106 protein-coding genes, 4 tRNA genes and 1 pseudogene (1 of these 111 only partly in view) are annotated in these 114,987 nt (G+C 55.6%); 37 read left to right on the top strand and 74 right to left on the bottom strand.

The genetic code is table 11. The annotated features are described in order from the left end of the window. The 5 genes from AAE514_RS10020 to ectA form a co-directional block, all read right to left on the bottom strand. On the bottom strand, window positions 1–154 hold the beginning of the coding sequence (locus AAE514_RS10020) for a BCCT family transporter (RefSeq protein WP_347331392.1). Its footprint begins 1,457 nt before the window's first position; 154 of the gene's 1,611 nt are visible here — the first part of the coding sequence; its start codon is at window positions 152–154; its stop codon lies off the left edge, out of view. 101 nt (window positions 155–255) lie between these two features. Next, entirely contained in the window at window positions 256–1,149 is an 894-nt protein-coding gene (locus AAE514_RS10015; RefSeq protein WP_347331391.1) for a TPR end-of-group domain-containing protein, read from the bottom strand. Next, on the bottom strand, window positions 1,137–2,573 hold the full coding sequence (locus AAE514_RS10010; protein ID WP_347331390.1) for an aspartate kinase: 1,437 nt from the start codon (window positions 2,571–2,573) through the stop codon (window positions 1,137–1,139). Before AAE514_RS10010 ends, AAE514_RS10015 begins: the two co-directional genes overlap by 13 nt. 99 nt (window positions 2,574–2,672) lie before the next feature. Next, entirely contained in the window at window positions 2,673–3,071 is a 399-nt protein-coding gene (locus tag AAE514_RS10005; RefSeq protein ID WP_347331389.1) for an ectoine synthase, read from the bottom strand. Between the two features lie 90 nt (window positions 3,072–3,161). Further along, window positions 3,162–3,683 carry a diaminobutyrate acetyltransferase gene (gene ectA / locus AAE514_RS10000; protein WP_347331388.1) on the bottom strand — a complete coding sequence of 174 codons (522 nt, stop codon included), beginning with the start codon at window positions 3,681–3,683 and terminating at the stop codon, window positions 3,162–3,164. A gap of 290 nt (window positions 3,684–3,973) precedes the next feature. Here ectA and AAE514_RS09995 point away from each other — a divergent pair, with 290 nt between their 5' ends. The 4 genes from AAE514_RS09995 to AAE514_RS09980 all read left to right on the top strand — a co-directional run bounded on the left by AAE514_RS09995 (window position 3,974) and on the right by AAE514_RS09980 (window position 5,649). Next, window positions 3,974–4,468 (top strand): MarR family winged helix-turn-helix transcriptional regulator, encoded by a 495-nt coding sequence (locus tag AAE514_RS09995; protein ID WP_347331421.1) that lies wholly within the window; start codon window positions 3,974–3,976, stop codon window positions 4,466–4,468. 139 nt (window positions 4,469–4,607) lie between these two features. Next, window positions 4,608–5,177, top strand: a complete 570-nt coding sequence (gene pgsA / locus AAE514_RS09990) for a CDP-diacylglycerol--glycerol-3-phosphate 3-phosphatidyltransferase (protein WP_347331387.1) — start codon at window positions 4,608–4,610, stop codon at window positions 5,175–5,177. Window positions 5,178–5,269: 92 nt separating this feature from the next. Beyond that, a tRNA-Cys gene (locus tag AAE514_RS09985) sits at window positions 5,270–5,343 on the top strand. A 219-nt stretch (window positions 5,344–5,562) separates the two neighbouring features. Further along, window positions 5,563–5,649, top strand: a tRNA-Leu gene (locus AAE514_RS09980). A 115-nt stretch (window positions 5,650–5,764) separates the two neighbouring features. Here AAE514_RS09980 and uvrC read toward each other — a convergent pair. The 4 genes from uvrC to uvrB all read right to left on the bottom strand — a co-directional run bounded on the left by uvrC (window position 5,765) and on the right by uvrB (window position 11,283). Then, on the bottom strand, window positions 5,765–7,597 hold the full coding sequence (uvrC, locus tag AAE514_RS09975) for an excinuclease ABC subunit UvrC (RefSeq protein WP_347331386.1): 1,833 nt from the start codon (window positions 7,595–7,597) through the stop codon (window positions 5,765–5,767). A 207-nt stretch (window positions 7,598–7,804) separates the two neighbouring features. Continuing rightward, a complete protein-coding gene (locus tag AAE514_RS09970; RefSeq protein WP_347331385.1) occupies window positions 7,805–8,458 on the bottom strand; it encodes a response regulator in 654 nt (217 codons plus the stop codon). Between the two features lie 182 nt (window positions 8,459–8,640). Further along, window positions 8,641–9,279, bottom strand: a complete 639-nt coding sequence (locus AAE514_RS09965) for an alpha-ketoglutarate-dependent dioxygenase AlkB family protein (protein WP_347331384.1) — start codon at window positions 9,277–9,279, stop codon at window positions 8,641–8,643. Next, window positions 9,280–11,283, bottom strand: a complete 2,004-nt coding sequence (gene uvrB / locus AAE514_RS09960) for an excinuclease ABC subunit UvrB (RefSeq protein WP_347331383.1) — start codon at window positions 11,281–11,283, stop codon at window positions 9,280–9,282. A gap of 225 nt (window positions 11,284–11,508) precedes the next feature. Here uvrB and AAE514_RS09955 point away from each other — a divergent pair, with 225 nt between their 5' ends. Beyond that, window positions 11,509–12,354, top strand: coding sequence for a fructosamine kinase family protein (locus AAE514_RS09955; protein ID WP_347331382.1), 846 nt, complete (start codon window positions 11,509–11,511; stop codon window positions 12,352–12,354). Window positions 12,355–12,418: 64 nt separating this feature from the next. Further along, complete coding sequence (locus AAE514_RS09950) at window positions 12,419–13,804, top strand: class II fumarate hydratase (protein WP_347331381.1); 1,386 nt, start codon at window positions 12,419–12,421, stop codon at window positions 13,802–13,804. Between the two features lie 99 nt (window positions 13,805–13,903). Here AAE514_RS09950 and AAE514_RS09945 read toward each other — a convergent pair whose 3' ends face one another. Then, complete coding sequence (locus tag AAE514_RS09945; protein WP_347331380.1) at window positions 13,904–14,791, bottom strand: LysR family transcriptional regulator; 888 nt, start codon at window positions 14,789–14,791, stop codon at window positions 13,904–13,906. A gap of 124 nt (window positions 14,792–14,915) precedes the next feature. Here AAE514_RS09945 and AAE514_RS09940 point away from each other — a divergent pair, with 124 nt between their 5' ends. Both AAE514_RS09940 and AAE514_RS09935 read left to right on the top strand, forming a co-directional pair. After that, on the top strand, window positions 14,916–15,521 hold the full coding sequence (locus AAE514_RS09940) for an FMN-dependent NADH-azoreductase (RefSeq protein WP_347331379.1): 606 nt from the start codon (window positions 14,916–14,918) through the stop codon (window positions 15,519–15,521). A gap of 53 nt (window positions 15,522–15,574) precedes the next feature. Next, the gene (locus AAE514_RS09935; protein WP_347331378.1) at window positions 15,575–16,426 is read left to right on the top strand and encodes a pirin family protein; all 852 of its coding nucleotides are present in this window, start codon (window positions 15,575–15,577) and stop codon (window positions 16,424–16,426) included. A gap of 128 nt (window positions 16,427–16,554) precedes the next feature. Here the strand turns inward: AAE514_RS09935 and AAE514_RS09930 are convergent, their stop codons facing one another. After that, window positions 16,555–16,947, bottom strand: a complete 393-nt coding sequence (locus AAE514_RS09930) for a hypothetical protein (protein ID WP_347331377.1) — start codon at window positions 16,945–16,947, stop codon at window positions 16,555–16,557. Window positions 16,948–17,163: 216 nt separating this feature from the next. On the opposite strand from AAE514_RS09930, the gene AAE514_RS09925 reads away from it, so the two are divergent. Then, window positions 17,164–18,993 carry an ABC transporter ATP-binding protein gene (locus AAE514_RS09925; protein ID WP_347331376.1) on the top strand — a complete coding sequence of 610 codons (1,830 nt, stop codon included), beginning with the start codon at window positions 17,164–17,166 and terminating at the stop codon, window positions 18,991–18,993. A gap of 256 nt (window positions 18,994–19,249) precedes the next feature. On the opposite strand, the gene AAE514_RS09920 is transcribed toward AAE514_RS09925, so the two are convergent. The 4 genes from AAE514_RS09920 to AAE514_RS09905 are packed head-to-tail and all read right to left on the bottom strand — an operon-like array spanning window position 19,250 to window position 20,741. After that, window positions 19,250–19,498, bottom strand: a complete 249-nt coding sequence (locus AAE514_RS09920) for a hypothetical protein (RefSeq protein ID WP_347331375.1) — start codon at window positions 19,496–19,498, stop codon at window positions 19,250–19,252. Between the two features lie 3 nt (window positions 19,499–19,501). Beyond that, window positions 19,502–19,912: a type VII toxin-antitoxin system HepT family RNase toxin gene (gene hepT, locus AAE514_RS09915; RefSeq protein ID WP_347331374.1), complete on the bottom strand. Its 411-nt coding sequence runs from the start codon at window positions 19,910–19,912 to the stop codon at window positions 19,502–19,504. Further along, a complete protein-coding gene (gene mntA / locus AAE514_RS09910; RefSeq protein ID WP_347331373.1) occupies window positions 19,897–20,295 on the bottom strand; it encodes a type VII toxin-antitoxin system MntA family adenylyltransferase antitoxin in 399 nt (132 codons plus the stop codon). Before mntA ends, hepT (AAE514_RS09915) begins: the two co-directional genes overlap by 16 nt. A gap of 5 nt (window positions 20,296–20,300) precedes the next feature. Then, on the bottom strand, window positions 20,301–20,741 hold the full coding sequence (locus AAE514_RS09905) for a hypothetical protein (protein ID WP_347331372.1): 441 nt from the start codon (window positions 20,739–20,741) through the stop codon (window positions 20,301–20,303). Between the two features lie 153 nt (window positions 20,742–20,894). Between AAE514_RS09905 and AAE514_RS09900 the strand changes: the two genes are divergently transcribed. Further along, window positions 20,895–20,971: transfer RNA gene (locus AAE514_RS09900), tRNA-Val, on the top strand. A 157-nt stretch (window positions 20,972–21,128) separates the two neighbouring features. Here the strand turns inward: AAE514_RS09900 and rmf are convergent. Continuing rightward, complete coding sequence (rmf, locus tag AAE514_RS09895; RefSeq protein ID WP_347331371.1) at window positions 21,129–21,344, bottom strand: ribosome modulation factor; 216 nt, start codon at window positions 21,342–21,344, stop codon at window positions 21,129–21,131. Between the two features lie 483 nt (window positions 21,345–21,827). Between rmf and rlmKL the strand changes: the two genes are divergently transcribed. Both rlmKL and AAE514_RS09885 read left to right on the top strand, forming a co-directional pair. Beyond that, window positions 21,828–24,020 carry a bifunctional 23S rRNA (guanine(2069)-N(7))-methyltransferase RlmK/23S rRNA (guanine(2445)-N(2))-methyltransferase RlmL gene (rlmKL, locus tag AAE514_RS09890; protein WP_347331370.1) on the top strand — a complete coding sequence of 731 codons (2,193 nt, stop codon included), beginning with the start codon at window positions 21,828–21,830 and terminating at the stop codon, window positions 24,018–24,020. Between the two features lie 323 nt (window positions 24,021–24,343). Further along, window positions 24,344–26,263 (top strand): polysaccharide biosynthesis protein, encoded by a 1,920-nt coding sequence (locus AAE514_RS09885; protein ID WP_347331369.1) that lies wholly within the window; start codon window positions 24,344–24,346, stop codon window positions 26,261–26,263. A 112-nt stretch (window positions 26,264–26,375) separates the two neighbouring features. On the opposite strand, the gene AAE514_RS09880 is transcribed toward AAE514_RS09885, so the two are convergent. Beyond that, a complete protein-coding gene (locus AAE514_RS09880) occupies window positions 26,376–26,576 on the bottom strand; it encodes a hypothetical protein (RefSeq protein ID WP_347331368.1) in 201 nt (66 codons plus the stop codon). Window positions 26,577–26,665: 89 nt separating this feature from the next. Between AAE514_RS09880 and AAE514_RS09875 the strand changes: the two genes are divergently transcribed. Next, window positions 26,666–26,914 carry a type II toxin-antitoxin system ParD family antitoxin gene (locus AAE514_RS09875; RefSeq protein WP_347331367.1) on the top strand — a complete coding sequence of 83 codons (249 nt, stop codon included), beginning with the start codon at window positions 26,666–26,668 and terminating at the stop codon, window positions 26,912–26,914. Beyond that, window positions 26,886–27,200 carry a type II toxin-antitoxin system RelE/ParE family toxin gene (locus AAE514_RS09870; protein WP_347331366.1) on the top strand — a complete coding sequence of 105 codons (315 nt, stop codon included), beginning with the start codon at window positions 26,886–26,888 and terminating at the stop codon, window positions 27,198–27,200. The genes AAE514_RS09875 and AAE514_RS09870 overlap by 29 nt, the downstream gene beginning before the upstream one ends. A 263-nt stretch (window positions 27,201–27,463) precedes the next feature. Here AAE514_RS09870 and AAE514_RS09865 read toward each other — a convergent pair whose 3' ends face one another. Both AAE514_RS09865 and AAE514_RS09860 read right to left on the bottom strand, forming a co-directional pair. After that, entirely contained in the window at window positions 27,464–28,477 is a 1,014-nt protein-coding gene (locus AAE514_RS09865; protein ID WP_347331365.1) for an MraY family glycosyltransferase, read from the bottom strand. Between the two features lie 90 nt (window positions 28,478–28,567). Then, window positions 28,568–29,494, bottom strand: a complete 927-nt coding sequence (locus AAE514_RS09860) for an NAD-dependent epimerase/dehydratase family protein (RefSeq protein ID WP_347331364.1) — start codon at window positions 29,492–29,494, stop codon at window positions 28,568–28,570. Window positions 29,495–29,529: 35 nt separating this feature from the next. Between AAE514_RS09860 and AAE514_RS09855 the strand changes: the two genes are divergently transcribed. Next, on the top strand, window positions 29,530–30,504 hold the full coding sequence (locus AAE514_RS09855; protein WP_347331363.1) for a glycosyltransferase family 2 protein: 975 nt from the start codon (window positions 29,530–29,532) through the stop codon (window positions 30,502–30,504). Further along, entirely contained in the window at window positions 30,501–31,286 is a 786-nt protein-coding gene (locus AAE514_RS09850) for a glycosyltransferase (protein ID WP_347331362.1), read from the top strand. Before AAE514_RS09855 ends, AAE514_RS09850 begins: the two co-directional genes overlap by 4 nt. Before the next feature lie 126 nt (window positions 31,287–31,412). Here the strand turns inward: AAE514_RS09850 and rfbD are convergent, their stop codons facing one another. The 34 genes from rfbD to AAE514_RS09680 form a co-directional block, all read right to left on the bottom strand. After that, window positions 31,413–32,270, bottom strand: a complete 858-nt coding sequence (gene rfbD, locus AAE514_RS09845; RefSeq protein ID WP_347331361.1) for a dTDP-4-dehydrorhamnose reductase — start codon at window positions 32,268–32,270, stop codon at window positions 31,413–31,415. Window positions 32,271–32,333: 63 nt separating this feature from the next. Further along, window positions 32,334–33,395, bottom strand: coding sequence for a dTDP-glucose 4,6-dehydratase (gene rfbB, locus AAE514_RS09840; RefSeq protein ID WP_347331360.1), 1,062 nt, complete (start codon window positions 33,393–33,395; stop codon window positions 32,334–32,336). Between the two features lie 7 nt (window positions 33,396–33,402). Continuing rightward, on the bottom strand, window positions 33,403–33,960 hold the full coding sequence (gene rfbC / locus AAE514_RS09835; RefSeq protein ID WP_347331359.1) for a dTDP-4-dehydrorhamnose 3,5-epimerase: 558 nt from the start codon (window positions 33,958–33,960) through the stop codon (window positions 33,403–33,405). Window positions 33,961–33,963: 3 nt separating this feature from the next. After that, complete coding sequence (rfbA, locus tag AAE514_RS09830) at window positions 33,964–34,893, bottom strand: glucose-1-phosphate thymidylyltransferase RfbA (protein ID WP_347331358.1); 930 nt, start codon at window positions 34,891–34,893, stop codon at window positions 33,964–33,966. Beyond that, window positions 34,884–35,621 carry an ABC transporter ATP-binding protein gene (locus AAE514_RS09825; protein ID WP_347331357.1) on the bottom strand — a complete coding sequence of 246 codons (738 nt, stop codon included), beginning with the start codon at window positions 35,619–35,621 and terminating at the stop codon, window positions 34,884–34,886. Before AAE514_RS09825 ends, rfbA begins: the two co-directional genes overlap by 10 nt. Further along, entirely contained in the window at window positions 35,618–36,388 is a 771-nt protein-coding gene (locus AAE514_RS09820) for an ABC transporter permease (protein ID WP_347331356.1), read from the bottom strand. The genes AAE514_RS09825 and AAE514_RS09820 overlap by 4 nt, the downstream gene beginning before the upstream one ends. 77 nt (window positions 36,389–36,465) lie before the next feature. After that, window positions 36,466–37,653 (bottom strand): hypothetical protein, encoded by a 1,188-nt coding sequence (locus AAE514_RS09815; protein ID WP_347331355.1) that lies wholly within the window; start codon window positions 37,651–37,653, stop codon window positions 36,466–36,468. 9 nt (window positions 37,654–37,662) lie between these two features. Next, a complete protein-coding gene (locus AAE514_RS09810; protein WP_347331420.1) occupies window positions 37,663–39,153 on the bottom strand; it encodes a glycosyltransferase family 4 protein in 1,491 nt (496 codons plus the stop codon). Beyond that, window positions 39,140–40,909, bottom strand: coding sequence for a glycosyltransferase family 2 protein (locus AAE514_RS09805; RefSeq protein ID WP_347331354.1), 1,770 nt, complete (start codon window positions 40,907–40,909; stop codon window positions 39,140–39,142). The genes AAE514_RS09810 and AAE514_RS09805 overlap by 14 nt, the downstream gene beginning before the upstream one ends. A gap of 143 nt (window positions 40,910–41,052) precedes the next feature. Further along, complete coding sequence (locus AAE514_RS09800; RefSeq protein WP_347331353.1) at window positions 41,053–41,511, bottom strand: hypothetical protein; 459 nt, start codon at window positions 41,509–41,511, stop codon at window positions 41,053–41,055. After that, the gene (locus tag AAE514_RS09795) at window positions 41,501–44,092 is read right to left on the bottom strand and encodes a glycosyltransferase (protein ID WP_347331352.1); all 2,592 of its coding nucleotides are present in this window, start codon (window positions 44,090–44,092) and stop codon (window positions 41,501–41,503) included. The genes AAE514_RS09800 and AAE514_RS09795 overlap by 11 nt, the downstream gene beginning before the upstream one ends. Before the next feature lie 156 nt (window positions 44,093–44,248). Then, the gene (locus AAE514_RS09790) at window positions 44,249–44,800 is read right to left on the bottom strand and encodes a hypothetical protein (protein ID WP_347331351.1); all 552 of its coding nucleotides are present in this window, start codon (window positions 44,798–44,800) and stop codon (window positions 44,249–44,251) included. An 83-nt stretch (window positions 44,801–44,883) separates the two neighbouring features. After that, window positions 44,884–45,936 carry an ATP-grasp fold amidoligase family protein gene (locus tag AAE514_RS09785; protein ID WP_347331350.1) on the bottom strand — a complete coding sequence of 351 codons (1,053 nt, stop codon included), beginning with the start codon at window positions 45,934–45,936 and terminating at the stop codon, window positions 44,884–44,886. 1 nt (window position 45,937) lies between these two features. Further along, window positions 45,938–46,813, bottom strand: coding sequence for a hypothetical protein (locus tag AAE514_RS09780; protein WP_347331349.1), 876 nt, complete (start codon window positions 46,811–46,813; stop codon window positions 45,938–45,940). After that, window positions 46,814–47,635 (bottom strand): polysaccharide pyruvyl transferase family protein, encoded by an 822-nt coding sequence (locus tag AAE514_RS09775; RefSeq protein ID WP_347331348.1) that lies wholly within the window; start codon window positions 47,633–47,635, stop codon window positions 46,814–46,816. Between the two features lie 50 nt (window positions 47,636–47,685). Next, on the bottom strand, window positions 47,686–48,369 hold the full coding sequence (locus AAE514_RS09770; protein WP_347331347.1) for a hypothetical protein: 684 nt from the start codon (window positions 48,367–48,369) through the stop codon (window positions 47,686–47,688). A gap of 60 nt (window positions 48,370–48,429) precedes the next feature. Beyond that, the gene (locus AAE514_RS09765; RefSeq protein ID WP_347331346.1) at window positions 48,430–49,152 is read right to left on the bottom strand and encodes a hypothetical protein; all 723 of its coding nucleotides are present in this window, start codon (window positions 49,150–49,152) and stop codon (window positions 48,430–48,432) included. 11 nt (window positions 49,153–49,163) lie between these two features. Beyond that, window positions 49,164–50,723 (bottom strand): glycosyltransferase family 2 protein, encoded by a 1,560-nt coding sequence (locus AAE514_RS09760; RefSeq protein WP_347331345.1) that lies wholly within the window; start codon window positions 50,721–50,723, stop codon window positions 49,164–49,166. 10 nt (window positions 50,724–50,733) lie between these two features. Then, the gene (locus AAE514_RS09755) at window positions 50,734–51,342 is read right to left on the bottom strand and encodes a hypothetical protein (protein ID WP_347331344.1); all 609 of its coding nucleotides are present in this window, start codon (window positions 51,340–51,342) and stop codon (window positions 50,734–50,736) included. Window positions 51,343–51,555: 213 nt separating this feature from the next. Next, the gene (locus tag AAE514_RS09750) at window positions 51,556–52,002 is read right to left on the bottom strand and encodes a GDP-mannose mannosyl hydrolase (protein ID WP_347331343.1); all 447 of its coding nucleotides are present in this window, start codon (window positions 52,000–52,002) and stop codon (window positions 51,556–51,558) included. 37 nt (window positions 52,003–52,039) lie between these two features. Beyond that, complete coding sequence (locus AAE514_RS09745) at window positions 52,040–53,197, bottom strand: DegT/DnrJ/EryC1/StrS family aminotransferase (protein WP_347331342.1); 1,158 nt, start codon at window positions 53,195–53,197, stop codon at window positions 52,040–52,042. Window positions 53,198–53,204: 7 nt separating this feature from the next. Then, complete coding sequence (locus tag AAE514_RS09740; protein WP_347331341.1) at window positions 53,205–54,140, bottom strand: GDP-L-fucose synthase family protein; 936 nt, start codon at window positions 54,138–54,140, stop codon at window positions 53,205–53,207. A gap of 7 nt (window positions 54,141–54,147) precedes the next feature. Next, a complete protein-coding gene (gene gmd, locus AAE514_RS09735; protein WP_347331340.1) occupies window positions 54,148–55,263 on the bottom strand; it encodes a GDP-mannose 4,6-dehydratase in 1,116 nt (371 codons plus the stop codon). 11 nt (window positions 55,264–55,274) lie between these two features. Next, entirely contained in the window at window positions 55,275–56,294 is a 1,020-nt protein-coding gene (locus AAE514_RS09730) for a glycosyltransferase family 10 domain-containing protein (protein WP_347331339.1), read from the bottom strand. A 27-nt stretch (window positions 56,295–56,321) separates the two neighbouring features. Beyond that, window positions 56,322–57,035 carry a hypothetical protein gene (locus AAE514_RS09725; protein ID WP_347331338.1) on the bottom strand — a complete coding sequence of 238 codons (714 nt, stop codon included), beginning with the start codon at window positions 57,033–57,035 and terminating at the stop codon, window positions 56,322–56,324. Between the two features lie 21 nt (window positions 57,036–57,056). Next, the gene (locus AAE514_RS09720; protein ID WP_347331337.1) at window positions 57,057–58,982 is read right to left on the bottom strand and encodes a glycosyltransferase; all 1,926 of its coding nucleotides are present in this window, start codon (window positions 58,980–58,982) and stop codon (window positions 57,057–57,059) included. Window positions 58,983–59,023: 41 nt separating this feature from the next. Next, window positions 59,024–60,022: an FkbM family methyltransferase gene (locus tag AAE514_RS09715; RefSeq protein ID WP_347331336.1), complete on the bottom strand. Its 999-nt coding sequence runs from the start codon at window positions 60,020–60,022 to the stop codon at window positions 59,024–59,026. A gap of 28 nt (window positions 60,023–60,050) precedes the next feature. Further along, window positions 60,051–62,444, bottom strand: a complete 2,394-nt coding sequence (locus tag AAE514_RS09710; RefSeq protein WP_347331335.1) for a hypothetical protein — start codon at window positions 62,442–62,444, stop codon at window positions 60,051–60,053. A 97-nt stretch (window positions 62,445–62,541) separates the two neighbouring features. Beyond that, complete coding sequence (locus tag AAE514_RS09705; RefSeq protein ID WP_347331334.1) at window positions 62,542–64,284, bottom strand: coiled-coil domain-containing protein; 1,743 nt, start codon at window positions 64,282–64,284, stop codon at window positions 62,542–62,544. Between the two features lie 363 nt (window positions 64,285–64,647). Then, window positions 64,648–65,346 (bottom strand): hypothetical protein, encoded by a 699-nt coding sequence (locus tag AAE514_RS09700; protein WP_347331333.1) that lies wholly within the window; start codon window positions 65,344–65,346, stop codon window positions 64,648–64,650. A gap of 279 nt (window positions 65,347–65,625) precedes the next feature. After that, window positions 65,626–66,810 (bottom strand): M12 family metallopeptidase, encoded by a 1,185-nt coding sequence (locus AAE514_RS09695; protein ID WP_347331332.1) that lies wholly within the window; start codon window positions 66,808–66,810, stop codon window positions 65,626–65,628. A 110-nt stretch (window positions 66,811–66,920) separates the two neighbouring features. Continuing rightward, window positions 66,921–67,244 carry a hypothetical protein gene (locus tag AAE514_RS09690; protein WP_347331331.1) on the bottom strand — a complete coding sequence of 108 codons (324 nt, stop codon included), beginning with the start codon at window positions 67,242–67,244 and terminating at the stop codon, window positions 66,921–66,923. Window positions 67,245–67,317: 73 nt separating this feature from the next. After that, on the bottom strand, window positions 67,318–67,671 hold the full coding sequence (locus AAE514_RS09685) for a hypothetical protein (RefSeq protein ID WP_347331330.1): 354 nt from the start codon (window positions 67,669–67,671) through the stop codon (window positions 67,318–67,320). 141 nt (window positions 67,672–67,812) lie between these two features. Beyond that, window positions 67,813–68,187, bottom strand: coding sequence for a hypothetical protein (locus tag AAE514_RS09680; protein WP_347331329.1), 375 nt, complete (start codon window positions 68,185–68,187; stop codon window positions 67,813–67,815). Between the two features lie 760 nt (window positions 68,188–68,947). On the opposite strand from AAE514_RS09680, the gene AAE514_RS09675 reads away from it, so the two are divergent. From AAE514_RS09675 to AAE514_RS09660, 4 genes are all read left to right on the top strand, one after another. After that, a complete protein-coding gene (locus tag AAE514_RS09675) occupies window positions 68,948–71,458 on the top strand; it encodes a hypothetical protein (protein WP_347331328.1) in 2,511 nt (836 codons plus the stop codon). 14 nt (window positions 71,459–71,472) lie between these two features. Next, window positions 71,473–74,964 (top strand): DUF637 domain-containing protein, encoded by a 3,492-nt coding sequence (locus AAE514_RS09670; protein ID WP_347331327.1) that lies wholly within the window; start codon window positions 71,473–71,475, stop codon window positions 74,962–74,964. 4 nt (window positions 74,965–74,968) lie between these two features. Then, window positions 74,969–75,211, top strand: a complete 243-nt coding sequence (locus AAE514_RS09665) for a hypothetical protein (RefSeq protein WP_347331326.1) — start codon at window positions 74,969–74,971, stop codon at window positions 75,209–75,211. Between the two features lie 203 nt (window positions 75,212–75,414). Beyond that, entirely contained in the window at window positions 75,415–75,720 is a 306-nt protein-coding gene (locus tag AAE514_RS09660) for an A24 family peptidase (RefSeq protein ID WP_347331325.1), read from the top strand. Window positions 75,721–75,946: 226 nt separating this feature from the next. On the opposite strand, the gene AAE514_RS09655 is transcribed toward AAE514_RS09660, so the two are convergent. Together AAE514_RS09655 and AAE514_RS09650 are read right to left on the bottom strand one after the other, a co-directional pair. Next, on the bottom strand, window positions 75,947–77,122 hold the full coding sequence (locus AAE514_RS09655; protein ID WP_347331324.1) for a lipase family protein: 1,176 nt from the start codon (window positions 77,120–77,122) through the stop codon (window positions 75,947–75,949). 50 nt (window positions 77,123–77,172) lie between these two features. Beyond that, a complete protein-coding gene (locus AAE514_RS09650; protein WP_347331323.1) occupies window positions 77,173–77,919 on the bottom strand; it encodes a DUF6795 domain-containing protein in 747 nt (248 codons plus the stop codon). Window positions 77,920–78,020: 101 nt separating this feature from the next. Here AAE514_RS09650 and AAE514_RS09645 point away from each other — a divergent pair, with 101 nt between their 5' ends. Next, window positions 78,021–78,272 (top strand): type II toxin-antitoxin system Phd/YefM family antitoxin, encoded by a 252-nt coding sequence (locus AAE514_RS09645; RefSeq protein WP_347331322.1) that lies wholly within the window; start codon window positions 78,021–78,023, stop codon window positions 78,270–78,272. A gap of 103 nt (window positions 78,273–78,375) precedes the next feature. After that, window positions 78,376–78,900 (top strand): hypothetical protein, encoded by a 525-nt coding sequence (locus AAE514_RS09640; protein WP_347331321.1) that lies wholly within the window; start codon window positions 78,376–78,378, stop codon window positions 78,898–78,900. 71 nt (window positions 78,901–78,971) lie between these two features. On the opposite strand, the gene AAE514_RS09635 is transcribed toward AAE514_RS09640, so the two are convergent. Further along, a complete protein-coding gene (locus AAE514_RS09635; RefSeq protein WP_347331320.1) occupies window positions 78,972–80,411 on the bottom strand; it encodes a YecA family protein in 1,440 nt (479 codons plus the stop codon). A gap of 211 nt (window positions 80,412–80,622) precedes the next feature. Between AAE514_RS09635 and AAE514_RS09630 the strand changes: the two genes are divergently transcribed. Both AAE514_RS09630 and AAE514_RS18585 read left to right on the top strand, forming a co-directional pair. Then, window positions 80,623–81,054, top strand: coding sequence for an RpnC/YadD family protein (locus AAE514_RS09630; protein WP_347331319.1), 432 nt, complete (start codon window positions 80,623–80,625; stop codon window positions 81,052–81,054). Next, window positions 81,014–81,157: a DUF4351 domain-containing protein gene (locus AAE514_RS18585; RefSeq protein ID WP_430623894.1), complete on the top strand. Its 144-nt coding sequence runs from the start codon at window positions 81,014–81,016 to the stop codon at window positions 81,155–81,157. Before AAE514_RS09630 ends, AAE514_RS18585 begins: the two co-directional genes overlap by 41 nt. A 42-nt stretch (window positions 81,158–81,199) precedes the next feature. On the opposite strand, the gene AAE514_RS09625 is transcribed toward AAE514_RS18585, so the two are convergent. The 4 genes from AAE514_RS09625 to AAE514_RS09615 form a co-directional block, all read right to left on the bottom strand. Then, entirely contained in the window at window positions 81,200–82,609 is a 1,410-nt protein-coding gene (locus AAE514_RS09625) for an MBL fold metallo-hydrolase RNA specificity domain-containing protein (RefSeq protein ID WP_347331318.1), read from the bottom strand. A gap of 620 nt (window positions 82,610–83,229) precedes the next feature. Beyond that, a complete protein-coding gene (locus tag AAE514_RS18580) occupies window positions 83,230–83,529 on the bottom strand; it encodes a nucleotidyltransferase domain-containing protein (protein WP_430623893.1) in 300 nt (99 codons plus the stop codon). 465 nt (window positions 83,530–83,994) lie between these two features. Then, complete coding sequence (gene hepT / locus AAE514_RS09620) at window positions 83,995–84,414, bottom strand: type VII toxin-antitoxin system HepT family RNase toxin (protein WP_347331317.1); 420 nt, start codon at window positions 84,412–84,414, stop codon at window positions 83,995–83,997. Further along, window positions 84,411–84,806, bottom strand: a complete 396-nt coding sequence (locus AAE514_RS09615; RefSeq protein WP_347331316.1) for a nucleotidyltransferase domain-containing protein — start codon at window positions 84,804–84,806, stop codon at window positions 84,411–84,413. Before AAE514_RS09615 ends, hepT (AAE514_RS09620) begins: the two co-directional genes overlap by 4 nt. A 651-nt stretch (window positions 84,807–85,457) precedes the next feature. Between AAE514_RS09615 and AAE514_RS09610 the strand changes: the two genes are divergently transcribed. The 5 genes and pseudogenes from AAE514_RS09610 (at window position 85,458) to cysN (ending at window position 90,556) form a co-directional block, all read left to right on the top strand. After that, window positions 85,458–85,859: an Rpn family recombination-promoting nuclease/putative transposase gene (locus tag AAE514_RS09610; RefSeq protein ID WP_347331315.1), complete on the top strand. Its 402-nt coding sequence runs from the start codon at window positions 85,458–85,460 to the stop codon at window positions 85,857–85,859. 46 nt (window positions 85,860–85,905) lie between these two features. Continuing rightward, window positions 85,906–86,223, top strand: a complete 318-nt coding sequence (locus AAE514_RS09605; RefSeq protein WP_347331314.1) for a DUF4351 domain-containing protein — start codon at window positions 85,906–85,908, stop codon at window positions 86,221–86,223. Between the two features lie 494 nt (window positions 86,224–86,717). Further along, window positions 86,718–86,894: pseudogene (locus tag AAE514_RS09600) on the top strand (helix-turn-helix domain-containing protein); the annotation flags it as partial. Window positions 86,895–87,590: 696 nt separating this feature from the next. After that, a complete protein-coding gene (gene cysD, locus AAE514_RS09595) occupies window positions 87,591–88,490 on the top strand; it encodes a sulfate adenylyltransferase subunit CysD (protein ID WP_347331419.1) in 900 nt (299 codons plus the stop codon). A 161-nt stretch (window positions 88,491–88,651) separates the two neighbouring features. Beyond that, window positions 88,652–90,556 carry a sulfate adenylyltransferase subunit CysN gene (gene cysN, locus AAE514_RS09590; RefSeq protein ID WP_347331313.1) on the top strand — a complete coding sequence of 635 codons (1,905 nt, stop codon included), beginning with the start codon at window positions 88,652–88,654 and terminating at the stop codon, window positions 90,554–90,556. Window positions 90,557–90,728: 172 nt separating this feature from the next. On the opposite strand, the gene AAE514_RS09585 is transcribed toward cysN, so the two are convergent. The 5 genes from AAE514_RS09585 to AAE514_RS09565 all read right to left on the bottom strand — a co-directional run bounded on the left by AAE514_RS09585 (window position 90,729) and on the right by AAE514_RS09565 (window position 95,226). Next, on the bottom strand, window positions 90,729–92,057 hold the full coding sequence (locus tag AAE514_RS09585; RefSeq protein ID WP_347331312.1) for a UDP-glucose dehydrogenase family protein: 1,329 nt from the start codon (window positions 92,055–92,057) through the stop codon (window positions 90,729–90,731). Between the two features lie 79 nt (window positions 92,058–92,136). After that, complete coding sequence (locus AAE514_RS09580) at window positions 92,137–92,757, bottom strand: dUTP diphosphatase (protein WP_347331311.1); 621 nt, start codon at window positions 92,755–92,757, stop codon at window positions 92,137–92,139. 90 nt (window positions 92,758–92,847) lie between these two features. Next, on the bottom strand, window positions 92,848–93,633 hold the full coding sequence (locus AAE514_RS09575; protein WP_347331310.1) for a TatD family hydrolase: 786 nt from the start codon (window positions 93,631–93,633) through the stop codon (window positions 92,848–92,850). Window positions 93,634–93,727: 94 nt separating this feature from the next. Next, window positions 93,728–94,078, bottom strand: a complete 351-nt coding sequence (locus AAE514_RS09570) for a PilZ domain-containing protein (protein WP_347331309.1) — start codon at window positions 94,076–94,078, stop codon at window positions 93,728–93,730. A 116-nt stretch (window positions 94,079–94,194) separates the two neighbouring features. Continuing rightward, window positions 94,195–95,226 (bottom strand): DNA polymerase III subunit delta', encoded by a 1,032-nt coding sequence (locus AAE514_RS09565; RefSeq protein ID WP_347331308.1) that lies wholly within the window; start codon window positions 95,224–95,226, stop codon window positions 94,195–94,197. Between the two features lie 92 nt (window positions 95,227–95,318). Between AAE514_RS09565 and AAE514_RS09560 the strand changes: the two genes are divergently transcribed. Together AAE514_RS09560 and traF are read left to right on the top strand one after the other, a co-directional pair. Further along, window positions 95,319–95,942, top strand: coding sequence for an RluA family pseudouridine synthase (locus AAE514_RS09560; protein WP_347331307.1), 624 nt, complete (start codon window positions 95,319–95,321; stop codon window positions 95,940–95,942). Window positions 95,943–96,110: 168 nt separating this feature from the next. Next, window positions 96,111–97,364: a conjugal transfer protein TraF gene (gene traF / locus AAE514_RS09555; RefSeq protein WP_347331306.1), complete on the top strand. Its 1,254-nt coding sequence runs from the start codon at window positions 96,111–96,113 to the stop codon at window positions 97,362–97,364. Between the two features lie 66 nt (window positions 97,365–97,430). Here traF and tmk read toward each other — a convergent pair whose 3' ends face one another. Beyond that, a complete protein-coding gene (gene tmk / locus AAE514_RS09550) occupies window positions 97,431–98,048 on the bottom strand; it encodes a dTMP kinase (protein ID WP_347331305.1) in 618 nt (205 codons plus the stop codon). A gap of 211 nt (window positions 98,049–98,259) precedes the next feature. Here tmk and AAE514_RS09545 point away from each other — a divergent pair, with 211 nt between their 5' ends. From AAE514_RS09545 to lpxH, 6 genes are all read left to right on the top strand, one after another. Continuing rightward, on the top strand, window positions 98,260–100,611 hold the full coding sequence (locus tag AAE514_RS09545) for an efflux RND transporter permease subunit (RefSeq protein ID WP_347331304.1): 2,352 nt from the start codon (window positions 98,260–98,262) through the stop codon (window positions 100,609–100,611). Beyond that, on the top strand, window positions 100,608–101,420 hold the full coding sequence (locus tag AAE514_RS09540; protein WP_347331303.1) for an outer membrane lipoprotein-sorting protein: 813 nt from the start codon (window positions 100,608–100,610) through the stop codon (window positions 101,418–101,420). The genes AAE514_RS09545 and AAE514_RS09540 overlap by 4 nt, the downstream gene beginning before the upstream one ends. Window positions 101,421–101,473: 53 nt before the next feature. Next, entirely contained in the window at window positions 101,474–102,808 is a 1,335-nt protein-coding gene (locus AAE514_RS09535) for a hypothetical protein (RefSeq protein ID WP_347331302.1), read from the top strand. A gap of 143 nt (window positions 102,809–102,951) precedes the next feature. Further along, window positions 102,952–103,644: a TetR/AcrR family transcriptional regulator gene (locus tag AAE514_RS09530; RefSeq protein WP_347331301.1), complete on the top strand. Its 693-nt coding sequence runs from the start codon at window positions 102,952–102,954 to the stop codon at window positions 103,642–103,644. Window positions 103,645–103,702: 58 nt separating this feature from the next. Further along, a complete protein-coding gene (locus AAE514_RS09525) occupies window positions 103,703–104,212 on the top strand; it encodes a peptidylprolyl isomerase (protein WP_347331300.1) in 510 nt (169 codons plus the stop codon). An 8-nt stretch (window positions 104,213–104,220) separates the two neighbouring features. Further along, window positions 104,221–104,943 carry a UDP-2,3-diacylglucosamine diphosphatase gene (gene lpxH, locus AAE514_RS09520; RefSeq protein WP_347331299.1) on the top strand — a complete coding sequence of 241 codons (723 nt, stop codon included), beginning with the start codon at window positions 104,221–104,223 and terminating at the stop codon, window positions 104,941–104,943. Between the two features lie 122 nt (window positions 104,944–105,065). Here lpxH and pepN read toward each other — a convergent pair whose 3' ends face one another. The 8 genes from pepN to AAE514_RS09480 all read right to left on the bottom strand — a co-directional run bounded on the left by pepN (window position 105,066) and on the right by AAE514_RS09480 (window position 114,985). Continuing rightward, window positions 105,066–107,747, bottom strand: a complete 2,682-nt coding sequence (pepN, locus tag AAE514_RS09515; RefSeq protein WP_347331298.1) for an aminopeptidase N — start codon at window positions 107,745–107,747, stop codon at window positions 105,066–105,068. Window positions 107,748–108,407: 660 nt separating this feature from the next. Next, a complete protein-coding gene (locus tag AAE514_RS09510) occupies window positions 108,408–108,668 on the bottom strand; it encodes a YeaC family protein (RefSeq protein WP_347331297.1) in 261 nt (86 codons plus the stop codon). A 70-nt stretch (window positions 108,669–108,738) separates the two neighbouring features. Beyond that, on the bottom strand, window positions 108,739–109,587 hold the full coding sequence (locus tag AAE514_RS09505) for a rhomboid family intramembrane serine protease (RefSeq protein WP_347331296.1): 849 nt from the start codon (window positions 109,585–109,587) through the stop codon (window positions 108,739–108,741). Window positions 109,588–109,636: 49 nt separating this feature from the next. Further along, window positions 109,637–110,602 carry a metallophosphoesterase gene (locus AAE514_RS09500; RefSeq protein WP_347331295.1) on the bottom strand — a complete coding sequence of 322 codons (966 nt, stop codon included), beginning with the start codon at window positions 110,600–110,602 and terminating at the stop codon, window positions 109,637–109,639. Window positions 110,603–110,611: 9 nt separating this feature from the next. Beyond that, window positions 110,612–111,508, bottom strand: a complete 897-nt coding sequence (locus tag AAE514_RS09495) for an NAD(+) kinase (protein WP_347331294.1) — start codon at window positions 111,506–111,508, stop codon at window positions 110,612–110,614. A 113-nt stretch (window positions 111,509–111,621) separates the two neighbouring features. Next, window positions 111,622–112,761, bottom strand: coding sequence for a cyclic nucleotide-binding domain-containing protein (locus AAE514_RS09490; protein WP_347331293.1), 1,140 nt, complete (start codon window positions 112,759–112,761; stop codon window positions 111,622–111,624). Between the two features lie 74 nt (window positions 112,762–112,835). Next, complete coding sequence (locus AAE514_RS09485; protein ID WP_347331292.1) at window positions 112,836–114,173, bottom strand: hypothetical protein; 1,338 nt, start codon at window positions 114,171–114,173, stop codon at window positions 112,836–112,838. A 735-nt stretch (window positions 114,174–114,908) separates the two neighbouring features. Then, a tRNA-Asp gene (locus AAE514_RS09480) sits at window positions 114,909–114,985 on the bottom strand. Window positions 114,986–114,987 lie beyond the last annotated feature (2 nt).

Here is a 114,987-nt window from a genome sequence, read left to right as displayed (position 1 = left end):
CAAAGGTAAAGGCCCCGAGCATGTCAAAAAACGCCGCGAACTGGTCGTTGAAGGGAATGGCAAACCCGACGAACAGCACCAAGATGCCGACGGCAATAAAAAAGATTTGGGGGATGGCACTCAGGCCCAGCAGGCGGGCGAGTTTCTCAAACATGCGTCACTCCATTTGGTTCGAGTTTACGGTTATTATTCAGTATGTGCCGGGCCAGCAAAAAAACGTTTGAACTAGGGCAGCCGAAACCGCCCCGCCCTTTCCTATTCTTCCTCCCGAGGACCGACCAGCTCCTGAAAGCCGGGCAAGTCGTGCAGAGGGAACAGCGCCGGGTCCTGCATCAGGGACTCCCGGTAACTTTCCGCTCGATTCAGGGCCTCGGCCAGGAAGTGAATACCCTCCTCGTAGTGGCCCAAAGAGGTGTGGGCGCAGGCCAGCTGGTAAAAGGCATGGGCATTGTCGGAGTCAATCGCCAGCGCCTGTTGACACAGGTTAACGGCCCACTGGGGTTCGCCCAGCTCCAAAACCACGTCGGCCTTGTAGGTCAGTGCTTCACAGTCCTCCGGCTTGATGGCCAGAATCTGATCGTAAATGGCGATCTTGTTGGCGGAAGCCTGTTCCTGGTTGGCCCGCAACCATAGAGAATGGATTTCCTGGGTGCGCTCGATTTCCTCGCGGTTAGCATCGATATGTAAGCTCTTCTGGGTAATTTGCTTTTCGATGCCCCGCAATCGTACCTCGTAAGCATTGACCAGCTTGCTCACTTCTTCATCGGCCAGGTTACTCATCTTTTCTTTGATGTCGCGTAGCGAGTTCCAGCCGAGCAGTACCAGCAAGGAACTCACTGCCGCAATCAGGTAGAAAAAATACGTAACGGTATTGGTGGCGTAGGTGACCCCGCGGTCCACCGAATTGAGCTCCCGGTCGACCACTTGCTGAATCAAGTCCGCCCGTTGGTTGGATAAATCAATGCGTAACTGTTTGAGCTCATCGAGCATATACCGCTCAATGAAGGGGCTGTACATCGGCTCTTCGAGTTTATCAATATCCTCGGCCACACGCTGACGCGCCTCGGAGTCGGGTTCGTCTTGTTGACCGAACACCGAGACCGAGGCGCAGAGCAGAAGGAATGCGGCCAGCCTGGTCAGGCTGCGCATATGGCGTCCCCGTGGTCATGCACTTCCACCAGTGCCTTGTGCAGGCTTTTCACCGCCTGTTCGTAATCATCTTCGTTGATCACGAACTGCATATCCACCTGACGGATGGACTGATGCACGGCGAGCACGCTGATGTTGGCGGATGACAACGCGGTGGCGGATTTCGCCAGCATGCCGGAGACTTTCATATCGCTCCCGATGGCTGAAACCACGGCGATCTTACGCACGTCAATTTCCGCATCCGGGTACTTCTCTTCCAGCATGTTGCGAATCCGGTTGACCGTTTTCAGGTTGCCGGCAACATAATGAACAATGGTGTTGGCGTTAATGTCCTTGCTCACCACGTGGGCCTTGAAGCGGGAAATCTGGTGCAGAATGCCCGAATCGTACTTCTCAATGTTGCCCATCATGTCCTGGTCAAACAATTCGATGGCATAGAGCCCCTTGCGCCCGGCGATGATTTCCGCACAGGGCTTCTCGCTCACGTAGTCACCGGTGATCAAGGTGCCGGCGTGATCCGGGTCAAAGGTGTTCTTCACCCGCAGTGCAATACCGTTCTGGCGCAGGCCTTTGGCGGCGCGGGGGTGAATGGCTTCCATCCCCAGGTTTGCCAGTTGATCCGCCACATCGTAGTTGGTGCGGCCGATGGGCACGACCTTGTCGGCCCCGACCAGACGCGGGTCCGCGCTGCTCAGGTGGAACTCCTTATGGATGATCGCTTCGGTGGCGCCGGTAATAACGGCGATCCGGCTGAAGGTCATTTCGCTGTAGCCGCGATCAAAGCTCGCCATCAAACCCTCTTTACAGTGGGTATAACCGGTCACAATGGGCAGCTCGGTCGCGAAATCAATGCCGGCGAAGCGCTGCTTGATCATCTCATCGAGCGCCAGAGCACCGTCAGCCTTCCAGCCCGAAAGGTCCACAAAGCGGGCATTCACGCCGTCGCGCTGCAACAACTTCGCCATGTTCCAGGCGCTGTGGGCCTCGCCGATGCTGGCGAGCATTTCCCGGACCGTGAACAGGTGAGCGTCCAGCTCGAAGTGACCGTGCTGACACAACCGCTGCAAGTCCGTCAGGCAGCGTTCCGCGTCATCCAGGCGAGCCTCAATGTATTTATCGGCCTCTTTGCGCAGCTCCGTATCGCCAAAATATTCTTTGTTCAGCTCGTGGATTCGCTTGCGAACGGCGTCAAAGGCCTCCATCCACGGGTCGTCATTGTCCGTGCTGGCGAACAGCCCATAGACACCGGGTTGGCCGCTCTTTTTGTTTTCCAGCAGTAAGTCGGTCAGGCCGCCGTAGGCGGAAACCACAAATATCCGGTTGTAAAGATCCTCGTCCTTGCCGTTTTTCATTACCACATTGTCGCGTACGGCTTCGTAATCACTCATCGATGTGCCGCCGATCTTCTCGACTGTGTGTGACATACGTCCTCCATTCTGGATGGGTTTGCCCTGGATAAGGTGCCGCCCTATCGAGGGGTGTGGCCTGTTTAACAACGGGCAGGCCACCTCCCGGCGGACGACTTAATCCGAAATTTCTTCGGCGTCGAGCTCATAGGCGCCTTCGGCGTTGTGCTTTTCCTTGCCGTGCAGTGGCGGGTTGAATACACAGGCCACTTTCATTTCCTCAATGCCGCGCAGGATGTGCTTGTCGTTCATATCCAGGGCGTACATGGTTCCCGGAGCAATCTCATATTTCTTGCCATCGGCCAGAGTTTCCACCTCGCCGTAGCCGGAAATGCAGTACACCGACTCCAGGTGATTCTGGTAATGCAAGTTCAGCTCCGCACCCCGATAGATCGTCGTGATGTGGAAGGAAAAGCCCATATTGTCGTTTCTAAGCAGAAGGCGGGTGCTATCAAAGCCTTCGGACGTGATTTTGCGACCGGACTTTTCAGCGTCTTTTAGGGTGCGAACGATCATAGGTTACTCCGTTTTACATTGATTAAAGTCGGGGGCGAGCCTATCCGCCCCTTTGACTGTGACTAATCAGCCTTTATTAACAAACTCGGATTACACCGTGGTGGCGCGCTCTGAGTGAAAGGGGCCGATTACCAATAGGTGTTCAGCGTCATGCTCACCACCAAAGTGGGTTTCGCTTTCGAAGAAGACTTCGCTGTCCAGCGTGGTATCCAGGTCGCGGGCCAGGCTGCGGAACAGCGCCCAGGAAGCCTCGTTATCCGGGGTAATGGTGGTCTCGATGTACCGTACCTCGGCGCAGGCCTCCCGGCTCAATAGTTCCTTGAGCATGCGTTTTGCCAACCCCTTACCCCGCGCGGCCTCGGCAATCACCACCTGCCAGACAAACAGGGTATCCGGCTTATTGGGAATGACGTAACCGGAGACAAAGCCCACCAGCGAATCACCGTCAAAAACCGCCACGGCGGTGTCGGCAAAGTGAGAGCATTGGAGCAGGTTGCAGTAGATGGAGTTGGGGTCAAGGGGCGGGCTGGCTTCAACCAGTTTATTCAGCAAGTATCCCACGTCGGCGGTGGGACGGCGAAAATCCAGATTGTCATCGGGTGTGTCTGTCATTGTCTGATCCTTCCCAGCGTGAAAATGCTTTATAGGGTATGACTGCAAACCGGGAAAAATTCAAGGTTTGCGCCCCAAATTGCGCGATTTCTTCCCCAAAAAACGCCCCAAGTGGGCTCTGCCGAGATTATCAGCAAATTAATTAGAGAACTAAAGAAAAATGTATAGTACACTAAGCTAAATAATGAGTCCACCCGAGCCTCGGAGAAACCGGCATGACCAACGAAGAACCTCGCACACCCCAGGGACTGGCCTCGCGGGCCGAGCACAACCTGAGCGCGCTGAAGACCATGAGCACCTCGGACAAAATCGAAGAGGTACTCGTAGCCCTGCGCCGGGTGATACGAGCGACTGATCTGCACTCCAAGAAACTGGTTAAAACCGCCAGCGTTACAGGCCCTCAGTTGCTGTTGCTGCAAATCGTCAATGCCAAGGGCGACATGACCATCAGCGAGCTGGCCCGGGACATGAGCCTAAGCCAGGCCACGGTCACCACTATTTTGGACCGGCTGCAAAAGCGTGAGCTGATCGAGCGGGTTCGTTCCGAGACCGACAAGCGCAAAGTTCATCCACGGCTGACCGACCACGGCCGAAAAATCCTCTCAACCGCCCCCACAGCCCTGCAAGACAACTTTGTGCGCCGTTTCCGGGCGCTGGACGAGTGGGAGCAAGGCATGATCATCGCCGCCCTCCAGCGCGTAGCTGAGATGATGGACGCCAAAGATATTGACGCCTCCCCATTCCTGGATGTCGGCGCCCTGGACCGAGCCATCCCTCCGGTCTGAGGATTCCCCTCCCCCCAAAGGCTCGGCGGGGGCGGCAACCGCACTCCCTCGATTTCAACGCCGTCACGGCGGGCTAGTCAGTGTGCGTCTGCGGCTGTATGATTCGCCCAACGTAGCGAAGCAGAGACAGAATCACCCCATGACCCTGGCTAACCAACTGACCCTGATCCGCATAGTTTTGATCCCATTGTTTGTGGTGGTCTTTTACTTGCCGTTCGGCTGGGCGCACTTCGTCTCGGCACTGATTTTCAGCGTGGCCGCCATTACCGACTGGGCGGACGGTTATGTCGCCCGCAAGTACAATCAAAGCACACCGTTTGGCGCATTTCTTGACCCGGTGGCCGACAAACTGATGGTGGTGATTGCCCTGGTGCTACTGGTCGAGCTGCACAGCAGCCCCTGGTTCACCGCACCGGCCATAGTGATTGTGGGCCGGGAGATCGTCATCTCCGCCCTGCGCGAATGGATGGCCGAGCTGGGCCAACGAGCCAGCGTGGCGGTCTCCTACATCGGAAAGATCAAAACGACCCTGCAAATGACCGCGCTGATCGTGCTGCTGGCCGACCTGCCCTTTGCCTTCTTCGTATGGGTGGGTTACATCACCCTATACAGCGCGGCGCTGCTGACCCTGTGGTCCATGATCCTCTACCTGAAAGCCGCGGCTCCTTTTATGAAAACCTCGGCCGAACCGCCGTCGGAGAATGATTAAAAAGCGAGCAATTTCAAGAAATTGCGGATAAGTCTCGGAAACCCCTAGGATTTTTTTTCCGATTCCTTTAGAATTCCGCCCTCTTCACGCAAGGCGCGATAGCAAAGCGGTTATGCCCCGGATTGCAAATCCGGTTAGGCCGGTTCGACTCCGGCTCGCGCCTCCAATTTTCTCCCTTGAAGTACCTCCCCGCCGGGATGGTGAAATTGGTAGACGACGTACAGGACGTACTAGTGTCATGGGAAGCAGGACGCTGGAAGTGACCGACGTACAGGATGTACTAGTGCCGTGGAGGACAGGATGTCCGGGAACGGCCACAGCAGGCAGTGCGAAGCACTGCTAAAGCGTGGGGCTCTGCCATAACGCCCCAGGTATTCCTTCCCTTGCCGGGATGGTGAAATTGGTAGACACACAAGACTTAAAATCTTGGGACCGAAAGGTCGTGCGGGTTCAAGTCCCGCTCCCGGCACCATACTTCTAGTTTTTTGGTAGGTGGCGCTTCGCTTACCTACCCTACACCGGGACGCAACTTCGGTGGTTACTGCGTAGGGTAGGTAAGCGAAAGCGCCACCTACCATGATGACCCCCTACCCATCATGCAAATGCCCGTAAATCTCCTCGGCCAGACGCTTGCTGATGCCCGGCACCTTGGCCAGGTCCGCGGCGCTCGCTTTCTGGACTTCCTGCAAACCGCCGAAATGGCGCAACAGCTCTCGGCGACGGCCGGCGCCGATGCCCGGCACACCCTCTAAACTGGAGGTCCGACGCTTTTTATCCCGGCGCTGACGGTGGCCGGTAATCGCAAAGCGGTGGGCCTCATCGCGAATGTGCTGCAACAAGTGCAACGCCGAGGAATCGCTGGACATCACAATCTCCTCGCCGGTCTCCGCCCAAATCAGCGTTTCAAAGCCCGCCTTGCGCGTGGTGCCCTTGGCCACGCCCAGAATGGGCACATTATTCACACCCAGCTCCGCCAATACCGCCTTGGCCGTGCTCAACTGCCCCTTACCCCCATCAATGACCAAAATGTCCGGCAACTTCCCCTCGCCTTTCTGCAACCGCGTGTAGCGGCGCTTCAGTGCCTGTTCCATCGCGGCATAGTCATCGCCGGCCGTCACCCCCTCAATATTAAAGCGCCGATAATCGGACTTCAGGGGCCCGTTGGTATCGAACACCACACAGGAGGCCTGAGTCAGCTCACCGCTGCTGTGGCTGATATCAAAGCACTCCAGCCGCTGGGGCATCTCATCCAGGCCCAGCGCGTCCTGCAGCGCGAGGAACCGGTCCATACTGTTCTTGCGACTGTTCACCCGGCTGGCCAAGTTCTGCGCCGCCGCCGTAGCGGCCATTTGCACCCACTGAGAGCGGTGGGTGCGCACCTTGTCCGTTACTACCACCTGCCGGCCCGAGGCCTCCCGCAGGGCCTGGGAAAGCAGCTCCGCGTCTTCCATCGGGTGGCTGGTGACAATCTCCCGGGGAATTTCACGCCCCTCGCTCGCCAAATAGAACTGCGGTAGAAACTCCCCCAGCACTTCGGTTTCGGAATCCGCCAGGTTGGCATGGGGGTAAAAACTACGGCTGCCCAAAATGCGGCCCTGGCGCACAAACAGCACATGCACGCAGATCAAGCCGGCTTGCAGCACGGCGGCCACCACATCCAGGTCGCCCCGCCCTTCTTCAATCAGATTCTGGGACTGGATGGAGCGCAGCGCGGTAATCTGGTCCCGCAGGGCCGCTGCCCGCTCGAAGTCCAGCGCCTGGGAGGCGGTTTCCATCTGGTCCGCCAACTCTTTCATCAAGGCATCACTCTGGCCCGCGAGAAACATCCGGGTATGGCGAACGTCCTCGGCGTAGTCTTCCGGGCTAATGAAATCCACGCAGGGCGCGGTACAGCGCTTAATCTGGTACTGAAGACAAGGCCGGGACCGGTTTCTGAACACACTGTCTTCACACTGGCGCACCTGAAAGGTCTTTTGCAGAAAATTCAGGCTATCCCGGACCGCCCCGACGTTGGGGTAAGGGCCGAAATAATCCCCACGCTTTTTCTTGGAACCGCGGTGAAAGCTAATCCTCGGGAAGGTTTCACCGCTGGAGAGAAAGATATAGGGGTAGGATTTGTCGTCCCGCAGCAGAATATTGTAGGGCGGGCGGTGCGACTTGATCAGGTTCTGCTCAAGAATCAGCGCTTCGGTTTCAGTGGAAGTCACCGTGACGTCGATCTGTTGAATTTTCGCCACCAGCGCGTGGGTCTTGGGCGAGAGTCCCGTTGGGCGAAAGTAACTCGCCAGGCGCTTTTTCAGATTTTTGGCTTTACCGACATACAGCAACTCCCCCTCGGCGTCGTACATCTGGTAGATGCCGGGCTGCTGAGTGGTGTTGGACAAAAAGCGTTTATGGTCGAAGGGTTCGGGCGTGGTCATGGGTGGGAAGGATAACAGATTGGGGAAGCGCGTCGGAGTGGATTTGTTAGGGGGCTTACCTGGCTTTTTCTGTTAGGTGGCGCTTGGGCTTACCTAACCTACGCGGTTGGTAAACGTGTAGGGCATATACGTAGGTTAGGTAAGCGCAAGCGCCACCTAACAAAATAGGCCGGTTAAACGCAGCGCCACCTACCAAAATGGGCCCGATTAAACCACCGCTTCCGGATCCAGGAAGTTGTGCTTTACCGCCAACAACGTCAATTCCACATCACTGTGAATATCGAGCTTCTCGAAAATGCGGTACCGATAGCTATTCACCGTTTTCGGGCTGACGCAGAAAATATCCGCGATGTCTTGCACCCTCTGGCCGTTGGCAATCAGCATGGCCGTTTGGAGCTCCCGCTGGGACAGGCGCTCAAATGGTGAGGTCTTTTCCCCTTCACCGGAGAAGTTCTTCAGCGCCAGCTGCTGGGCGATGCTGTTGCTCATATAGAGGTCGCCGCGAATCACCTTGTGGATGGCATCGGTAATTTCGGTAAATTCGGCCCCTTTTGTGACATAGCCCACGGCGCCGGCCTGCATCAAACGGGTGGGGTAAAGGCTGTCATCGCAGGCGGTCACCGCGATAATTTTCATCTCAGGGTTAACCTGGCGCAATTTTCGAGTGGCTTCCAACCCACCCATGCCGGGCATTTTGACGTCCATCAGCACCACATCTGGAAGGAGTTCCCGGGCTCTGGAAACGGCCTCTTCGCCGCTTTTGGCGTCACCCACCACCTCGAAGCCGGCCACATCGGAGAGCATACGGACTATGCCCATACGCACCAGATCATGGTCGTCCACTACAAGAATTTTAGTCAACTTTGCCCCCAAATACTGCGTTAGCCTGACGATTGGTTGTTGTTATGCGCATTCTTATAGAAAACGTCTGGTTGGTTCCTTGCCACCGACAAGCGGCGGCTGAAAATGGGGCGTGGAGGAACCGGTCCCACGCCCGATCCCTCTGCGACTGAAAGTCATTTACATCCGTTGAATTATAAACCCTATCCGCCTGATTCGAATACCGTTCTGAAGGTCAGATTTATTCTGGGCCCAACAGCACGAGCAGTTTTCGCCAGCTCGTGCTCCCAATGATGCTGGGTGGCCCCGGCCATCACGAGAAGTGAGCCATCTGGCAAGTCCAAACGTACGGAGGGCAGGTCCTTTCGGGTTTTGTGACGAAGCGCGAAACGCCGCTCGGCACCAAGGCTGATGGAGGCGATAACCGGGTTGTACCCCAGCTCCGGCTCGTTGTCACTGTGCCAAGCCACGCTGTCTCGACCACTTCGGTAGAGATTGGCTAAGACGCTGTTAAAGGTCAAGCCCTGTCTTGCTTCCAATGACTTTTTTAACGTTACCAGCGTCGGGCTCCAAGGTTTTGGGTCGAAACCAACGCCAGAATACCGATAACGGTGTCCTCGGTCACCGTACCACACATCGAGCCTCGGCACGGGAATGCGTCGCCCATGCATCTGAATATGGGTCTGCTGCCACTCCAGCTCTTGCTCCAACCGGGCAAACAACGCCCCGCTCTCCTCGGCGGACAGCCAACGGCGGTAAAGCCTCACATCGCCGTCTTCGCGAATCAGTATTTCCGGCTCGTCGGATGCCTGTTCATCGAACAAAGAGGGTTGGTTGCCCATTTACGCTACCCGGTGCTTGAGCTTTTCGATTTGATCCCGCAGGCGCGCCGCTTCTTCGAATTCCAGGTCCTTCGCGGCCTGGTACATGGCCTGCTCGAGCTTGGCGACGGCTTTCAACACATCGCCCTCCTGCTCCACTTCGTACTTCGCCCGTTTCTCGGCCACCGAGGCCTTGCGCTGCCCTCGCAAGCCGGAGCCCGGCACCGGGCCGGCCTCCATGATATCGGCCACACTTTTGCGAATGCCGATGGGGGTGATGCCGTGCTGCTCGTTGTGGGCCATTTGTTTTTCCCGGCGCCGCTCGGTCTCATCAATGGCCCGCTGCATGGAGCCGGTCACCCGGTCTGCGTACAGAATCGCCTTACCGTGCAGGTTCCGGGCGGCCCGGCCGATGGTCTGGATCAGGGAGCGCTCGGAGCGTAGGAAGCCCTCCTTGTCCGCATCCAAAATCGCCACCAGGGAGACTTCGGGCATATCCAGCCCCTCCCGCAACAGGTTAATGCCCACCAATACATCAAACTCGCCCAGCCGGAGGTCGCGAATAATTTCCACCCGTTCGACGGTATCAATGTCGGAATGCAGATAGCGTACCCGCACACCGTGCTCGGCCAGGTATTCGGTCAGATCTTCCGCCATGCGCTTAGTGAGCACGGTCAGCAGAATGCGCTCGTCCCGTTCGGCCCGCAGCCGAATTTCCGACAGGGCGTCGTCCACTTGCGTGGTGGCCGGCCGCACTTCGATCGCCGGGTCCACCAGGCCGGTGGGCCGCACCACCTGCTCCAGCACCTGACCGGCGTGCTCCGCTTCATAAGGCCCCGGCGTGGCGGACACGAATATCATCTGGGGCGCCAATCGCTCCCACTCTTCAAACCGCAAGGGTCGGTTATCCAGGGCCGAGGGCAAACGGAAACCGTACTCCACCAGGGTTTCCTTGCGCGAGCGGTCGCCTTTGTACATGGCCCCGATCTGAGGAATAGTGACATGGGACTCGTCCACAATCAGCAAGGCTTCCGGCGGCAGGTAATCGAACAGTGTCGGGGGCGGCATGCCCTGCTCCCGTCCAGAGAGGTAACGGGAGTAATTCTCCACGCCGTTGCAGTAACCCAGCTCCTGCATCATTTCCAGGTCATAGCGGGTGCGTTGTTCCAGGCGCTGCGCCTCCACCAGTTTATTGTTGTCCCGAAGCTGCGTGAGCCGCTCGTCCAGCTCCACCTTGATGTGGTCAATGGCTTCCAGCATCCGGCTGCGGGGCGTCACGTAGTGGGACTTGGGGTAAATAGTGGCCCGCGCCACCTTCCCCCGCATTTCGCCGGTGAGCGGGTCGAACACCGAGAGCTGCTCCACCTCATCGTCAAACAGCTCCACGCGGATGGCGTCGTACTCTGAGTCCGCCGGAAAAATATCAATCACATCGCCGCGCACCCGATAGGTGCCGCGCTGAAAATCCATATCGTTGCGGGTGTATTGCAGCTCCGCCAATCGGCGCAGAATCTGTCGCTGGTCTACCTGGTCCCCACGAACCAGGTGCAGCAACATTTTCAGGTAGGAGTCCGGATCGCCCAAGCCGTAAATAGCTGACACGGTTGCCACGACAATGGCGTCCTTTCGTTCCATCAACGCCTTGGTGGCCGAAAGCCGCATCTGCTCAATGTGCTCGTTGACCGAGGCATCCTTCTCGATGAAGGTGTCGGAAGACGGCACATACGCCTCGGGTTGGTAGTAATCGTAGTAGGAGACGAAGTACTCCACGGCGTTGTTGGGGAAAAAGTCCTTGAACTCGCCGTAAAGCTGGGCGGCGAGGGTCTTGTTGTGTGCCATAATCAAAGTAGGCCGCTGGCACTGGGCGATGACATTGGCCATGGTGAAGGTTTTACCGGAACCGGTCACCCCGAGTAGAGTCTGGTGTGCCAGGCCGGCGTCAATGCCTTTGACCAAACCCGCTATGGCCGTCGGCTGGTCACCGGCGGGTTGATAATCGCTCTGTACCACAAACTTCTTGGACATGGAGACGCCTTTTGTTCGGTGACGGAAAATGGGCGAACCCGAAATTGTAACGCTTAGACTACGCTAACGGTACCGGCCACTTACAGGGATTTACAGATTGGCGACCAAAGCACTTTTTACCGCGACGACCGGCCGACCCAAGGCCGTGGCAACGTAGGGGGGTCACCGCTTAATCGACAAATTGCATCACGAACTCTTTCACTGAAAACGGCAGATCACCACGCTATGGATGACATTACGCACTGGCTACAGAACGAACTGGAAACCGACATTGCCCGCTCCGAGCGCCTCTCCGGGGGCGATATTTGCGACACCACGCACATCGTCACCACCGATGGACGTGACCTGTGCATCAAGCAGCAGGCGTCCGCCCCCAGGGATTTCTTTATCGCCGAGGCCACCGGCCTTGCGGCGTTGCGGGACGCCGGCACCCTGCGGGTCCCGGAAGTGTACGAGGCCCGAGAGCACTTTATCGCCATGGAGTACATCGCCCCGGCCCGCCGGGCCGATGATTACTGGCGGCGCCTGGGTGAAGGCCTAGCGCACATGCACCGCCAACCGGCGCCCGCCTTTGGCTTTAGCATCGATAACTACTGCGGACGCACGCCCCAGCCCAACCCCGAAACGCCCAGCGGCCATGAGTTCTTCGCCGAACACCGGCTGATGTACCAGGGCCGGCTGGCCCACGAACAAGGACACCTGGACAGCCACGAGCTCGACGCCCTGGAGCGACTCTGCACCCGCCTGCCCACACTGATTCCCGACCAGTCGCCCTCGCTGATTCACGGGGACCTCTGGGGTGGCAATATTCACGGTGACGAACAGGGCCATCCGGTGCTGATCGATCCCGCCACCCATTGGGGGTGGGCCGAGGCGGAACTCGCCATGACCCGATTGTTTGGCGGGTTCGACCCGGAATTCTACGAGCACTACCTGGCCGTGAATCCCCTCGAACCCGGCTGGCGTGAACGGGTGCCCCTGTACAACTTGTACCACCTGCTTAATCACTTGAACCTATTTGGAAGCAGCTATTACCCTCAAGTAATTCAAGTAGTTAGCGATTATTCTTAACGTTATATCTTTAAAGTGAATTCTGTTCATTCAGCGGCGGCGCCGCACTGAGAAGGAGGCCAGCATGAGCAATTACCGGACGGAGCAGGACAGCATGGGGGACGTTCGCGTCCCCGCCGATGCCCTGTACGGGGCGCAGACCCAACGCGCCGTAAACAACTTCCACATCAGCGGCACCCCCCTACCCTCGGCGTTTATTCACTCGGTGGCCCGCATCAAAAAAGCGGCCGCCCAAGCCAACGCCGCCCTGGGGCTACTGGAAGCTCCCGTGGCCAAGGCGATTGTCGACGCCTGTGATGAAATCGTTCGGGGGCGACATGACAACCAGTTCCCCGTGGACGTCTATCAGACCGGCTCCGGCACCAGCACCAACATGAACGTCAACGAGGTGGTGGCCCACCTGGCCAGTGAGCGCTGCGACCAGACCGTGAGCGCCAATGACCACGTCAACATGAGCCAGAGCAGTAACGATGTTATTCCCACCGCCATCCACCTAAGCGCCGCCCTGGCCATGAATAACCACCTGCTGCCGAAACTGAAGTTCCTCCACACTACCCTGCTCAAACGGGCACAGGAATTGGACTCGGTGGTCAAAACCGGCCGCACCCACCTGATGGACGCCATGCCGGTCACCCTGGGGCAAGAGCTAGGCGGCTGGGCCGGGCAAATCGCCGCCTGCGAGGCGCGCCTGTACCAGTGTCTGGACCAGCTGTGCACCCTCCCCCAAGGCGGCACGGCCGTGGGCACCGGCGTCAACGCCCACCCGGACTTCGCCCCCCTGTTTGCCCGCCAACTGACCGAGAATGTGGGCCTGGTGTGCTCCGCCGCCGACAACTTCTTCGCCCTGCAAAGCAGCCAGGACGTGGCCGTGGCCACCTCCGGCCAAATTAAAACCCTGGCCGTGGCGCTAATGAAAATCGCCAATGACCTGCGCTGGATGAACTCCGGCCCTCTGGCGGGACTGGGGGAAATTGAGCTTGAAGCCCTACAGCCCGGCTCTTCCATCATGCCCGGCAAGGTTAACCCGGTGATTCCCGAGGCCGTCGCCATGGCTTGCGCCGATGTCATGGGCAAAGACACCACCATTACCATCGCCGGTCAGTCCGGCAACTTTGAATTGAATGTGATGCTGCCGCTGGTGGCCCACAACCTATTGTCCAGCATTGAGCGAATGACCAACTCCGCCGAGGTCCTCGCGGAACGGGCGATCGCCACCTTCACGGTGCGGGAAAGCAACCTGCAACAGGCCCTGGCACGCAACCCCGTGCTGGTCACCGCGCTTAACTCGATTATCGGTTACAACAAGGCCGCCGCTATTGCCAAGAAAGCCTACACCGAGGGCCGGCCGATTATCGACGTGGCGGATGAGGAGACGGACATTGGACGGGAAGAGTTGGAGCGGTTGTTGAACCCCGAGCGATTGACGCGGGGTGGTTTGCCGGGGGAGTAGCCGAACCTTGATTGTCAGGTGGCGCTTCGCTTACCTGACCTACGCATTATCCACCCGTGTAGGCCAGGTAAGCGAAGCGCCACCTGACAAAATATCTCCCTACATCCGCGGCAGCTGCGTCTTCAACACCTCCGCCAAAAACCGCGTCGCCGGCCCGGCCAACTCCCGGTCGGCGAATATCAAATACAAAGCGTGCACCCGTTCGCTTTCGGTTTCCATGGGGATCAACTTCAGTCGCCCGGCCTTTAAGTCCTCCGTTAGGTAAGCCTCCGGCAGCCAGGCGTAGCTCAACCCCAACCGAATGGCCTGCAGCGAGGTGCGAATATGGCTCACCGTCAAGCGCTGTTCGGCTTCCTGCCACCCTTCACTGTAACGCCGGTGTATCCCCGAATCCCGAACAATGGACTGGCGGTAATGGCGCAGGTCGTCATAACTGACCGGGCGCCCCAAACGCTGGAGGGGATGGTCCGGGCTGGTAACCCCGCGAAAGGTGACCGACATCAAGTATTCACCGTGAAAGCCCGCCGGCACGCGCGCCGCCACGGCCAGATCCACGTTGCGCTGCACCAGAGCGTCTTCGGTACCACTCATCACCGACTCATAGAGCTCCACCCGGGTATCCGGAAACTCCCGTGAAAACGAAGCGATACATGCCAGCACCTGCTCCGGCGGCACGATAATATCCCCCGCAAGGGCCACCAACGGCTCCACCTTGGCCGATAGCTGAACGGCAGCGTTTTCCAGGCTCTCCGCCTCCATGAGTAAGTGCCGGGCCCGGCGGTGCATAACCTCCCCCGCCGCCGTGGGCACGGCGCGGCGGCCCCGAAGCTCGAACACCGCTACCCCTAGCGCCGTCTCCAACTGGGTGATGGCGTAAGACATGGCGGACTGGCTCTTGCCCAGGCGCTCGGCGGCTTTGGCGTAACCGCCTTCGTCAATAACCGCCAAAAACGCCCGCCACTGATCCAGGCTGACTTTGGGTTCCACAGGTAGGCCTCTCCAGATACATCAAATAATTTGATCAAACTACGCTAAATATCGCTGTTTATTATTCGCTCGTCAAATCATTTAATAGAGCCATACACAGCAAACACCTCCAAGGAGATGCGACATGGCCACACTACTTCAAATCAACAGCAGTCTGTCTGGCGACAACGGACACTCCACCACGCTCGGCAATCAGTTCGTCAAGCGCTGGCGCCAGCACAACCCCGAGGGAAAAGTCATCGTTCGGGACTTGGCGCGCCACCCCATTCCGCATCTGGATGCGGAGCGTCTGCACGCTTTCATAACCCCGGAGAACAAGCGCACCGCCACTCAGCAAGATATCGTGACCTACTCCGACCAGTTGATTGATGAACTGCGCCGGGCGGATGTAGTGGTATTCGGTGTGCCCATGTACAACTTCGGCGTACCGTCCACCCTCAAGGCCTACTTTGACCACATCGCCCGCTCCGGGGAGACCTTCAAGTACACCTCAAGCGGCCCGGAAGGCTTGCTCAAGGACCGCCCCGTTTACATTTTCGCGGCCCGAGGCGGCATCTATCAGGGCACCGAGGCGGACTCGCAAACCGGCTACCTGAATACCTTCCTGGCGTTTTTGGGTTTAACCAGCACCCGTTTTATTTACGCCGAAGGCCTCAACATGGGCGAAGACAACCAGAAACAGGCACTGGCCGCTGCGCAAGACACCATTACCGAACTGGCGGCGGCTTAACGGCCCAAGAACGAATGGACAGCGCCACCCTTTTAGATGTGTAGGAGATATTTATGCAACGCCAATTGAAGACAGTAATACCCGCCCTCGGCACCAGCGACGGAGCCGGTGTGCGAATTCGGCGCAGCTTGGGTCAAAGCCAGCAGGCGCGCTTCGATCCTTTCCTGATGCTCGACGAGTTCAACTCCGAGAGCTCGGACGATTACGCCGGCGGCTTTCCCTCACACCCGCACCGTGGCTTTGAGACCGTATCCTACATGCTTGAGGGCCATATGCTTCATGAGGACCACATGGGCAACCGAGGCGACCTGAAAAGCGGGGATGTTCAGTGGATGACCGCCGGGCGCGGCGTTATTCACTCGGAAATGCCCCAGCAGGAGGAAGGCCGCATGCGCGGTTTTCAGATGTGGCTGAACCTGCCCGCCGCGGAAAAAATGAAACCTGCCACCTACCGGGACATACCGGCCAGTGAGATTCCCACGGCAACGCTGACCAACGGCGGTACCGTTAAAGTGATCGCCGGCGAAGTGGAGGTCGACGGCAAAACCGTCGCGGGTCCCATCCAAGGGCTGAGCACAGAACCGCGCTATTGGGATGTGGCACTGCCGGCCGGCGCCACCTTTGAGCAGCTGATCGCCAAGGGGTTGAATGCCTTTGTGTATGTGTACGAAGGAGACCTAACCGTGGGCGAGCCCGAGCGTAAACAGGAAAGTGGCAATGCCGGATTACTCAGCGATGGCGAAGCCCTTACCCTCCGCGCCGGCAAACAGGGCACCCGGGCGCTGGTATTGGCCGGCAAACCCATCAAAGAGCCCATTGCGCAGTACGGGCCCTTTGTGATGAATACCCCGGATGAAATCGAAGAGGCCATCAACGATTACCGGGCCGGTAGGTTGGCGGGGTAATTTCATAGAGGATGGTAGGTGGCGCTGCGCTTACCTACCCTACGAGTTATCTAGCCTTGTAGGGTAGGTAAGGCGTTAGCCGCCACCTACCAATCCAGCTAAGCGCCACCTACCAATAAACTCTCCAACTACCGCCCCATCCGCAACGCAACCGCCGCTACCAACGCCCATACCCAATTGAAGAAAACCACCAACAACGGCGTCAAGGTCCCCAGCTCCAGCCCCGCTACGCCATAAGGCGTTTTATACGGAAACACCAAAAACAACTGAATCATCGTCGGAAACAGACTCAGCACAAACGTCTGCGCCCACAGCCGGTTGTTCAACACCGGCAACAAAAACAGAAACCCCCAAAGGCCGCCCCACACAATACGCGGGTAAAGCCAATCCGCCGAAAGCCCCGGCGCGATGCCCACGCCCAGCGATTGGCTAATGCCGTAAAAACCAAACAGCCAAACGACCAGGCTATTGCCCAGGCCACCCAGTGAGCCGGCGCCGAATACCATTAACAGTTTTCTCATTGTCTCTCCTCATCAAAACTTGATTTTTTGGTAGGTGGCGCTTCGCTTACCTACCCTACGTGGTCGGATAATGCGTAGGGTACGGTAAGCGAAGCGCCACCTACCGAATGAAGTCATTACCGCACCCCCTCTTACAACGTTTAACAAACCTTCATGGAGAGCCCCACCAAAACCTTGTACACTACGCCCCCTATTTCCCAAGCCGTAACGTCCCCTATGTTCGCTTTTTTCGAAAGCCTGCTCCAACCTTTCCCGGCGGAAGAGCCGCAACAGCCCCCCAAAAGCCTGGTGGCGTTCTGCCGCCACTATACCAAAGGCGCCAACCGCTTTCTGTTGGTTATGGCGATAATGGCGGCCATGATCGCCGTTATGGAAGTCGCCCTCTTCCAATTTCTGGGCCTGGTGGTGGATTGGCTGGGCCAATATGAGCCGGGCACCTTATGGGCGGAGCGTGGCGCCGAACTGGTACTCATGGCACTCGTTGTGCTCGTTGCGATTCCGGTGACGGTCTTTCTTCATTCAACCCTCATCCACCAAACCCTGCTGGGCAACTACCCCATGATCATCCGCTGGCAGGCACACCGTTACCTGCTGGGCCAGAGCGTGGCGTTCTTTCAGGATGAATTCGCCGGGCGCATCGCCACCAAGGTCATGCAAACCTCCCTGGCCGTTCGGGAAACGGTCATGAAGCTGTTGGACATTACCGTCTATGTCCTCGTGTATTTCACCAGCATGTTCGCGTTGCTCGGCACCCTCGACCTGCGGCTAATGATTCCCCTGGGCATCTGGTTTGTGGCCTACGCGGGCCTGCTGCGCTTCTTTCTGCCGCGCCTGTCCGCCGTGGCCACCCGCCAGGCCCACGCCCGGGCCGACATGACCGGACGCCTGGTGGACACCTATACCAATATCGCCACGGTGAAGCTGTTCTCTCACTCACGCCGCGAATCCGACTACGCCCGAGACGGGATGGAGCGCTTCCTGCATACCGTTTACCCGCAAATGCGCCTGGCCACGTTGCTCAATAGCGGTGTCTGGACCATCAACGCCCTGTTGATCTTCTCCACCGGCGCCCTGTCCATTTGGCTCTGGCAGGCCCAAGCCGTTTCCGTGGGCGCCATTGCCGCCGCCATGGGGCTGATTCTTCGCCTTAACGGCATGTCGCAATGGATCATGTGGGAAGTATCCACGCTCTTTGAGAATATCGGCACCGCCAAAGACGGCATTAATACCCTGTCGCACCCCTGCCATGTCGGGGACAAACCCGAAGCGCCTCCCATGAACGTCAGCGCCGGGCAAATCGACTTTGACCGGGTGACTTTCCACTACCAGGAAGGTGAAGGGGTACTGGAAGACTTTTCTCTGGCCATCAAGCCCGGAGAGAAAATCGGTTTGGTGGGACGTTCGGGGGCCGGTAAGTCCACCCTAGTGAACTTGCTTCTGCGCTTTTACGACATCGACAGCGGCCAGATTCGGCTCGACGGTCAGGACATATCCGCCGTGCAGCAGGAAACCCTGCGGGCCTCCGTGGGCATGATCACCCAGGACACTGCCCTGCTCCATCGCTCCGTGCGGGACAACCTGCTCTACGGTAAGCCCGGCGCCACCGAAGCGCAAATGATCGAAGCGGCCAAGCAGGCCGAAGCCCACGACTTTATTCTGGGATTGAGCGATGCCCAGGGGCGAACCGGCTACGACGCCCACGTGGGCGAGCGCGGGGTTAAGCTCTCCGGCGGTCAGCGTCAGCGCATCGCCATCGCTCGAGTGCTGCTCAAAGATGCGCCGATTCTCATTATGGACGAAGCTACCTCAGCCCTGGATTCGGAAGTGGAAAGTATCATCCAGTCAAACCTGAGCCGGTTGATGGAAGGGAAAACCGTGATTGCCATCGCCCACCGCCTGTCCACCATCGCCGCCCTGGACCGGTTGATTGTGTTGGATGAGGGGAAAATTGTGGAGCAAGGAACGCATTCGGAGTTGATCGCCGAAGGTGGGCTGTATGCGCAGTTGTGGTCGCATCAGTCCGGCGGGTTTTTGGGGGCGGAATAAATGGGCTTTGTTTGGCAGGTGACAGGTGTCGGGGAAAAAACAAGCTTTTTGGTAGGTGCGCCTTAGGCTTACCAACCCTACGTGTTTTAATGCACCGGGTTGCTTCATCCTGTTCGGTCGGTATTGGCCCGGGCGGCGTGACGATTGCTTCATCTGGTAGGTGGCGGCTAACGCCTTACCTACCCTACACGTTATCCAACCAACCACGTAGGGTAGGTAAGGCGTTAGCCGCCACCTACCAAGAACGGCCCGAGCATCACTTCCGAATATAATGATCCCAAATCAACATCAACAACCCCACAAAAAACCCCACATGGGCCACCATCGCCCCGCCGGCGAATAATAACCCAAGCCCCACCGGGTTACCGTCCGAGGGCCCGAAGATCACATACACAATCAACGGCAACGAAGTGGCAAACACCACCACCAAACTGTAGGCAATCACCTTTAGCCCACGGGATGCTTCGCTGGCCCAAATGGCGGTAATAGGGTTTCGGATCTTCATAGGCTAGGAGGTCAAAAATGCCTTGGCAAACACCTTGAAATCATCCAGGTGACGGTGACCAATCGCGTATACAATCGCCCAGTCGACCTCATCATAGCTGTGTACCATCACATTCCTGAAGCCCACGGCTTTTTTCAGTCGGCCCGCCAGCTGCTTGTCGATAAGGCCTGCTTGGCCCAATGCTTCGAAGGTCTGGCCCATCGTCTTCGGCGCTGCGGTTTCAGAGTGCTCGGCCAGCCAGTGAGCGGCAATATCGACGCAAAGCTGCACGGCACGGGTGAGATTCAGGGCCACAATATCCTGTGCGTCTGCATCGCCCTTCAGCTCTTGAAGTGACCCGGGCAACTTTGTTTCAACCCTCTGGACACAGCGCCGCAACGATTCAAGCTTCTGGTCGATCAGCGCTCTATCCATCGATTTCGTCGCCCCTCAAGAATACGTTGCTGATAATGACCAAAATCCTCCTGCATCATGATGCTTTTGAACAGTAAGTCCCCCTTCTCTGCGGCGCCGCCCTTCACCATTACGCCTTTACTGACGATCTCATTCAGTAACGGCTGACCGACCTCCCGGAGATCAATCACGTCAATGGGACGACCGAAAACTCCGGCCAGGTGGTCGATTAACGCCATCTTCTGGTCGGAGCTCAGGGGCTGGCTCAGCTGGACCGCCACATCCAGATCGCTGTCCCGGTGCCCCTGGCCATGAGCCAGGGAGCCAAACAGAACAGCTACTTGCAACTCGGGCCAACGGCTTAAGGCCTCCCGCAAACGAGTGACGGTTTCACTGTGAGCCATAGCCGTTAAAGGGCCGCCAACGTAGTGGGCTGGCTGTCGATCAGGGCGCGGGCCTGCTCTACGGACTGCAGGCTGCGGACCCGGAGCTCGCTGGTTTTCAGGTCCACGGGGGTGTCCAGCTCGCTCTCAAGCACCTGCTCCAGGGCCTCCTGGTCGACGGTACCGTCCTCTCGGGCCACCCGGTCCATCTGCTCTTCGGTCAGCTCGGCGCTGCCACCGGGCAGGTAGATGGTGCCGTTGGAGAAGTCCACGGCAAAGGCGATGACCCCCGGCACGAAGAAGAACAACAGGCCGATTGCATCCAGCGCGACAATCGCCGGGTCAAGCTGGCCACCGGTTTGGCCTTTGCGTTCCGGGTACAGCACCGTACCGCAGGCGGTGGTTTGCAGGATCAGGCCCGCACACAGGCCAGTGGCAATAGCTTTGCTCAACCGATTGATGCGCATAGAGAGAGTTCTCCTGTCACTTGCGAACGAATAGTAGAAAGGACTATAGCATAGGTGCCGAGTTCCAACGGGAAGCGCATCCGCCATTCCCTCACTTCAAAAAAGGGTTTGCAAAAAATCAAAGTTTTGGTAAAGTTCGCGCCTCAACGAAATAGGACTATAGCTCAGTTGGTTAGAGCGCTACCTTGACATGGTAGAGGTCCCCAGTTCGAGTCTGGGTAGTCCTACCAAATACCGAAAAACGGCTTGAGCGCATCCGCCCAAGCCGTTTTTTTATGGGCGGCCGCACGGGGCGCGTGAGAAACCGGTTAAAAAAATGCCCATCAATTGATGGGCAAGGTTGAGGAGTTGATGATGGCCAAAAATGGTTATCGTCAAAAGGCCCAACTAAGGATGGTGATTGAGGTTACTCAGCTTTTGAACTTGAGCGGCCATATTGTAACCATCCCATTGGTCCGTGCGTGCTTCGCGCCAGCCGGAGAGCCACTCCTGGCGGGCATTCCCACTCTCGTGGGGGCACAGGCTGCGGGACCTTCCCGCAATACCGGCTTGATAGCCCTTGCCGAATGCGCGAGCTGATTGGTTACGCTTTTGACGTTTCATATTTGATGCACCTCTAGTGTAGCCGTTAATCTTGCGGACCGACCACCCGGTTGGGCGACGGTCAGGGAAAAGCACCGCCGGGCCGTTGGGCCCCGAAGCGAATGCATGGGGAGGTACTGCAACCCCTCGTCTGGATCGGCGCGATAATGCGATATGCCAGCGAGGCGAGTTCTCAGTACAGCAAAAAGCCCTCGACCTGTGAACGATTCTTTTTTTATAGCCAGCTACCCTTATATGGCACATTGCTCTATTAACGCGTTTGACAAACAGGCCAAGTTGACCTTGTTACAGAGCGGCCTTAGGCCTCACGCACAGCCGGGGTATGCTTAAAACCAACAAGTAAGTAGGTCGCATTAGCGCGAAGCGCGTAACCCGACATAAGTACTCGAAAAACAAACACTTACGCGCCAATCGCGCCTCGCCACCCCGAGCTCGCGAAGGCCAAAACAACCCCAATCGCCCCAAATTTCGGAGTAGATTCCCGTGACAACCGACCTTCCACTCTTCGCCACCTGCCCCAAAGGCCTTGAGGGACTGCTTTATCAGGAACTGGAGTCGCTCGGCGCCACGGGCCTGAAGGAGACCGTCGCCGGCGTGGCGTTTTCGGGGGATATCACCCTCGCCTACCGGGCCTGCCTCTGGTCCCGCCTGGCCAACAAAATCCTGCTGCCGTTGGCGGAGTACCCGGTCGGGGACCAAAACAGCCTTTACAATGGCGCCGTAAGCGTCCCCTGGGAGGAACACCTGGGTCCCCAAAGTACGCTGGTGGTAGATTTTCTGGGCTCCAGCGGCGCCATCCGGAATACCCAATTTGGTGCCCTCAAAATCAAGGACGCCATTGTCGATCGGTTGCGAGAAAAAACCGGTGAGCGCCCTTCGGTCAGCAAACAGCAGCCGGATTTGCGCATTAACGCCCGCCTGCACAAGGGCCGGGTCACCATCAGCCTGGACCTTTCCGGGGAAAGCCTGCACCGGCGCGGCTACCGCACCAAGCAAGGCACCGCGCCCATGAAGGAGAACCTCGCCGCCGGCATCCTGCTTCGGGCGGGCTGGCCCGACATCGCCGCCCGCGGCGGCGCACTTATCGACCCTATGTGCGGCTCCGGCACCCTGCTGGTGGAAGGTGCCATGATCGCCGCCGACATCGCTCCCGGCCTGGGGCGCGCCCGCTTTGGCTTCGAACACTGGCTGAGCCACCGCAACGACACCTGGCTGGAGCTGCGCCAAGAGGCCATCGAACGCAAGCGCGCCGGTTTGGCCCGGCCTCAGCCGGAAATTCGCGGTTACGACGCCAACCTCTCGGTCATTCGAGCCGCCGAAGACAACATTATTCAAGCCGAACTGGACGACTGGCTGCGCGTTAGCCGCAAGGAACTGGCGACCCTCAAGCAGCCCACCCACAAACGGCTGGAGCCCGGCTTGGTCATCACCAACCCTCCCTATGGGGAACGCCTGGGGGAGGTAGAATCCCTGAAGCTGCTCTATCAGCACCTGGGTGAGCGTCTCAAAGCGGAATTTACCGGCTGGCAAGCCGCGATCTTTACGGGCAACCCCGAGCTGGGCAAGCAAATGGGCCTGCGCGCGGCCAAACGGTATAAGCTATTCAACGGCCCGCTGCCCACGGACCTGCTGCTCTTCACCGTCGAAGAAAGCGCCTATGTGAGCGCCGCCCCCAAACCCCTCGCCCACGAAGCGGAACCCGGCCAGGCCCTGAGCCAAGGCGCGCAAATGTTGGCCAACCGGCTGCAAAAGAACCTGAAACAGCTGGGAAAATGGGCGAAAAAGCAGAACATTCACTGTTACCGCCTGTATGATGCGGATATGCCGGAGTACTCGGCGGCGGTGGACCTCTACCACACCGACCAAGGGGAGCGGTACGTCCACGTCCAGGAGTACGCCGCACCCAAGTCCGTGGACGAAGCCCGGGCCGAGCAGCGCTTTGCCGAAATTAAAGCCGCCGTGCCCCACGCCCTGGAGGTTCACCCCGACAATGTCAGCTACAAACAGCGCCGCCGCCACCGTCATCAGGAAGGCAGCCAGTACGAAAAACTGAGCGAGCGCCCCGAAGGCGAATTGCTGACGGTAACCGAAGGCCAAGCCCGTTTTCAGGTGAACCTCTGGCAGTACCTGGACACCGGTCTGTTTCTGGATCATCGCCCAGTACGGCTGAAAATCGCCGAAATGGCCCACAACAAGCGCTTTCTCAACCTCTTTTGCTACACCGCCACCGCCAGCGTTCACGCTGCCCTGGCCGGCGCGCGCTTTACCCTGAGCGTGGACATGTCACCCACCTACCTCAAGTGGGCCCGCAACAACCTCGCCATGAACGGCCTGAGCGACACCAAACACCGCCTGGAACAGGCGGACTGCCTGGAGTGGCTGAAAACCAACGAGCAAGAATTCGACCTAATCCTGCTGGACCCGCCCAGTTTCTCAAATTCAAAAAAGATGCCGGGCGTGCTGGATATTCAGCGGGACCACGTGGTCCTCATAAAAGACGCCATGAAAGCCGTGGCGAAGGGCGGGACGTTAATCTTCTCCACCAACTTGCGGAGTTTTTCGTTGGATAAGGAGGCGCTGGCGAAATACCAGCTGGAGAACATTACCGCGCAAACCATTGATAAGGATTTTCAGCGAAACCCGAAAATTCATCAGTGTTGGTTGGTAAAGCATTGAGAGGTGGTGTTGTTGGGGAGTGTAGAAAGCGGGGTGTTAGGCAGTGGTTTTTTGGTAGGTGGCGGCTCACGCCTTACCTACCCTACGCATTATCCGATCCACGTGCTATTCGATCGTGTAGGGTAGGTAAGGCGTCAGCCGCCACCTACCACGGACCTGGAGCACCCGCCCCACCCTCCTTGCTTTTACAATTTCACTACAAAAAACCGTAAGGTTTTCGTAACAACCACGCCGATTTTAAGCTATAATTCGCAACCTTACGCCCCACGAAGGAGCACGACATGGCCCGGGGCAGGAATCGGTCATTATGGAGTTGAGGTTACATGCTGGAAGCCCTGTTTGAGTCCTCCCGGACAACCAAACGCGTTATCTCGTTAGTCTACGATACTATTGCCATCGTTTCGGCCTTCTATATGGCCGCATTTCTTCGTCTAGGCACCTTCCAGTCCAAATTTCTCGATAAAGACGTCACGGTCATCGCCATCACTTTGGTGGTCAGTCTCGCGGTGTTCATTCGCATGGGCATGTACCGGGCCATTCTCCGCTACATGAGCACACCGGCCATGCTGACCATCGTCGGCTGCGTGTTTATTTCGGCGTTGGTGCTCGCCACCGCCAGCTTCCTGACCAACTCCATGCTGCCCCGCTCCATCCCCTTTATTTACCTGACCATCGCCCTGCTGTTAATTGGCGCCCCACGGTTGATGGTCCGCAGCGTCATTATGATGCTCAGCCGGCGAAGCGTGGACTGCAAAGAGCCGGTCATCGTCTACGGCGCCGGCTATACTGGCCACCAACTGACCCTGGCCCTACAGGGCTCGCAATACAAGCCCGTGGCCTTTGTGGACGACAACCCTGCCCTCAATGGCACCGTCGTCGCCAACATCAAAGTGTACAGCCCACGGATGATTGAAGCTCTGATCCGTACCCATCGGGTTAGCAAAGTTCTGCTTGCCCTTGGCAGTACCCCCAACTCCCGTCGGGCGCACGTAATCAAGCGGCTGGAATCTCTTGCGATTTCGGTCCAGACCGTACCCGCCATCCCCGATATTCTCAGCGGCAAGGCACGCATCGAACACATCCGGGATGTGGAAATTGAAGACCTGCTGGGCCGCGACCCCGTTACCTCCCAGCCAGAGCTGATGAACGCCTGCATTACCGACAAGGTGGTGATGGTCACTGGCGCCGGCGGTTCCATTGGTAGCGAGCTTTGCCGCCAGATTATTCAGCATCGGCCCCGCGCCATCGTGCTGTTCGAACTCAACGAATTCAGCCTGTATCAAATCGAGCGCGAACTGATGGAGACCGACGCCTTTAGGGGGAACCTCATCCACCTCTATAGCATTCTGGGGTCCGTCCAGAAAGAGCACCGGGTGGAGACCATCATGCGCAGCTTTGGCGTCCAGACCGTCTACCACGCGGCGGCCTACAAGCATGTACCGCTGGTGGAACACAACATAGTGGAAGGGGTACGGAACAACGTCTACGGCACCTGGTATGCCGCTGAAGCGGCCATACGCGCCGGGGTAGAGTCCTTCGTGCTGGTTTCCACCGACAAGGCAGTACGCCCCACCAATATTATGGGTGCCTCCAAACGCCTGGCGGAGCTCGTGCTTCAAGGGCTGGCAAAACGCCAGACCAGCACGGTGTTCAGCATGGTTCGGTTCGGCAATGTGCTGGGCTCTTCCGGCTCGGTCGTCCCCCTATTCCGGGAGCAAATCAAAAACGGCGGCCCGGTCACGGTGACCCACCCGGAAATGGTGCGCTACTTTATGACCATTCCAGAGGCGGCCAAGCTCGTAATCCAGGCCGGCGCCATCGGCACGGGCGGCGACGTGTTCGTGTTGGATATGGGCGAGCCGGTCAAAATCATCGACCTGGCGACCCGAATGATTCACCTCTCCGGCGTGGAAGTGAAGGACGACGACCACCCTAATGGGGATATCGCCATCGAATTTACCGGCCTGCGCCCCGGTGAGAAGCTGTACGAAGAGCTGCTTATCGGCAGCAATGTCGCCGGCACCCAGCACCCGGGCATCCTGCGCGCCGAAGAGCATCATCTCACCTGGGACGAGACCAAAACCCTGCTGGATGAGCTGGACGTGGCCTGCCACTCCTACCAGTGCGACCGAGTCAAACAGCTCTTGGTGGAGGCCCCCACCGATTACAAAGCCAGCATGTTGATCACCGACGCCGTGTGGCGGCAGAAACAGAATACCGGTAAGTTGCGGGTGGTGAGTTAGCCTTTAATGGTAGGTGGCGGCTGACGCCTTACCGTACCCTACGCGAGAGTCAGCCCTGCGTAGCGTACGGTAACTAGGTGGACTTCGCTCCGAAGCGCCGGACCGACCGAGCCTACGCACTTGGCAAGAACGTAGGGTACGGTAAGCGAAGCGCACCTACCAAAAAACCCACCGGCGCATACGCCAACAACACGCCCCACAGCGGCTTGATGCCACCGGCCACTACCCACCACGCCATGGGCAGCAGCCAGATCACGTTGAGAGTCCCGTAAAACAACGTCGTTGCCTTATACAGCCCGGTGCTGACAGACATGGCGCAGTGCTCAATAGCCACGTTGCCTCAGGACACTGTATGCGTTATATTCTAAATTATTCATTTTGAATATTTTAAAGGGGCACATTATGGCGACCACCAGCCTGAGCTTAGGTACCCACTGGGAAACGTTTATCCGCGAGGAAGTGAGTAGCGGTCGCTACGGATCGGCAAGCGAAGTCATCCGGGACGCCTTACGACACATGGAGGAGGAGCGCTCTCTCATGGCACTAAAAGCACATTTGGCAGAGGGGGCGCGTCAAGCTGACGCGGGCCAATTCGTCACTCAAACCAGGGAAGGTATGCTAAATGAGTTCAAAGAACGTAAAAGCGGTTAGAATTACCCCGCGAGCCAAAAACGATCTTCGGGACATTTGGCAGTATGGCGCGGAAACCTGGGGAGAAGACCAAGCGGACACGTATTTCAATACACTGTTTGAAGCCATGGAGGGACTTGCCCTGGAGCCAGGAAAGGGGCGTACCCGCCCGGAACTGCTCTCGCAATGCTCCAGCTACATTTGTGGGACTCACATTATTTATTACCGCGAAAGATCCAACGCCGTAGAAATTCTCGGTGTGCTACATCAACGAATGGACGCTCTCTCGCAACTAGTGAAACCGTGAGACCGTTTCCAGCAAGTACTGTCCTACCAAGCCAGTATGTTGATCACCGATGCCGGTTGGCGGCAGAAGCAGAATACCGGTAAGTTGCGGGTGGTGAGTTAGCCTTCAATGGTAGGTGGCGGCTGACGCCTTACCGTACCCTACGCGAGAGTCAGCCCTGCGTAGCGTACGGTAACTAGGTGCGCTTCGCTCCGAAGCGGAGCCTCCGCACTTGGCAAGAACGTAGGGTACGGTAAGCGAAGCGCACCTACCAAAAAACCCACCTACCGCTCAACATGCCGAATCCCGGCACCAAACTGATACACCAAAAACACCACCGGCGCATACGCCAACAACACGCCCCACAGCGGCTCGATACCACCGGACACTACCCACCACGCCATCGGCAGCAGCCAGATCACGTTGAGAGTCCCGTAAAACAACGTCGTTGCCTTGTGCCCCCACTGCGCCGCCCGGTGCTGATAGGCGTGACTGCGGTGCGCCTCGAACAGACTCTCCCGCCGGCACCATCGAAAGAACAGCGTCACCGTCGCATCCGACACAAACATGGCCAACAGAATCACCCAGCCCCAGAAGAGCACCGGCGCCTGGTGCGCGGCGTAGATGGAGAGTAAGCCCAGCCACAACCCCACAAAACCGCTGCCCGCATCACCCATAAAAATCTTCGCCGGGGGAAAGTTCCAAACCAGAAACCCGAGCGCCGCCAGGATCATCACCCCATAGAGCGCCAACGGCGCTTCGGGCACCATTAGCCAGGCAAGCAACAGCCCCGAGGCGCACGCCGTCAGTGCCTCCACCCCGGCAATGCCGTCGATGCCGTCCATAAAGTTGTACAGGTTCAATAACCACACCAGCCAGACCAGTGCCGGCAAGGCCAGCCATAGACCGGGCATCGTCCACCCGAACAGGGTCAAATCCGGCATGCCGCCCAGCCAGTAAAGCCCCCACCCGGCCGCCAGAAAATGCACCAACAACCGCCAGCCCGCCGCCACATGGCCGTGATCATCCAGCCAGCCCACGGCGGCCACCGCCAAGCCGGCGCCGCCGAAGGCAATGGCGCTATCCAGGCTGACACTCGTCCCATAAACTAACGCGGGTAACGCCAACAACCCCACCACCACAATCGCCACACCACCACCGCGCGGGGTAGGCACCTTGTGGGAGCTTCGGGCATTGGGAATATCCATCAACTGCTTGTGCACCGCATAACGGCGCAACAACCCGGTCAAAGCCCAGGTCAAAGCCAAAACAACCAACCCACCAATAATCAACGTCATATCAATAAACCGATTTGGTAGGTGGCGCTTCGCTTACCTACCCTACGCAAAAACATGACTCACACGTAGGGTAGGTAAGCGAAGCGCCACCTACCGATCCCCAACAAACCAACGCGCTGTCTCCCGCAACCCTTCCTCCACGGAAAACGGCGCGCGCCACATCAACTTATCTCGGGCCACGTCGTCGCTAACCTGTAACGAATCACACAACCGGTCCGCCACTGCCCGGCGCCCCAGCAACGACGCTCCGGCTTTCAATACCGGCACCGGGCACGGAAACAACCTGGCGGGCCTGCCCAGCGCCTCCCCCATTGAGCGCAACAACTGCGGCGTGGACAAATCCCGGCCGTCCGAAGCCAATAAAACCCGATTCGCCGCTGCGGGGTGGTCGATACAAACCGTCAACAAATCCACCAAGTTCTCCCGATAAACCAAGCTCCGGCGATTCTCAATGGAAGCGAGCGGAAGCGGCAGACCTTTTCTTAACGCCTTCATCATGGCGGCAAAGTTCGCCCGAACCCCCCGCCCATACACCAGCGGCGGCCGCACTATCACCAACTCCATGCCCGAGTGCTCCGCATGCTGTCGCAGGGCCTGTTCGCCTTCCCACTTGGAGCGGCCGTAGTCATCCACCGGGGCGGGCGTGTCTCTTTCCGAGAAAGGCGCCCCTTCGGTTTTTTCCCCATTGACCTTAACACTGCTGACAAACACGAACCGCCTGGCGCCGCGGGAGGAGGCCAGTCGGGCCGCCGCCAGGGGCTCATCGCGGTTCGCCCGCCGATACGCCTCCCGCGAGGCTTCACTCGGTTTGCCCTGAACATGAGCGCGCCCCGCCGCGTAAACCACTGCGTCTCCGGGTGAGAGCCGCTCCCCCAGTGCCGAAACCCGGGCAGCCGGCAAGCCGCAAACCTCATTGGCTGAACGGGAAATGGGAACCACGGTCCGCCCATCGTTGACTAAACGAGCGGTTAACGCCTGCCCCACAAACCCGGTTGCCCCCGTTATCCAGACCGTCATGTTTTCAGGTATACTCCGCCAAATTATGAATAGAGATGGAAAGCACCGACACCACTATGCCCAGCGCCCCTTCCCACACCACACGTAGAGACTATGACGTCCTCGTGTGCAGCTATAACGGTGAGCGCTATATCGGCGAACAGCTTGAAAGCATCCTAAAGCAGGACCCGCCTCCCCAAAGACTGATAGTCAGTGACGACGGCTCCACCGATCGCACGCGGGACATTGTAAAGCAATTCGCGCAAACATCACCCGTGTCAATCACGCTGATCGACGGCCCGCGCAAGGGTGTTATAAAAAACGTGCTGGCCAGCCTCCCCCAGACCACCGCTGAATACGTGTTTCTCGCGGACCAGGACGACATCTGGCTAGACAACAAAGTCCCGCTGTTCTCCGAGCACATGGGGCCCACCGACGCGCCGCACCTGATTTTTTCCGACGCCTGGGTCTGGCATCCGGAGCGGGAAAGCAGAGACTCGTTTTGGAAGCTCGACGGGCTTAAACCCGAAAACGCCCACTACCCCAAACAACTTGCCTTCCACAACACCGTTCAGGGCGCCTCGGCCTGTTTTAACCGAGCACTCATTGATGTCGCTCAAGAGTCCGGCGCGGTCGATCAAATCGTGATGCACGACTGGTGGCTGGCACTCATCGCCAGCAGCATGGGGCGGGTTGATCACATTAGCGAACCCACCCTGCTCTACCGCCAGCACGGCGGTAACCAAGTCGGCAGCCAAAACGCCGCTGGCAAGAAAAAGCGCAACATTGCCAAAACCCTGTTTATTGCCAACCGAATACTTTGCCAGGCGGTCGCCTTCTCCGAACACTTTGGCGAACGGCTCAACCCGGAAGAGCGCGCCTTCTTCACCGCCTACGAAGCCGCCATGCGCGCCGGGCCGCTCAAGCGCCTGGGCTTTCTCCTTCGCTACCGCCCCACCCACAAAGACCTGAACCGCACCCTTAAGCTATGGGTCAGCATTCTTCTGGTCAAAGGAGCTCGGCCCCAATGAGCCTCTTTATCTCAATTATTTCCCACGAGAACAGCGCCGAAATCATTCATAACCTGAAACCCCATGAATTGATTTCCGCGGAGCGACAGGTGGTACTGCTGGACAACAAACCCGCGCAGGAGCTCGAACACTACGCCCGTGATAACGGGCTGCACTACCTTAAAAACGACAAAGTCAGAGGCTTCGGCTCGAACCACAACCGGGTATTCCGCCATTGCCGGGACCACTTGGGCATGCACCTGGAGAACGACTGGTTCATCATCCTGAACCCGGACCTGGAGTGCGACCCGGAAAACCTCGCCAGGTTTGCGACGGACATGGAAACGGAAGGTGCCAGAATTGGCGCCCCCAACATTTTTAAAGACAGCGCCTTCCAGGAACACGAAGAGTCCGTGCGCCGCTTCCCCTATCTATGGGAACTGGTGACGTCCTACTTGTTTCGGAAAAACCGCACGGGCGTTGACCGCTGTAGCCTGACCGCCTGCGAGGTGGATTGGGCCTCCGGCGCCTGCCTGGCCTTTCGGGCGGACACCTTTGAAGCCCTGAAGGGTTTTGATGAACGCTACTTTCTTTATTACGAGGATGTAGACATCTGTTGGCGGGCCAGGCATTTGTTGGGGTTAAAAACCTACTATATTCCGGGCGCCAAGATGGTCCACCGGGGGAAACGGGCCAGCCATACACTGAACAACAAGCATTTATGGTGGCACTTGACCAGCGCCGTGCGTTTCGCCTGGGTAAGAACCAAAACAGCGTTGCTTGGGCCTGAAAGCTTGAACTAGACAGTGGCCCCACGTAGGGTAGGTAAGCCGGTAGGCGCCACCTACCAAAAAATTTTAATCGGTGCCTACCAACTTTAATGGTAGGTGGCGCCTACCGGCTTACCTACCCTACAGATCCGACAGACACTACGGCAGCATTTCCAACATTGATTTTAATTGGCGGCGCCAATGTATCGTTTCCATGCCAAACGCGGCTTCCGTGGAACGCTTGTCCAGCACGCTGTATGCCGGGCGCTTTGCCGGTGTCGGAAACTCGCTGGCGGGGATGGCGCGCACCGGGATCGCCTGTTCCAACAATCCCAGTTCCAGCCCTAAATCCTGAATGGCCACCGCAAAATCATACCAGGAAGCCACACCCGCATCGGACCAATGGTAAAGGCCGCCGGGAACAGAGTGTGTCACCCCCGCCCACAACAGCTGAGCCAAGCCTCGTGCCCAAGTAGGGGTGCCCACTTGGTCCACAATCACACCCAGCTCCGGCTTCTCCGCCATCAACCGCAGCATCGTTTTCACAAAATTGCCGCCATTGCTGGAGTACAGCCAACCGGTCCGAACGATGACCGCCTCCGGCATTCGGTGGCGCAATACCGCCTCTCCCGCGAGCTTGCTGGCACCGTACACCGATTGCGGGTTGGGGGAATCATCGGGCAAGTAAGGCCTGTTTGCCTCGCCATCGAATACAAAGTCTGTGGAAACGTGAAACAGACGTGCGCCAGCAGCCGTACAAGCCGCCGCCAGGTTAGCCACGCCCTGCTCATTCACGGCAAACGCCGCTTCCCGCTCGTTTTCCGCCTTATCCACGGCGGTGTAGGCCGCGGCATTTATAATGACATCCGCCTGCCGGTCTTGGATGACACGCTCACACGCATCGGGCGCAGTGATGTCCAGCGCCTCGCGAAGTACCATCTCCGCATGCACAGTCGACGGCGCAGTTTGCATTAAATCCCAAGCCAGCTGACCGCCACCAATGACCAAAACCTTCATACTTGCACCTAGCCGCTAGCGCGTAGGGAGCGAAAGCCGCCCCCAACCAAACTCTGCTTCATTTTACCCACGCCCCAAACGTGTCAACCGATAATCCCCACTCAACACCCTCTCCCACCACGCGCGATTATCCAAATACCACTGAACCGTCTTGCGCAGCCCGGTCTCGATGGTTTCCAAAGGCGCCCAGCCCAGCTCTTTCTGAATCTTGGCGGCGTCAATGGCATACCGAAGGTCATGCCCCGGCCGATCCTTCACAAAGGTAATCAAGTCCTCATACCGTTCAACACCTTCAGGCTTGTCAGGGGCCAGCTCTTCCAATATGGCACAAATAGAACGAACGATATCGAGGTTCTTAACCTCGTTGTGCCCACCGATGTTATAGGTTTCGTCCACCTTCCCTTTGGTGGCCACCAACAGCAGGGCTTTGGCATGGTCTTCCACATACAACCAATCACGAATCTGGGAGCCATCCCCATACACCGGCAACGGCTTACCAGCCAGGGCATTCAGAATCATGTGGGGAACGAGCTTCTCCGGGAAGTGGTAAGGGCCATAGTTATTGGAGCAGTTGGTGACCACCACCGGTAGGCCGTAAGTCCGGCCCCAGGCGCGAACCAGGTGGTCCGAGGCTGCCTTGGAGGCCGAATACGGCGAGCTGGGTTCATAGGAAGTGGATTCGGTAAACAGCTCCCCGGTATCGCCCAAATCACCATACACCTCATCCGTGGACACATGGTGGAACCGAAATCGCGCTTTGCCCGCCTCGTCCAGCTGTTCAAAATGCTCCCGCACCGCCTGTAGCAGGTTAAACGTGCCCATTACGTTGGTTTCAAGAAACGCCTTGGGGCCATCAATGGAGCGGTCCACGTGGGATTCGGCCGCCAAGTGCATAATAACGTCCGGGCCAAAGCCCAATACCGCTCGGCGGGTCGCCTCTTCGTCCCGCAAATCCACCTGAGCAAAGCGCATTCCAGGGTGGCTCTCATAGCCGGGAACGGACTCCAGATTACCGGCATAGGTCAGCGCATCGAGAATCAGAACCTCGTGCTCACTCGCCGCCATGAGCTGGCGAACCACCGCGGAGCCAATGAATCCTGCCCCTCCGGTCACTAATAGCTTCATAGAAACCCTACCTGGATGATGCCCCAGCTTTCACTTCAGAGAACGACATGCCGTTTTTGTCTTTTTCGGACAGCATTACCTCACCCACGCGCTCCACGGGCCAGTCAATCGCCAGGTCCGGATCATCCCACCGGATCGAGCGCTCGGAGTCGGGGTGGTAGTAATCCGTGCACTTATACACAAATTCGGCCGAGCCGGAGGTCACCATAAACCCGTGGGCGAAGCCCGCCGGCACCCACAGCTGGCGCTTATCCTCAGCGCTTAAAAAACAGCCAACCCACTGGCCAAAGCTCGGGGAGCCAGGGCGGACATCCACCGCCACGTCATACACTTCGCCCGAAACCACACGCACCAGCTTACCTTGGGGTTGCTGCTCCTGGTAATGCAGCCCTCGGAGGATGCCCTGGCGGGACTTGGAATGGTTATCCTGCACAAACGTCACATCCGCGACGTTCTCCCGAAACCAGCTGTCTCGAAAGGTTTCCATAAAGAAACCACGCTCGTCGCCGAATACTCGGGGCTCAAGCAGCTTAATGTCGGGGATGTCGGTCTCAATGATATTCATAATTCAACCGGAAAAACGGTTTCGGAGGTCGCCGCAGGGCCGCTGGCTATCTTTCAGAATCTTTAGCAAGTACTGACCGTACCCGCTTTTAATCTGTGCACTGGCTAGCGCCTCGAGCTGTTCATCGCTGATGAATCCCTGCCGGTAAGCGGCCTCTTCCGGACAGGAGATCTTCAGGCCCTGTCGCTTCTCAATGGTCTGCACGTATTGCGCGGCGCTCAACAGGTTTTCATGGGTGCCGGTATCAAGCCAGGTATACCCCCGCCCCATGATCTCCACATTCAGTTCGCCCTGGCGAAGGTAGTGCATATTCAAATCGGTAATTTCGAGCTCGCCGCGAGGTGAAGGCGCGAGGCTCTTGGCAATGTCCGGGGCCTGGGCATCATAAAAGTACAACCCCGTGACCGCATAGTTTGATTTAGGGTGGGAGGGTTTTTCTTCCAGGCTAATAACCCGGCCCTGCTCATCAAACTCCGCCACACCGTAGGCCTCCGGGCTATCTACGTGGTAACCAAATACCGTGGCGCCGTCCGTTCTCTGGTTGGCCCGCTGCATGAGGGCCAGAAAACCGTGCCCATAGAAAATATTATCCCCCAACACCAAGGTGCTTGGGTGACCATTCAAGAACGATTCCCCCAGAATAAACGCTTGGGCCAGGCCATCCGGGCTGGACTGGGTCACATACTCCAGGTTCACGCCCCACTGGCTTCCATCGCCCAGCAGCCGCTGAAAAGCCTCCAGGTCGTGCGGGGTGGTAATAATCAAAATGTCCCGGATGCCCGCAAACATAAGCGTGGTCAGCGGGTAGTAGATCATGGGCTTATCGTAAATGGGCATCAGCTGTTTGCTGGTACCCAGGGTGAGGGGGTACAGGCGCGTGCCTGAACCGCCGGCGAGGATGATACCTTTTCGTGGTTTCGGAGTCACTGCCATGCAGATTTTCCGCCCTTTTTGCTCAGACTATCCATAAAATGCTTGTACTCCTTAGCGACTTCTCTCGTTTCGCCTTCGGCTTTAATCACGCCATCTTCCAACCACAGGGCGCGGCTACACACCTTATTGACCTGACTACCGCTATGACTCACAAAGACCACGGTTTGTTCACTGTTGATCTTCTCCATCATGGCCTTTTCGGCCTTTTTGTTGAACTGCTGGTCACCTACGCTGAGGGTCTCATCAATCATCAACAAATCCACATCTGTCATCAAGGCGGTTGAAAAACCCAGTCTCGCCCGCATGCCGGAGGAGTAAGTTTTAACAGGCCGATCAAAGAAATCGCCAAGTTCAGAGAACTCTTTAATGTTGTCAAGCGCCGCCCGCGCTTCCTTCTTGGTATAACCCTGTAACATCGCACTCAACAACGCATTGTCGCGTCCAGACAGGCTCTTATCAAACCCCATACCCAGAGTCAGCAAAATACGCGATATATGCGGAGCGTGCTCAAGCTTTCCCCGTGTGGGCGCGACAACTCCATTAAGAATTCTCAGGAGCGAGCTCTTCCCACAGCCGTTGCGACCCACAACTCCCAGAGTTTCGCCTCGACGAACCTCAAAGTTAACACCTTTTAAGACGGGGTAGCTAAGGTGCTTGAACCCCCAAATTCTGCTGTTGTATGAATACTCAATATCTTTAGCTGACAGTAAAATATCACCGGTCGTCATGAGTTGATCACCCTAGCAGCAATGGACTGCCCCATATAGCGATAAAACAGATGAACCAGAATCAAACCAACCACCAACACCCCGGCTAACCCCATCAGGTGATGCAAGTCGTATAAAGTGCCCTCTATCAATACCTGCCTATAGGCATCAATCAGATAAGCCATGGGATTCCAGGTAACCAGCATCTCACGCTTAACAGGGTCTTCGATGCGGTTTAGATCCCAAAATATCCCCGAACCGAACATCAGCCCCATCATCGCCATACCAATAAGTATGCGAGTGTCTCTCACGTAGCTCACACAAATCGCGGCAGCTAGCGCACAAAGGAGCACAAGAAGGTACTGAACCAGAAATAGCGGAAGAATCCAAAACCAGTGAAGGCTCGGCATATAACCGTAGACGATAGTCATTCCAAACAGCACCGCAAACAGGAGCCATTGTCGATAAAGCACTGTATGGACCTGTTCATAAGGGAAAAACTGCTTCGGAACATTCGCCTGATTTATCAGGGATTTGCCCGACACAATACTGTTCGAAGAGGACTGGACGGACTTACTGAACCATAAGAACGGTATTTTTCCGCACATCAGGAACAACAGGTCGCGTCCAAACCCCAAAAGCACTGTAAATACCAAGTAGAACATCAGCACCCACAGCACCGGCTCCAGCACCCACCACAAATAGCTTAGGTACAGCTTAGACGCATCAGACTTAAGTGACATTCGTGCCTTGACGTCTACCAAGGCTAAAAAGCGAGTAATTTTCATCAGAAACGACAAGTTCCAAAAACTGAAGCGTTGTAAATAGGGTTCGGGCCAGGCATTAAGCCACTGAACGCCGAATGCTACTCGAACTCACGTTGGCTGTAAACGCCCAACAGCCCTGCTAGCCGAGACAACTCCCCAGAGGGAGGCGCTGTCTGCCGGCGAGCTTGTTCCGCCACCCGAGTTTGGAGGTTCCGGTAATCCTCTGGGTACAAGCTTTCCAGGTGCGCCAGCGGTTTCGACAGGTCCAGAGCACGATCCGTCGAGACCTCCGCCTGACGCACATAAGCATCACCTTGTTTCAAGATCGGCTTCAGAGTGGGAAAACGCCTTACCAGGACCGCGTTGGCGCGAGAAAAACGGGCATTCAATTTTTTCACCTGCTCGGGCTCCAAATAGACGCCCAAGCTATGATCGTTAGCTTCAGCGTTATCCGAGTAATCCTGTAGCGCCCAATCGACCTTGCTCGCCAACCCGGCCTCCTCGGGCGATAACACCCGATTAAGCATTCGTTTCAGCTCCAACGCTTCCTCGACATAGCTTCTATTTACCTGTTTATCATCAAATTCAAAATTATTCACCTGACCGGCTTCTATCCCGAGCACGCGAAGCCAAACCTTTTCGATAGGATCACTATGTTTAAATTCACCTGACTTTAACTCTTTAATATAAGGTAAAAATGTACAATGCTGATCGCCCACAACGTCTGCCCAATGCCGCAACCGCCGCCCATTTAGATTAGCAGCGCCGGTCTTCATATAGTGCTCCTCTAGCGTCTCTGATATACCGGCCGTTTTGAAATGCCTTTTTACCGACTGATTGTAGTTAGAGACAAACGCTTCTACCGGGTGACGAAACCAACCTACCACCCTGACATCTAACCCTTTAAGCAAAGGGCCAAATTTCCGCGAATTTCGATAGAAGCTCTCGGATGAAAGAAGCAGCGTCTTTCCCCGTAACCTCGCGCAAAGCAGCATGAATTTAAAATACAGGTTCGCCTTGCGAACCCGGTTCTCTCGCAGCAGCCTACCAACAAGCGAATGACCGCCAGAGACACCATTCTTATCAACAAAGTGCCTGGGGTAATAGAAGCCGGCACGAAGGAGCTGAGTTCGATTGTTCAGGCAAAACCTTTGGATAGCGGAGCTTCCTGTTTTAGGGGCTCCAATATGAATAACCAAGTCTACGCCTGTAGACCCCGATGTCTTGTTCAGACGGAAAATATCCCTAACTCTAGATAAAGTTTTTTCCAGCACGATATTGCCCATACATATACCCTAAATAGCCCGTCGTCCATTGAGGGTTGTTGACCGCTGAAGATCGACTGATCTTTGCAAGACATGCTTCAGCGCCTCCCGAACGGCCTCCTTGGAGTAGCGTTCAGCCGCCAAGTTCCGAGCCGCTGTACTCATTGCCCGATACTTACCCTGATCTAGAAACAGCTGCTCTACTCCTTCGGCAACTAATGCCGCGCGTTGCTCCAACGTTTCAGACGAGCGGTACGGTACCAAATATCCGGTCTTTAAATGAACGACCAAATCACGGACAGCCCCTCTTTCATAGGCTACGACGGGTCGACCTGCGGCCATCGCTTCAAGCACCGTTCGTCCAAACGATTCATAAAAGTGCGAAAGATTGACCAACACATCCAACTGGGCGATCGCCTCCTGTGGCGACGACGAGTAACCCCGAATTTTCAAGTTACCCGGCCAGGGCTTAGTGGACGATTTCAAACTTTGTAAATAAGTCGTTTCGGGGCCTATAATAAGGCAGCTTATCGAAAGCTCTCTTAACTCAAGCTCTGACGCCAGCCTCACAAAGTCATTTATACCCTTCTTGGGCAGGTTACTGCTAACAATACCCACCGAAAAAACCTCACCGCGTTCAGCGGGAGATTCCAAGCTTTCAAACGCCGATATATCTACGCCATTTGGTACCACCATTGCGCTTGGAATACCTAGGCATTGAGCGGTGTAATCTGAGTTAGCCACAATGATATCTGCGACATTCATTAGTCGCTCCCGTATCTCATCCGCACTAGCACCTAGCGTCTCACATAGATCAGGGTCGTAAGCAGGCAACTCTCTGACATGCACAATTAACTGAACCCCTACAGCGCGAGCCGCCAACAGCGGCTCATCCAACACTGCCGTGTTGACATACATCGCATCGCAACGATACTCCCTCAAAAGACGTTCAAAATGCCTCAGAGTCTGTTGTAATGGCGGGCAGTCCCGATGCCACCAACCATAAGGGACAATGGCCACACGATACGCGACCTCCATCACACGCTTAATATAGCTGCGGTTCAAAGCGCTCGGAAGAACAACGATGGCGTTCACACCTAAATCCGAGAGGTGAGCCAGCACGTCCAGCAAGCTGCGCTCTCCTCCATAGATTTCCCGTCCGGCCTGGTGCCCACACACAAGCCACGTAGGGCTATTCGGAAAATACTTCTGGGTACCGTTCCACTCAGGAAGGGCTGCGTAACCTTCTTCCCTTCCAATTCGTTCGTAGTGAAGAAATGCGTCTTCCCGCTCGGTAATACTCGGACCCTGGTACAGGTATCCGGAAGCGCTGAAATCCGGATGGGGATCACGCCCTTCCGCCCTACCGAAACGTAAGTAGTGAACTCGCCCATCCAAACCCGAGACCGCAACATCCCTATGCAACCGACAATATAAGCTCGAATCAAATCCGTCTGCCAGCACCTCGCCTCGTAAACGCCAGCGCCAATAAATATTTTTTATCGTCTTAAGGATCCTCATTGGAAGCCTCAAGGTTAACGCCGCCAGCACGAAAATACGCCAATACCGCTGTTCGCTGAGCACCAAGCTCACCTTCATGCACTATAAGATTCTCGACTTCCGTCAGCTGCACGCTTCTAGTCGGCGGCCGTTGCCACAACGACGCATGGGAAAGCACAACGGTAGGCGCGTGCACCTTCATTCCAAAATGGGCAAAGTGCACACCGTGTGCGTGGCACCACTCAAACACCCCATCCGCTATTGGATTTCCATGCCACGCATTTCGCTCGGGCCAGTGCAGCAGGCAAATACTATTGTGCCGTTTCCGTTCACCCTCCAGGAATGCCAAAGCGCTGGCTAGCTCCTCGCCGTGAACAGCGAAATTTGACACCAGCACTGCTTCAAAAAAAAGCGGTTCGCCCCGCAAGTTTCCAAGTGGAGTCGGGAAAGGGCGCATATTCCCAGCGCCCGAGGCTGGAGGCATTACCGGCCTGCCTTCGCACTGACGGTGCCACCAGCTAAATGCTTCACTATACTGACGGCGCAACCCATGGAACTGTGTACTTATATGAGTGGCTTTTGTTCGCGTCAGACTTCCTGCATCCGTAAGCGAAAACGCCAGCGGAACAGTCGGCAGAACAGACTCAAGCGCCGCATAACCAAAATGGTGCTGCATTCGGGTTGCGAACTCAACATCTGCGCTCACTTTAACTTCATCCCATAACCCCGTTTTCGCTAGGGCGCTACGACGTACCAGCCAGGATGACTGATTCACTTCGAGAAACGCATTTCCAAGCACCCACGACCCCAGGCACTGAAGATCATCCGTTACGCGCACCCACCAACTATAGCTTGCCATTAAACGTGGAGACTGCAGCAACGGTACCATTTGCTTTTCGATTTTCTGAGGGTGAGACCAGTCGTCACTATCATGCACCGTTACAAATTCACCTTTAACGCAAGCCATGCCCCGGTTGCGCGCAGCGTAAGCCCCGGAGTTCACGTCGCTCACAAGATAGCGAACGCGGTGATCCCTGGTTGCTAGCCCTTGCACTCTCTCAAGCGTATCGTCCGTACTGGCATCATCCACCACGATGACCTCAAGCTCCTGCCAAGTCTGTGCCAGCACACACCCAATAGCCATTTCGATTGTACTCGAGGCGTTGTAAGCGGCCATAACAACGGATACCAGGGGCCGTTGCTGCTCGGTACACATGGCTTTCTCACCAGTAGCCGCCTCACCTGAAAGGTTAGCTAAAGACAACGGCTGCTCAGGGTCTTTGGGCAAAATTGCCTGCAAATCGTTTCGTCTGTAAATACGATTAATGGCGTTCAGTCGTTGCGACTCATTTTCAGCCGCATTAGCCTGAGCATAGGGTAGGATGTTGGCTAAGGCGTCATTCGACAAAGCGTCGCCTACCAAGGCCCTCAATGGTGTAGTCTCTCCCAGTACTGTGTAGCATTTTGTAAGGCCTACGAGCGTTTTAAAATCCCCTTCGGAGTTGAGGCCCTTCACCCAGCGCAAGGCTTCCCCAGTTGATCCGTGAGCATAGTGCCACGTCGCCAAATACCAGGCCGCTCCGGGGTCCCCTCTGGAAGCCAGGCTCAAGAGCTGGGGGTAAGCCCAGTGGTCAAAGCCGTTCCACATTATTTGGTTCAGCTTATCAACCGGCGATGTCCCGAGTGGATAGGCATTCATCATCGGAGCCGCCGCGCCGAGAAAAGGCAACCGCCCCTCCCCCTTTCCGTAAGCGAAATAATGGACCAGTGGGTTCATGCCAGACTCGTCCACGTCCCGATAAGTGGCACGATACCACTCCGCGTCAAACTTGATATTTGACGTCCAGGCTCTCCAGTGAGCCATCAGGCGTAAACCGAACTTCTTTACACGGGACATTAGCAAAAGGCTACACGAGTTCTTTAGCGGACACAGGCTCGTCCTTCGTCCTGCCCGAAGCGCACATAGTGGACCAGCGGGTTCACCCCGGCAGAGCGAACATCCGTGTTGTTCGCCAGATAGAACTGAGTATCGAAGTTCGGACCAGGATTAAGGCCCTTCCGAGCCCCTACTTTGTAGTAATGCTTGGCCGGGTTAGTTCGTGCTAGTCTGTCCTTCTGTAACTCTGGATCCTGAGCCAAATACCAATCGGCATCAAACAGACCCGAATGTTTAATAATCTGGACGCCGCTTTGAGGAACAAACCCCCGGTAACGGTCAATCAATCGCTCCCACCACGGTTGGTTTGGGAATGGATACACCTCTGCTCGCTGCACAAACAGTCTCAATGGAGAGGGCCGATCCCGCAAGCGATCAATCTCATCCTGCTTACGCTCCAACTGTTCGGTAAGCGCTAAAATCTTATTCTGTTCATCCGTCATGCGTAACCTTCTCGTTCAGCTGTTCTAGTCGTCGGTTAAGAACATCATAGCGCGCATGTTCACGAACAAACTGTAAGCACCGTTCAGAAGCCGCTTGGTAGGCTTCGCGGTCAGCCCAGAGGCCCTCGATAACCGACCAAACTTCGTTGGGTTCTGCATAATACGCAAAATCACCAAACGTCTCTTTAAAAACCGGTGGCAGAATAACCGGGATGCCCAGCCCCATCGCTTCCAGCACCGCGCGCCCAAACTCTTCAATATAGTGCTCATGGGGATAGTGGATGAAAAAGTCCAACTCCAAGAGAAACTCATAGGTACTCTCAGCAAACTCCAGCACTTGCCAGTTACCGGGATGCGCCCCAAGTATGCTGAGGGCTTGATCAGCGCCTCCAAGCAGCCGGACCTCGCAAGCCCGATCAACGCAGTAGGCCGCGGCCAGCGCCTCAGCGCTACTTGGCCATTTGGTGTAATGATCGCGAGCATGGCGCCCCACCACCGGCTTTGAACGTTCTCCTGCGCGCCAACTAACGCGGGTAAGACACCAACTATCGACGTCCAGCAATGGATTCCAAATATCGGAGTGAGGTTCGGGGTAACGCTCATCCTCACGCATTAAACGCTGGACCAGGCCTGAAATGGGCACCCAGGTCGGAGCTACATCAAACATCGAGCGGACATTGTGATCCACCTGCCTGGGGTCATACTGAGGGTCTCCCCCCGTAATCAACCGATTAGCCATTTGGTTCACCAAAATAATGAAACGCTTCGTTCTAAGGTCAGGTACCGTATCCAGACGATAATTAAGAACCACCGGGTATCCAACCAGTACAAGGTCGCTCTCCACTATCTCGCCAGGCGTTAGAATATCAAAATCGCCTTTCCCGGCGCGCTGGCGAAGCTCTGGCTTTAGCGGTATTCCCACATCCAAATCGGCGCGGCGCCACTGAAAAATGGCAACCCGCTTTCCCTGAGCGATAGCGGCATTAACATAATTCATCGTTGAAACAAATGCGCCACCACTTAGATTGAAGTCCGCGATAACCACAATATCATAGCGTCGAACCTCATCCCGGTTTTTAGTGCGCATAACAGTGGGAATTGGGAAAGGTCGTCTCTCCCCCGACAAAGGCAGCTTAAGCTCTTCAGTGCTAGCGTGCTCATGCCAGGCCGAAGCGGCCTCTCGATACTCTCGCCGGGCACCGTAAAACAACGTTTTCGCATGAGTGACCGGCGTTCGAGTCAGGGACGTTTCTTGGTCAAGCGCAAACGCCAAAGGTACCCCGCGATGCAAACGGACCACCGCTTCCTCACCGAACACGCGCTGCAGCCGAAGCACATATTCCGAGTCGGCACTGGTTCTGGCCAGATCCCAGCCCCCCAACCGTTCAATTGCCTCTCGGCGGAACATAAGAGAGGAGGTGTTCTCGGAAACCAACGAACCATGTGCCCGGAAGGTACCGGTGAAGTACAGGTCTTCACGGGCGCGAGCCCAGTCTGTAATCGTGGCAACCGCCGAAGGTTGCTCCAACAAATGACGAACCTGAACTTCTAGCTTTTGAGGATGAGACCAGTCATCACTGTCATGCACTGTAATCACATCACCCGAAGCGTGCTCTAACGCCGCATTTCGGGCTCGGTAAGCGCCCCCATTTATCTCCAGGGCAATCAAACGAATTCGAGCGTCGTCTTTGGCCAGAGCTTCAACGCGAGACCGAGTGTCGTCAGAGCTGCAATCATCTGCCACCAGAAGCTCAAAATTAGTCCAGCTTTGCTCTTGTAGGCTTCGAATAGCAAGCTCAATCTGCGCCCCTGCGTTATAGGCGGGCATCACTATCGAAACTTTTGCTTCTTCGCAAGACGCGGGAGCCCGAGCTGAACCTTTCAAATTAAAAATGCTCAGTGGCTCTTTCGGGTTGCGCAATGCCAGTGGGGCAAACCCATGCTGGCCGAGCACTCTGTTAACCAACGCTAGCCGCTGTTGCCGGGCTTTATCCCATGAGCCGTGCACATACACGTTGCTAAGCGACAGCGTAAGGTCTACATCCCGAGCGTTACGACCTTTTCGGGCGACTCGCAATCGATCATAAGCATCTCGCTCTCTACCTAGGCGAATCAGGCAGTCGACTTCCAAAAGCACCTGCGCCTTTTGGTTGAGTGCTTGCCGGTCAACCAACCCTCGCCAAGAAAGAAAACTCAATGCCGCAGCATAATTCTTATGAAACGCGCTCCACCGAGCCAGAGCCCAGGCCGCATAACTGCGGTCAAATTCTCGAACGTAAGGGGTGGCTAGACGAGCGCGCAACACCGGCCACGCCTCTTTCGAAAATCCCCCCCACAGCATCGATTCAAGCTTGCGAGCAGACAGACGAGTTAGCGCTGGCGAGTAAACCTTAGACTCAAGACGGGAGGGCTTAACAGCCACGCCATTTGCCTGTCCTTTCGTGACAAAGTGCCATAGTGGGTTTTCACCGAAACTCCGAAGATCAGGATACTGAAGCAGGTACTCCTTGGTATTGAAGAAGGGGCTGGGGTCGCAGCCTAGCTTCGTTCCATAAGCCGAGTAATGGGCCAACGCCGACATATGAGAGGGCATCAGGTCCCCATACTGTTGGCGGTACCACGCCTCGTCAATGAACATAGCATAGCGAGCGCAGCAGCGGCGGTCGGCACGGTGTGACTGCAGAAAATGACGCAACAGGTTAATCATATACCTTTATATCCGCCTCTTTGCGGCTTGTTATTGGGGACGATTAGCTTCGATGCGACACTCACGGGGCCCACGCGTGCCTTCAAGTAATAGAGCACCATCAATCAACCGACCAGTCATCTGCAAGCGCTTCAACTCATCCGTGACGGCAGTATACCAACCTTCCATCACCACCTCAGTGCCCTGAACATCCCCACGCCACCATTCGAATCGAGCGGAAAGCTCGGCAGGAATGGCGGTACCATCCCCGGCAGCCTCAAGGAAGGCCGCAACATCACCGTTGTCATATGCAACCATATTGTCGCTTACCCACAAGGTTTTGTCGCGGGAAAAGCCATCCCATCTTTCCCAAGGGTCGCACTCAAGGGTGCCGGGCCAACGCTCAAAATCCTGATCAGATAACTCGGTTACCGCTACGAAGCGGCTCCAGACTCGGCCCGTATCACCAGAGTCCACATACTGAGGCTCGCCTCCCAGCCACTCGGGTAGCTCACTACGATCATAGGTCTCTACAAAGTACCAAACACCGAATATCACAACGATGCCGGCGAGAGAGCCCAAACCCAAAAGCAGTTTTTTCATAATGCAACACACCTAGCAAATAAAATGATCGACTATTGCAGAAGGACCCGACTAAGAGGTCCTCCCGCCCACTGAGTTCCAGCTCACTTACCACTGTTCTTGTTGGCGCTATCAAGCAACTGCCGATACTCCGAAAACTCCTTTCCTAAAATCAGGTCTTCATAAAGCCGGGCTTGAGCCTTAATAAACAGCTCTCCCAATTTTTTATCCCACTGCTCATTAAAGTTTGCTGGAACACCCGGCCGAAGCGTGAATTCGCCAAACCGCCAATCACTATCAGACACCAGAAAATCGATTCGAACATGCGCCCACGGAATCCTCAAACTGACTTTCCGTGCAACATCGATTAACTGTTGGTCAAATATTGGACTAATATTCGGTTCCACTGAGTACTTCCCTGTATCCACCATGCGACCATTGGTATCGAAAAAACGGTACTGCCGACCTCGCCAGCGATCCACCTGGAGGACCAAGCCAATCTCACCATAGAACGCGTACATCTTAACGTCGTAGGTGTCCAGAGGACTTCCCGAAGCCCCGACGATCATCTCCTCCTTCAACCATGCATCCCTGGAGATTCCGGCCTTTTTCATGGCCCGTTGAACTGAATCGTGCAATGACGCTCGGTTCGCGAATGGCTTACCGGAAAAGTGATCCTTCAAAGACCCATCAGCCTGCGGTGCAATGGCATAAATGCAGGGCTTGCCTTCAGCATAGACGGGCTTAATGACGCACGGTTCGTCAAACCCAATCTCATCAAATTTTAGAGGAAACTCGGATCTGGGAATTGGCAGCCCGACTTCTTCCGCAAAGCGGACACTATTCCCCTTCACACTTACCACTCTCGGAGGGAGTTTGCGAGAATGTTGAATGGCCCCCAACTGCGCCGCCCGCTGCAGCCGGTAGGATGCCGGTTGCGCAGCCTCAAAGAAAACGTGCTCAGTGTGGCCCAAACGCGGATAAAACTTAAAACTCTTCAGTTCAGCCAATCGCTTTGCCTGAACGTCGTTGAGGGACCTCTTCTTGCTCAGGGCTTTTATTGGACGACTCAGCGCCCGGTACTGCGCCTTGATGTCAGCAAGCGCGATTTCTAGACTTTTTAAGTGCTTCTCCACCGGAGACTTGAACAGAGCCATATCAAATCGCGTTCATTATCTGAGTAAAGACTTCCGACGTTTCCGCCTGAAGGTGCCCTTTCTCATGAGAGAATAAAATGGTTTTTACGTTTCCCTTTCGCGTGGACTCATCGGCCCTGACTCCAAGCATTTCACAATAGGCTGAAAAGTGCTTCGCGTAATGGCTTTTATCCAGAGTATTCTGGACGAGAATCAATCGGCGGTCCGTAGTCTTGGGTTGAGCAAGAAGGTCGAAGCGGCTCTTGTGCGCCTCGAAATCAAACTCATCCAAAGGAGTTCCGTGGCATGTTTGCACATAGCGCCCCACCAAACTTCTGTTGTATTTAGTGAGCGTCACCTGGGGATTGATGGCCACCGATGTCGCTTCCGACATAAAATTCTGCATTCGCAACGCGGCGAAACCGCCACCTGAGGAGCCGTAGAACACGACCTTGCTACTTTTCAGTTTTAGGTAGCCGGCCACTGAGCGTACAGTATCCGCAATAAAAGGAAGGGGGTCCCTCTCGCCCACGCCTATGTACCACGCAAGGCCCAGCGTCTCATTCTCAAACAGAGCCGGGTCGGAAACATATAGAACGTGTCCAGGGAAACGGTCCGCCCATTTCCACCGCTGAAAAACCGGCGGCTGAATTTTGTCCCGGTTCGCTGCCCCACTGAACAACACGAACAAGCGGCGCGCCCTCGGCTTCTTCGCCAAGGCGAAATCGTAACGCAGCCCATCGTGCCACCGGGTAAAAATAACACGGCCCTCCTTATTTCGAGCGAGCGCCTTTCCGAACTCTACTCGTTCGTAGTCCGCCAAGTCAGTAAACCCAATTTTCCCTGAGTGCCGCGGCACCTCAATAAGCTTTTTATTGCGTTTAAATAGTCCAAACACTTAGGAAAACTCTCTCAGGGCGCGTGTTACTTCCTCTCTGATAACCTCTTTCACGCCGTTTACCTTGATCATATCCGGCGTGAAAAGCTCCCGCTCAACCGTCTCATCGATCCTGTCGCCAGGACCCACCTTGACCCCCTTATCAAAAGGCCGATTAATTGACGAGAAGTAATCGTAGAACTTAAAACTACCGCCGGGGTGAAGGCTACCCGCATCCAACCAAACATTAGGCAGCCCCAATGCATCAGAGAAAATAACGCCGTGTAGGCTCTGGCTAATAATGATCTCACACTCCATCATCTTGCGCAGAACCGTATCAATGTCGTCGGTTTTAAAGCTGATAAACGTTGCCGAGCGCAGATCATCAAACCGCTGATAGAATGAATCATTCTCGACCTTGCTAATATGGGGTATTACGCCGTATCGGAACTTCTTTGTTGGCTTCTCTGAAGGCAAAAGATCAGAGACCAACAGGCCCGGGTCGCCAATGGCGGCGCCTTCTCCAAACGTTCGGGAAAGAACACTCCGAGTTAAATACCCGCGCACGAGACGAATGTCCAGCCAGCCGTAGTCCTCAATTTGGTGCCACGGGTGCATTAAGCCGGAACCGAGAACCACCATTTTCTGAGTTCTTTGCTTAAAATCTTCCCGATCAAACGCCCACCCTAGGGTGCTGCCTGTGCTATTCACATTGGCGCCAGGGTATGCAGCCCGCTTGACCGTTACTTCAAACAGGCGCTCAAACAAAATTCGGGAGATTTCATCACCGAGATTAACTGACCCATCTTTAGGGCGCCACCAGAATAGCTTTATAGAGCTCATAGACGTCGTTTTACCACTACTAACTGTTGTTGTTCAGGCGCAAGAGCCCGCTAATCGTAGTTATGATCCGAGCCAAACCCTCCAGCCGTCACTTCGGGCAATCTCACTCCAAAGGTATCAAAATCATTAACGTAGAAGTTGTCAACGTCATACAGCGAGCGGTCCTTCATGTGCGCCAGAACCTTCTCCACAACGGCACCGTTACGGAAAATTACATAATGTGCGCCGGTAACAATGTATTGGGCACGAGCTTCATTAAGGTTCACCCACTCTCTTTCTTCATAAGGGACAACAAAATACTTCCCCTCGTACTCCGGTGGCACGTTAACCTTATCCTTCCAGCGGAAGCGGGGGGTCAGCAAGACTATTTCCCAGCTCTCTGGCAGCCCGTCGGGTAGGGGTAACGGGTTTTGCAAACAAGCTGAATCAAGAACCTTTACATCGTCTTCAAACAAGATATAGGCACCAGTGTGCCCTGAGCGCTGACGGGCCAAGGAAGCAAAACGCTCGAGCGCACGCTCATGAGACAGCCAAATAGACGCCACACCCTTATGGCCTTTCAAGCGGGGTAACATCTGCAAACCAGCGTCTTCGGGAGATTGCTCCAGCCTAGTGGCGGCCAGCCGCTCGTAGTCCCATTGCGCGTTGGACAATAGCTTCTCCATGTGGGAACGCCGGTCCTCGCGATCATCCAGGTTTATATATATCGCGCGCTCGATTTCCACATCACTCATACATCATCTCCACCTCTATCCATTTTGTATAAGCCGCTCTCCAGCGACCCAACTAACAAACTATTCACTTCGGGCCGGGTTTTCTATTCGCAGCACAGCCTCAAGGCTAAGTTTTGAGTAGCCCGCCACTGTCTGGCACTCCCTAATCACTTCAATAGGCCACAATTTTGTAAATGACTGAAATATGCTCTCGCCAAGGTCCTCATTGAGCTCAAACTCGGCCATCCAGCCGCTCTGGCGTGGAATGCAGACCATCGGCCAACGGTGCGCCAGCGCATAGCGAGCGTACCGGGCGTCAACGAATCTTTGGGAACCCTGCATATACGACAGCGGCGCCGCCTGAAACCCCTTACAGTGAACGGTACCAGTGCCCAACTGATTCACCACTCGAAAACTGCCCAACGGCTTCGGAAAGGAAAAAACCTTCCGGTTTCCTACCGCACCACGGTAGGCATCCGGGTAGATAACGCCGTGTACCCCCACAACAGGGTTCAGCTCGGCAAATTCCGCCCTCGCAGCAAGTAGCGTTTGTACATAGTCACCGGGGTAGAATATGTCATCATCCACGTAGAAAATGTCGTCCTCGTCCTGGTATCCCTGGACCACGAACTTTCCCACGTCTCGGAAATCTTCTTCCGGCACAAACGCGTTTACCCCTTCCCGCTTCAATGGTTCAGGAACCGATTCATAGCCATTCAGACAAATGTTGAGCTGGTCCACCTGCGGCATCAACAAGTCAACCACTTCCAGCAGAAGGGGGTACCGGGGAGGGAACGTACTCATGTTCGCAATGATCATTGATTCGCCACCACCGCTTCCACGCCGGAAAAGGCGCGGTAAATGCCATTCTCTTTCAACACATCCACAACATCTTCATCCGTTACGATTTGAGACCCCAGAACCTGTTGGCGCGCGGATATCTCGGAGTAACGCCTGCGGCGCTCCGCCACATAGCCGTTATTCTCCGCCTTTAGACCCTCAGCCCTCGTCAGTGAGCCCTCGCCCCAAAGCCCGAGTAGCAACGGTTTGTTTAAGATTTGGACTCTGCTCTCCCCCAGCAGCTTAACGCAGGAGGCATGGAACTCGGTGTCGGCCGCCACAAGGCTTGGCCTGAACCGTGGCACCACGGAGAATACGGACCGTTTTACCATTGTGGAAACCACGCAAAACCGGTACGCGCGACCGTCAACAAAAAACACGGCGGCGCCGGCGGGATCCACCCGAATCCATCTAGCACTACACACTTCCAGACCTTCCTCAGCCATGAAAACCAGCTGCTCCTCAAGCTTTTGCGGGTGCGCCCAGTCGTCCGAGTCATGGAAGGTTATATACTGCCCTTTTGATTCGTGAATCAGCGCATTGCGGATATTGTACGTGCCTTGGTTCTTCAGCGACCGGAACACCTTGATTCGTGAATCCAGCGCCGCGTGCGTCAAGATTTGGGGCAGGCTGTTGTCCTCACTCCCATCGTCACAAACCAAAATTTCAACGTTTCGGTATGTTTGGTTGCGCAGGGACGACAGCGCATAGCCAACGGTGTCTTCAGCGTTGAAGCATGAAACGATAATGGAAACCAGTCCTTGGTCATCAATACCGCAGTCCGGCGTCGGCGCACGAAGGCTACTCAGTACATTATCCGAGGTGAAATCCACCGAACTTACGCCACTTAGGCCAAACGAGCCAAATAAGTGGTTCAGCTGCTCAGCATACCGGGCAGGATCTTTTTCCAGAGCGGCTTGATTTAACGACAACCCCTGATATTGTTCATCGGTCAACTGGCCATCCAGCGTCGCCAAGCAACGGCGCACGCCCGCCAAAGAGTTGTGTCGATCAAAGACCTGTTCGTCTGCGCTTTCCCCTACCGTAATGGCGTCCTGCAGATCAGCGGGGAGGGTCTGGTGAATCGTTTGGGGTAAGGTAACGTAAGAAAGCACCTCGGCATCAACCTGCCACATCAACCTGAGCAGCGACACGTCACCACCGACCAAAAACGCGAGGCGAAACAGCCTAAACATTTTCCCAAGGCTTTCCTCGGGTATTGAGGGCAGTTGGCACACCAGATAACGAATAACACCCAGAAAGGATTCTATCATCTGTACTTTTTGTAACAGATAGGCGTATTCAACCAGCACGTCCAATTCCTGAGCACGCGACGTACTGCGAACCCGCTGGCCCCACTCAGACAGCTGCCGGTAGAACTTCCCGGCAACAAAATCCACCGAGTACACGTCGGCTGGCGGTAACATGAAAAACTCTTGCCCGAGGTACTCGATCAGGAAGTCCGCCGAACCCACGCTTCGCCCTAGTTCGCCCCGGCGCTTTACTAAATCCAGATACTGATGCAGCCTATCCATACATGCCGTCTCACTCGTTAACCGTTGGCTTGAATCGTTTGCGGCCTTCCGATTGTCCAAACATCAAATAGTGAACCAGCGGATTCTGACGAGACTCGGCCACATCGGGGTATCGCTCCAGATACCGGCGGCTGGAAAAGGCCGGTCCGGGCGCTCGCCCTTCTATGCCACCATAGAGTGTATAATGCTCGGCTAAGTTCCGAGCGCTTAGCGCTACATCGGGGTTACGCAACGCATACCACTTGACGTCAAACAACTCACTCGTCAACACCAGCGACACCTGGCGCCGCACTCGAAGCCGAGAGGGGCGGAAACGCGTAATTAGATCAAAAAACCAACGGAAGGCGCCGCGGCGGACCTGGAGGTGAGCACTGTAAACCGCTTCCTCCGCGCGACCAACCAGCCTATTCATGCGCTTTAGCTTGCCGCTACATTTGTCCAACTGCAGGTTCGCCTCAAGCAGCTCTCTGTCCAGTTGTTGAGCTTCGCTAAAGTACCCTTCCGTTTCCAACTGCAAGCGCAAAAGCTCACCCAGAAGATGATTATGGCGCCACTCAAATTCGGCTTCCCGGTCCGAAAAGCGCCCCGATTCCCTGCTTTGCCCCGTTGATGCCCTCATACTCTACCTGTCAAAAGACCTAACGCGTCGGTTGGTTGATAAACCGCGCATACTATCTCGTTTGATAAAAATACTCAATTATTCTAACAAGGAGCACAGAGAAGAGTCGTTTCGGCGAAATTCAAGACAAAATTAGACACTTTTTGCCCAATTTGGGACAGTTCGCAGAGACCCGCCGACGGCTTCAACCCTGAGCGGCCTCTGCCTTGACACTCAGCGAAGATAGCTCTTGGTGTAGCGGTGGACCTCATCCGACGCAAGCGCCTCCGAAATAGCCCACCAACCGTAAGAATCGTGCTGGTCTTTAGGTAGTAACCTTAAATCGACTGTCTCTTTAAATTGAACGCCGTGGGCAATGTAGTGCGTGGAAATGGCTTCGCCATACACACTATCTTTATAGAAGTGCTCAAAAACACCCAGTGAGCGCCCGTTGGAATAATCAAGGCTAATGCCAAGTTCAGAGAGGCTAATTCGTTCTGCTGCCTCGTTCAGTGGCTCCCCTTTTCGAACTCGACCGCCAGGAACAAACCAGTATCCTTTGGCAGGCCGATTCAAACGCCTCCCCAATAGAACCTTGCCGTTATTAATTATCACAAGGTCTATAGAGAACATGGGGCTATGTTTAATAACGTTTTTGAAATCGGCCTCTGCCAAAAACACTAAAAGCTCCTAAAGTTTCAAGAACAAACAACCTCAACTACAGAGCGTCAATAACGGATCTCAGATAGCTAATTTCAGCATCCAGCGGGTTCTGATGATTGCCTACAAACAAGCCCCGCTTATCAATCACTTCGGCACCTTCTATTTCTCCAGCTACCTCGTAGTCGAAGTATCTAAGCACCTGTTCATTCTTCAAAAAATTACCCGTCACAATGGGTCGACATTCGATATTAGCGGCTTGCAGCGCCGAAACCAGCTCGCTCCGGGTAAAGGGCGCGTCCGGTTTCACCACCATGGAGAAGCCAAACCAACTGCTTGCGCCCACCTCTTTCTGAATTTGAAGATAGGGGTGGTTATTGAAAAGCTCAACAAACTGCTTCGCGTTGTCACGGCGCACGGACAAAAAGCCCGGCAACTTCTTGAGCTGCTCGAGCCCAATGGCCCCGCTCATCTCTACCGGCCGAACGTTGTAACCGGGGAGAACAAACTTGAACGACTCCTCAAAAGGGTCATCGCTTTTGGTGCCTGACACCCTGTTCTCCTTCGGAAGATTACGTGTCCAACCATGGGCCCGGATGCTCAACAGTATATGGTAGAGCTCCTCGTCGTCCGTAATCACGCACCCCCCCTCCATAGTGGCAATGTGGTGTGAGAAAAATGAGCTAAAGGTGCCCATAAGGCCGAAAGAACCCGTCATTCGGCCATTATACTCCGCCCCCATGGATTCGCAGTTATCCTCCAAAACCACAATATCCCGGTCGGCCACAAGACGATCAATGGCGTCAAAATCGTTCGGATTACCCAACAAATTAACCAAAAGAATTGCCTTGGTCTTTTCGGTGATCGCCTCTTCCAGCTTTGTAAGGTCAATATTGAGCGTTTCCGGGTCGATATCGACAAATTTAACTTTAAGTCCATACTGCTGGAGTGGGAAATACGTAGTTGACCAGGAAACCGCGGGCACGATTACCTCATCGCCCCGTTGCAAGTGCGGCGTCTGTGTGAAAAACAGAGAGGCGATCATTAACAGGTTAGCCGTAGAACCCGAACTCACCATCACGGCATAGCGAGAGCCAAAAAAATCCGCAAAGCGTTTCTCATACTCAGCGACATTCGGTCCCATGGTAAACATATCGGAGTCGATGACTTTTTGTATCGCATCGAGCTCTTCCTGGCCCCAGGTGCTGGAGGCCAATGAATAGCTAGTCATTTGGGTATTCCTCTAAAAAAAACTGATAAGTCTTCTCAATACCGTCTTTCAGCGAGGTGCTGGCATGCCAGCCCAGGGCGTTCAGTCGACGGCTATCGATCAGCTTCTGGCGCATACCGACCGGCTTAGTCAAGTCATGAGAAAAGCTTCCTTTGAACCCCACCACTTCGGCAATAGCACGATAATACTCATTAATCGAGTAGTCCTTGCCTAAACCGGCGTTCATCAGGTCAGGCACCTCCTGCCCACCTCTGATCATTCGGATAACTTCGAAGACGCAATCAGCCAAGTCCTCTACATACATGAACTCCCGCCGTGCCTCTCCATCACCCCAAATCTCAACCGTTGAGGCTTCGGCCTTGGCCGCTTCATGGATCTTTCTGATAACGGCCGGAATCATGTGGGAGTGAGCCGGGTCAAATTTGTCGTGCCGACCGTAAAGGTTACAGGGAATCAACGTGATATAACGCAACTCCTCATTCACCCGCCCGATATACTGACATAGGCGGGTAGCGGTTATCTTGGCAAGAGCGTAGCCCTCATTGGTCGGCTCCAGCTCGCCGGCCAGTATCTGGTCTTCAGTCAGCGGGTTAGGGGCGCTTCGGGGGTACATACAGGAACTGGCCAAATTCACGCAATACTTTATGCCGGCTTGATAGGCAGCGTTAATGACGTGTAGCCCCATCAACGAGTTGTTGACCAAAAAGCCAACCGGATCAGCCATATTGGCTTGAATACCCCCGACTTGGCCCGCCGCATGAATGACAATGTCCGGGCGTTTCGCCTCGATATAATCCACTACTGCCTGCTGGTTATTCAGGTCCAGCGTTCGACTGCTCGGAGCCAACACCTCATACTCCGCTGCGGAAGGGTGTTCCTGAAGGTTCTGGCCCACCATTCCCGAGCCGCCTGTCAACAAAATACGCATTATTTCCTCACTCGGTTGACACAGACACATGGTGCCCGTGCGCCTTTAAAAGCGCATGCCGCTTGGCCTGGTCCAGGTCGTGAGTGACCATTTCGGCACACATCTGCTGGACGGTAATCTCCGGCTCCCAGCCAAGTTCGTTCTTAGCACGGGAAGGATCACCCAGCAGGGTTTCCACCTCGGCAGGCCGAAAATACCGAGGGTCCACCTCGACAATCACGTCCCCTGCCTTAACGTGCGGGGCCTGGTCACCTTCAACCTTAGAGACAATCGCCTTTTCGTCTACGCCTTCTCCTTCAAACCGAAGGCTAATACCCAGCTCCGCCGCCGACCACTCGACAAATTGACGAACCGAATACTGAGCCCCCGTAGCAATTACGAAGTCCTCCGGTTCGTTTTGCTGGAGCATCATCCACTGCATGCGGACATAGTCTTTGGCATGTCCCCAGTCCCGGAGCGCATTCATATTCCCCAAATAAAGTCGGTCCTCCAAGCCTTGGGCAATATTGGCAAGGCCGCGAGTAATCTTCCGAGTCACAAAAGTTTCGCCGCGACGGGGCGATTCGTGATTAAACAGGACACCATTGCAAGCATACATGCCGTAGGCTTCCCGGTAATTGACGGTAATCCAGTAAGCATAAAGCTTAGCCACTGCATACGGTGACCGTGGATAGAACGGAGTACTCTCCTTTTGAGGTATTTCCTGAACTAAACCATACAGCTCCGAGGTGGACGCCTGATAAAAACGGGTTTTCTTCTCCAACCCGCAAATTCGAATCGCTTCCAACAGCCGCAAAGTACCCAGGGCGTCGACGTCCGCAGTATACTCCGGCGAATCAAATGAAACGGCTACATGGGACTGGGCACCCAAATTGTAAATTTCATCCGGCCGGACTTCTTGAACAATACGAATCAAGTTAGTAGAGTCAGACAAATCCCCATAATGAAGTATAAAATGTTGATTCTCTACATGAGGGTCTTCATAGATGTGGTCCACACGCTGAGTGTTAAATAGCGAGGAGCGCCGCTTAATGCCATGGACCTCATACCCTTTCTCAAGAAGGAACTCAGCTAAGTAAGATCCATCTTGGCCAGTAATACCAGTTATTAGTGCCTTTTTCATAATAAACCTACTCACAAACTCTGAATAAAATTTACAAGCTCCTTTGACGGACGAGACCGCTCTTCATTCACTCGATCTACATCACCTATCACAGCGTTGTAATCATTAACCAAACTAAAGATCCTGTCTCTGTACTCAACAAATGTCATTTCATTTAGTTGATCAAAAATCTGACCAATATTTGACCCATCCTTCTTGAGCCTCAAAGCCGCAGCACTATCAAAATAATGCTCGAGACCGTTTCCAAAAACGTAGATCGGAATCAAATATGACTCAATAGCCTGAGCAAACTTTTCGGTTACATAGTTTTTGATTAGGCTATTCTCCAAGCATACGGAGAAAAGATAATTTTTTGAAGAGTGCTCAACCTTAATTTGCCCCCAGCTTTTATCACCATGCCCGTCTCTTGACTCGTCCACAGTATCCAAAGACCAGCGACCAGTCCAATTCTTTCCATAAACATCACAAGCCCCGAGTTCCCACAAACGCTTTACAGCGTCATTTCTTGTTTTCACGATAGAGCCAGGAACCTCCAGCCTAAAATCGTGGAAACAGGTTGCGTAAGCACAGACAGGCCTGCCACTACTTTTAACCCTACTAAACCGTTCCTTCAAAAAATTCTCGCTAGGAACTTCAATGCTTTTAACTCTAGAGCGCCACAAAACACCACCAACCCCAAAGTAATGGGAAAATGGACTAAAGAAGACACGATCGTTATAACAATTAAAAATATGGATTTTCCGCCCAAAAATATACTCCAACTGGGTGGTTCTATAATCCCAAAAGGGTTCATGCGTCCAAAAAATTAACTCAACACTTGAAGGGGATCGAGAGAGAATTCTCTTAAGAGTATCCAACTGCGCTGGATTTAATAAAATATTTAACCCAACAGTCAGCACGTTAGAATATGTCTTTAAACTCTCCATGCTCTTAAGCTCATCATACGAGCGCACATCATACTCAACCTCAGCCTTTCTAAGCTCGTCCTCCAAACCGTGAAATGGGCGCCCAAGCACCAAAATCTTACTCATAAAAAACCCTAATAGCTTAATAAGAAACTAAAGCTTAACTCTGCTCATGACAATCTTTTCCACTTCCTGGCTCGACAAAGGGCAGTCGATAACTGGATCCGAGAATTGCTCGGGGTTAATCTGAAGCTCTTCAATTGCCAACTCAACTTCGCTAGGATTAGAAATGTAACCAAAGCCCTCCGAGAAGCTGTTCCGGGAGACTTCAACTTCGCTGGAGGCAGAATTAAGATCGAAAACCTTAGCAAAAATCTTGTAAACTTCTCTGCCAAGGTTAGCCGAATCTACAAAATCAACTCGATTAGGAATCCAGCTCTGAAGCGCCATCATTTTCGAGTTCTGATACTGTCTCTCATAAAACCAGTACTTTACAGATTCTTTGTCATTCTTTCTTCTATTCTCCTGGCCAACCTCATTATTGAATCGCTCGACGTGATTCCATCTGCTAACCAACCATGACTTTAACTCTCTATACTGAACAATAAAATGAGGGTCGCAACTAGAGATAATGTGGAGCAAATGCTCGCAACTTAGAACATGCGTAGAGCCATCCAAATAGACATCAAACTCACCGACAGGCTTATCAAAGAAATCTTTCTTTGCCAGCTTCCAAACCCAGTCTGTAGAATGCCGTGACTTTAGACCTAAAGACACAGCATAATGATCAACTGAAGTGGTTCCAGTTTTATTCTGCCCAAGGAAAAAAACCTTTTTCCGATCTCTCTGCGCTTTATTAGAAAGCATTATTCTGTCCTCAACATAACATCAACCAAATATCAATTTTGGAGACAACGGGTCTTCCAGGCTACACACGGGAGACAACCCCTGTCTCATAAGAGACTGATTAACCGCAATTGACGCATTCTTGTTCTGGGCCGCATTATCGACCAGGGAGGTATTCGCCCCATGAAGTCTTCTTCTGTAAGAACGGATGTTTAGGTGCTTGGCATGACATCTTTCAGATAACCTTAGATAAAAATCGAAATCTACCGCGTTCTTCAAACGCTCATTAAACCCCCCAACTCGCGCCCAATCTCTCCGTCGAAACATTCTGAAATGGTGGGCGATCATTGCTGTGGTTAATTTTTCACGCGTAAACACTGGATAATTGTAACCTGGTGTTATACTTCCGTCCGGGTGTTCGTTCTCATAGGACGTATAAACTAGGCCAACGTTCATATCTTTCTCAAAGTAAGGGACACACTTTTCAACAGCATCTTTTGCCAAAATATCATCGCTATCAAGCTGCCCTATATATATACCCTTCGTAAGACTTAGGGCCGTATTCGATGCTGCTCCTATCCCTCCATTTTTTTGCGAAACCCATCGAACACGAGGGTTACTGGAATAGTACCTTTCAAGTACTGCTAGAGTCCTATCAGTAGACCCATCGTCGCATATACACACCTCTACATCTGTGTAAGTTTGGTCTAAGGCGCTTTCGACTGCATCGAGAATCGTCGACTCTGCATTGTATGCTGGAATATAAATGGAAACCCTGGGACTTTCGTAGAAGTCTTTTTGGCTAGTTAACTTTCTATAGTATGGGCATACATTTCCATAAAGATCGCCAGAAATCGACTTTCCCGCTGATCGATCAGTTTCATTTTCACCCCCGGGAGGCTCTTGATGGTAAGCCCACGCCTCCATATCGGAGACCATATAGAGCCCTTCATTAAACAACCTAAAAGCCAATTCTCCGTCCTCAAAACCCCATGCCGTGAAGCGCTCATCAAACCCGCCCACAACATCAAACTTTGATTTCGAAAAAGCCACATTGCCTGCCGCGAACATCCTAAAAGGTAACTTCTCATCTACTAGATTATTGGTTTTTTTAAAGGTATCGAGCCTCCAGTCGACAGATATTTCTCCAGCCCGCTGGTCTGCCACGGCATTATTTGTAGACACTTCAGGCAATTTATCTGCTAGCCCTCTGTCCAACCTAAGAGCAGAAACCTCAGTATTATTGAAGTCCTTGTATTTCCTGGGGCCAATAACAACCACTTGATCTATTATTCTATGATACTTTGCATATTCAGAAATCAAGTCCGGCGCCGGGTACATATCGACATCAAGCAACACCACCAACTCATTTTTGGCTAGAGCTACACCATTGTTTCGGGCTTTTGCGGCTGTAAACCCTACATCGGGATGCCACACATACTTAACATTCAAAACATCGTCAAACTTTCTGACGATATTCATGGTGTCTTCCCGGCTCCCATCGTCAGCGACAATCACCTCCAACTTGCCTAAATCATAGTTCTGATTAAGCAACCCAGTTAAGGTTTTCTCAAGTGGTAGAGAGCGATTATAATTGAGAATAACGACGCTAACCCCGGGCGATTCAGATCTATCAAGCCTGCTGAGCAAAAACCGATAGTCATTTGCAGCACCCTTCACTGGCGGAAGCTTAATATCCGGTGGCAATACTGCCGGGCGCTTCTTGAAGCGTTCCAGGTCCTCAGGAACGTCAATCTTGGAAGAAAAAAAAGGCTCATAACTAACTGCGGGCCTTTCTTCATTTACACACTTTTTTGCCTCAAGATCGATCAGGAAATCCAAGGCCCCCAAGGCCCCCAACTTCCTCTTCCTAACCAATAATTGTTCTAGTGAATTGCTCATCATAAACTCTATTTTAGCCGACAATTTCAATATAAGCATGTAGCCTGAAAGACATGTTTCTATCAAAACAGTTTTCTATGCAGCTAACACGCATCCCTAAAGCCTTGTCATTCGTCCCGTTGCTCTTTTAGACTTGCGAGCTCCATCTTCAGATTTTTTATTTCCTGAGCCGCCTGAAATGAATTTGTACTAGAAAAGCTTTCGCTCATATAAGCGATATTACACCTGCGCAGCAACGGGGAGTCATCGATCCACTCATTCTTCTGCTCATATATTTTAAAAACTCGATATTTATACTGCTGAAGAAATCTGTCTAAGTCAGCAAAATACGTCTGCTGAGTTCCTCGTTGATTGAGACCAACTTCCATGTATATGATATCTATAGATTGCCTTTCTAGAAGAGAAGAAGCCCCTTTAAGCACATCCAACTCATAACCTTCAACATCCACTTTTAACAAGCTAATTTTTCGATCAGTAACTTTTTCAGACTGGATATCTAAACTTGAAACCTTACATTTAAATGCAGTTTTGCTATCGAGATCTTGCTCGTCGACGTTCGCCACTTTCGTCATACTTTTTGCCGACAAAAACGTTTTCACCTCTTCCTTTTCTCCAAGCGCCATATTATAGGCATGCAATGAAGGCATATTGCTAATAGGTTCAATTTTCTTCTTGAGTAAACTGAAGCTCTCAGGGTTCGGCTCAAATAAGTGAGCCTCTCTAACCTTTAACCTTGAACTTTTGTGTATTTTGTCAAAAACGTCTCCAACAAAGGCACCAACATCGACATAGGTTAAACTTCTGTTGTAATAGAAAGGCTCCAGATCCCGAAGAAACTCGTCAATATCCGCATCGCCACCCTTTGAAGTCGTTTCGTCGAGTTCCTTTTTGAGCTTGGCGTTGGCATGCGCGAGCTCTTCCAACTCCTTATCTTTGCGTACAATACTATTTTGTAACTCCTTTATTTTCGACTCAAAGGCAGTCCTGGACTCCAAACTAGGGAGACCTTCCGTTGACTCTTGATCGCGATTCTCAGTTGTTGAAGAGCGCGACTCCTCTTCTTGTTCAACGTCAAAATTTAAGTTTAAGGGTTTATCTAGTTTCATGGTTTAACCTTCTGGGTCGCGCCGTTCTCTACGGGTTTACTCTAATCATTTTCGTGCTTGAGTTTCCAAACGAGGCCGCAGGTTGATATTCCAGCCCCCGCGAATCCAGCAGCTGCTGCCATTGATTGATGAAACCAGCATCCTTTTCGCCAGCGTTGACCACTACGTCTAATGAGTGCGCGGATAGATATTGAAGCAACTGAGGGAGAGCGACAACAGGATTTGGCCGACCGTCGCCCCCAACGTCATTCAGCAGGACAAAGATTTTTGCTGTGCGGTTCTCAAACAGCTGGGCGATTTGGCGCAAACGGCTGCCACAATCATAATAAAGATACTCTTGGCCCTGATGCTGGCAAGCAACAAGTGGGGCGTACTGTAAGGTGATGATGGGATACAAACCACTGTGTTTTAGAGTTCCTTGCAAGGTGTTAACGGTGGAGCGATTATGTTCAAAGCAGAGGATGCGTTTGGGTAAGTCGTCATCGCTAGGTTCTACGTAGCGGGCAACACTGCTGCCCTCGGCCTCCCCCTCTCCTTGGTCCTCGACGCGTTTACGCAACGTATGGGCAAGAAAAGAAGTGGTGACACCACTTCCCATTTCAATGATCAGGTCGTAGGGTTGATTTTTTAGCTGCCGAGCTAACTGCAAAGCCACAGTAGATGGCAGACGGTTCCCGCGCTCAGCCATGCTAGGAAAGTCTGGGCCGAGCTGTTGCTGAAGCTGGAAGCCGGCTTCCAGCTCCCTGGCTGTATTATGCCCGGTACTGGTGACATGACGGCCCAGGGCGTTGGTGGCTTGTTCGAGCTGCAGCCCCTGCTGGTCGAACAGGTGTTCCATGCGCTGTTGCAGCTTAGTAAATTGTTGTTCACTTTTACCCGCCTCCGCCAGCTGTTCTTCTAGCGTTTTAACTTTGCCCGCGAGCTGTTTGGCGTGGTTTTCCACTTCACTCTTCTTGGCGTCGGCTTGCTCTCGTGCTTGCCGTTGCGCTTTAGCTTCGCTCGAGGCTTGCTCGGCGGTTTTAAGTGCTTTTTCCGCCTCTGCTTTGGCCGATTCAGCGTTATGTTTATGAGTCTCGGCTGCCTTTTGAGCTGTCGTCAGGTGCTCGTTAAGCTCGGTTAAGGCTCGGGCGTCTTTCTCATGTTGGGTCGCTAAGTCCTGCCGTGTTTTTTCGGCTTCTTGCGCCTCTTGCTTAAGCCTTTCGCATTGCTCCTGTAGCTGCTGGACTTCTCTCTTCTTGCCCTGATTTTCTTGCTCCACAGCGTTTTTGCCTTCACGGGCTTCTTTTAATTGCTGCTCCAGCTCAGCTTGGCTCTGCTTTGCTTGTTCACGCTGTTCAGCTGAGGCGTGACGGGTGGACTCTAGCTGCTTTTCTAGCTCGCCGACTTTAGCATTCGCTTGCTCCAGGGCCTGCTGAGCAGCTTTGTCATTCTTGTCGGCGGTTTGTTGTGTCTGTGCTTGCTGGGTTTTTAGCTCGCCGAGCTCCTCGCGCGTGGCGTCAAGCTCTTCCCGCAATTGCCGCACCATGGCATTTGCCTGGTTTAGTGCGGCGCCGAGTTCAAGTTCGCGCTCTTGCAGGTTCGCGACGGTGTTGTCCGCTTCGCTGGAGTGCTGCATGGCGCTGTCCAACCGGCGACTAAGCTCTTCCTTTTGGGTTTGCCAGGTGCTTTGCTCTTGGTCGAACTCCTTACGGGCTTGGGCGAGCTCTTCTTTTACGGTATTGACGCTGGCTTTGGTGTACTCAAGCTCGTTTTTGCTCTGCTGAAGGGCGTCGGTTAGCGCCTGCTTCTCCAACTTCAGAGACTCCACTTTACGCGCCATGGGGTTGCAGACCAGGTGCCACTGAGGCCAATCGTGATTATCTGTGTTCTGGCTTTTAACATCATAGCCGTGGCGTTTCAGCTCCCCGATAACAGTCTCCGCCGGGCTGGCTCCCTCGTAGTAGGACTCATCCGACGCGGTTAGCCAAATATCGGACCACAGGCCGAGCTTCTGACTGTTCGCCAACCCACGGATGATGTCCAGCTCCGCCCCGGGTGCTTGAAGAATGAGCAGGTTAGCGCCCTCTTCGGGCCCGAACTGCTTGACCAGCTCTTCAGGCGCCAGGGGTGTGACCGGGTGCTGGGCGATAATGCGCAACCCCGGAAACAATTGCCGCAAACCGGTGGGCGGATAAAGACTGGAGGCTTCCGGAAGATTGTATTCGTTCAGTTGATTAAGGCCCGAGTCCCCGGTAATGGCGCGCTCAATCACTTGAACACGGGAGTCTCCCTGGGTGCGTTGACTGAGCTGCTCCGCTAGATGTGGGTTGGGTTCCACCAGCAGGATGCGTTTGGCATCCGATTCCAGGTAGGCGGGCAACTCTTCTCCGTTGCCCGTGCCGATGTGGAGAATGGTGTCCAGGTTACTGGGTATTTCTGTCATTGGTGATTCCATAGTGCCAATGGTTGGTTCTAGTGAGTCACCCTAGCAGGCGGCCCTAGCCCAACGTTTATATCGAATGCGACGCGTCCAGTTTCTATTAGAGCTCTCGGCCTTCAGATTTGCCATGGAGCAGGTAGTGCACCAATGGATTCAGCCCTTGCTCAGCGACATCCGGATTTTTCTCTAAGTAGGACGCTGAGTCAAACTGTGGACTTGCAGCCCTGCCCTCTGCTCCACCATATTTAACGTAATGCAGCGCTGGCTCAATGGACTGTGCGCTAACGTCGGGGTTTTGTTGAAGATACCAAGCTTCATCGAACAATTCGCTGGCTCGGATCAATTCCGCACCGTGACGAAGTTCACGGCTTGTACGGGTAAAGTTTTTTATCGGCGCTGCAAGCCGCTTTAATGTAAAACCTTCGCGCTGTGCGGTTACTTGCGAGAGGCTGGCGCTTAACAGTCGCTTTTCCTTTTTTAGGTGACCGTGCTCGGCTTCGAGTTTAACAAGTTTTTTATTCAGCTTGTCTTTTTCGGCAATAATTTCTTTGTGGGTGGCGCGAGACTTTTCAAGCTCTTCCCAATGGCTCTCCCTAAGCTTGTGAAGTTCAGCCTCTCGCTCTTGCAACTGCTTTTCTTTGTCTTTGAGGTCCAAGAAGTAATTTTCGAGCTCCTCTTGCACTTGAAACAATTGTTTCAGTATGAGGTCATTTTCTTCTTTTAGGTCGCTTTCGCGAGCTTCGGCACGGGACTTGGCGTTTATAACTTGCTGAAGCTCTTTATTCAGGCGACTGGTTTCCACCTCCGAGGATTCACGCGCCCTTTTCTGGGCAGCCACTTCCTGCTCAACGCTGGAAAGCGTTTCCCGGAGGCGCTTTGCTTCCGCGTCCACCGAGTGTCCGTCAGTCTCATTGCGCTTTTGCTCCTCAGACAGCGCCTCCCTAAGCCGGGAGACTTCTGCTTCCAGGGACTCAGAATCCGCTTGCGTGCCTTGCTTAGCCTTTGTCAACTCATTCCGTAGACGGGCCACTTCGGCTTCCCGCTCAGTGATGATAGCGTTGAGCTCTTCATTCGTTTTACTGCCGTCGCGATGTTTGTGGTAGTAGGCCTCCAGCTCTTCTTGCACTTTATGCAACTGGGCTATCAACAGGTCGTTCTCGCTTTTGAGGGCCTCTTCGGTGTGAGCACGAGCGGTTTGCAGTTCAGTCAGGCGCTTTTGATGTTCTTCCAGTTGACGGCGCAGGGTTTCCTGCTTGCTACGAGGGGCACTGATAGCGCTATTGAGCTGTTCGTTAGCGCTGTAAATATCTAGTGAAGGCGCATGGTAGTGTTGGTCTCCCAGAGGAATGCTGGCCGCCTCCAAGTGGGTCAGAAGTGGGGTAAGCGCTGGGGTTTGAGCCACAAGCTGGGTGGCAAGCAGCAGGCTCAGCTCGCTGGGGCGAGCGGGCGACTCGACCGTACCGACATAGTGTTGGGCCAGCTCGAAGAAGGCGCTGTGGTTCTGGGCGAGCCATTCGACCAGCTCCGCCGGGTGGGCGGCAGCGGCCCGGGCGTCCACCATGGCGGTCCGGGCACGATGCGCCCTGAAGAACTTTAGGAGTTGGTCTGCTTCGGTTTGCCACTGCTGCAATGCGCTCTCGGGCGTATGGCCCTCGTCGATGGCGTGCGCAACGGCGTACTCGGGGCGGGTGTGAAGCAGTAACCAGGGGCCGGTGGGGTCGCTGTTGGTTAGATCATGAGCTGTTCCGGGGGTGCCTTCGCTACTGCGCCACCCTAGGTGTTCTAGCAGATTTTTTAGGCAAGTCCATTGGGCAAAAGGGGTTACGCCGATTGTCAGGGGCATTCGGTAATTCGCTCCGGTCTATTCCGTGGTATTTCAAGGGCCGCTGCTTCCCCAAGGAAGCGAGTCTGCGAAGTGTAAGCAGAATTTTACATTTTTCCCCGCAGGTACGCTACCGCCCTCCCTCGTCATGACAGCATGACCTGATTATGGGCCTGCACGCCTCAAAAAAGTTGCCTTGAGGCTGCTATTTTGTGACCTAGCTCAAATTTATACGTGCCATGGCGCTGAACGCGGCGCAATATTGTCAGGCCCGGGTAAATATAGGTTGCCGGGGGCGTTAGCGCCACTTTTTTGACGGGATATTTTTTAAGGGGGGGAAAGAAGCCTTCAGTAAGGCGGGCCTGGCGGCCCGCCCCGGGGAAGCTATTGGGTAGCAGATGCCGCAGTGTTCACGGTTTCGTCGATATCGGCCTTGAATCGGTGAGCCAAGCAGGCGATCCAGAAGTCGTTGAAGGCTTGGCTATCCCCAAACTGGGGCTTGAAGAGGGTGACCCCCTCTTCTTGGCGAACCTGGTCGAGCAGCCGGTCATCAGCCGTCGCGTTGACGAGCAGGAACCGCCGATACCCGCGCTGGCGCTGCTTTTTTAGCCAGTTCCGCATTTGCTCATCCCAGGACTGGATGATGGCGATCTGCGGGTGGCCCCGATCCTCGGCAAACGGCGGTTGTCCTGGGTATGGTTGCAATACCTGCTGGGCAACCTGGAGCATCAAGGGAGACTCAACAGCCTCTCGCTGAACCTCAGCCAGCCGGCGCTGAAATTCGGGCCGAACTTTGGGGGACGACGCCCTAGCGGCGGCATAATAGCCTTTAAGACGTGTCAGCAACGTCTCAGGGGTAGCTTTCAGCGCACGCGGGCCAGAGACCGACCGATCCGTGCTACTGCTAGAGTCGATGGAGCGGGTTTCTTCAGACCTTCTCGCCTGACGCGTGCACAGCTCAATGTTTGCTTTGAACAGAGATGGCCCGTAACGGTCTCCGGCTTTGAGGTAAAGCGTCTTGGCAACATCGTAGCGTCCCTGAAGGTAGGCGCTGTGTGCGTCCTTCACAATGGCAGTATCCATGTCAAATCCTCCTGATATTTGTAACCGGCGTTAAATGTTAGATTTATTCTTTGGCAGCAAACCCTTGATTGTGGATTGTAGTGTCAGCAGTAATAGGTGACAACGAGCAATTGCAGTTAATGCGCCATTTCGTGAACTGCTTAACAGTTTTGAGCTGGATGAACCATGCAGAACTTAGTGCGGCAGGTAACAAAAGTGGCAACCTCGCACTTGCCGCCCGGACACTTTGGCAGCCCGCCCAAAAGCAGGCACCCGAGCGCGCCGGGTGCCTGCGGCGCTCTAAAGTAGCATCGTGATGGCTGGGAGGATGGCCTCCACGCCATATACGGTTACTGTGGCCTGGTCTTCATCCTGGTTACCGTCGGTATCCACCACAGTTAGGGTCGAGGTATATTGTCCGCGCTCTGAATATAAGTGAGTCAGCCGCCTCACGCCACTGGCCATGGTCCCATCGCCAAGACGCCAGGAGAAGCTAAGGGGCTCACCATTGGGGGCGTATGAGGACCTGCCGTCAAGAAAAACCTCATTCCCCCAGAATACGGAGTATTGACTCCTAGCAATCTTCGCTTGAGGCAAAAACTCTGGATAGTGCTCAGTGATGGAGGCGATATCTCCTTGACTCAAGCCTTCGCGTTGGCCAATTTGCACACCATCCTGGGTGGGAACAATGGTGGGTAGCGTCTTATCAACCGCATACGCGTATGGCCCATAGTGCATGATCGAATTGTAGTCATACTTTCCAATATCATCCGCTATATCGATGTGCTGGTTGAAGTTGGACCGGATAGCCGGATCAGGATCGATATTGCTCCACTTAATCTCGATAAACTCATCTCTATCTTCTCTTGAATGCTCATGCCAAAGCCCCAAGGTATGGCCAAATTCGTGGACCACGTTGCCAAAACTGCACCGCTCGAACAGGTTAACCGTTTGGCGGCCCGTTCTTCTGCCAACCGTAGCTCTACAAGCCTCTTCCTCGTTGACGATCTCAACAAAATCCGGATATTCATCGGCGTTCTGTGCAGTGCGCTCCACGAACCTGATCGGTGTATTCGCTTCCCAGTGGGCAATAGCCTCCTCAGTCGTACTCCTTATCGGGGCGGAAATCTCTTCACTGAACTGAAAGGGGATGACGTTATTGGGCCAACGATACCTCTGCCCTGTGATAATTATCGACTGAGGACCAATTTCCGAGGAAGGAGTGCCACTATGCAGCTCCTTCCACCTCTCAGCTTCCTCCACGGTCCCCAGAATAATGTCGCCTTCCAAAACAGCTAGACCATTAACTTTCTCATAAACAACCTTCTTGTTATAAAAACCGAACCCACTGATATAGGTTTCTCCAAGAGAATCGGGCAACTCTTCCTCTAAGGGTAACCGTTGGATCTCCGAGGTCGCAGTGCTCGCCCAGGCCAAAGAGAGCACAGCAACCACAACCGACAATACCTTTCCTTTGTATTCCATAAGAACTCCAACTCTTTAAATGTGCGCTTACTTATAACCGCCCTACTACTAATATCTTAAAGTCTACCTACCGGAGCGCCTTTTCACTCAGCCGCCCCGATTTCAGCCAGCTAAGAAGGAATAACAACCGAGCCAACTTTGATGTGTGCACCCTGGCACCCATAATAAGTGAACTTTACTTTTCGGCCAGCCATGTGCGCCGAAAGAATCGCAGAGTACCTCGCTTTAAAGCCGTTATCATCAGAACTGAGAATAAACACGTCTTTCTCGCAGTGAACACCGCCCCCAGAGGAAAAAGCTTCATAACTGGATAAATCTACCAACGCATCACCGCTACTGGTTATTTTGATAGAGTTAATCTTAGAGTTAGAGGTCCAGTCCGCAGAAGCATGGAATGATACAACCAGCGAGAGGATAAAAATTGCAGTTTTCATAGCGCCTCCTTGTTTCGCGCAGCACACGTCAATCCGCCATTAATGGCGGGAAGAATATTCGATAACGTCCAGATCAGTTAATCCCAATCTCATTAATTATGGCCATATCGTTTATTGTACACCCGGTTGAAGCAGAGGTTCCGGGCTTAGAGCTGGGCGAATACCAAATATTAACGTTCTTTCCAGCCATCTTCGCCGCTAAAAGAATCGACAGAATATTCTTCCCTCGCTCAGTCGTTCCGTCGAACTTAAACGTTCTATTATGGTAATCGCAGGTATCGTCCGGCGGGTTATCAACTCCAAACTTAATGACGCCGGCGCCAAAAATCGAACGCGGTTCCCTGTTCCCAAGGTAGTTCGCGCTGGCGGTCGCGGATAGAGTGAACATTGCCACTAGCACCGCCACTTGCGCGCTTCGTAATTTCATTAGAAAACACCCCTCAACTGACTGTAACTTCTATTGAACAATGGGTTAAAATTGGCTGGAGGGACAATGACTCCTCCTTTGCCTGTGCTCCTTCAGTGAAGGATCAAAATTATAACTACTGACTCACAAACGGCTGAGACATTAAAAATCCTGATAAATGTATCGAACTGGGATACGCCCTTCGTCCAAACACTCCTCAACGCTCACCGCGATCCCTTTTCCCGACACAGAGGCGGAAAGCAGAAGAGCGTACCAGGCCTTGGATAACTCTGAAGCCTCTCCAGAGGCGTCTGTAAGGTTAAAATAGTAATATTGCGAGCCGCTAATGCAGTCATCATTTTTAAGCCTAAAGTGAATGGCGTTGCTAGCCGGGTAGATTCTTGCCACCTCCCCTCTCACGGTCTTTTTAGCGTCGGCGGTATGAGCCAACAATGCCACAAGAAGAAAGGTGGAGAGCTTGCCGGCCAAACCCATAAATGATTTTGGCGCCACAGGCGCATTGGGTAACTTGTTCATTTTTCACTGTCTCTAAGGTTGAGGAGCCGCCGCAGCTCGGCCCTGGCACTCGACCGGAGCTTGCGCGCTCGAATAAGCTTTACACGGACAATACGGCCCGGCACTCCCGGTGAAAGCACAGAGAAGATCGCGCAGGACAAACTATGAAAGGCGTTTAGGAAAGGTGGCTTCCTTAGTTACATCCAAATAACGATTTTCCATTACAGCACTGTAGTCCTGTACCGGGCTGGATAAATTGTACCCAAAGAATAAGCCGCTTGCATACCATTGAATGCGTTATTTTAATATATGGGCACAGCGCACCTTATCGGTTTTCCCTATGGGCCACACCGTAGCACTCTACCTCTTTTGGTCACACGGAAGGCTCGGGAATTGTCATACTATTAAGTCGACCCGAAAAAGCGGCGCTGGCAGCTTGCCCCCTGCCCCACTTCCGATTATCATACTCACCGCCGCAATGGCGTTTCAACCAGAATAAAGACCAGAAAAAGGTTCAAGGAACCCGACACCATGAAACAGGGCCGTTTACCGAAATCGATCCCACTGCTCACCCTGCGGCAGAATTTACCCAACACTCGCACGCCAGCCTACCGCACAGCATCGACCCACCTCGGTTTTTGCTCACCGATGGCTATGCCCGCTGGCCAGCCTCACGGGTGCGTTTGGCCGTTGCTGCATGACATTCCGGGCGAGCTGAACACACACGCTTCTTTATAGCGACTGATTAACTACCGCCAGAACTGGCGAATACGGAGGATTTATGCCCTTGGGGAAAGGTGTTGCTTTACTGTGCATTGCATGGATGGTGCTGGCCGGCCAGTATGCGTGGGCTTCGGATTACAGCGGGCACGGCGCTTCGGTAAAACTCCACCGGGTGAGCTCGAGTGTCGATGTAATGACGCTGGCCCCACCCAACGCCTCCGGCCTATCTATCAACCGCTTTGACCGCTTCGAGACGGACGACAGGCCACTGAGCGTGCTCAACCCCATGGGCGATAATGTGGGGCCGGTGCCGGCTACCATTGTGATCATCGCCGACTCCGTGGTGCTGAACAACACTGTTGAGGTGGGCGAGGCCGCCGCCGATATTGTTTTCGTGGTTCCCCGGGCCTCTGGCTCGATTCGTTGTAACGGGTGTGAATTAAAGAACTTTCACCGCATCACCTTTGTTGTAAATGACGGGAGTTACAACCCTTCTGCCGGATCCGCTCAGTTGGGCGCGTTTCGTGCTTCGGCGAACGGGCTGGTGGCACTTAACGGGCTGAGGGCACCGGGGGCCATTACGCTGGACGTATTGGCGGGCAGAATCAATACCTCGGGCACGCTCGACCTGCACCAAAAAGCCGTGAAGAATAGCAGCGGGAGCTATGATGCGGCGGAGACGGGCAATTACACCATAGGTACCGCCGCGGCGCGGTTTATGACGGGGAAACACCGGTGGGATTATGACACGCAGAAGATTCTGGATTACGACACCACCGCCTCTGTAAGCACGCTGCGCGGGACGGTGAAGGCCGTGAGTGTAAAGTGGTCCCTGGCGGCCCCGGCAAGCTTCGCGGTAGCGGCGGATACCCGCACTTCCCTACTCTCTTCGGTGCGCTATAGAAATCAACAGGTTATCTCTAACGAGCGGATTGCTATCACCCATTACGCGGGCGGCACCCTGTCCGTTAGGGCTAATCAGACTACCCAAGGCCAGTTAGGCATCAAATCCGTGGGCGGGCTGACGCTTGCCTCGGGAAGGCACTTCCAGGGCCAGCTTTTTGAGGCGATCGCGGGTGGCCGCCTTACTCAGCGAAGCAAGGTGAGCGCGGTTACGGCCGAGTTTTCCGGCGCCCGGTTCATCAATGAAGGGAACATCCTCGGTTCGGGTTCGGTGAAAGTGTGGGGCGAACACTTGCTGGCCAACCGTTATGGAGGCCGCATTCTCGCTGATGTCATACAGCTGGAAACCGATACGGAGCGCGCCAACAGCTATATTATTAACGGCTCCCGCACGCCTTACTACTCCGAGCACACAAAACCGCTGCCCATCAACGGCGATTTCTATGATGAGCTGGATGAGAAGAAGTTGGGTGTGTACTACACCGCGGGCGTGCACAAAGAGGCGAACCTAGCCGCCAAGCCGGTTCCGGCCAGCCGCACCGCCCATATTCGCGGGCGGAACATTAAAATCAAAACCAACGCTTTTGAGAACATTAACCCCTACTATGAGATTCTGGAAGAAGAGGGGCCGCTCACTCTGCAGCGAGCCCTCCTCAACCAAGTGTCCACGGTGGCGGAGCACTCTCTTCACATCAATGCCGGGCGTTATATCGTCAATTCATCGGCGCATTTAGGGGCCGAGGGCTCGGACGCTTCTGTCAATTTCTCCACCGGGGTGCTTCTTAACGAGCGGTACCGTGTGCTGTCGATCCTGGACTTGCAACACGACAGCTACGTAGAGATACACAACGGCGGAGATGAGAAGGAACAAGTCAACTCCGAAATTATGAAATCCCGCGCGGCGACCTACGCCCCGCCTGGCGTGTTGTTCTCCATGAATGACTTCGCCGCGCATACGGACGAGTTTTTTCTCAACAGCATGGCTTACGTGGAAATATTTGGGAATGCCTCTTTCAGGACCGACTCCTTCGGAAGGGGTAACTGGGGGTTCATTGATGCCGGCATGGCCCACATGGGGGCGGTAAAGTCCCTCTCCCAGGTGAAATACTACGGCTACCATTGCATTCGCTCCGTGGCCGAGCGCCCGGAGTCCATGACCGAGCAGAGGGCGAAAGAGCTTTACTGCAAGAGTAGTGATACCAAAGAGATGGTAACCGACCCCCAGCAGATGGATTCGCTGTTCTACATCAATGGTAACTCGAGGGTTTACCACACCGATGACGATATGGATAGCAAGGAGCTGTCCGAGGCGTACAGCCTCTTTACAGATTACAGCCCCTTTGAAGGCTACGTGGACGATGTGGTCGACGAGCTGATGCAAGACTACGAGAAATATACGACCAACTTTTACACGGACAAAGGCTTCACCGGCGGCTCCGAGACTCGGCGGGCCGGGGTGTCAAACGAGGTGGACTTGGAGCGGGGAACCATTGATATCTCCTACTGGGAGCGAATTGAATACGATATGTCTGGCAGCGTGCCCGATAACACGACCCGAAACAGTGGGACGGACTCGTTCTCGATTTTCGAAGAGATCAAGGCGCTGTACGAACGGCTGAAAGAGGCTTTTATGAGCTTTGTTGACGAAGTGAAGTGGTGGGACTAATGGAGACTAACGGAATGAAAACTGACTCTACATTATTGCAGCAGGTTCGAGTTTCCACCGGGTTCAAGCGCCTGTGCGCCTACTTTCTGTGCTTTGTGCTTCTGCTTCAAGGAAGCGTGGCCGCTCAGGCGTCCGTGCTTTCAAACCGGACCATTGAGCGCGACATAGCCAGCAGCCCCCTATTCGTACCCGCCGCGTCCTATGACGACGGTAAATACGGCACGCACGAGTTTATGGAGCAGTCCGCCCCCGGCGGGGCCACGGACCTGGAGAGCTTCTATAGCACACTGGAAGAACAGCCATACCGCCACCACCTGGGCGAACCCCGCTACGTACCCATTAACACCGGCGGCATTACCACTATTATTCCCACCTACGAGAAGCCCCGGTACATCGGCTCCCCGCTGGTGCAGTCCCGTTATATCAGGCATCAGATCCAGCATTTGCTGGGGCGCAACCTGATCGATGCGGACTCCAACCAATACGCCACTGAAACCAAGCAGCTCAATACGCTTTACCAGAACGCCCTTGCGTACCTGGAGAGTGAAGGCGGTGACCGCCTTTATGGTGAGGCGCTGGGGCTCGACCAGACAAACAGTGGCCTCAGTCAGCCCGCCCTCGTGTGGCCGGAGTTCCGGGAGATTAACGGAGAGACCGTTGTCGTTCCCGTGGTATACCTCAATAACGGCACCTATCAAGCCCGCAAAGTCACGGACCATGATACGACGTTCAATGGCGTCGCCAACTTCCCCAACGTGACCATCGACGGCGTCACCCTCAAGGGCGGCCGCGAGACTTTCTTAAGAGTGGCGGGCGACCTGAAGAATAACCAGGGTGTATTGCATGGAGATGGCTACCTTAATGTTCTGGTCGACGGCGACCTGGAGAACCTTTCGGGTAAGGTTATGGCCGAGGGCGACTTGTTCATTGGCGCGCACAATATTATTAACCGTACGATCGTTCACCGGTACGATTTCGGTGGCTCTCAGGGGGGCAAGTTTGGTGAAATCGCCTCTGTTCAGTCGGGGACGGGCAATGTAAAGCTTCAAGCGTCCAACGATATTCTTATTGAAGGCGGCATTGTGGAGGCCCCGTCCGGCGGCATTACCTTTGAGGCCGACGGCAGTATCTATATCGGCTCGGTTCAGTACGGCACCTCCTCCAGCCATGACGGCGGCTGGTACAACTCCAGCCGGAGCCAGACGCACTTCCTTACCTCCCGGTTGTCGGCCCAGGAAACCATTAGCCTGATGGCAAACGAGAACATCGTTATCGATGCCGCCGAGCTGAGCAGTGACGAGGGCCATATTACCCTGCTGGCGTCGCTCGGCATCACCATTGAAGACGACCTTCAGGAGAGCCGATACCAATCTCACTCCAAGTGGAACGACACCACGACTGATATTTCCTCCTATAAAACGGTGGCCATCCGCTCCGTTCTGGACGCTGGCAAAGGCGTGCGCATTCATTCCCTTTTTGGGGATATTACGCTAAAAGCGACCGATATTCGCTCCCAAGACGGGACCGTGGTCAACGCGGACAACGGCAAAGTGAATATGCTGATGACCGTGGAGAACGACCACTTCAGCTATCAGTCCGTCAGGGAGTCTCTCCTGACCGTTCGCTCCACCAGCCGTGGCCACAATATTGAAAACGGGGTGATGAACAGCATTGTCGGCGGCTTTGAAGCCAACGCGCTGTATGGCGTTTCGGTGGAATATGAGGGCGACCCGGACCTGAGCCTGGATGAGCAGCTGGACCACATTGCTGACTTTGAGGGGATGGACTGGATTGACACCGTTCGGGCGAACACAACCCCCGAGGACTGGCAAGCCATTATTACCGCTCATGAGCAGTGGGATGAAAGCTCCACCACGCTTTCCCCCGCCGCCATGGCCATTATATCGATTGCGGTGGCCGTTGCCACGCAAGGGGCGGGAAGCGGCCTGGCGGACATGATTGTTGGAAAGTCCGCAGAAGGGGTATTCAGCTCGGCTCTGCATGCCTCTATTCAAGCAGGCACCACGTCCATGATTTCCCAGGCGTCCGTGGCCGTGGCCAATGGCGCCGTCAATGGTGATGTGGGCGGCGCGCTTGAAGAGCTGGCCTCCAGTGACACCTTGAGAAATCTCGCCACCGCCATGGTGACAGCGGGCGCCATGGATTACCTGGACGCTCAGTTCTTCACCAACGAGGTCAGCCAATCCGAGCTAGATGCCGTGGCGGCGAAGATGGATATTGCCCAAGGCTCGCCCGAGTACTTCGCGCTGAAGGACACTATGGCGGAGCTATCCTTCGGTCAGCAGGCAGTACAGGCGCTCACCGAAGCAACCGTATCATCCGGCGTGGATACGGTGATGAATGGCGGAAGCCTGAGCGATTTCGGCGCCAACCTGGGCCCTGCCGTTGTCCAAAACTCCATCAACTTGCTCGGTAAGGAGCTTGCCAACAAAATTGGCGATGCCAGCAAGATCCAGGACAAAGAACTGCGCATAAACACCGCCACCAAGTACATCGCCCACGCCGCCCTGGGCTGCGTTATGGGCGCGGCGACATCGGCAAATGATTCCGGCAACTCAGACGAGGTTGAGCAAGGCTGCGCGTCCGGCGCCGGCGGCGCTGTGGTGGGCGAATTTGTCGCCGAGCAGATTCGGCAGGACTTTTTCAATTTAGCCGAAGATGGAGCCAGAACGGGAGAGCTTACACCTCTAGAGGCGGAAGAGCTTTACAATAAGTATAAAGAACAAGGCGTCAACATGGCCCGCCTGTCGGCCGCCCTCTCCGCATTTGCTTTTGGCGGCGATGTAAACATAGCCGACAGCACCGCAAAGAATGCCGCGGAGCACAATGCCTTTTGGTTTTTGGTGATTCCGGCTTTCATCGCGCTGGACAAAGCTTGGACTGCGTACCAGTATGTTTCATGGACGATAGACCTCGGCGAAGCTATCAAGGCGGGCGATGAAGACCGCGTCAACGAACTTCTCGAAGAAAAGAGCAAGGACTTTGCGGTAGAGATCGCGGTTGGCGTCATGCCTGGGGGAAGAATCCTCAAGAGCGCCGCTGAGCAGCTAAAAAAGCGGCTTCCCAAAAACTCCAAAGTGCTCGACGACCTAAATGAGTACGCGGAACGCCTAGAGGACGGTAATACGCAAGATATCGTACCTGGGCGACGTTCCGGGGAGATCCCGGAGCCAAAGTTTGAGCATCATGCTGGCGGCACAAAAAGTTCATTCGATGTTGCCAAGGAAGGGGGGAAGCATGCTGGCTTCCTTAAAAATAATTTGGCTCGATCGAGTGAAGAACTAACTAAAGGTATTTCAAAACTTGAAAGACAGATCGCTTTACACCAAGACAAAATTGCTAACCCTTCAAAGTATATTGATGGGTGGGGAGAATTAGATCCTCGTCAGCAACAAGCGTTGATCAACAAGAAGTGGCCATCTGATATACTACGACAGAGAGAGCAAAGAGACATTCTCAAAGGCATACTGAACGATAGGAGTTAACGCTATGACGGATCAACTATATAGAAGCTATATCTATGACTTAGGAACTTTGTTAAAACAGAAAGCTAAAGATGCAAAATTAGGAAAGGAAGCAGCTTTCGATACGAATGACGCTGATTACAAGCTTGGCTACCTTATGGCATTTCATGAGGTGATTTCGCTGATGCAGCAGCAGGCTGATTCGTTTGGAATAGAAAGAAAAGTAATTGGTTTGGAAGATATTGAGCCAGAAATCGACTTACTCTAGCGTGCTCAGAGGGGGGCGCTCGGCGCATGTCATACCGCAGCGCTAACTCCATGAGTGTAGAGAAAGCAGTTGAAGTCTAAGGTTAGCAGCTACCAAGAACTAAGGTTGACGTCTTTCACTTACAAGGGCTGAATGTTGGATTTCACGTCATCCCGGAAAAGCGTATTGGTCGCTCCAGAGAAAGAAGATAGAGGAAGTGCAATATGAGAAGTTGCCCAAACTGCAACACCCCTCTTAAGTTCAAAGATGTCCTTAAGGCCACCAACCCTGTAATTATGAAATGCAGCAGCTGCGGCGAGCCAATAAAAGCCGGCTACACGCCCTTAGTCGTAGGCATAATCCTGTTTGCGGTGCTGTACATCGCCTTTCGCACCACCCCTTTGGCGGAAGGCCCCAATGGCCTCCTGGCGAAGATTGGGTTCTTGGTGGTGCTTGCGGGGGTTTTTGAGTTTGGTTACTACCTTTTGCTGTCGAAGGGGGTTATCAAGTCTAACCTGGTAAAGTCTTAAACCCACGCTATCCGGGCGCTTCAGCGCCCGGGACTGCTCCCGAAATGGTACAAGTTGAGATGATGCTCAGTGAAAGCCCATCAACTGATGGCTTCCGGCTTTGACCAACTCTCCACTCCGACAAGAAAGATAATAGGGCCGGCGATCTTGCTTTCGATTGCCTGTTTTCCAAACAACCCAACGTATCAGAGGCGGTGGCTACCCTGATCTATAGGGAAGAGCCCAGTCAAACTGACTGTCCTTTGACCAAAGTCTGATCCAGAACCCTGCGAACCATGGTGTTCACTCTTTGCTGCAGGTCCAGAAGCACTTGTCTTAAAAAAGCTCGCGTGATATCTGCGCCCTCTACAATATCTGGGCGCCCAAGCAATACCAGTATCTTCCGGACCAAGTAGAGCACCCACCGAGAAACTGTTTCAGTCAAGCTCACACCTTTTTCCAGCATGACAGCAATGCTATCTAAAATCGTGAGTTGAGTTGAGCCGGCCATCGACAGAATGCGGGCTGCACCCGTCATGCAGCGCTCAAGCACATAAACCATTGCTCTGCCCAGCCATTCCAAGCTATCGACAGTTAAACCAATGAATGTTTTGTCCAATAGCCAACGCTCCACGGCGATATCCGACCCAACCCCATTGTGGGGCGCTTTGAGCGCCTGCCAACTTTTATCACCGATACTGTCGGCATAAAGCCCAATATTATGGTCAGCCTTGGTGGGCAAGGTTCCAATCTTCGGTAACCGATACGTTTGCGCTTGAAGGGGCGCATGAATAAAAGGCCAGATCGGAATATAAGGCACAACATCCGAACTTCGGTGCACCCGATAGAAATTTGACGGCCCCAAGGTTCGGGTATGCACACTCGCAAATCCATGTAGCCCTATTCTGGGCGAACCGAAGGTGTAGAGACACGGCTTAACATGGTAGGCCAGCTCCATCCACTCAGCACACAAGCTGGCTACGGCGCCGCCCAGACTGTGACCTATGCAATGGATTTGAGAGCCGGAAACGTGGTGCATGAGGGCCACAAGCTGGGGACGGAGAGATTTGAAGGTTTCACTAAAACCAGCGTGAATTGGTTGGTTATTACTTGAGCGTGACAAGGAGGCGTTCAAATTTGTTAGCCAGTCCGCCAGGTAGTCAGTTCCTCTAAAAACGATAAAAGCGTGGCCCTCAAACTGCTTACGACCTATTAGGCAAAGACCGAACGCCGTTCGGCATTTCAGGAAGCCAGGGCCGCCGGTCTTTCCAGCAAGCGAGCTATTTCCTACAACTTCAAAAATGTTTCTGTATCTCAGCCTGACTGCGTTTACCGCGTCTTCAACCGACGGGGTGCCGGATAGGAGGTATACCGCTTCCGCGAGATCTACGGCTTGGTTTGGCTTAATGGGGTTGCTCGTCATGAATAAACTCCCTTTCGATTATTTATATGTACGCTAGACATTACGGTGGTTTAGCTTTCCCAAATGTGGCTCTTCGACTCGTCGGGCTCCACATTCCATTCACATCGGCTGAAAACGATGCCGCCGCTGACCTCGATATAGCTTTCCTCGGCGCGGAGGTCACACGCCACGATCAACGCATCCCCTTTAGATTCGGCATTTGGCTTTGGGTCTCGTTTCACCCCTCCCCAAACCCTGATCACCTCTCCGTCATAGTGAGCATCTATCTGTTGGGAGGCCACAAACTCCATCGGTAAAAATTTCGCGACCGTCCGTTCATTCATTACCGGGAAATGAAAGCGGCCATGATCATCGGTTACCGTCTCATCACGTTGTTCGGACTGCCACTTGGCTGTGCGCACCAGGCGAACATTCGGAACGGGTTTTCCATTGACCGTCAGCACGCCGGACATTTCTGAAAACAGACAGACTTTTCCCATATCGGACAGGCTCATTGCAAAGACTCCCCCACTTGAGAGCGCCAAAAGAATTAGGATGAGGGGCTTCAACATACCGGCGACAAACCAAGAAAAGACGCTTCGGCGAGTCGAATAAAAGAAGGGTTGTGCTTCATATCGCTCCTTGCTCCGTGAGAGTTCTAAACTCCAGGCGTTAAAAGCTAGCAGGGGTAGCGAGAGTTTGCAACGCTTGGGAGGCAATTTTGTGATATGGGTCGGCTTCCCAGCCACCAGTTCGTGAGCGCCTTTACCCACCATACCTTCGGTGACAATGCCAATCTGGCCTCTGTCGAGCGACATGACACTGGATCGCTCCGTGAAATCACGCGCTCGCCCACGACTGGCGCCACCTAGGACCCTAGGTTACAGTAGTAAGTGTAACTTGCGGAGGGCACCCTATTATGGAAGCGACAACCATCGACCTGCGACTGCATACCAAGTCCCTTATGGCCGCCGTATCGCGGGGGGAGGAGGTTATTATTTCCTACCGTGGGAAAAGACGGGCGAAGCTCGTGCCTTTAGATGACACCGCCTCTGAACGTGCCAGCGTAAACCCGCTTTTCGGTTTGTGGGCCAGCGATAAGGAGCAACCCAGTGTAGAGGAACAGGTCCGGCAACTGTGCCAGCCCAGGAGCTTCGGCGATGTTGATTGACCGATTTGGATATTGATGTCTTTCGGCCCTAAAGGTTGAATAAAAGATCCCCTGGCCACTGGCCACAGCTCTCAAACAAGTACCAATCTTTGGAAATGCCTCAATGAACACCGGTCGCACCCTAGCCTCCACCTGTCTTTTTGCATTCAGCCTGCTCAGTCTGAGCTGCAGCCTGATGAACCCTGACCTTACCCGGAACCTGGAGCCTCAGCTGTGGTATCACCCCGATTATGGGGAGACCTATGTGTCTGACCACGCGGCGTATGAGGCGGCGGAGAAGGAGTGTGAGGAAACGGTGTATCAGCCTATTGAGATTGACGGTGAGCTGATCACCGGGGCGAGCAATGTCCGCCAGGCGTTTCTGGGGTATTACCTGGAGACGAGCAAGCAGATTAAACATGACCTGAAAATGAACGCCTACGGGGAATGGGGCGCCACTTCCTCGGTGGCCCGTAAGTACGGTTTGACGAATACGGCTTCCCTGCCGGATACCAACCGTTTGAACAGGCGCGCTACTGAAATTTTTCAGCTCATGGACCACCCGGACGTTTACGATTCCATCAGCAACATGATGAGCGCCCATGGTGACTGCATGGAAGAGAAAGGCTGGGTACCGGTCAAAGACTAAGTTTGATGCTTACCGCGTCGGGAACCATTTTCCGGCTCCCGAGGAGCCCTGCGCCTGGCCTTCGGTTTCACTTAGCGCTTGAGCCCCAGCGCCTCCCGCAAAGCATCCACGTCAGGGGCGAAAACATCGCCTTGTGCCCTACCCTCGAAGTCGAGGAGCAGCAGCTCCAAACGTTCCCGCCCTTTGGCGGTGCGGGCGGCCTCTCGCGGTGTTTTTCCCTCTAGTGCCGGCAGGGGTGAGTCCAGCCACTGCTCCCAGTGGGCCCGGCTCATTTCGGCCATCGCCTGTTGGACTTCGGGTGATTCCATCAACTCTTGCGAGCCAGGTTCCTCTGGATGGGGGGGTTCGAGCGACCCCAATTCGTCGAGCGACCCTTCTTTTTCCTCCACAAGCCGGGCACGTTTTCGCCCCAGGCGCTGGCCTATTCGGCGTTTGATGGAGGTGGCCCTGGGGTAGGAGTTGACTTCAACTTCCAACCGGTTTCCGTCGATTGTAATGTGCCCCAGCACGGTCACGCCCAAGCCGGCGTGGTGGGCACTGTCTCGGCGTAGCCACCGAAAGAAGGCGTTGGTCAGCGTGCCCGCGGGGTCGTATTGTGCCTCAGCCAATACTTCCTCCTCAGAGCCGCCGTTCCGTGTGTTGAGGGTTTTTAGTGCCTCCACCGCCTCACCGGGGGTGCAGGACAGTTCGTAGCATAGGGTGATGAAGGTGAGCGGGTCGCCGTCGGTGTTGACCAGCTCCGGCGGCACAGGGTTGAAGACCGACTCGCGGAACTCGCCGTACAGCTCCCGCAAGTCGGGGTCGAGCAGGTGCAGGGTTTCAAGGTCCAGGGGGCCGTAGGCCGTTGTATAGCTGTCTCGCACGGCGAGCAGGTTGGTCGCCTCGCTCGGTGGGATGATGATGGGCGCGCAGCCGAGCATGACGGTGGCCCCATCCAGGGTCACTATGCGGCTGTAGAGGATATCCCCCGGGTTCAGGTCTTCCGTGGCCATGCGCTCGAGCACCGTCACCTCGCGGCCGAGCAGCAGGTCTTTCAGTTTGAGGGACTGGTTGGGTGCGATGTCAGTGACCACAAAAAAGCTGTAGGGCTGCGCACAGGCGGCCTTGATAAAGCGCTGGGTGTAGTCATCCAGCCGGCGCCCGCCATGCTCCAGGTAGTGCTCGGCAATGGTTTCTGTTACCTCGGGGGCTTCCTCGGGCGGGAGGTCTTCGTTGTAAGGCTCCCAGTTGTACAGCACCCAGGGCAAGAAAATGGTTTCTACCTCTGGGGTGTCTTCGGACAAGGGCCAGTCGTACCCGACGGTAAACTCTTCCCAGGCGGCGATCATAAAGTTCTGGCCGTACACCTCTTTGGCGTGCGCGAGCATCGGTTCAACCAGCGTGCCCTCGGTTTTACGAAGGCGCTGGCGGCTCAGGTCGCTCACCGGTGGGGCCTGTTTGGGCAGGCAACACTTTTTGTATTTGCGCCCGCTGCCACAGGGGCAGGGGTCGTTGCGTCCGGTTTTGGCCAAAGCTTCATCTCCAGCAGCTGTTTATTTCAAAATCTGGTTGAACCGCCATTGGGCAAGGGCCCCAAAAGGCGTGCAATGGTAGCATTTTAAAGCCGTCCGTGTGGCCAAAGCAGAGGCGTCTTCCCACAGCTGGCCAACGGTACGCATTACATCATTGACAATATCACGCCCCTGAAATACTGTTTACTTATACAGCTTCTCAGGAGGTACTATGCCTAACAATAAGGAGTCCGCCCCGTTCGATGCCGGCTATAAGCTACTGTTTAGCAACCCCAAAATTGTTCAGGATTTGCTTGAGGGGTTCGTTAAGCCGGAATGGATCGATATGCGCCAACTACGGGAGCTGATGACCCAACCCGGTTACCGGCCTATGCAGCGCTCGGTAGCTATTTGGCTAAACCGCCTGTTGAGAGTAAGAGTTAAAGACGAAGCAATACCAGAGCTTCACAACTTAAATGAGGTAGACGCCATGTTGTCTGAAAAGCTGGCTGACTGGACGGAACAGTGGAAACAGGAGGGGTTAGAAGCAGGGTTGGAAGCAGGGTTGGAGCAAGGGTTAGCGAAAGGTCTGGAGCGGGGGGAGGCAAAGAGAAGCGGCCTTTTTGCTGAAGCTTTTAGAAAAACGCTTTGGCCCCCTGGATAATGCCTACCACCAGCGCATTGAGGCTGCCACTGTGGAGCAATTAGAGGCGTGGGGGGAGCGAATTTTGGACGCCCAAACCGCCGAAGAGGTGTTCTGTAAGTAACCAGGGCCCGGGACGCCAAAACTTCAGGGAAGATCAAGTGTGTTACTCGTTTCCCGGCAATAGCACCTCAAAGCGGTACTGTCGATCACTCCCCAAGCGCTCGAAGCGCTGCTTTAACGTTTCCCTCGCAGCAATGTCCCCGTGGACGAGCCGGATGGTTTTGGGCCATTGGCGCATGCGCTTTACGAAGTTGAGCAGGTCTTTCTGGTCCGCGTGGGCGGAGTAGCCGCCGATGGTGGTGACGCCGGCGTTGATGGTGTAGCGTTCGCCGTCGAGCTCGACCCAGCCGTGTTCGGGGCCGTATTGCTGGATGGAGCGCCCGGGGGTGCCAGCGGCCTGGTAGCCGACGAATAGAACGTGGTGGCGAGCGTCTTCGAGCATGGCTTTGAGGTAGTTGACCACCCTGCCCCCGGCCGCCATGCCGCTGGCGGCAAGAACAATGGCCGGGCGGCCGGTTTTGGCCAGGTAGCTGACAGTTTGCAGGTGCTCCTCATGGCTGTTCACGGTATAGAGGTTCTCAAAGTCCAAAGGGTGACGGCCGGCTTTGAGGCGCTTTTGGGCTTCGGCGTCCCAGAAGGGTTTGAGCTCGCGGTAAACCCGGGTGAATTTGGCGGCGAGCGGCGAGTCCACGATAATTTCCATCGCCTGCCAGTGCTCGCCGCCGCGATGGATCAAGTCTTCCAGTTCGTAGAGCAACTCCTGGGTGCGGCCGATGCTGAAGGCGGGAATGATGACGGTGCCTTGGTTTTCCAGGGCGTGCTCCACGGCAGCCTTGAGTTTTAGGCGTCGGCCTTTGCGGCTCTCGTGGGTGCGGTTACCGTAGGTGCTTTCGATAATAAGGGTGTCCGCTTTGTAAGGGGACTTGGGAGCCGGCAGTAGCGGCGCGTAAGGCGCCCCCAAGTCGCCGGAGAAGACGGTGCGATGGGTTTGCCCGTCCGGTTCGCACTGGTCGACTTCCACGTAGGCGGAGCCGAGGATGTGGCCGGCCCGTTGGAGCCGAATTTGGACGCGGCGGCCCTCTTCGTCCAGCACGGTTTGCCATGCTTTGTAGGGAAGCGGCACGAGCTGTTGGCCGACTTTATCGAGAAATTGTTCAATCAGGCGTTGGTCCCGAGTGAAACCGATTTTGAGGGCGTCTTCGATGACCAGCGGCAGGAGTTTGGCGGAGGGCTCGGAGCAATAGATTGGCCCGGCAAAGCCCGCGGCCAACAGGTACGGCAAGCGGCCTATGTGGTCAATATGAACGTGGGTGATTACCAGGGCGAACAAGCTATCGATATCGAAGCGAATTTGGTGTTGCTCGAGGCTGTCCACAGCCTCGGCATCCTGGCCCTGGAACAGGCCGCAATCCACCAACATGGCCTGTTCCGGCCCGGCGATATAACGGTGGCAGCTGCCGGTTACGCCGTCGGCGCCGCCGTGGTGGAGGAATTGGGGGTAGTGTTCGAGCATGCTGGTTTTTCCCTTCTCCATAAGACCCTTGCCCACAAGAACAGGGGCCAGCCTTTCGGCTGGCCCCTGGTGGTGACGGTCTTGGCCTGACGTGGCGGACCGCGCGTTGCTCGTCCTGAGCTTGTGGTACTGCGGGAGGGTCAGTCCACTTCCTTTTTAATTACCTGGCCTCTTTCCCTGCTCGGAGCCTTCCTTACTGTGGCCTCCTGCCAACGCTCTTCCTGGTGGCGTCCTGCCTTGAGTTCCGTGTGCCTGTCCTGGCAAGGGGTGTTTCCTTTCCCGTCCCTGTGATTCACATTCTCTCGCTGTAGGCGTCGTCTGAATAGACGATATACGCACTCCGGTTTGTAGGAGATTGACTATAGGTGCGGAAAAATGTGATGGATGCCACAACTTAGGGACACTCATCCCCTCGAGTGCGCTTCTTTACCTCCAGCGAAAGCCTTTCAGCAACGTTGACCATTGACTCGACCCAGAGCCTGGCCGTGTCCAGCGCGTCGGCAAGAACAGCAGGGTCTTCAATGTACTCATGGATCATCTGATTTCTAATCTTCCGGTGAGCCACCCACTCGTCAGCCGAGTCGAGCCAACCGAAACGCTCAGCCTTATCGAGGTTATCATCAGACTCTCTGCCCAGTCTGTCGTGCTATTTGGTGTATCGGTTTGGATTGCAGCTCAGGCGATTGGATGACAACATCAACATGCCGGCCATCAAGCCGCCTCTCCAGCTGTGAAGCACAACGAGCGGCACTCAGCGCAGGCCGAGGGACGGCTTCTTGGGGGATTATCAACAAGTCGATATCGCCCCCTCTACGTGAATCATCCAGCCTCGACCCGAATAGGTAGACCTCGACCCCAGGGCCAAAGACCTTCTCTGATGTCTGCCTTATAACGGTGCGTTGGTGTGGGGTCAGCCTCATAGTGCGCTCTCGTATCTCCACATGCCTTTATAGGATGATACGAGCGCGAAGCGCCAAGCGCAACGCGCTATTCGATGCGAGGAGAGGGAAAAGCGAGCCCATAAAGAACGGGGGCCAGCCTCTCGGCTGGCCCCTGATAGCTCCGGTCTCGGCCTGGGTGGCCGACACGCGGCTCTTCCTGAGCCGGTGATACGATGAGTTGGATCCATCCACTGCGGCCGTCCTGGCCGACTCCCCCTACCCTGAGCTTTCCTCCTGTGGCCTCGTGCCAACGCTCTTCCTGGTGGCTTCCTGCCTTTGGGTTCCGTGTGCCTGCCTGGCAAGGGGTGTTTCCTTTCCCGTCCCTGTGATTCACATTCTCTCGCCTAGGACGTCGTCTGAATAGACGAAATTCTCACTTTGGCTTGTAGGAGATTGACTACAAGGGAGTCATTTTGTGACCTGTATCTCAAAACCGCCTCAGAATTATGTTGCCAATGCCTGGAGCCCTTTGTGGGCGAACGCCAGCAGAGGACGGTAGTGCTCGTTTCGAATTAAGGACTCTAGCACCTCAACATCGGTATCCAGGTAGTCGTGAACCAGAACGTTTCTAAGGCCGATCACTTTTCTCCAGGGAATGGAGTGATCAATTTCTCCCCGTTCCTGCAGCACCTCTATCGCTTTTCGGGGCTCTGGGGACACGCGGGAGGTGATTTTTTTAGCCCAATGCTTGGCAACACCGAGGCAACTCTCAATCAGCACTTGGAGTGTTCGCTCTGCGGCAGCCCGTTCAAGACGGCTCCAGGGTCGCTGCTGCAGGAGGGCTTTGAGCTCGTCAAGATCCTGTTCGCACTCCAACAGGTGCTCTTTCTGAGCGGTCACATAAGCGTCGTTGGCCAGCGTCATAAGGCTCCAAAGTGTTTGCGGTGATATTCATAGTCCAACTCCCAGCGGGATAGTATGCGGGACTCCAGCCCCAAACGGATTTGAGGGTGCTGATCCAGTAGTAGCTTACCGTCTGAAAGAATAGCTATACCCAAAGGGATTGGCGCGATAGCAATGTCCACCACACTCAGTTGGCCTTCGGCCAGGCCACAGGCTTCGCGCCAATCTTCCGCCAGCATTTCTGGGCGAAGCCGCCGCTCCAGTGGGTCCTCAAGCCAGTCGGTAAACCCGACGGCGAAGTCAAAGTCGCTTTGAGCGTGGTGGCTTTCCCGGGCGCGAGAGCCATAGAGCCAAAGGGCCGCAATGTCATTACGAGCGCGGGCCAAGCTTATCACTTCTTGGGTGGTCGCCATTGTGTCGCCGTTTTTTCCTAATGGTGGTGATAATGCTAGAGGGATAGTTTACGGGTTAAAGGAGGGGTTGGGGAGAGCGGCCTAACCCCCTCCAACATTATTCAGTGGTTTGCTGGTCCAGCTATTCGACGCGGGGGAGGGAAAAGCGAGCCCATAAAGAACAGGGGCCAGCCTCTCGGCTGGCCCCTGATAGCTCCGGTCTCGGCCTGGGGTGGCCGACACGCGGCTCTTCCTGAGCCGGTGATACGATGAGTTGGGTCCATCCACTGCGGCCGTCCTGGCGGCTCCCCTACCCTGAGCTTTCCTCCTGTGGCCTCGTGCCAACGCTCTTCCTGGTGGCTTCCTGCCTTTGGGTTCCGTGTGCCTGTCCTGGCAAGGGGTGTTTCCTTTCCCGTCCCTGTGATTCACATTCTCTCGCCTGGCCCGTCGCCTGAATAGACGAAATTCTCACTCCCGTTTGTAGGAGATTGACTACATGACCGCAACCGTGTGACGGAGATCACAAAACAGAGAACCGCTCTCTGAAGAGCACGCTTTTTGTTTGGTAACCCCCGGACCTCTTTGGTGAGGGGAGTGACGAGTGGCCGCTACAACGTTGACAGAGCCATGCTCTTGAAATACTGTTTATATATACAGTTATCAGGAGCCATTATGCCGAACAATAAGAATTCCGCCCCGTTCGATAGCGGCTACAAGTTGCTGTTCAGCAACCCCAGAATCGTTCAGGACCTACTCGAAGGGTTCGTGAAGCCGGAGTGGATTCGTGAGATTGACTTCCAAACCCTGGAGCCTTTCAAGGCCAGCTTTGCAACGGATGATTTGCGCGAGCGCCATGATGATAGTATCTGGCGGGTACAGATGGGGAACAGTTGGCTGTACCTGTATCTGCTGATTGAGTTTCAGACCTCCACCGACTATTTCATGGCCTGCCGAATTATGACTTATATGGGGCTGCTGTATCAGGACATTATCCGGCATGAACCGCCCGGACTATCGCTCCATGCAGCGCTCGGTGGCTATTTGGCTAAACCGGTTGTTGAGAGTAAGATTTAGAGACGAAGCGATACCGGAGCTTCACAACTTAAACGAGGTAGATGCCATGTTGTCTGAAAAACTGGCTGACTGGACGGAGCAATGGAAGCGGGAAGGGCTAGAGGCTGGCCGTAAAGAAGTCCTTGAGAAAGGTCTTGAGCAAGGCCTTGAAAAAGGTCTTGAGCAGGGTCGTGCTCAAGGTTTAGCACAAGGGCGCCAGCAAAAGGCCGCCGCCCTGCTTATTCGTTTTTTGGAGAAACGCTTTGGCCCACTTGACGAGGCAGTTCGCAAACGGGTGGGCAATGCCTCGGTGCAGGACATTGAAAATTGGAGCGACCAAGTCTTGGAGGCCGGGTCGGTAGAAGAGGTTTTCAAACACCTGTAAGCCAAGAAGCGTTATTATTGAGCAACCGGCCTGCTGAGCCATAAAGAACAGGGGCCAGCCTCTCGGCTGGCCCCTGATAGCTCCGGTCTCGGCCTGGGGTGGCCGACACGCGGCTCTTCCTGAGCCGGTGATACGATGAGTTGGGTCCATCCACTGCGGCCGTCCTGGCGGCTCCCCTACCCTGAGCTTTCCTCCTGTGGCCTCGTGCCAACGCTCTTCCTGGTGGCTTCCTGCCTTTGGGTTCCGTGTGCCTGTCCTGGCAAGGGGTGTTTCCTTTCCCGTCCCTGTGATTCACATTCTCTCGCCTGGCCCGTCGCCTGAATAGACGAAATTCTCACTCCCGTTTGTAGGAGATTGACTACATTGAACCCTTTTTGTGACCCACGTCACACAGAAGGGCTGTGAGAACCCGCTCACAAACCTAGACAACAAATGTTTTACATTCGCTTCTGGTCACGGTAGGATCACGGCATCTCAGGCAACGAAGGCAGCTGATGACTGGAAAGCGATTGACGGCAGAACGAATCAACGAGCTTCGCAAAGAAGCGGTTCGCCTGCGTCTGGAGAAAAAAACGCTTAAAGAAATCAGTGACATCACGGGTTTGACCCGCCCCACCATTTCCGATGCTTATAAGAAGTTTTTGGGCGGCGGCTGGGCCGCCGTGGAGAATCGGCCGAGAGGGGCGCCCAGGGGGACTAAGGTTGAGCGGAGCCGAGAAGGCAAGCGACCGAGCTCTGGGGGATCAAGTCAAACTGGGGTGGTAGGTGGCGGGACTTCGTCCCTTACCTACCCTACGCATTCCGCGCATTCCGCGAGCGCGCGAGAAGAGCGGCTTTGGTCGCTGGGGCGGGTTGAGGAGCGGCTGCGAAGCCAGGGCGTTTCGGTCAGCGGGCGGAGTGTGGCCCGGTACCTTGAGCGCTGGGGGCTGACGGTCTCTGATGCGCCGACCCGAGCTGAACTTACGGCACTACTGCAACACCAAGGCATTGACGCTGGCAGACGGACGCTGCTTTCGGGAAGCACTCGAACCTTTTCCGGAGAGCAGGAGGGCCGGACCTGGAGCGGATATCAGATCTATGCCCAGGACGGCCGCGGCCGGTTGTTTTGGGCCACTCAAAACGAGCCCTTCCGGGCGGACGATATCGCGGTTTTTCTCGAGCAGCTGGCTGCCCTTTTCCCCCGCAGCGTTCTGGTCTTCAAAAGTCCCACTCTTAACAACCATAAGGCGCTGGCTCCGTGGCTCAACGGCGAGCGCCCTGTGACACTGGTTACCACGCCACATTGGCAGAGTGGTGACTCTGACCCTTTACCTTTTACCTCCCACCGGGCTGCGAATGAGCCCGCTTCTACTTTCAAGAGGAATCCTATGGCACTCACACACCTTCAACGGCTGGAAGCCGAGAGCATTCAAATTATGCGTGAAGTGGTCGCGGAGACGGAGAATCCGGTGATGCTGTACTCCGTCGGCAAGGACAGCGCGGTAATGCTGCACTTGGCGATGAAGGCGTTCTCACCGTCCGTCCCACCCTTCCCTTTGCTGCATGTGGATACCACCTGGAAGTTCCAGGCGATGTATAAGTTCCGCAATGAAATGGCGGAGAAAACCGGCATGAAGCTGCTGGTGCACGTGAATGAAGAAGGCCGTGCTCAAGGCATTAACCCTTTTACCCACGGCTCGGCCATCCATACCGACATTATGAAAACGGAAGCCCTAAAGCAGGCGCTGGATAAGTACGGCTTTGATGCTGCCTTCGGTGGGGCCCGGCGGGATGAGGAGAAGTCTCGAGCGAAAGAGCGTATTTTCTCCTTCCGCACGGCCCAGCACCGCTGGGACCCAAAGAGCCAGCGCCCGGAAATCTGGAAGCTGTACAACGCGCGCAAGCACCCCAAAGAGTCCATCCGGGTGTTCCCGCTGTCCAACTGGACGGAGCTGGATATTTGGCAGTACATCCATTTGGAACAGATTCCCATTGTGCCTTTGTATTATTCGGCCGAACGGCCGGTGGTGGAGCGCGACGGCACCTTGATTATGGTGGACGACGATCGCATGCCCCTAAATGCGGGTGAGGTGCCGATGATGAAGAAGGTGCGCTTCCGAACGTTGGGCTGTTACCCGTTGACGGGCGCGGTGGAGTCCGAAGCCGATACCTTGCCGCAAATTATTCAAGAGATGTTGTTAACCAACACCTCGGAGCGCCAGGGGCGGGTGATTGACCATGATTCTTCGGCTTCTATGGAGAAGAAGAAGCAAGAGGGTTATTTTTAGTCACCATTTGTAATGGTGCGAGTGTTGCGATTTTTTTGGTAGGTGGCGGCTAACGCCTTACCTACCCTACACCACGTCACGCCCGTGTAGGGTAGTTCGGTTCGACGCATCGGAGCGAAGCGCCACCTACCGTGAATACCAGACAACGAAGAGACAGATTTATGAGCCATCAATCGGAATTGATCGCGGAAGACATTAACGAATACCTGGAGCAACATGAGCATAAGAGCCTGTTGCGCTTTATCACTTGTGGCAGCGTGGACGACGGCAAAAGTACGCTGATTGGGCGCCTGTTGTTCGAGTCCCACATGCTGTTTGAAGACCAGCTGGCCGCCGTGGAGGCGGACTCCCAAAAGTGGGGCACACAGGGCGAGGAGATGGACTTCGCTCTGCTGGTGGACGGTTTGGCCGCCGAGCGCGAACAAGGCATTACCATTGATGTGGCCTACCGGTATTTCTCCACCGACCGGCGCAAATTTATTGTGGCGGACACGCCCGGACACGAACAGTACACCCGCAATATGGTGACCGGGGCCTCCACCGCCGATGCGGCGATTTTGATGGTGGATGCCCGCAAGGGCATTCTGACCCAGACCAAGCGCCACAGTTATCTGGCAGCGCTGATCGGCATTCGCCATGTGGTGGTGGCCATCAACAAAATGGATTTGATGGACTACTCGGAAAAAACCTTTAACCGCATTGTGGAAGACTACCGCGAGTTTGCCCGGCAGATTGGGTTGGATAACGTGACGTTTATTCCACTCTCCGCCCTAAAGGGCGATAACATCATTACCCCCAGCGAGCGCATGCCCTGGTACCGCGGCACGACGTTGATGGGCTACCTGGAAACCGTCGAGGTGGATGATGAGCTGATGCAGGGCTCACCCTTCCGTATGCCCGTTCAGTGGGTTAACCGGCCCAACCTGGACTTTCGCGGTTTCTCCGGCCAGATCGCCAGCGGTGTGCTTCGCCCCGGCGACAAGGTTCGCGCCCTGCCCTCGGGACGGGAAAGTCATGTTGACCGTATCTATACCTATGACGGGGACTTGGACGAAGCCGTGGCCGGGCAATCCGTCACTCTGACGCTAACCGATGAGATCGATATTTCCCGTGGGGACCTGATTTCTCAGGCCAGCAAGCCGGCTTCGGTGGCGAATCAGTTTGAGGTCACCATCGTCTGGATGAATGACGAGCCCATGCTGCCGGGACGCACCTATTTGATGAAAAACGGCACCAAGACGGTGTCCGCCACGCTGACCGATATTAAGTATCAGGTGAACGTGAACACCCTCGAACATACCGCGGCCAAGAAGTTGGAGCTGAATGCGATTGGGGTTTGCACCATCAACCTGGACCAAAACATTGCGTTCGACCCCTACCAGGAAAACCACGATACCGGCAGCTTCATTCTGATCGACCGGCTCACGAACAACACCATGGGCGCGGGCATGATTCACTTCTCGCTGCGTCGCAGCCAGAACATCACCGTGCAGCATGTGGACGTGAACAAGCAGGCCCGCCAGGAGCTGAAAAACCAGAAACCGTGTGTACTCTGGCTGACGGGGCTCTCCGGCGCGGGTAAATCCACCATCGCCAACCTGGTGGAGAAAAAGCTGTACACCCGTGGCAACCACACTTACCTGCTCGATGGCGACAACGTGCGCCACGGCCTAAACAAGGACCTGGGCTTTACCGATGCGGACCGGGTGGAAAACATCCGCCGAATTGCCGAAGTGGCCAAGCTGATGGTGGATGCGGGGCTGATTGTAATTACCGCGTTTATTTCACCCTTCCGCTCCGAGCGCGATATGACCCGCAACCTTTTGGAGTCCAATGAGTTTGTGGAAGTGTATGTCGCTACGCCGTTGGAAGTAGCGGAGCAGCGGGATGCGAAGGGGTTGTACCAGAAAGCACGTAAGGGCGAATTGAAGAACTTTACCGGTATAGACTCCCCTTACGAGCCGCCGGAAAACCCGGAATGTGTATTGAATACCACCGAAATGTCGCCCGAGGAAGCGGCGGATAAGGTGATTGCCTTTATGGTGGATCGGGGGTATTTGATGTAAGGCGTAGTCTCGGGAGTGAGTGGCGGATGCGCCTTTGGCGCGTCCGCCCTGTGTCATACCGTGGACGTGTTGTTTTTGGTAGGTGGCGGGCTCGCGCCCTTACCTACCCTACGGGCTTGTTCTCCGCGTAGGGTAGGTAAGCGAAGCGCCACCTACCATTTAAAGGCCGACGTTACGCGGGGCGCCCTACGGAGTAATAGGTAAACCCTTTCTTCACCATCCGCTTGGGGTCGTACAGATTGCGGCCGTCGAATATCAGCGGTTGCGCCAGTTGCTCGGTGAGCAGGTCAAAGTCGGGAGCACGGAAGGCTTGCCATTCGGTAACGATGACCAACGCATCGGCCCCGCGCAAGGCGCTTTCCTTGGTGCCGCACAGGTTCAGGTCATCTCGACTGCCGTAAATACGCTGAGTCTCTTCCATGGCTTCCGGGTCGTAAGCTTGAACCTTGGCGCCGGCCGCCCAGAGCGCTTCCATCAGCACGCGGGCCGGAGCTTCACGCATGTCATCGGTATTTGGTTTGAACGCCAAGCCCCAAAGTGCGAAGGTTTTGCCCTTCAAATCGCCACTATAGTGTTTGTTGATCTTCTGGAACAGAGTGGTTTTCTGCTCGTGGTTGCGAGCCTCGACGGATTTGAGCACTTTGGCATCAAAGTCGATTTGATCGGCGGCGCGAATCAGCGCCTGCACATCTTTCGGGAAGCAGGAGCCCCCGTAGCCAACGCCGGGGTAAATAAACTGATAGCCGATGCGCGGGTCGCTACCGATGCCCTTGCGCACGGATTCGATGTCCGCCCCCAGAAGCTCGGCCAAGTTGGCGATTTCGTTGATAAAGCTGATTTTGGTGGCGAGCATACAGTTGGCCGCGTACTTGGTTAGCTCGGCGCTGCGCACGTCCATGATCATGACTTTGTCATGGTTGCGGTTAAACGGCGCATAGAGCTCGCGCATTACCTCTTCGGCGTAGTCGCTATCGGTGCCAATAATGATCCGGTCGGGCTTCATGCAGTCCGCCACGGCGGAGCCTTCTTTCAGGAATTCCGGGTTGGATACCACATCGAATTGCAGATCGGGGCGTTCGCGCTTTTCCAGGGTTTCAGCCACTTTGGCTTTCACTTTGTCCGCGGTGCCGACCGGCACGGTGGATTTATCAATAATGACTTGGCGCTTTTCCATGTGCGTGGCGATGGTCTCGGCCACGGCGAGCACGTACTTCAGGTCGGCGGAGCCGTCTTCATCGGGGGGCGTACCCACCGCGATAAATTGAATTTCCCCGTGCTTGACCGCTTCGGCGGCATCCGTGGTGAAGTGCAAACGCCCGGCGGCGTGGTTTTCAGTGACGATGGGCTCCAGGCCAGGCTCGTAGATGGGGATATCGCCATTTTTCAGCCGCTCAACTTTGGCGGCGTCTACATCCACACAAACCACTTCGTGGCCCACTTCTGACAGTATGGCCCCTTGCACCAGGCCAACATAGCCGGTTCCGAATACGGTTACTTTCATTGACTTGAGTCCTTTATAGCGTTCAGGAAATCGTTAAAACAGTGTAAGGTCTGAGCCAGAGAGTAGACCCAAACGGGTGTTATTGCCGGTAACGCCCTTCCAAGGCAATGTAAAGGTCATCCTTAAAGCTGGGGCTGGCGGCATCCAGGCTGTGGACCACCTCCACCAGGTGCTCGTTGTCTTCACGGCCATCATGCCAGTTTTTTTGGTAGCTGCCGTCTTTGTAGCCATTGTCCTGGCGAAAGAAGTTCAGGACGTTTTTGCCGACATAGCCGCGATAGAGCTCGTCAAAGCTCATGGAAATGCCGGCCATCATTCGGCCAAATTTCGCAATGTGAAACTGTTGGTCCGCCAGGGTCGCACCGGCAAAGGCTTCCAGGTCAAGACGGAAGTCGGGTTCATCCGTCGCCACCACCAGCTCCCGATCAATCTCTTCTGCCAGCGCCTCGTGGTCATCGCTGTTTTGCAGCCGGATGCTCAACCCAAAGTGCCAGATGTCGATCAGCTCCAGTGCCACCTGTTCGGTGTCCGGCGTCTGTTTCTTCCACCACTTCCAGCCGTAATGTTCCAGCAGCTCGGCGCACTCAATCCAAATGGCCCGGTAGAACTCGAACCCTTGAGCTCGCCATTCCGGGTGGACTTTGGTGTTCATTGCCTCTTGAAGTTCCAGCATGGTGAGGATTTGTTGCGTGCGGGGCATGAAGGGCTCCGGATGAGTCATGGTTAATATACTGGGTATTGTACGGGAAGTTGCGTGAGGTTAGGAATGTTTGGGCAGGTAGTAATAGGGTTAGCCGGGGCTTGGGGCCTTTGGGAAGAGGTTGTGGAAGTTTTCGGTGGTTTGTTCGGCCAGCTGTTCCAGAGAAATGCCTCGCAGGTTCGCCACAAACTCGGCCACTTCGCGTACGTATTGGGGTTCGTTGGACTTTCCGCGGTACGGCACGGGCGCCAAGTAAGGGGAGTCGGTTTCCACCAGGAGGCGGTCCAGGGGCATTTTTTTGGCCACTTCCCGCAAGGCTTCGGCGCTTTTAAAGGTAACGATGCCGGACAGGGAGATGTAATAGCCCATATCCATGGCCGCGCTGGCCATTTCCCAGCTCTCGGTGAAACAGTGCAGGACGCCGGCGGAGGCCGGGTCGCCGTGTTGGCGAATCAGGTTGAGGGTGTCTTCCCGTGCCTCACGGGTATGGACGATCACCGGCAGGCCCGCCCGGGCGCCGGCTTTAAGGTGAAGCGCAAAGCTCTCTTGCTGTAGCGCTTTGGTCTGCTCCGCGTAATGGTAGTCCAGCCCGGTCTCTCCCAGGCCAATCACCTCCGGAGCCACGCCCCATTCGACCAACTGCTCCACGGTGGCGGTGCCGGATTCCACATCGCAGGGGTGTATGCCCACCGAGGCGTGCACATCCGGGTGTTGGCGGGCGATGTCGACCACGGCTTCCCGGTTGTCCAGACTGACCCCGATGCACAGGAATTGTTTGATGCCCCGCTCGCGGGCGGCGTTCAGCGCGGCGTTGAGGTCGCCGTTGTAGGGGGTGAGGTCAATACGGTCCAGGTGGCAGTGGGAATCTGTCAGCATGAGTCAGTGTTCGGTTCAAGAATGCGTTCAAAAAAGAGGGCCGGTTTACGCTGCGCCAAACCGACCTACGGGTAACGGAGAAGGCGTTATTACGCTACATGGTATGAGTGGGGCGCTCGGACTCCAGAGAGCCGGCCAGGTAGGTTTCGATTTTGTTCACCGCGGTGTTGTCCTGGTCGCTGAACTGTACGCCGATACCCGCCGCGCGGTTACCCTGGGCGCCCTTGGGGGTTACCCAGACGACTTTGCCCGCCACGGGAATTTTTTCCGGCTCGTCCATCAGATTCAGGAGCATGAAGACCTCATCTCCCAGCTTGTAGCTTTTGCCGGTGGGGATGAACAATCCGCCATTCTGCACAAAGGGCATATAGGCGGCGTAAAGCACCGCTTTGTCTTTTATGGTCAGGGAAAGTATGCCGTTACGGGCGCCGCCGAGTGCGTGCATAGTTCACTCCAGTGTGGATTTCAAAGAAACAGTAATGGATCTGTCCGGCCGTGTCCAGCGGGCTTTTCCGGCGGGCCGCCCTGGCCCCCTTGGCGCTCAAAACGCCCTGCCCGGCCTCAGGCCGCTCTCATCGCCTGGCGGAGGACGACGCCCCAGTCCAACAACAACTCTTCCAATAATAGCTGCTTGTTGGGGTTGGCGCCGCTGAGCCACTGGCGTTTTACGGCCAGTAGCTTTTCCAGGTACCGGTGCAGCAGCGCCGGCGGTATGCGCGTCAGAGTCTGCTGAACGTGGGCCGGAAGCGCGTCCAGCGCTGCCACGCCCACCCCGGTCTGCCAGCGAGCCAAATCGTACAGCCAGCCGAGGAGCCATTCTATGGCTTCCCCCACGTCGCCCTTCTGCCAGTTGTCCGCCAGTTGCATGGCCGTGAGCTTCTGATCACAGAGTTTGAGAAAGTCCTGCTCCCGTTGGCGGCGCTGCTCCAGACGGTCCCCGTCGAGCAGGCCGAGAGCCGTCAAAGGCGCACCGCGCGCGCGATCCAGCAGTTCCCCTGCCTCTAAACCACTCCCCGAAACCAAGGGGGTAAGCCATTCCAGCACCCGGGAGGCCGCCGGTAACGGCAGTGGGCGAATCTGGCAGCGGCTTCGGATGGTGGGCAAGACGGCGCTGGGGCTATGGCTCACCAGAATCAGCAAGGTATTGTCCGCGGGCTCTTCCAACGTTTTAAGCAAGGCGTTGGCGGCGTTGACGTTCATGGCTTCCGCGGGTTCCAGCACCACGACCTTATAGCCACCCTGCTGAGCGGTGTTGCCCAGGGAGCGGGTCAGCTCCCGAATAGCGTCGATTTTGACGGCCTTGCCGGGTTCTTCGGGCTGGAGGACGGTCAAATCCGGATGAGTGTGTGCTTTTAGCAGGCCACAGCTGTGGCACTTGCCGCAGGCCGTGCCCTGCTGCGGCGCTTGGCACAACAGCCGCTGGGCCAGCGCCCCCGCCAAGTGAAACTTCCCCACCCCCGGCGGCCCGGACAACATCAGGGCATGGGGCAACTGGCCCTCATCAATGTGGCGATTGAGTCGCTGCCATTCGTCTTTTTGCCAGGGGTATGGAAGTGCCGGAAAGTGTTCGGTCATGTTATTTGCGCAGGCCATGGAAACAAGGCGCCTATTGTACGGATTTGCGCCGCAATGGATAGCGCGAACCGGGTTAGAATGGCGCTCTTTGCCTTGAGAGGGGATGGGGAATGCAGCCGTCGGTGGTTTACGAAGACAGCGATCTATTGGTAGTGGAAAAGCCCGCCGGGCTGCTGACCGTCCCCGGTCGGGGGCCGGATAAGCAGGATTGCCTGATTAACCGAATTCTGCCCGCCTACCCCAATGCTCGCATTGTCCACCGCCTGGACCAGCCGACGTCGGGCCTGGTGATTATTCCGCTGGGGTACGAGCCCCAGAAACACTTGGCTCGTCAGTTCGAGCAGCGCCAAGTCCATAAACGATACATCGCGGTGGTCTCCGGTCTCCCCGATCCTGCGGCGGGGCACGTGGATTTGCCCCTGATATGCGACTGGCCCAACCGCCCACGCCAAAAAGTAGACTACACTGAAGGTAAACCGGCGTTGACCCGCTTTCGGGTGCTTTCCCATGATGACGGCAACGCCCGGATGGCCCTTGAGCCGGTGACCGGGCGCTCCCATCAACTGCGGGTTCACATGATGGCCTTGGGCCACCCGATTTTAGGTGATACGCTTTACGGAACTATCGAATCAAAAAGGGCGTCAAAGCGCCTGCTACTGCACGCAACTTCCATTGTATTTACCCACCCAAGGACTGGCTCACAGGTTCACTGTGATTCAACGCCAACTTTTTAATTGTTGTTATTGCCAAACTGTCTACAATTCGACCAGTGAAGATTGTTTTGAAATAAGCAGGTATTTGGTTATTGCGCCTGCTTATATATTAAGAGACACTCTCAATCGCTGACACTGTCTAAATTGTTAGCCCTAGTTTCATCAAGATAGACCCACACAGGTTCCGCTATGAAAAAGACACTCCTCAGTCTGGCTTTGATCACCGCTTCCGGCACCGCTGTTGCCGCTGAATACTACAACGGGCGGCTGACCGGCATGGCGGGCGCGGGTTATGCCACCGGCGATTACGCCGACGGGGTGGTACTGAACCCCAGCCTGGGCGCCGCTCACGGAGAAAACGACAACTTCGCCCTGATACTGAATGGCGGCTTGATTGGGGATGACGAGGACGAGCTGCTTGACGGCCTGGAGGAGCTCTCTGATTATCTAGAGGAGCTGGAAAACCGCACTACCTCCGACCTGATTTCTGAAGTGGGCGGGTTTGACCCGAACAACCCGGACGATTTCGAGCAACAGGCCCGGGCCCTATTGGAAGAAGAGGCGGAAGAAGCCATTCGCCTGTTGCGCAACGTGGACGACAGAAACACCAATGTGGGTGCTTCAGCCAGCTTTGTGATGGCCTTCCCCAACGACACGCTGTCCCTCAGCGTGGTGGGCAAGTCTTACCTGGAAGCGGCGGTCGTGTCGCAGGTGGATGACGGCGACTACGAATACATTCGCAACGCCGTGGGGAAAGCGGACTTTGACGCGGCCCAGTTGGACTCCTACGGCAATGGTATAGGCGCATCGGTCTCGGAAGTTGGCCTGGCCATGGCCAAGAGCTTGAAAACCGGGGAGGACTCTCGCCTGCTATTGGGTGTCACGCCCAAATACATGCACATCGCCACATTTGTGTACCGCGCCGATGTGGACTCTTTTGACGAGGATGACTTCGACGGAAATGACTATACCGTTGAAGAGAAGGACGTAAACCTGGATTTGGGGGCGACCTATCAGTGCGGCGATATGCATTACGCGCTGACCGTAGCCAACGCCTTTAGCGGCGAGTACGAGACCATTGACCCGACTCGCACGCTCAAGCTTGAGCCGCGCACCACCACCGCTCTGGGGTACAAAGGCAGTTGGCTGACCACCGAAGCCTCGGTGGACCTGAACACCAGCCCGAATTTCGCCACCGGTGAAGACACCCAGTACGCGCGCGTGGGCGCCGAGCTGAACGCGGCGAACTGGGCGCAACTGCGTGTGGGCTTTCAGCGAGACCTGGAAGACAACGTGGCGGACATGGTCTCCGTGGGTGTGGGCTTTTCCCCGTTCAACGTTGTCAATGCCGACTTCGCGATTTTCGCGGAGGACCTCGACGGCCTGTTTAACGGCGACACCAAAAGCGGCGGCGCCGCTCTTCAGGTCGGCCTGCGTTTCTAGCAAACCGATCCCAACGGCTTACCCAAAAGCCTCGCCCAGTGGCGGGGCTTTTTCTATTCCTACCCCCTACAACCGCTCCAGCTCCGCTTTAATATCCTGCTGTACCCGCTCTAGCGGCTGACCGGCGTCCACAATTCGGTAGCGCTCGGGGGCGCGCGCGGCTAGAGCCCGATAGACAGCCCTAACCCGCTCATAAAACGCCACAGCCTCGCCCTCGAACCGGTCCGGCTCGCTGCGGGCACTCGCTCGAGCCAGCCCGGTTTCCACATCAATATCCAGTAGCACGGTCAGGTCCGGCCGCAGTTCGCCCTGCACCAGGGATTCAAGCTCCGCAATAGCGCTTTGATCGAAACCTCGCCCGCCCCCCTGATAGGCATAGGTAGAGTCGGTAAAGCGGTCGCACAATACCCAAGTGCCCCGCGCTAGCGCCGGTTTCACCACCAGCTCCAGGTGCTGGGCTCGAGCGGCGAAAATCAAGAGCAACTCCGCGGTGGGGGCTACCGGCTCCTTTCTCGGGGCCAACAATAGGGACCGGACCTCTTCAGCCAGAGGGGTGCCGCCCGGCTCTCGGGTAACGAGCACCTGGTGCCCCTGCCCTTCCAGCCACTGCTGAATAAACGCCAGGTTGGTGCTTTTGCCGACACCCTCGGTGCCTTCCACGGTAATAAAACGGCCCTGGTTCACGAATTAACTCTTCTGTATAGGACTTCACTTGACCTTCCAGTTACCGGAAGGTGCAGATTTCAATTGCGACGCAGTTTAACACTCTTCCACCCCCCGGTGACCGATCCCGGCCAGGGGAAAACTAGACGGAAGGGGGCAAACATAAAATGCGAACTTTACACCGTAAACTTTACACTGTTAATATTGCTTTTCTCACGAAAGGAGATTCCTCATGAAGCATTTTATTCACTTATGGGCCCTGGGGGTCGTGCGCCACCGCTGGCTGGTGCTCGCCCTGTCGATGGCGGTGGCCGGTTTGGCACTCGTCGCCGCCCAGAACATCGGCTACAACAACTCCAATGAAAGCTATTTTGTGGAAGGCGACCCCAACCTCGCTGCCTTCAATGAATTACTGGAGCGTTTTGGCGACGTGGAGTACCTCTCCATCGGTGTACAAGCCCCCGATACCCATACCGATGTCTTCAATGCGGAGACCCTCTCCGTCATTGAGCGCCTGACGCAATTTCTCCAAAACCGCCCCGAAGTCACCCAGGTCCGCTCGCTCACCAAGTACGAATACACCCACGCTGAAGGTCCCGTGTTGGCCACGGATGATTTAATTGAAGACCGACAAGACCCCAACGCCATTGCCGAGGCACGGGAGCGTATCGGCGGCGAGGCCATGGCGATCGGCTCGCTGATTACCGATGACCTCCAGCACACGCGCGTGGTCGCCCGGGTCGACTACCAGCCCGGAAAAAGCGACAACAAGATGAGCCTGATGGCCGCCGTGCGCGGCTTTATTGAACAGGAGCAATTTGCCGAGCAGGGCCACCCTCTTCGCTTGAGCGGACAGCCGGTATTTACCGAGCAGTTTGAAGTACTGACCAAGCGGGACCAGCGCTGGATTCATCCCACCATGGCGGGAATCATGCTGGTTATTCTGTTCATTAGCTTCCGGTCCATGGCCGGCGTGTTGATGCCCTGGGCGGTGATCGGCACCGGCATCCTTTGGGTCAGTGGGTTACAGGGACTGCTCGGCTGGCCCCACTCGGTAGTGGAATCCGCTCTGGTGCCGGCGTTGATCATCATCGGTATCGGCATTTCCGTTCACGTACTGGTGGAGTTCTATCACTTTCGAGCCCGTGAGCTGAGCCCCAAAGCCGCGGCGGCGGCCGCCGTTGAACACCTCTGGACACCGGCCTTTTACACCGCACTGACGACGGCGGCGGGCTTTTTGGCGCTGGGCGTCACCGAGTTGGTACCAGTGCGCCAGTTCGCCTGGCTCGGGGCCATTGGCGCAATGACGCTTTTCTTTCTGGCCATGACATTGCTACCCGCGCTTCTCTCGTTTGTCTCAGCATTCTCTCCGCGTACTCAGCGCGTTGTCGACAGGGGAATGATTGCCCGTTTAACGCTCGCGGTGCCCGCCTTCACCCGGCGCTGGTCCCGCCCACTGACGCTGGCCGGCGCGGCATTGCTCGCCTTGAGCCTCGCGTTGATTCCCCAACTGACGGTAGACTCCAATTTCATCACCTATTTCAAGGAAGACAACCCCACCCGCGCGGACTTGGAGTATTTTGACCAAACCTACAACGGCATTCAAAACATTGATTTTGTGATCGACAGCGGGGAAGAAGGCGGCATTCACGAGCCGGCTTTTTTGCAAAGGGTAGAACAATTGCAGAGCTGGCTCGAAGCGCAGCCGGAAACCGGAGCGGTCAACTCACTGATTGACTTCCACAAGGAAATCAATCAGTCCCTGCATTACGAGGACCCCCAGTGGCACCAGTTGCCAGACACCCGCCCCATGGCCGCTCAGTTTCTTCTGTTGTACGACAACACCGGCGCGGATGAAGATCTCACGGATATGAAGGATTTTTACGAACGTTACCTGCGGGTATCGGTGCCCATTCAAAATATGCCCGCGAGCCAAACCGACCAGTTACTTGAGCGGGTCGAACAGCATCTGGCCCAGCATTACCCTGAAATGTCCGTGGATATGACCGGCAGCTTGGTAATGTATAACGCTCAGGATGCCTATATAAACCAGGGCATGGCTCGCTCCTTCTTGATCGCGCTGGGCATCATCGGCATTAGTTTTATACTGCTGTTCCGCTCAATCAAATACGGGCTGATCGCCCTAATACCGAGTATCGTCCCAATTCTGATGACCGGCGCCTTGCTGGTGCTGTTGGACATTCATCTGAACCTGGGCACGATGATTGTCGGCGCCATGACCATGGGTATCGCCGTGGATGATGCCATCCACGTTATGAACCGCTACCTGCTGGCACGGCGCCACGGCAGCTCTACCCACGAGGCCATTACCCGAGCGATGACGGAGTCCGGCCGCGCCGTTATTTTTACCTCGCTGGTGTTGGTCAGCGGCTTCAGCGTCATGCTGCTGGGCTCCTTTATCCCCTACATTTACACGGGCTTGTTCGCCGCCACCATCATGGCGCTGGCCCTGGTGGGTGACCTGATCTTCCTGCCCGCCCTGCTCTACTGGGTTGACGGCCGGCGGGCCGAAGGCCCGCTTTCCGAGCATCCACTTACTACCCCGGAGGTTAACCGTTCATGATCAATTCTAAACGATTGTTGCCCTTTGTCATGCTGTTGTTTGCGCCCTCCCTGCCCGCTCTGGCGGAGGACCTGAACGCCCGTGACATCATCGACCGAATGGACGAACGTTATACCGGCGACTCCTCCCGCTCCGAGGCCAAGCTGATTTTGATCGACGAGAAGGGACGTGAACGCGTGCGGGACCTGCAGATGTTTTCGCTTGAGCAAGGTGACGTGGATAAGTCCATTCTGTTCTTCCGTTCGCCGGCGGATGTAGCGGGAACGAGCTACTTGAACCACGATTACGAAGACGGCCGCGATGACGATTCCTGGCTTTACCTGCCCGCCCTTAAACAGGTTCGGCGGGTGGCCTCGGGGGATCGTTCCGGGGCGTTTATGGGCAGTGACTTTACCTACTCGGATATCAACGGGGTAACCATCGACTGGTACCAGTACGAAATGCTTGAGGAAAACGCGGAGGTCGACGGCGAGCCCGCTTGGTTGATCGAGTCCACTCCCAAGCCCGAGTTCGCCGAGAAAGTGAAAGACGAGACCGGCTACGAAAAGTCTCACCTGTGGATTCGAAAAGATAATTTTGTTCAGGTGCAAGGAAAAATCTGGGTCACCAAAGGGAACCGCGTTAAGTACTTCAGCGCCACCGAACTGGAAGAAATTGAGGGTATTTGGACCCCCATGCGCCTGCAGATGGTGACCACGCGCAACGGAAAAAAGGAGCATGCCAGCGTGTTTGATTTTGCCGAGGTGGTGTATAACGAAAATACCGATGAGGATCTGTTCACCACTCAAACCATGCAGCGGGGGCTATAACGATGGTGGCGGATGCGCCACAGCCCAACTTCCCTCATTGGAGACGCTTGGCAATGAAGTACGTTTGCATTCTGGCCCTTATTCTTGCCCTACCGGTTCACGCCGAGAACTTTTTCGGCGCGGTGGAAACCGACGCGGCGGCCGAACCGATCGAGGAAGAGTCCCCCTGGACTCACCGGGCCTGGCTGAAGCAGACCGTCGGCTACGGTTATCACACACCCGCCCTTCCCGCCGCGCGGAACGACGCGGAGCTGACCCGGGTGGAAAGCGAGTTGTACGGGTTGCTGGACTGGAAAAGCGGCCCCTGGCAACTGCGCCTTTCCGGGTCGCTGATCCAGGACTGGTTGCCGGGTATGGAACGGGCCGGGCTCTGGTCAGGGTACGACTTTTCGCCCAAACAGGAAGATGAACGGCAGTGGCGGGCGGAAATATCGGACAGCTACCTCTCCTGGCAGGCTGGAGACTGGTGGCTCCTGGGGGGCTACCAGACCCTGGCCTGGGGCGAAGCGGAAAGCTTGCGCGTCACCGATGTGCTCGCCCGCCGGGACCAGCGTTGGCCCGGCCAAGAGGATCTGGACAACCTGCGCCAGCCCGTGCCGGTGGTGTGTGCTACCTGGCGCGGCGAGCTGGATTTGGTGTTGCTGCCGAATACTCCCCCGGACCGGTTGCCCGCCGCCGGGGAAGAATTCGACCCCTACCTGGCGTGGCGCTCGGAAGATACTCCAACCCCAGTTTTGAAGAGACTCCAAGACACCACCGGCTGGGCCGTGCGCTGGCAGACCCGCCAACCCGGCTGGGACATGCAGTGGCTGCTGGCCGAGGTGAACAGCTTTGACCGCTACCCCGCCTCTCAGGGCATGGTTGATGGTCAGCCAGTGGTGAACCTGGAGCCCTGGAGCCAACAGGTCGCGGGCGTGGCCCTGCAGGCCACCGAGGGCGTCTGGCTGTTTCGCACCGAGCAGGCGTGGCACCGGGACGTTCGCCTGAGGCCCGACAATGCGGCCGGCCCCTGGCCCAAGCACGATCAGTGGCGGGCGATGGTCTCGGCCGAGTACGCCGGCATTCACAATCTGACCGTGACCGCCGAACTAAGCCAGGTCTATACCGAGGACCACAGCCCCCGGCTGGCCGAGTCGCAATGGCAGACCGGTGCCAGCGTGCGGGCGCGCTACCACCTGATGAACGAACGTCTGTTGTTAAACGGCCAGTTCGTGCGACTGCCCGGCGGTGAAGGCCGCGTATGGCGACTGTCCGCCGACTGGACCTTTTCAGACCGCTTCAGCGCCGGCCTCTCGGTGGTGGAATACTCAGCCACAGGAGAAAGCGACACGTTATACCCCTACCGCCACAATGATGCGCTACTGTTTACCTTTCAGTGGAATCTCTAGCCGTGCATTGCCATGCTGGTAGACGAATAAGGGCCGCCTACTACCAGTCAGCGGAACACGACTAAACAAAAGAAAGTGACCCTCCCATGCAAGAGCATGGGAGTTTGGTAAACTAATCCGCCAATGCACGAGCGGAGCGGCCCATGGCACCATCGCACAAACAGCCCTACCACCACGGCAATCTGCGCCAGGCCCTGCTGGACTCGGCGCTGGAAACCCTGGAAGCCGAGGGCCTTGAGAAGCTTAGCCTGCGAGGGCTGGCTAAGTCCGTCGGGGTGAGCCCCACGGCGGTATATGGCCACTTCGCCGATAAAACCGAACTGTTGATCGCCCTGCACACTGGGGGGTTCAAGGTATTGCGAGAAACCCTGGAGCACGAGCTGGAAGCACTGCCGGCCACCGCGGGCGGGGAAGACCGGGTCCGCGCCCTGGGGCTGGCGTACATGCAGTTTGCGCGCGAGCGCCCGCACCTGTTCGATGCCATGTTTTTCTGGACACCGGATTTCTCGCGAGTCACCCCAGAGCAGTTACAGGAAGGCGTTGGTAGCGAACGGCTACTGCGCGACACGCTTATAGACATGCTCAAGGAAGAAGGCGTCCAGCTCAATGCTGCTCAGGCGGCTGTGGCTTCCTTCAGCGCTTGGGCGCTGGTCCACGGCATCAGCACCCTAGTGCGCTCGGGTGCCGTGGAAGGGGCGGTTCACTGCGAGAAATGGCCGGAGGATTTCTCGAGCTTTCATCCACACAGCCGCCAGGAGCAAGTCATACGCCAGATTCTGGACATTCAGCTTGCCGGTTTGAAGGCGTCCGCCCAACTGCTGAACCAACCCGACTGAGCGCTGAACTGTGTTAAGATTTCGCCCTTTCATTTAACACTCTGCTATGGGACAAATCATGAGTACAGCATCCAAGGTTACTCTCCACACCAACTACGGCGACATCACCATCGACCTGAACCATGAGAAAGCGCCGAAAACCGCCGCTAACTTTGCCCAGTATGCGCAGGACGGCTTTTTTGATGGCACGATTTTTCATCGTGTTATCGGTAACTTTATGATTCAGGGTGGCGGTATGACCGAGGACATGCAGCAAAAGGCCGCCCGCGCGCCCATTGAAAACGAAGCTGATAACGGCTTGGGTAACGTGGTCGGTAGCGTGGCGATGGCCCGCACCAGCGACCCGCACAGTGCCTCTTCCCAGTTCTTTATTAACGTTCAGGACAACAGCTTCTTGAACCACCGCGACAAGAGTATGCAGGGCTGGGGCTATTGCGTGTTCGGCAAGGTCTCTGAAGGCATGGATACCGTGAATAAAATCAAGGCGGTCGAAACCGGCAGTAAGGCGGGCCACCAGGATGTGCCGGTAGAGCCGGTTATGATCGAAAAGGTTACGGTCAGCGAGTAAGCACTCCTATGACGAGGTTGTTTGTAGCCGATTTGCACTTAAGTGAGCGCCAACCCCAGGTCACAGAGGGTTTTTTTCGGTTTCTAAGAGACCGGGCCCGGACGGCCGAGGCGCTGTATATTTTAGGTGATTTTTTTGACGCCTGGATTGGCGATGACGATGACAGCGACCTGTCACGGGAAGTGACCCAGGCGCTTCGCTCCCTTTCCGACCAAGGCACCCGCCTGTACCTGATGCACGGTAATCGAGACTTCCTGATCGGGCAGGACTTTACCCGTGCCGCGGGTGCCGAACTACTACCCGACCCGAGTGTGATTAATCTATACGGACGCCCGGCCCTGCTGATGCATGGCGACAGTCTGTGTACCCGGGATATGGAATACATGGCGTTCCGACGCAAAGTGCGCACCGTCCAATGGCAGTCTGAAGTGCTCGCCCTGCCCCTGGAAGAGCGTCGGGATCTGGCTCGAAAACTGCGCGAGCAAAGCCAGAGCATGAACAGCAATAAGGCGCAGGACATCATGGATGTCACGCCCGAAGAAGTGGAAAAGGCAATGCGCAAGGAAGGCACGCCGCTGTTGATTCATGGCCACACCCACCGCCCTGCCCGCCATCCAATGGAGCTGAAAGGCGAACCGGCAGAGCGAATCGTGTTGGGTGATTGGCACGACCGGGGGTGGTGTTTGGTGGCCGCGCCGGGAGTGTTGAATTTGGAGTCTTGGAAGTTGTGAGGGAGTAAGCCTTCAGTTATTTGGTAGGTGGCGCTGCGCTTACCTACCCTACACATCTTTCTAACCGCGTAGGGTAGGTAAGCGCAGCGCCACCTACCAAAAAAAACCCTAATGCTTGCACCCTAAACCAAACTCTTGCTCACTACCTCATACACATCCTTTGAGAGCTTCGGCTCGGCTTTAATCCGCTCCAATTCCGCTTTCATGGCGTTGCCCAGGTTCTCCGGGTAGCGGCGCCAGCGTGTGAGCGGCGTTAATAGCCGGGCGGCGATTTGCGGGTTGGTGTGGTTCAAACGCAATACCTGCTCGGCCAAGAAGCCGTACCCTTCCCCACTGGCAATATGGAAATTGATGGGGTTGGCGTTGGTGAAGGCGCCCACCAGTGCCCGAATTTTGTTCGGGTTGTTGGGTTCGAAAGCCGCGTGTTTTTCCAGCTCGCGCACCCGCGTCAGGGTGTTGGGCTGGGTGCTGGTGGCCTGAACCCGCAGCCACTGATCCACCACCAGCGGCTCACCCTTCCACTGCTGATAGAACTCTTCAAGCACTCGCTGGCGCACCGCATCGGCGCCCTCGGCTTCGCTGTTTACCAGCTCTTTCAGCGCCGCCAGGGTGTCGGTCATATTGTTGGCCGCACGGTATTGCGCTTCGCTGGCTTTCAGCCATTCGGCGTCGTTCAGGTCCATCAAGTAGCTAAGCGCGACATTCTTCAAGCTGCGCTCGGCAATATCATCGGCGGTCGGACGGTAGGTTTTGCCGTGGTTGTACCGGGTGTAAATATCCCGCATTTCCTCTTTCAACGAGCGTGCCAGCACCCGCTTGACCGCCGCACGGCTGTAATGGATCGCCTCGACCTCGATTTTTTCGGCCTGTTCGCTTAGGTAGGCCTCCGAAGGCAAGGTGAGCATGAGCGCCACCATGGCCTTGTCGAGCGAGTCATCCTGCAGTACCCGCCGGTAGGCTTCGATTAAACGCTCGTCCACTTCCACCGTATTCAAATCCTCACCACGGTGGTAGGCCGTCATTACATCATCAATTACCTGCATGGCGAGCTGCTGGCTGGCATCCCAGCGGCAGAAGCCATCCGGGTCGGCGCTCATCAACCGCATCAGGTCGTCTCGGGCGTAGTCATAGTCCAGCTTCACGGGCGCGGAGAAGCCACGAAGCAATGAGGGCACAGGTTTTTCCGGCAACTGCTCAAACACAAAGGTATGTTCGGGCTCTGTCAGCTCCAATACGGTATGGGTGTTATCACTGGTTTCCGGATCCAGCTCCTGGCCTTTGAGCTTCAACGGCAGCGCACCGGCACTGCCCAACAACCCCATGGCAACGGGAATATGGAAGGGCTGCTTGTGCTGGTTTTCAGGTGTCGGCGGGCAGCTTTGGGCAATGGTCAGGCGGTACTCCCCGGCCTCTTCGTCCCACTGGTCGGTGACGGTCAATCGAGGCGTACCGGCCTGGGAGTACCAGCGCTTGAACTGGCTCAGGTCTCGACCGGAGACGTCTTCCATCGCGGCCACAAAATCTTCGGTGGTTACGGCTTGGCCGTCGTGACGTTCGAAGTAGAGGTCGGTGCCTTTGCGGAATAGCTCCCACCCCAACAGGTTGCGCAGCATGCGCACCACTTCGTGCCCTTTTTCGTAAATGGTCAGGGTGTAGAAGTTGCCGATTTCAATGTAGGAATCGGGCCGAATGGGGTGCGCCATGGGGCCCGCGTCTTCGGCGAACTGCATGGTTCTGAGGACGGAGACGTCTTCCACCCGCTTAACGGTGGGCGAGCCCATATCCGCCGAGAAGGTGGCATCGCGAAAGACGGTAAAGCCTTCTTTCAAGCTCAGTTGGAACCAGTCCCGACAAGTGACTCGGTTGCCGGACCAGTTATGGAAGTATTCGTGGGCCACCACGCCTTCCACCCGCTGAAAGCCGGCGTCGGTGGTGGTTTCAGGTTTCGCCAATACGCAGGCCGTGTTAAAAATATTGAGGCCTTTGTTCTCCATGGCGCCCATGTTGAAGTCGTCCACGGCGACGATCATGAAGATGTCCAGGTCGTATTCACGACCGTAGGTTTCTTCGTCCCAACGCATGGCGTTTTTCAGGGAGGTCATGGCGTGGTCGCATTTATCCAGGTCTTTCTCTTCGACAAAAATGCGCAGCGCGACTTTTCGACCAGACTGGGTGGTAAAGGCGTCTTCAATCTGCTCCAGGTCACCGGCTACCAGGGCAAACAGGTACGCCGGTTTTTTGTGGGGGTCGTGCCAAATGGCGAAGTGGCGGCCGTCATCGGTTTCGCCCTCTTCGATGGGATTGCCGTTGGAGAGCAGTATGGGGAAGCGTTTTTTGTCTGCGACGATGGTGGTGAAAAATTCACTCATGACGTCGGGCCGATCCAGGTACCAGGTTATTTTGCGAAAGCCTTCGGCTTCGCACTGGGTGCAGTACATGGTTTTGGATTGGTAGAGCCCTTCGAGGGAGGTGTTGTTTTTGGGGTCGATGTCGCCGACGGTGGTCAGTTCGAATTCGTCGGGTACGTTGAGCAGCGTGAGGGTTTCGTCGTCGAGCCGGTATTGGTTTTTGTCGAGAGTTTTTCCGTCCACGGCGACGGAGACGAGGTCGATTTCTTGGCCATTGAGTGGCAGTTCTTTCCCGCTGGCGCTGACGTCGGGGTTGCGACGCATTTTGAGGGTGCTGGTTACGCGGGTTTTGTCGTCTTTGAGGTCGAAGTGCAGTTCGGTCCGGTCGATGAGGTATTCCGGCGGCCGATAGTCCTTCAACTGGATGGCTTTCGGTTGTGCGTCACGTGCGGACATATAAAACTCCAACGGGTTTAATGTGATAATCATCGTGACAAATCCGGAGCCCGGCCGGAGGCGGCGTATACCGTTCGAAGACCCGCCGTGAACCCATCCGTGGGGGCTTCTCATCGGCATCCATGCCTCGGCTTTGGCTTCCTGCGTCGCCCTAACACCTACATCCATGTAGGCGTCAGAGAGTCTTCGAACGGTATACGCCGCCTCCGGCCTCCGTGCCACAATATAGTAATTAGTTGTTAAGCCTTGCGTAGGGCACGGTAAGGCATCAGCCGCCACCTGCCATCAATAGGCATTGATACGCTACGAACCCTGCGACGGACGACCGCCAAGCCAACCTTGCGGCCGATGAGGTTAATGGCTTTTGTGCCAAATTCACCTTTAATGGCAGGTGGCGGCTGACGCCTTACCGTGCCCTACAGAAAAACCAAACCTCCCCGCCCTATGTTGCTTCAACGTGCTGAGGGACGGTTCAGGGTGTATTGTTCCCAGACCGTGGAGCGGGGGCCCCGCGATTCGAGCCTACGTGGACGACCCACATGGATGTGGGAAGTGTCCGTAAGCGCCGGGAGCGCGTAGGGCCGTATTTACGGCGTGTCTGGGAACAATACACCCTGAATCGGCCCGGTCGTTCAATTAACCACGGAACGGGCTTGGAGGCTACTTCCACTTTACCGGCTGTTCAGCTTCGGCGATGTCGCCTTCTCCGCCGCAGTGGGTGTGGGTTTTGGGTGGAATGTAGCCGCTGCGCTCTTCCGGGGGCAGGTGCTGGTGCTCATAAGCAATCACCGCCTCCAGGCAATGCTGGCGCTGCTCCGGCGTTACCACCCGGCCATCGGGCCACTTGCCCAACTCCACGGCGCGTTTTAAATTCTCGTAAATCTCCGGCGTAATGCTCTCAAGCAAATCGCGATAATTCATTCACCAAGCCCCACGGTTACTTCAGCCGCTAAACAACAGGCAGTATACCAAAACCCCGCCCCGCTTTCTCCTAAGAGGCGCGCCGCCCCGAAGAAAGAATGCCCCAGGCCATGCCGGCGAGTAACCCGCCCACATGGGCGCCGTTGGCCACCGAGCCGGAGATAAACTTGTCCACCACGCCTGTCAGGCAAATGACCAGCCACACCAACATAAAGCCGATAATCCCCGGTGGAATCGCCAACATCGGATGCGGACTGAAGCGCTGGCGCATCCAGAGGTAACCAATTAAAGCATAGACCACCCCGGACATGCCGCCGAACACCGACGGGCCAGCCACGAATTGAGCGACATTGGCCGCCACGGCGGTCACCAGGACAAACAATAAGTAATGCCAGGCGCCCAGCACCGCCTCCAGGCGTCGGCCCAGTTCCCAAATCCACAGCCCGTTAAACAAGATGTGAAACAGGCCGAAGTGCAGGAAGGAGGGTGTCAGCAGCCGCCAGAACTCGCCCCGCCCCATGGCCTCACCCCAATCGCCGAACTCCAGGCCATTGCCTACCAGGCTCAGGGGCTGGAAGGTCAGCGCCGGGACGAGCGCGCCGCCGAAGATGTTCATGCCGATCAGAGCACCGGCGGCGCTGAGTAGCAGCAGGCCAATGGTGGCCGGGAACTGGCGCGGGCTCGGCCCCTCGGGCATGGCGCTGCGGTGCTGGGTGCCTTCGGGAAGCACCACCTCGCCTTGGAGCCAGCGCTCGGTCAGTTCCGCCAGGGGGTCGACCATGGCTGGGTCCTGTACCCAGATTTCCTGATGCTGGCCTTCGTCGGTGATGCGGTGCAGCAGGCCGCGCTGGTGTAGGAAGCGGCTCAACTCGGTCAGATCTCGGTCCAAAGGCAGTTGTTTAACGGGGATCCAGTTCACTCGTTCTCTCTAGGTTGTGGGCATGGTTGTGGAAGTGGCGCGAGTATTGTCAGGGATCGACATAGCTCCAGACAAATTTTTTCGGGTCGAGTTGCGCCTCCCCGTCAAACTGGTAGGCCACCAGCCGCCCAAACTTGACGGCGCTGTAATCCAGACAGGCAATGTTGGGGGCGATGGGCGCGGGACGGCCCTTTAGCCAATAGTGGCCGACGAATAAGGGCTTTTCCTCTTCCCCGTAGGTCACCATACGGGCCCGGTGTTCAGGGGCAATGGGCTGCCCGGCCACCCCCTTGGGCAGGGGATCGGGCTGGAACAGTAATTCACCGTAGGTGCGGGCATTCGGCGCCCAAAACTTGGTACGAAAGTGGGTTCGCTCCACCCCATCGCTGGAGACAATGCTCATTCCCGGAGGCAGTGGCAAGTCAATGCCGCTGGTGAGTCGTTGTTTGGTTTTGGCCGCAAGGCTGTGACGGTCAGCGGTTTCCTGCAAAAATGCCCGATCAAAGTGGCCGCTGCCGTACCGGGCCCGGTGTTGGGCGATTAACTCGGCGTCCCAGCAGGCATGGACGACGCGAAAACTGGGCCATTCAAGAAATAGCGGCAGACGCTGAAACCAGTTCAGGTGATCAAGCCACTCGTCCGGATAGTCGGCGAACTGTTCTAGGGTCTCCGCCATTTGTTGCGCGTTTCGGGAGGTGTGGGGTCGCAGGTAGCCGCCGGGTTCAGCAGGGTTGGGCGTGCAATACATCAGGGCGTTGAACTCGTGGTTGCCGAGCACCATGTGCGCCGCACCGGCTTCCACCATGGTGCGAACCAGCCTCAACGCTTCTCGGATTCTCGGCCCCCGGTCAATGATATCCCCGAGGAACACCACCTGACGCCGGGGGTGGCGATAGCCGTCGGGCCCGAGGTGGTAACCGAGTTTATCCAGCAACCGTTCCAGACTATCGGCACAGCCGTGAACGTCACCGATCACGTCATAGCCGTCTCGCCCGGGGGTTACTGCGTCGGTCATCAATACTCCTCAGTCCAGCAGGTGGCCGCCCCACCCCAGCTTGGATCGGCACCGCTCGTAAAAATTGTGGTTCTGTGGGTGAATCAGGGTAAGCTCCTGAGGCTTTTTTCGAATCAGGACTTCATCACCGGGATGGGCGACAAAGTGCATTTGCCCATCGCAGGTTACCTGGGGATTGGTATTGTTGTGCTCCCCCACCGCAATGCGTATCTCGCTGTCACCGGGTACCACCATGGGCCGACTGCTTAGAGTATGGGGGTTCATGGGCACAAGGCCGATGGCATCCAGCCGCGGGTGCAGGATGGGGCCCCCACCGCTTAGCGCATAAGCCGTGGAGCCGGTTGGGGTGGAAACGATCATGCCGTCGGAACGCTGGCTGGTCACGAAGTGCCCATCCACGTAGAGCTCGAATTCGAGCATTCGGATGAATTCCCCGGGATGCAGAACCACATCGTTGAGGGCGTCGCCAGCGCTGACCAGCTGGCCCCGGCGGGTTACCTGCATATCCAGCAGGAAGCGTTTTTCCTCAAAGTAATTTCCCGCCAGCACCTCGCCGACTTTATCTTCAATATCGTCCGGGGTAATGTCGGTCAAAAAGCCGAGGCGACCGCGGTTGACACCAAGCAGCGGCACGCCGGTTTCAACCAGAGCGCGAGCACCGCTGAGCATGCTGCCATCGCCGCCCACGACAATGACCAAGTCACAGTGCTGGCCAAGCTCCGCCAGGGAGGCAGTATGGCTGGCCTCGTTCAACAAGCTTTGGTCGGGCAGGTGCTCGGCCGTCTCCTGTTCCAGTACGAAGTTGCGGCCGTTGGACTTCAGGAAGCGGATGAGGCGCTTCAGGGAGTAAACGGCCCGCTCGCTGTTGCGGCGTACAATTAGGCCGATGGTGGTGAATTCGGACATTCAGTGTCTCTCTAACCGGGAATTAGGGCGATCAGGTAGTTCCATCGTTGGCGCGGGGATTACCTTGACGCTCAAGGCTGTTTGCCTTCGCTCAGGGCTGTCTTACCCGTCGCTCAAGGCTGTTCCGCGCGCGCTTTTCCCTCTTTTAACACATAGCGGGTCTCGGTTTCGAGGGTGTTGGCCCATTGTGGGTCGGAAAACAGTTGCGGACAGTCGTCAAGCGCATGGGCTCGATAGCCGTGCTGGCGAAGCAGGTGGGCGGTGGCCCGGCTGCGGCGCCCGGTATCACAATAGCAGACATATTCCTGCTCCTCCGACAGCATGCGGGACTTGATGGCCAGCAGGCTCAGCGGAATATTGACCGCCTGGGGAAGGTGGCTTTGGCTGTACTCTTCTTCGCTGCGGGTATCCACCAACACCGCGTGGCGCTCGCGCAGCTCGGGCAGGTTTTTTAGGGGGAGCGTGGGCACTTCCGGGGCTCTGAGCAGGTGGTAAAAGTCCTGTTTATCCAACACCATCAGCACGCCGTCGGTAAGCATACGCACGCGAGCGTTGCGCGGCGCGTCATTGACTAGGGCGTCTTCGCCGAAACAGCGGCCTTTGCCCACATCCGCCAAATGAGTCCAGCCGGCCTCCTCTCGGCGGTGCACTTCGGCCTCACCTTCTTTGATGAAGTAGCAGCAGTGACCAATCTCCCCCTGGCGGATGACGGTGTCACCGGCATGAACCACTTTAGGCTGGAGGCGGTAGAAAATCTGCTCCACATTCAGCGGCGGCACCTTAAAGAAAAGGTTGGAGCGCAGAACCGTGGTCATCCAGTCAACGTCTTCGTCCAGGTCCCTCTGACGGGAAATAATCAGCTGCAAGTAATCGGATACCTGGCTCCAGGTCAGCAGTTGGTCCAGCCGCTCACTGTCAATGCGCAGCACACTGCAGTCGGTCTCGGCGGTGGCGGACACCGCTCGCGGCTGCTGGTGCGCCAGGGGCAACAACGTGGAGCGCCCCTTGACTGGAATGGCCTCCCCTTCGGGGAATTCGAGCCGAACGTCACCGTGCAAAAGGTACACGTGCTGGCCGTCGTACTCCCCAGCGCGAAACAGCGTTTGGCCGGCGAATATCACTTCGGCCTGACTGTGGGAGAGCAAGTCCTCAAGGTGGCTTTCGCTCATGTCTTTCAGAGGCACGAGCGTGCGGGTCAACGCCACATCAAAGGACGTTTCGTTTCCAGGCACATGCGACTGCGTTGACAGCATGGTTGTTTCCTATCCCTTCCGTTGGCCACTGACTCTTTGGCGCCTTAATTTACCTACATTGTGCGCCGTTTTACCTACTGTGCCAAGCGCTGGGCGACCAAAGTCTGGTGCGCGGGGCACCGATCACTCTCGCCGGGGTGGAAGTCCGAGGGGCGCGCCACCGTCGGCACCGCCCGGGCGCAGAGGTGCCCGTGGGCGTCCCGGGCCATGCACTGCGGGTTACGACTATGCTTCAGCCAGCCCTTGTATAACTCGGGCTCCACGCCCAGGGCGCGAGCTGCAAAGGTTTCGGGGTCATCCAGGTAAGCCGCCATTTCATCCGGCGGCACCGTCAGTTGCCCCACCCCTGCATGGAAAGCGACGAAACTGATGCCGGTTTTATCCAACCGCTCCAGCAGTTGCCCCCCACCCTGCTCCAACAGCGTTTGGTTTTCCTGACGCAGACGGGAGACTTCTTCCTTCAGGTTATTCTCCTGCTGGTGACGATAGAACAACTCCATTTCCCGCATCTCCAACCGTTCCTCCAGCTCTGAGGTGGCACCCTGGACCCGCGCCGCCAGCTCCATTTCATAGTTTTCCCGAAGCGCCTGAAGCTGGTGGTGCTCATCCGTATGGGCGGCTTTTAGTTTATGGCTGAAGTAGTCGCGCATCCCTTCAATTTTCTGCACTTGGGCGTCGAAATTTGCTTTGAGGGTTTCCAGCCGTTGAGTGAGCTCACTGTTTTGGGCCTGAAGCTGCCGAACTTTGTTTCGGTAGGCTTGAAGGCGCTGCTGATGCTCTCGGTTCAGCTTATCGATTTTGCGCGCTTGCTGGTTCGCCAGAGTGGTTATGCGCAAGCGCTGCTCTTTCAGCAGGCGGGCCACGCGATCGCGCATTGCCTGGGAGTAGTGTTCGTGGAGGACTTTTTTCAGTTGCCGCGCCGCCTTCGGGGCAATGTCGGGCTCTTTTTTCGGGGCCGGCTCGGATTCGGTGCGCACCAGCCCCAGGCGATTGCGCGCCACGGCCTTGCGCAGCAGCACAAAGCTGTTGCGGCCGGGCTCCATTTGAGGATCCCAAAGGTTTTTCTGCTGCCAGGCAACGGGGCACTGACTAAAACACACCAAACGGATCGGTCCGCCGCCCAGATCAGGGCCCTGACCGGCCTGCTGGATTAATTGCTGAAGCGGCAGGTTCCAGCGCCGATCAGCCAAGCCCCGGGCGTCAAACTCTATGACAAAAAAAACCGCCGCGCTGATGGTCAGTTGGGGGCTGATGGTCAGGTACGCCGCCTTGGCGGTACGATTGGCGTACTCGGGCACTGGGACAAAGCCGTCCAGCACGGCTTCAAATTCCGGATACAACATTTCCCGGGCAAGCTTGTCGCCAGAAAACAGGTATACCGCTTCGGTGTGTTCCGAGATGGGAGTGGCCATAGATAACTCGGGCGCCGTCGACTATTTCAGTTAACGCTAAAAGGGACGAAGACTCAAGGACGAGGGGGAATTATGCCGGGTGCTTGGCACTAACGGTGTGACCCGGTCGGCAGAAATGGCAATACCTGTGAGTCTGAGGGGTATCGCGCCGACGGGCAAAGGGAATGTTGGGACAAGAAGGACTCACAGATCGGAGTAATCTTCCGCCCCTTCATCTTCCAGGTCTTCAAAGCTGTATTCCAGCAAGTCTTCTACATAATCTTCCACAGTGCTCTTCTCCCGAGGTTGGTTAATGGTGGAGTCCTTTCCATGCGCCGATCCGTCATAGTTAGAGTAGCGCTTGGGTGTGACAGTTTCGTGATTGGTTCATGGCACTTTTGAGAAGGCGTTCGCAAACTGGGAAATAGGTGGCGTGAGTATTGCTTAGTTTGCTTAAGGGGAGCAATTTGGATTGGACACCGGAACATGTTGGGCTGGTATGGGCGTGAGCCCGCACCTGCCGGTTTGGTTAGTTATGGCGGCGAAGTAGATTCTGGGCGGCAGCGCTTCGCGCTGCGGCGGACCGGACGGGAAAGATTCGCCTCATCCTGAGGCTCACCCTTCGGGCGGCTACGCCGTCCCAATTTGTTCCCGACAAATTGGTCGAACCCGCGGGTTCGAGCCCCGTCCGCGGCCAACCACGGCAGTTTCTTGCAGGCACAAAAAAGCCCCAACGTGTGGGGCTATTTCGTAATATGGCGGACCGGACGGGACTCGAACCCGCGACCTCCGGCGTGACAGGCCGGCATTCTAACCAACTGAACTACCGGTCCGC

Origin of the sequence: Marinimicrobium locisalis (assembly GCF_039822625.1) — a bacterium.
In the GTDB taxonomy this organism is placed as follows: Bacteria; Pseudomonadota; Gammaproteobacteria; order Pseudomonadales; family Cellvibrionaceae; genus Marinimicrobium; species Marinimicrobium locisalis.
This window is presented reverse-complemented; position numbering and strand designations above follow the sequence as displayed.

Bases quoted from the DNA above. Each gene is read 5' to 3' on its own strand.
- AAE514_RS10015 (WP_347331391.1), bottom strand. From the start codon at position 1,149: ATGCGCAGCCTGACCAGGCTGGCCGCATTCCTTCTGCTCTGCGCCTCG.
- AAE514_RS10010 (WP_347331390.1), bottom strand. From the start codon at position 2,573: ATGTCACACACAGTCGAGAAGATCGGCGGCACATCGATGAGTGATTAC.
- AAE514_RS10005 (WP_347331389.1), bottom strand. From the start codon at position 3,071: ATGATCGTTCGCACCCTAAAAGACGCTGAAAAGTCCGGTCGCAAAATC.
- ectA (WP_347331388.1), bottom strand. From the start codon at position 3,683: ATGACAGACACACCCGATGACAATCTGGATTTTCGCCGTCCCACCGCC.
- AAE514_RS09995 (WP_347331421.1), top strand. From the start codon at position 3,974: ATGAGCACCTCGGACAAAATCGAAGAGGTACTCGTAGCCCTGCGCCGG.
- pgsA (WP_347331387.1), top strand. From the start codon at position 4,608: ATGACCCTGGCTAACCAACTGACCCTGATCCGCATAGTTTTGATCCCA.
- uvrC (WP_347331386.1), bottom strand. From the start codon at position 7,597: ATGACCACGCCCGAACCCTTCGACCATAAACGCTTTTTGTCCAACACC.
- AAE514_RS09965 (WP_347331384.1), bottom strand. From the start codon at position 9,279: ATGGGCAACCAACCCTCTTTGTTCGATGAACAGGCATCCGACGAGCCG.
- uvrB (WP_347331383.1), bottom strand. From the start codon at position 11,283: ATGTCCAAGAAGTTTGTGGTACAGAGCGATTATCAACCCGCCGGTGAC.
- AAE514_RS09955 (WP_347331382.1), top strand. From the start codon at position 11,509: ATGGATGACATTACGCACTGGCTACAGAACGAACTGGAAACCGACATT.
- AAE514_RS09950 (WP_347331381.1), top strand. From the start codon at position 12,419: ATGAGCAATTACCGGACGGAGCAGGACAGCATGGGGGACGTTCGCGTC.
- AAE514_RS09940 (WP_347331379.1), top strand. From the start codon at position 14,916: ATGGCCACACTACTTCAAATCAACAGCAGTCTGTCTGGCGACAACGGA.
- AAE514_RS09935 (WP_347331378.1), top strand. From the start codon at position 15,575: ATGCAACGCCAATTGAAGACAGTAATACCCGCCCTCGGCACCAGCGAC.
- AAE514_RS09930 (WP_347331377.1), bottom strand. From the start codon at position 16,947: ATGAGAAAACTGTTAATGGTATTCGGCGCCGGCTCACTGGGTGGCCTG.
- AAE514_RS09925 (WP_347331376.1), top strand. From the start codon at position 17,164: ATGTTCGCTTTTTTCGAAAGCCTGCTCCAACCTTTCCCGGCGGAAGAG.
- AAE514_RS09920 (WP_347331375.1), bottom strand. From the start codon at position 19,498: ATGAAGATCCGAAACCCTATTACCGCCATTTGGGCCAGCGAAGCATCC.
- hepT (WP_347331374.1), bottom strand. From the start codon at position 19,912: ATGGATAGAGCGCTGATCGACCAGAAGCTTGAATCGTTGCGGCGCTGT.
- mntA (WP_347331373.1), bottom strand. From the start codon at position 20,295: ATGGCTCACAGTGAAACCGTCACTCGTTTGCGGGAGGCCTTAAGCCGT.
- AAE514_RS09905 (WP_347331372.1), bottom strand. From the start codon at position 20,741: ATGCGCATCAATCGGTTGAGCAAAGCTATTGCCACTGGCCTGTGTGCG.
- rmf (WP_347331371.1), bottom strand. From the start codon at position 21,344: ATGAAACGTCAAAAGCGTAACCAATCAGCTCGCGCATTCGGCAAGGGC.
- AAE514_RS09885 (WP_347331369.1), top strand. From the start codon at position 24,344: ATGCTGGAAGCCCTGTTTGAGTCCTCCCGGACAACCAAACGCGTTATC.
- AAE514_RS09880 (WP_347331368.1), bottom strand. From the start codon at position 26,576: ATGTCTGTCAGCACCGGGCTGTATAAGGCAACGACGTTGTTTTACGGG.
- AAE514_RS09875 (WP_347331367.1), top strand. From the start codon at position 26,666: ATGGCGACCACCAGCCTGAGCTTAGGTACCCACTGGGAAACGTTTATC.
- AAE514_RS09870 (WP_347331366.1), top strand. From the start codon at position 26,886: ATGAGTTCAAAGAACGTAAAAGCGGTTAGAATTACCCCGCGAGCCAAA.
- AAE514_RS09865 (WP_347331365.1), bottom strand. From the start codon at position 28,477: ATGACGTTGATTATTGGTGGGTTGGTTGTTTTGGCTTTGACCTGGGCT.
- AAE514_RS09860 (WP_347331364.1), bottom strand. From the start codon at position 29,494: ATGACGGTCTGGATAACGGGGGCAACCGGGTTTGTGGGGCAGGCGTTA.
- AAE514_RS09855 (WP_347331363.1), top strand. From the start codon at position 29,530: ATGGAAAGCACCGACACCACTATGCCCAGCGCCCCTTCCCACACCACA.
- AAE514_RS09850 (WP_347331362.1), top strand. From the start codon at position 30,501: ATGAGCCTCTTTATCTCAATTATTTCCCACGAGAACAGCGCCGAAATC.
- rfbD (WP_347331361.1), bottom strand. From the start codon at position 32,270: ATGAAGGTTTTGGTCATTGGTGGCGGTCAGCTGGCTTGGGATTTAATG.
- rfbB (WP_347331360.1), bottom strand. From the start codon at position 33,395: ATGAAGCTATTAGTGACCGGAGGGGCAGGATTCATTGGCTCCGCGGTG.
- rfbC (WP_347331359.1), bottom strand. From the start codon at position 33,960: ATGAATATCATTGAGACCGACATCCCCGACATTAAGCTGCTTGAGCCC.
- rfbA (WP_347331358.1), bottom strand. From the start codon at position 34,893: ATGGCAGTGACTCCGAAACCACGAAAAGGTATCATCCTCGCCGGCGGT.
- AAE514_RS09825 (WP_347331357.1), bottom strand. From the start codon at position 35,621: ATGACGACCGGTGATATTTTACTGTCAGCTAAAGATATTGAGTATTCA.
- AAE514_RS09820 (WP_347331356.1), bottom strand. From the start codon at position 36,388: ATGAAAATTACTCGCTTTTTAGCCTTGGTAGACGTCAAGGCACGAATG.
- AAE514_RS09815 (WP_347331355.1), bottom strand. From the start codon at position 37,653: ATGGGCAATATCGTGCTGGAAAAAACTTTATCTAGAGTTAGGGATATT.
- AAE514_RS09810 (WP_347331420.1), bottom strand. From the start codon at position 39,153: ATGAGGATCCTTAAGACGATAAAAAATATTTATTGGCGCTGGCGTTTA.
- AAE514_RS09805 (WP_347331354.1), bottom strand. From the start codon at position 40,909: ATGAACCCACTGGTCCATTATTTCGCTTACGGAAAGGGGGAGGGGCGG.
- AAE514_RS09800 (WP_347331353.1), bottom strand. From the start codon at position 41,511: ATGACGGATGAACAGAATAAGATTTTAGCGCTTACCGAACAGTTGGAG.
- AAE514_RS09795 (WP_347331352.1), bottom strand. From the start codon at position 44,092: ATGTCGGCGTTGGCCCATTACTCGGCTTATGGAACGAAGCTAGGCTGC.
- AAE514_RS09790 (WP_347331351.1), bottom strand. From the start codon at position 44,800: ATGAAAAAACTGCTTTTGGGTTTGGGCTCTCTCGCCGGCATCGTTGTG.
- AAE514_RS09785 (WP_347331350.1), bottom strand. From the start codon at position 45,936: ATGGCTCTGTTCAAGTCTCCGGTGGAGAAGCACTTAAAAAGTCTAGAA.
- AAE514_RS09775 (WP_347331348.1), bottom strand. From the start codon at position 47,635: ATGAGCTCTATAAAGCTATTCTGGTGGCGCCCTAAAGATGGGTCAGTT.
- AAE514_RS09770 (WP_347331347.1), bottom strand. From the start codon at position 48,369: ATGAGTGATGTGGAAATCGAGCGCGCGATATATATAAACCTGGATGAT.
- AAE514_RS09765 (WP_347331346.1), bottom strand. From the start codon at position 49,152: ATGAGTACGTTCCCTCCCCGGTACCCCCTTCTGCTGGAAGTGGTTGAC.
- AAE514_RS09760 (WP_347331345.1), bottom strand. From the start codon at position 50,723: ATGGATAGGCTGCATCAGTATCTGGATTTAGTAAAGCGCCGGGGCGAA.
- AAE514_RS09755 (WP_347331344.1), bottom strand. From the start codon at position 51,342: ATGAGGGCATCAACGGGGCAAAGCAGGGAATCGGGGCGCTTTTCGGAC.
- AAE514_RS09740 (WP_347331341.1), bottom strand. From the start codon at position 54,140: ATGCGTATTTTGTTGACAGGCGGCTCGGGAATGGTGGGCCAGAACCTT.
- gmd (WP_347331340.1), bottom strand. From the start codon at position 55,263: ATGAAAAAGGCACTAATAACTGGTATTACTGGCCAAGATGGATCTTAC.
- AAE514_RS09730 (WP_347331339.1), bottom strand. From the start codon at position 56,294: ATGAGTAAGATTTTGGTGCTTGGGCGCCCATTTCACGGTTTGGAGGAC.
- AAE514_RS09725 (WP_347331338.1), bottom strand. From the start codon at position 57,035: ATGCTTTCTAATAAAGCGCAGAGAGATCGGAAAAAGGTTTTTTTCCTT.
- AAE514_RS09715 (WP_347331336.1), bottom strand. From the start codon at position 60,022: ATGAAACTAGATAAACCCTTAAACTTAAATTTTGACGTTGAACAAGAA.
- AAE514_RS09710 (WP_347331335.1), bottom strand. From the start codon at position 62,444: ATGACAGAAATACCCAGTAACCTGGACACCATTCTCCACATCGGCACG.
- AAE514_RS09705 (WP_347331334.1), bottom strand. From the start codon at position 64,284: ATGCCCCTGACAATCGGCGTAACCCCTTTTGCCCAATGGACTTGCCTA.
- AAE514_RS09700 (WP_347331333.1), bottom strand. From the start codon at position 65,346: ATGGATACTGCCATTGTGAAGGACGCACACAGCGCCTACCTTCAGGGA.
- AAE514_RS09695 (WP_347331332.1), bottom strand. From the start codon at position 66,810: ATGGAATACAAAGGAAAGGTATTGTCGGTTGTGGTTGCTGTGCTCTCT.
- AAE514_RS09690 (WP_347331331.1), bottom strand. From the start codon at position 67,244: ATGAAAACTGCAATTTTTATCCTCTCGCTGGTTGTATCATTCCATGCT.
- AAE514_RS09685 (WP_347331330.1), bottom strand. From the start codon at position 67,671: ATGAAATTACGAAGCGCGCAAGTGGCGGTGCTAGTGGCAATGTTCACT.
- AAE514_RS09680 (WP_347331329.1), bottom strand. From the start codon at position 68,187: ATGAACAAGTTACCCAATGCGCCTGTGGCGCCAAAATCATTTATGGGT.
- AAE514_RS09675 (WP_347331328.1), top strand. From the start codon at position 68,948: ATGCCCTTGGGGAAAGGTGTTGCTTTACTGTGCATTGCATGGATGGTG.
- AAE514_RS09670 (WP_347331327.1), top strand. From the start codon at position 71,473: ATGAAAACTGACTCTACATTATTGCAGCAGGTTCGAGTTTCCACCGGG.
- AAE514_RS09665 (WP_347331326.1), top strand. From the start codon at position 74,969: ATGACGGATCAACTATATAGAAGCTATATCTATGACTTAGGAACTTTG.
- AAE514_RS09660 (WP_347331325.1), top strand. From the start codon at position 75,415: ATGAGAAGTTGCCCAAACTGCAACACCCCTCTTAAGTTCAAAGATGTC.
- AAE514_RS09655 (WP_347331324.1), bottom strand. From the start codon at position 77,122: ATGACGAGCAACCCCATTAAGCCAAACCAAGCCGTAGATCTCGCGGAA.
- AAE514_RS09650 (WP_347331323.1), bottom strand. From the start codon at position 77,919: ATGTCGCTCGACAGAGGCCAGATTGGCATTGTCACCGAAGGTATGGTG.
- AAE514_RS09645 (WP_347331322.1), top strand. From the start codon at position 78,021: ATGGAAGCGACAACCATCGACCTGCGACTGCATACCAAGTCCCTTATG.
- AAE514_RS09640 (WP_347331321.1), top strand. From the start codon at position 78,376: ATGAACACCGGTCGCACCCTAGCCTCCACCTGTCTTTTTGCATTCAGC.
- AAE514_RS09630 (WP_347331319.1), top strand. From the start codon at position 80,623: ATGCCTAACAATAAGGAGTCCGCCCCGTTCGATGCCGGCTATAAGCTA.
- AAE514_RS09625 (WP_347331318.1), bottom strand. From the start codon at position 82,609: ATGCTCGAACACTACCCCCAATTCCTCCACCACGGCGGCGCCGACGGC.
- AAE514_RS18580 (WP_430623893.1), bottom strand. From the start codon at position 83,529: ATGAGGCTGACCCCACACCAACGCACCGTTATAAGGCAGACATCAGAG.
- hepT (WP_347331317.1), bottom strand. From the start codon at position 84,414: ATGACGCTGGCCAACGACGCTTATGTGACCGCTCAGAAAGAGCACCTG.
- AAE514_RS09615 (WP_347331316.1), bottom strand. From the start codon at position 84,806: ATGGCGACCACCCAAGAAGTGATAAGCTTGGCCCGCGCTCGTAATGAC.
- AAE514_RS09610 (WP_347331315.1), top strand. From the start codon at position 85,458: ATGCCGAACAATAAGAATTCCGCCCCGTTCGATAGCGGCTACAAGTTG.
- AAE514_RS09605 (WP_347331314.1), top strand. From the start codon at position 85,906: ATGTTGTCTGAAAAACTGGCTGACTGGACGGAGCAATGGAAGCGGGAA.
- cysD (WP_347331419.1), top strand. From the start codon at position 87,591: ATGGCACTCACACACCTTCAACGGCTGGAAGCCGAGAGCATTCAAATT.
- cysN (WP_347331313.1), top strand. From the start codon at position 88,652: ATGAGCCATCAATCGGAATTGATCGCGGAAGACATTAACGAATACCTG.
- AAE514_RS09585 (WP_347331312.1), bottom strand. From the start codon at position 92,057: ATGAAAGTAACCGTATTCGGAACCGGCTATGTTGGCCTGGTGCAAGGG.
- AAE514_RS09580 (WP_347331311.1), bottom strand. From the start codon at position 92,757: ATGCCCCGCACGCAACAAATCCTCACCATGCTGGAACTTCAAGAGGCA.
- AAE514_RS09575 (WP_347331310.1), bottom strand. From the start codon at position 93,633: ATGCTGACAGATTCCCACTGCCACCTGGACCGTATTGACCTCACCCCC.
- AAE514_RS09570 (WP_347331309.1), bottom strand. From the start codon at position 94,078: ATGCACGCACTCGGCGGCGCCCGTAACGGCATACTTTCCCTGACCATA.
- AAE514_RS09565 (WP_347331308.1), bottom strand. From the start codon at position 95,226: ATGGCCTGCGCAAATAACATGACCGAACACTTTCCGGCACTTCCATAC.
- AAE514_RS09560 (WP_347331307.1), top strand. From the start codon at position 95,319: ATGCAGCCGTCGGTGGTTTACGAAGACAGCGATCTATTGGTAGTGGAA.
- traF (WP_347331306.1), top strand. From the start codon at position 96,111: ATGAAAAAGACACTCCTCAGTCTGGCTTTGATCACCGCTTCCGGCACC.
- AAE514_RS09545 (WP_347331304.1), top strand. From the start codon at position 98,260: ATGAAGCATTTTATTCACTTATGGGCCCTGGGGGTCGTGCGCCACCGC.
- AAE514_RS09540 (WP_347331303.1), top strand. From the start codon at position 100,608: ATGATCAATTCTAAACGATTGTTGCCCTTTGTCATGCTGTTGTTTGCG.
- AAE514_RS09535 (WP_347331302.1), top strand. From the start codon at position 101,474: ATGAAGTACGTTTGCATTCTGGCCCTTATTCTTGCCCTACCGGTTCAC.
- AAE514_RS09530 (WP_347331301.1), top strand. From the start codon at position 102,952: ATGGCACCATCGCACAAACAGCCCTACCACCACGGCAATCTGCGCCAG.
- AAE514_RS09525 (WP_347331300.1), top strand. From the start codon at position 103,703: ATGAGTACAGCATCCAAGGTTACTCTCCACACCAACTACGGCGACATC.
- lpxH (WP_347331299.1), top strand. From the start codon at position 104,221: ATGACGAGGTTGTTTGTAGCCGATTTGCACTTAAGTGAGCGCCAACCC.
- pepN (WP_347331298.1), bottom strand. From the start codon at position 107,747: ATGTCCGCACGTGACGCACAACCGAAAGCCATCCAGTTGAAGGACTAT.
- AAE514_RS09510 (WP_347331297.1), bottom strand. From the start codon at position 108,668: ATGAATTATCGCGATTTGCTTGAGAGCATTACGCCGGAGATTTACGAG.
- AAE514_RS09500 (WP_347331295.1), bottom strand. From the start codon at position 110,602: ATGACCGACGCAGTAACCCCCGGGCGAGACGGCTATGACGTGATCGGT.
- AAE514_RS09495 (WP_347331294.1), bottom strand. From the start codon at position 111,508: ATGTCCGAATTCACCACCATCGGCCTAATTGTACGCCGCAACAGCGAG.
- AAE514_RS09490 (WP_347331293.1), bottom strand. From the start codon at position 112,761: ATGCTGTCAACGCAGTCGCATGTGCCTGGAAACGAAACGTCCTTTGAT.
- AAE514_RS09485 (WP_347331292.1), bottom strand. From the start codon at position 114,173: ATGGCCACTCCCATCTCGGAACACACCGAAGCGGTATACCTGTTTTCT.